This window comes from Streptomyces sp. NBC_01003 (assembly GCF_045162695.1).
Classification (GTDB): domain Bacteria; phylum Actinomycetota; class Actinomycetes; order Streptomycetales; family Streptomycetaceae; genus Streptomyces.
Map to the genome: position 1 here is coordinate 1,823,211 of NZ_CP108707.1, position 113,705 is coordinate 1,936,915.

Below are 113,705 nucleotides of genomic sequence, written 5' to 3' on the forward strand. Positions count from 1 at the left end.
CGGGGCGCGCTCAACTGATGCGACTGACAGGCCTGTTGAGCCGGGCCCCACCTGAAGAACACAGAACAACACAACCGACACAATGACGCGGCCGGTGTTGTGGCTGCGTGATTTGCCGCCGGGCCGCAGCAGTTGTCCGCGAACCTTCCCGGACTTGTCCGTGATCGGTAACGGATGCATCCATGAGCCCGTGCGCCTCGTCCTGCCCAGTGATCGCAAGGTGATCGGGACCGGTGAGGCACTGCGTGAAGGGGACGGACATGGCGCGGCGGAGCAACGGGCGGGGCTGGAACAGCAAGGTGGTGGGGGCCGCGCTCGGGGTGACGTTGCTCGCCACCAGTGCCTCGGTGTGGACCGCGCAGGCCGGTGCCGCGGACGGCTCGTCACCGGAGGCGACCGCCCCGGCCGCACCGGGCAGTGACGTGAGACCGACCGCGGTGACCATCGCACACGCCTCGGACGCGGGGACCCGCGGCATCAACATCACCATCGACGACGGCCCCGACCCCGAGTGGACCCCTCAAGTGCTCGACGTGCTGCGGGAGTACGAGGTGAAGGCCACGTTCTGCATGGTGGGCCCGCAGGCCCAGGCGCACCCGGACCTCGTGAAGAAGGTCGTCGCGGCCGGGCACCGGTTGTGCGACCACTCGGTCTCACACGACACCGCCATGGACAAGAAGTCCGACGCCTACCAGTCGCAGCAGATCCTCGACGCCGAACGCATGATCACCAAGGCCTCCGGGGGCGTACGGCCGATGTACTACCGGGCACCCGGTGGAGCCTTCACCCCCTACAGCCGCAAGCTCGCCGCCTCCCGGGGCATGCGCCCGCTGGGCTGGAACGTGGACAGCAAGGACTTCGAGCGTCCAGGTACGGACACCATCGTCGCCACCGTCGAACGGGAACTGCCCAACGGACCGACGCTCCTCTTCCACGACGCGGGCGGCGACCGCGCCCAGACCGTCGAAGCCCTGCGCCGCGCTCTCCCCCAACTCAAGGAACAGGGCTACTCCTTCGGCTTCCCGGTGCGCTGAGCCTCGACCCTGGCTCGATGCTTCGGAGCCGATGCCCGCACGCAGCCGGCAGTGGCATCGCCGCCGACGCCATCCAACGGAGAAGCCCATGGCTGCCCGAAGCGTCACCCGGCACACCGCCAAGACGCACCTCTACCGCGTCATGTCCGAACTGGCCGCCCGCGACCGCGCCCAGGCCGTGATCTTTGCCTGCGAGGCCGGGCTGGTGCGGCCTGCCGACAGCGGATGAAGCGGCGTTCCCCATGTACCGGTCGGTCCATGGGTGTTGCGTGCGACGCCGAGGTTTTGCTGGGGCCGCCGACCCCTGGCCGACATCCGCTGCGCGAGCGATTTCCCGGCTGCTGACGCCGACCCTGCACCGCGCGGGCGCTGCGTGGACGCCTTGCTCGGGTACGAGGACGCGCGGCCGCGCATCGCTGCTGTGATGGGTGCCGGTCCGGGGCCTGCGCTGTGCACCGTGCATCAGCAGGTGCTGCGTCAGAGCCCGGTGCGGCTCCCTGAGGTGGCTCCGGCAGCAGGAGCTGTGCTCGTGGGAGGCCGGGTCGCCGGCCTCCCACGGCGGCAGCGCGTCAGTCGTGGTCGACCTCCTCGCGGGTGATGGTGCCCTTCACCGCGTCGATCTCGAAGTCGGTCTTGTTCCAGTCCTCGGTGACGACGTCGACGGACCAGATGAGGGCTTTGTTGTCGTTGTCATCCAGGTTGATGGAGGTGACCGTGCCCTGCTTCTTGTCCGTGGCGACCTTGGCCGCCTGCTGCGGCGTCTGCGTGGCACCGGCGATCCGGTCGGCCATCTCACGCTTGTCGCCGGAGTCCTGGCCGGTCTCGGCGACGGACTGGATCACCTTGCCCGAGATGGCGTCGATGCGGACGGTGTGCGTGGTCCCGTCCTTCTCGACGACCTCAGCGACCCATTCCGGGACGGCGGAGCTGCCGCTCGGGCTGGGGCTGGGGGTCCCGCTGGGACTGGGGCTTTCGCTCTCGTCGTTGTCGTTGTCGTTGTCGTCCAGGCCCTTCAGGTCGAGTTCGGCCAGCTTGCTGCCCGAGACCGCGCCCACTGCCGTGGCGGCGGCCTTGTCGAAGGTGACCTTGGAGACACCGAGCAGCTTCTTGCGCGCTGACTGGTCCTGAGTGAGCTGCGCGCTGCCGGAGGGGCTGTCCGACGGGGTGGCCGCCTCGTTCGGAATGACCTTCGCCGCTTCCGCGGTCGCTGCGGCTGTCGTCTTGCCACTGTCCCCGCCGCAGCCTGTCATCAGAGCTGCTGAGGCTACGACGGCGCACACGGCGCCGACGACATGGAGGTGGCGGGCGCGCGGGATGCCGGTCTTCTTGCGTCGGAACTCATATCTCATAACCCCATGCCTAGCCCTCACACCGATCGGCCATGTTGCCCGACGGCCGGAGTCACCCGATCGACCATGCGGCGCCGCCTCTTGGCCGTTGTCGGAGTCAGCTCCGCCAGGCTGAGCATCCGGGGCTCGCGATCCGCTCGTGTTTTCGCGGGCGAAGGGACGATGCGGGTAACAGACTTGGGCCGATTCGTGCCGAGCCCCGGACGGCTCACCTGCCCCGCGGCACCGCGCCTTCGAGAAGGGCGAGTTGCGCGGTGACCTGGTCCGTCGCAACCGCACCGCCGATGAACTCGCCTATGACCGCTGCCACTCCACCACGTCGGCATCCCTGGCCACGCTGATCAGGGTCGCAGGTTCCAGATGGCGGGTGGCCACCCTGAGCACCGAAGTTGGTCGCCCCGAGCCAATGGCTGAGGGGTTCATCGGTCGCTGGGAGTAGGTCCTACGCCTCAGGCGCGCTTCGCGCCTGCTTGGCTAGGGTCGGTCCTCATGGAGACCACAGGAATCGTTCGCCGCCAGACGGCGGAGCGTATGCGCGACTCTCTGGAGCGGCTCGTTGCCGAGCGGGATGTATGGGTGTCGACGGCTCACCCTGATCACGGGCCGCACCAGGTGCCGCTGTGGTTCTTGTGGGATGGGCGAGCAGTGTGGATGTGCACCAGCGCCACTTCCGTGACTGCGCGAAACGTCCGCGAAGAACCGCGCGTGCGCCTGTCGCTACCGGACACCTTCGACGTGGTGATCCTCCAAGGCGAGGCGGAGTACTTCCCTGACCACGAGGTGCCCGGCGGCGCAGCGGAGGCGTTCGCCGACAAGTTCGGGTGGGATCCACGCGCGGAAGAGGGTCCCTTTCTGTATATACGTGTGGTCCCGAGAACTGTGCGCGCTTGGCGCGGCGAGCCAGAACTACGCGGGAGAGTCATCATGCGCGACGGGATGTGGCTGGAATAACGGCCGTCCCTCGCCGACGAGCCTCTCTCGAATCACGATCTACAGCTGGAGTACGGGCCGATCTCACGCGAAGCCCCACCGGAGCTCACGCTCTCCGGTGGGGCTTCGTCGTCTCACGCGCGCTCTCAGCTCTCATGAACCAATAGCCCCCGCACAGCGGCCGCACCGCGGGGGCGCACGAAAGCGAATGGTCACCCGCACCGCGCCACCGACATCGTTGTCGAAGCGCGGCCTGCACGGACCGCGGCCCTACGGGGTGCGGCAAGCTCCGAGGAAGCACCGCGCGCCCGGGCGTGCGGCCGTCTTACGGCGTGTAGACGGCGTCACTGCCGTACAGCTCCCTGGTGAACGCGGAGACGTCGGCGCTGCGATCGGCGCCGTCGAGGTTGTACGTCAGATAGACGCCGTACCCCTCGCTGACGGTGCGGCGGGCGAGGTCGGCGACCGTGCTCTGCGAGGTCCGGCCGATCTCGACGGCCGCCGGCGACAGCTTCGACTTGGGCAGTGCGATGCCGGGGACCTGCCATGTGCCGTAGTACGGGTTCCAGGCGTAGTCGAACTTGGACGAGATGTCGACGCCGCCGTAGGAGAGACGCGACGCGGCCGGGCCGATGTTGTAGAGACTGATGATCTTGTCGGGCATGTTCGCGCGCAGCGCCGTCACCAGGTGCACGAACGAGCTGGCGTTGGGCTGACCGGTGCCGTTGTTTCCGTACTCGGCGTACTCGTCGTCGAAGTCGATCCCGTCGAGGCCGTACTTGGTCACGGTGTCCGACATTTGTTTCGCGAACGCCGAAGCCGCTTGCTGGGACGGGAAGTTCGCGAAGCCCGCGCCCTGGTGGTTGCCGAGCACCGAGAGGACGACCTTGATGCCCTTCTGCTGCAACGGCCCTATCTCCGTCGCGGCGTTGTCGAGGACGCGCTGCACGTTCTCGTTGAAGTGCAGATACACCGACTTCGTACCCGTGTCGTAGTTGATGTTCGCCGCGAAGATCACGGCGACGTCGAAGACGTTGCCGCCGCCGTTGGCGAGGGTGTACTTGCCGACGTTCAGCATGCTGTTGTTGTTCACCTCGACGTACGCCACCGAGGTCGGTCCCTGTTTCGCGGGAGCCGGAGCGGGTGCCGCTGCCGCGCCGGTCGCAGCGGTCGTGCCGAAAGCGAGGGCCGCGACGGCCGACAGCGCGAGCGCGGCCGTCCGCACTCTGCTCCGTACCAGAGTGAACATCGTTGATCGGTCTCCCATCACATGGTCGGCGCCCGACCTGTTCGAAAGCGCCGAGTGAGCCCTCCGAGTTTTCCTCTCCTGTGACCGAATCCCGAGAATCGCGCGCGGACTCTTCACAACTCCCACACGCACCTCGCGCCACAACCCGGCACCTGGGCAAGGGAGTTGGCGCCCCGGATCACGATCGGCATGTTCCTCCGCCCTGACCGACCGCCGACGATGGCGACGCGAGGAACGCACGCGCCAGAGAACAACGCGCCACCATGTACGCCGAGTACCTCACCGCGATGGAGGGCACCGACCAAGCCTTCCTCCACGCCTTGCGCCTATAGGGCTCGGTTATTCATCTCTGCTCGTCAAAAGGGCCATGCCTCTGCACGTAGGTCTGCGACCGTCTCCCCCGACACGCTGCTGCGTTGACACCGCGGCCTGCTGCGCCATCGCCACGCCAAGGCCTCACGTCCCAAGCGTCCCGGTCGGCCGCGCACCGTACGTTCCGTCCGCGTTCTGGTACTCCGGCTCGCACGGGGGAATTCGATTTGGGGATACCGGCGCATCCACGCCGCACCGGACCGGGGTCTGGGTCACCCAACTCGCCCGCAACGCGGTCAGGGACCTTCAGGACACGGGTGCCGAGGCGAAGTTCTTGATCCGGGACCGGGACGTTCGCCACCCGGCCGCCTTCGACGCCGTCCTGCATGTGGAAGGTATCGAGGCCGTACAGACCGGCGTCCGGATACCGCGCATGAACGCGATCACGGAGCGATGGGTGCGAACCTGCCGGACCGAGCTCCTCGACCGCACCCTGATTTGGAACAAGGCCCGTCTACTCCACGCCCTGCGCGAGTATGAGCAGCCCTACAACCAGCATCGCCCCCACCGCACTCTCGCAAGCGCCGCGCCGCGCCACTCCGTCCTCTACCCGAACCGATCAGCGAACCCGACCGGCTCACCTCGAGGTCCATCGACGCGGCCGCCTCGGCGGCACCCTGCACGAGTACCAACATGCGGCGCGCCCGGCCCGGACGTGGTTCTTGGCACCTACAAGGTCGACTTTGAGAATGCGAACGCCGTGAGTAGCCCCGCGGGCGGCTTCGACGTCGTGACGATGCGGCTGGTGTACACGTTCATGAGCGACAAGAGGCTGTGGCCGGGCGGGTGCCCGGCTTGCTGCGGCCCGGCGGCGCGTGGGCACGTGGGCACGTGGGCGCGAGCGACTGAGCGGAGACAACAGTGACCGGCCGGCGGCCTCTCGCGTGGCAGAAAGCCACGGAGGCCGGCCACCGGCCGGCGTCTGTGCTCGGAACTGCCGGGACTACACCATCGGGTCGATGTCCGGCTTGCCCGTACCGCCTGCGTGCTCGCTCTGCTCCTTGAGCTGGCGTGCCTTGTCCTTCAGGCGCTGACGCTCCTGCGGGTCAGTGGCGCGTTCCGCGGCCTGTTCCAGGTCCTGAGCCTTAGCACGCATCTGCTGGGCACGACCGGACTCGCCTGCAGCGCTCATGATCACTCCTTAGGTGATGAGGAAGAGCGGGCCACACCAGCGAAACAGGCCTCGTCACCCCTTGCATCTCGAGCGGTCACCCACTGCTATCTACGCAGTTGGGGAAGCCCACGCGGTGTCGGCAGGCAACAGCGTGGGGCGAGGCGGTGGCCTCCCTCTGTGCGCTGTGCATCCGTCAGATCGCCACGAGACATCCGAAGATCGTTCACGGGCTTGATCGATGTCCGTGTCCGGATGACGGCCTTGCGTCGCAGCAGTCAGCAGATCTTGCCCGTCCTAGCCGCCGTGGCCCGCTGCAGATCCCGAAGGAGCCCGACGGTGGGTCCTGGGAATCTCTGAGCGTGGTCAGCTGCAGAGATGTCGGCGAATTTCAGTACCACCGGGGATCGGCTGGGCTGTGCATCCGGCAGCTTCATCGGCTTGGGACGCGAGAGGCGGTGCTGGCAGGTCTCGCCCTGCTGGGGCCGACGGAGGAGCATGGGAGATGAGCGACCAAGGGAGGCCTGCCATGAAGTCCGAAGCCTCGGATTACGACACCTGGTTGTACTCTCACACACCCTCCCAAGCTGAGGGCGAGCGCGACGAGCCGGCTGAGCGTTCGGCCCAGCACCCGGACGTCCCCAGGACCGAGCCGTCCCAGGCGGAGGGCGAGCGCGTGGACGACATCAAAACCACATGACCACAGCGAGCCGGCCGGGCGTTGCCGGGCCCGGCTCACTGCTCCTCGGCCCGGACGGCCGTCCCGAAGGCGTCGCCTGTCGCGGCGACTTCGGCTGCGGCGCTCGCTCTGTCGCTGTTCGCCGGACTCCCAGGCGCGTGGTCCCGCAGGGTGGTTCACACGGCTGATGGGGGGCTTGCCGCCGAGTGCGGTGTGGAGCGATGGCAGTTTGCGGCCAGGCAGGGTGGCGTTCCGCCCGCCACCGGCGCACCCGCGTGTGCGCGGCGCCCCGCGAGATGTCCGTCTCGGCGGCCACATGACCGACTGGCGCGCGCCGAGCACACGTGCAACGAGCAGCCATCTGCCGTGATCGGTGGGACACGAAGACCGCTGTGTGGTGCAGTCAGCAGGAGGCGTCGGAGGTGAACGTGACGGGCAGCTGTTCGGGGCCGCGCAGACCGCCCGAGCGCCATCGCAGTTCGCTGGGCGGCACGGCCAGGCTGAGGTGAGGCAGGCGGCGCAGGGCGGTTCCCATGGCGATCTGGCCCTCGAGCCGGGCCAGTGGCGCCCCCAGGCAGTAGTGGATGCCGTGCCCGAAGGCGAGATGCGCGTTGTCCTGCCGGGTGATGTCCAGGCGGTCGGGGGCCGGGAACTGCGCCGGGTCGCGGTCGGCGATGGCGGAGGCGACCAGCACGGTCGCGCCGCGCGGGATCGCCACTCCCGCGATGGCGACGTCCTCGCGCGCGAACCGGGCGATGCCGGGGTTGACCGGTCCGTCGTAGCGCAGGAACTCCTCGATCGCACCGGGCAGCAGTTCCGAATCGTCCCGCAGCATCTGCAGCTGGTCGGGGTGGGCGAGCAGTGCGGCGATACCGCTGCCGATCAGGTTGACCGTGGTGATGTATCCGGCCACCAGCAGCAGGAAAGCCATGGCGATCAGCTCGTCCTCGTCCAGCTGGTGTCCCTCGTCCCGCGTGGCGATCAGCGCGCTGAGCAGGTCGTCACCGGGCCGGGCTCGCTTGTCCTGGAAGAGTCCGGTCAGGTACGAGCGCATCTGCCGCCACGCTCGGTCCACCCGGGCCGGGTCCGGCGGCTCGGCTCCTTGAAGGATCATGTCGTCGGTCCACCGCTGGAAGTCGTCCCGGTCGGCGACGGGCACGCCGAGCAGTTCACTGATCACAGTGACAGGAAGCGGCAGCGCGAAGTCCTCGACGAGTTCGGCCTTGCCTGCGGGCACGATCGCGTCGAGCAACCCGTCGGTGATCTCCTGGACGCGTGGCCGCAGCTCGGCCACCCTGCGGGCGGTGAACGCCTTGGAGACCAGGCGGCGCAGTCGGGTGTGGTCGGGCGGGTCGGAGCGGAGCATGGTGCGCAGCATTGACTCGCGCTCCGTGGCGGGCAGCCGCTCGAGGAGCCGGGGGTCCGAGGCATCGCGGACGTCGCTGCTCAGCCGTGAGTCGGAGAGGGCTGCGAGGCCGTCTTCATAGCGTGTGACCAGCCATGCATCGAGGCCGCCGGCGAGGACGGCGCGCCGTACCGGGCCGTCCTCGCGCAGCTGCCGGTAGAACGGGAAGGGATCCGCCATGAAGGCCGGATCGGCATAAGGCACAAGGACCGGCTGCTGGCTCATCAGGCCTCCAGGGGTTGCCACGAACCCACGCGGCAAAGTTGTCATTTTTGAGGGTATATGCCCCATTGACTCGGGTCGTGGATGTCACCGAATGGAAGGGCTGCGATGGAGCGGACAACGTGCTGCGTGGTGGGCGGCGGCCCCGCGGGAATGGTCCTCGGCCTGCTGCTGGCCCGCGCCGGTGTGGACGTCACGGTCCTGGAGAAACACGGGGACTTTCTGCGCGACTTCCGCGGCGACACGGTGCATCCCTCGACCCTGGCGCTGCTGGACGATCTCGGTCTGGCCGAGCGCTTCGCCCGTCTGCAGCAACGTCGGGTGACCACGGTCCAACTGCCTCTCGGCACGGACCATTCGCTGATCACCGTCTCGGACCTCAGCGCGCTGCCGGGCCCGTACAACTACGTGGCGATGGTGCCGCAATGGGACCTGCTGAACCTCCTCGCCGACGAGGCCCGAAAAGAGCCGTCCTTCTCCGTGCGGATGAGCACCGAGGCGACGTCATTCGTGCTGGAGCACGGACGGATCACCGGGGTGCGGTACCGCACGTCCGACGGCCGTACCGGCGAACTGCGGGCCACCCTCACGGTGGCCTGCGACGGTCGCGGCTCGCTGGCCCGCTCCCGGCCCGAACTTCGGCTGCGGCAGTTCACCTGCCCCATGGACGCCTGGTGGTTCCGGTTGCCACGGCGGGAAGGCGACCCGCACGGGCTCGTGGGAGGCGCCGGCGACCGGCTCCTCACCGCGATGATCGACCGTGGGGAGTACTGGCAGTGCGCCGCGCTGATCCCCAAGGGGACCGACGCCGAGCGCCGCGCCGCCGGTCTCGAGCGGTTCATGGCCGACTTCTCGGCCGCCGTGCCGTGGATCGCGAACCGGGCGCATGCGCTGCGGTCATGGGACGAGGTGAAGCTGCTCGACGTGCGGCTCGACCGTCTCCGGCGCTGGCACCGCCCGGGACTGCTGTGCATCGGCGACGCGGCGCACGCGATGTCACCTGTCTTCGGCATCGGCATCAACCTCGCCGTCGAAGACGCCGTGGCCGCCGCCCGGCATCTCGTCGAACCGCTGAGCAGGGGTGTGGTCGGCCTGCGGGACGTACGCGGCGTCCAGCGGCGCCGGTGGCCGACCACGGCGGCGACGCAGGCACTGCAGCGGTTCGCTCACGCGAGGGTCATCGCGCCCGTACTCGCGGGACGCCCGCCTTTCGGCAATGCCGGGCGGGCGGAGCGGATCAGCGACCTACTCACCACCTCACCGTGGTTCAAGCGCGTGCCGGCGTACTTCATCGGCTACGGCGCCGTGCGCGAGCGTCCGCCCGCCGAGTCGGTGCGGTGAGCTGCGGCGCACGGCTGGGCATTGAAGAGCGCTCTGGCCCGGCAAGGTTGTTTGGTTCGAGGTTCAGGTGTCGCGCCAGTTCGGGGTGGACTCGCCGGTGAGCCCCGTCGGCTCGTGAGGTCGATCATTGCGACGTGGATCATGGCTTCGGAGCGGTGGGTGTGGGTTTCGTGGTCGCGGGCCAGTCGGCGGTGGTGCATCAGCCGGCCGAGGGTCCGCTCGACAACCCAGCGCCGTGGGACGACTCTGAGTCTCTTGACGCCGGCGTTGCGTTGGACGACCTCGACGTCGATGCCGAGAGTGGCGCCGTGGTCGATGGCTTTGGCGCGGTAGCCGGAGTCCGCCCATGCCTTGGTCACTCGGGGGTTGGTGGTGGCGTGTGAGACATCAGGCGTATGCCGCCGACGTTGTCGGAGACGCTCGCCGCGGTGACGCAGACGGCCAGAAGCAGGCCGAGAGTGTCCACCGATATGGCGCTTGCGGCCTGCAATTTCTTGCCGACGTCAATGCCCTGGCCGGCCGCGGGCAAGACCATCGCAGGTCGCAAGCCACCAATCAGCCCCTCGCCCAACTCGCCGAGAACTGGACCACCGAAAGGGGCGGCAAGGTGATCGCCATCATCATGGAACTCCTCCCCCAGAGCTGAACCAGCCACTGCCACCGCCCGAAAAGGCGGCCGGGCGGGCAGTGGAACTGAAGGCGAGCCTGCCCCCCCGCCTCGCCCCCTCGCCTGCTCGTGAACCGTTCGACTCCGTAAGCGGCCTGAGGACATCAGACGGATACGGGCTGCCGCTGCTCACTCGGTTCCCGCAGGGCAGTCTGAACCTCACGCCGGAACACGTCCTTCAGGTAGAGCACCAGGGCCGCGCCGAGCACCCACGCCGGGAGGATCACCAGGGCGCGCGCAAGGCCGTCGTCCTGGAACCGGGACAGCCCCTGCATCGCGCGCACACCCACACCGACGGGCAGTATGTCGGACAGCGGGCGCAGCCAGGCCGGAAGGTAGGACGCCGGCATGATTCCGCCGCTGCTGCTGTTGCCGAGAATCAGCATGAGTATCGACGCCATGCTCACGCCCGCGGAGCCGAACAACCGCAGCAGCACCATGGTGGTGGCGGCGACCGCGGCCCCCATCAGCGCAATGACGAGAGCGAGGGGCAGGAAGGGCCCGGGCAGTGCACCGAAGCCCGCACTGCCGGCGATGGCCGCGATCAGGACACCGCCGACGACTCCGAACAGGGCCAGGCTGGCCATGCGCCAGCGGTACTGGAGCCGGGGTGCGACCTGGTAGGTCGTCATGCCGAAGAGGTATCCGGCCAGGACCAGGCCGAACGCCGCGTAGAAGACGGAAAGACCCCGGGTGTCCCCCGCTGCCGCCGGGGCCACGTCCTTCACGGAGAGGTCATGGTGCTCCGCCTGGGCCACGGAGCCGAAAGCGGTGGTCAGGGTGGCGGTGACGGAGGATCCGTTGGCGCTGCCGTAGAGCAGCTGCCCCTCGCCGACGTAGGCCGCGTACACGGACCTGTCCTGGACAGCCTGCCGCGCGGCGGATTCGTCGGCGTAGGTCTCCAAGGAGAAACCGCCGGGGATGGCGCGCTCGAGGTCCTGGCGCAGGTGCTCCTGCTGCGTGCCGATCTCTGTCGTACCCACGTGAAGCTCATGAGGGCGCGGGGCGTGGAAGGCGGCGAGGTAGACGCTGACGAACACGGTGCCGACCAGGAGGACGATCGCTACGGGAAGCATTACGGCACGTGGGCTTCCCTGACGGGGAGGCGGATGGGCCACATCCAGCGCGTGCCTGTGGGCCTTGTGGGTGGCGACTTGCTGAGACATCGAAAGCTTTCCTATATTAGAAGTCAACTGATAATCTTTGTACATCATAATCAGCCGCCTTACAAAAAGAGGTCCGCTACGTGAACCGAACCGACCGGCGTACGGGCTATGTGGCCTGGCAGATCGGCCAGATCATGGCGTCCCGGATCGAGCGCACACTGCGCCCGTTCCAGCTGACCCTTGCCCAGAACAGCGCCCTGGCGCAGGCCATCCTCGATCCGGGTGTCTCCAGTGCGGCCGCGGCGCGCAGGTCGGCGATCACCCCGCAGTCCATGGGAACCGCGGTCACCGGGCTGGTCGAGCGAGGGCTGCTGGAGCGGCGGACCGCTCCGGGCGACCGGCGCACGCATCGGCTGTACGCCACGGAGGCTGGTCTGCAGCTCGCCACTGAGGCCAGAAGGGCGGTGGACGCCACCCACGCCGAAGCACTGCAGGCGCTGACCCCGACGGAGCAGGAACAGGCGCACTCGATCCTGCTGAAACTGCTGGCGTCGCTGAATCCCTCGGCCGTGGACAACGGCACGACATGAGGAGCCTGCGCCGCGGGTGTCGGCCCCGGGGCGCAGGCTCCCGTCTCGCCCGGGTTCAGGCGCTGCCGTCGCGGCGGGCCGTCACAGCCGCCATGCCGAGAATGCCCAGGCCGATCATGGACAGGGCCGCTCCGGCCGGGGCCGGCGCCGGGTAGCCGTAACCTGCCGTGATCACCGGGTCGCCGAGCAACGCGCCGAGGGCGTTGGCAGTGTTCAGGACCGACTGGTTCATCGCGGCGCCCAAGGTGACGGCGTCGCCCGCGACGTCCACGAGCCGCATGTGGATGTTGATCACCATGACCGCGGCGGCGGCGCGACCAGGAGGACGACGGGCAGCAGCCACCAGCCGTGCGGCGCGGCCGGGCAGAGCATGATCACCGTGGAAACGGCGCTCGACCGGACCAGGGACCGCCGCACCGACGGGCGCGGATCGAGCGGACGGTGCGCGGGCGCCCCCGCCGCCAGGGCGTGCAGGTCACGGCGTGACGTCGTTTCAGCGGGTTCTTGCGAGGAACCCCGGGCGTTCACGCCCGGGAGGAATCGCATCCACGGGGTGCGACGCGGAGCGTCGCCGTGATGTGCCGCAGGCCATCACGGCTGTGGAGCGGCCGGGAGGCGTTCCGGCGGAGCCGGGCCACGGCGGTGTGCGCGGGGAGGGTCGGGGCGGCTTTCGCTCGTTGGGGTGAGGTGGGGCGAACGTGTGGTGGGTCTTCGTCCAGGTGTATAGGTTCGCTGCTCGTGAAGCTGGTGGTGAGGGTGAAGCTGCTGCCGACGCCCGTACAGGCGGCGGCACTTGAGGCGACCCTGCACGCCTGCAACGAGGCCGCCACGTGGGCCGCGTCCGTCGCCTTCGAGAAGGAGGCGCGACGTCCGCTGGAGCTCCGCAAGCACACCTATGCCGAGATCCGCTTCCGGTGGGGACTGGGCGCGCAGGCCGCCCAGCACGCCATCAAGAAGACGTGTGACGCCTACACCACCCTGAAGGCGAACCTTCGCAACGGCCGGTACGGGCGGCCCGGCACGAAGCGGCACACTCGCGCCTCGGGCAAACCGGTCGTCTTCCGGTCCGAGGCGGCGCAGCCCTACGACGACCGGATGCTGTCCTGGCAGCACGAGCAGCAAACGGTGTCGATCTGGAGCACGGCCGGCCGGCTGAAGAACGTGGCGTTCACCGGGCAGGCCGAGCAGCTGGAAGTCCTGGCCGCGCACCGGCGGGGTGAGTCCGACCTGGTGTTCCAGGGCGGGAAATGGCTCCTGATCGCGACCTGCGAGATCCCCGAAGCCGCCCCGAACACCTACCCGGCCGGATTCCTCGGCGTCGACCTGGGCGTCGTGAACATCGCGGTCACCTCCGACGGGGCACGACACTGCGGTCGCCGCGTCCACCGCAAGCGGGAACAGGACCGCAAGCTGCGGCGCAGCCTGCAGAAGAAGAACACCAAGTCCGCCAAGCGGCGAGCGAAGAAGCATGCGGGCAAGGAAGCCCGGCGGAACAAGGACATCAACCATAAGATTTCGAAGCGGATCGTGGCGGAGGCTGAACGCACCGGTCGCGGGATCGCCCTGGAGACACTCACGGGCATTCGCGAGCGGGCACGGCTGAGAAAGCCCCAACGCGTCAAGATCCACTCCTGGCCCTTCGCCCAGCTCGGCTCGTTCATCGCCTATAAGGCGAAGCGGGCCGGGGTGCCGGTGGTCTACGTCGATCCGGCGTACACCAGCCAGGAATGCTCCCAGTGTCATCACACCGCACGCGGCAACCGGCCCTCCCAGGCCGTCTTCTCGTGCCGGGTCTGCGGCTTCGTTGAGCACGCAGACCACAACGCGTCCCACAACATCCGCCAACGCGGCTGGATGGCGTGGGTCTGCGGGGCCCGGTCAACGGCCCCTGAACTCACCCTCATCGCGTGAGAACTGGACGCAGCCGAACCCATCACAGCCAGTGATGACTCGAGCAGCAAACCCGGTCGTTCACGACCGGGTAGTTGACTAGCCCGATCGACGCGCAGGCGCCACTACTGCATCAGACCACCACTCACCCCGACTCCCATCCCGTCTGCCGTCGCCCCCACACTCCGTGGGGCGGGCGTGGTTCATGGCGGATCGTTCGACGTGCGCCTGCGGGACGACGGCGCGGAGAATGGAGCAAGGATCCGGTGCCGGGAGGACCGCCATGCCCCGGGGCAGCGGCGGTGACCTCCTCACGAAGGTGGTAACCATGCCGACGTGGCGATTGCGGGATTTCCACGACGCCGATCTGGACCATGCGATCCAGATCTGGGACCAGAATCAGCAGGCGGACAGGGCACCTGCCGTTTTCCCCGTATCGGAGGTCGTGACCGCGGCCAGGGCCGACGGGCCGACCGTCGTGGCGGTGGTGGGTGACGAGCTGGTGGGCATCGCCGTGGCACAGACTCACGGCGAACGGGGCTGGATCACCCTGGTGGCCCTGGGCATGGGGTGGCGTAACCGCGGGATCGGAAGCGCCTTGATCGCCGAGATCGAGCGGCGCCTGCGGTCACAGGGGGTCCGCCGGATCAGTGCGCTCCTCGCACCGGGGGCGACCGGATCCGCTGCTTTGGAGCACTCCGGTTACCGGTCCCGCGGTGGGCTCGTCTTCTACGAGAAGGTCGAGCACCTCGGCGCGAGCGACGCCGGACTTCTCGCGGAACTCGGGGGGAGGATGGTGCCTGCGGGGCTGTGGGACAGCCTCGCGGGAATGGAACGGGTGAAGGAGACCATCGAGCGGCGGATCGTGCTGCCGCTGGCCCAGCCCGCGCTCGCCGAGCAGTACGGAGTGGTGCCGCCGAAAGCGGTCATCCTCTTCGGGCCGCCTGGCACGGGCAAGACCAGTTTCGCCAAGGGGGTCGCCGCCCGGCTGGAGTGGCCCTTCGTGGAGCTCTTCCCCTCCCGGCTCGCTTCATCGGGGGAGGGAGGACTTGCGACCTCTCTTCGCGAGGCGTTCACCGATTTGGCCGAGCTGGAGGCGGTGATCCTCTTCATCGACGAGGTCGAGGAGATCGCCTCCGTCCGGTCCGGCACGGCCGTCGACCCCGGTCACGGAGTCACCAACGAACTCCTCAAGCTGATACCCGGCTTCCGCGACCACGATGACCGGCTCCTGATCTGCGCCACGAACTCCGTCCGCTCCCTCGACCCAGCGTTCCTACGGCCGGGCCGCTTCGACTACGTCATCCCCGTCGGCCCTCCGGATCCGGCGGCCCGGACGGCGATCTGGCAGCGCTATCTCCGCCCTGCCGCGGCCGGTGTCGACCTGCAGCGCCTGGTGGAAGCCAGCGAGATGTTCACACCGGCGGACATCGAGTTCGCGGCACGCAAGGGCGCGCAGACCGCCTTCGAACGCGAAGTCGCCCACGGGAAAGGCGCACCGCCCAGCACGGAGGACTACCTCCAGGCTATTGCGCAGACCCGCCCCACACTGACCGACCAAGCGCTCAAAGACTTCGCCGAGGACACCGAGCAGTACGTGCGCATGTGACCGGCCTCTCCTGACACGACGGTCCCGTCCGATGATCCTTATGGACCATCGGAGGGACCTCTGCTGTTCCGCTCCGGGAGATCGTCACAGGCATCCCGTCGTCATCGAGGAGCGGCACGAGGTCGGCATCGTCATGGCTCACACAGCCGTACGGCGAGGGCGGCGACGTCGTCGTCAAGGCTTGCACTGCTGTAGCGCAGGAGATCGCGGTGAAGAGCCGTGAGCAGTTCGCGGGGCGGTGTCGGGGGCTGTCGACGCATCCAGGCTGCCAGTGGGAAGAACTCGCCGTCGCGGGCGCGGGCCTCGGCGATCCCGTCGGTGTAGAGAAGCAGCAGGTCGCCGGGGGCGAAGTCGAAGGTGTCTACGTTGTACTGATCGCCGATCAGCTCCGCGAGGCTGAGCAGTGGCGAGGGGGTGGCCGACTCGAGGACACGGAGTTTCCCACGGTTCAGGACCAGTGGCGGGGGGTGTCCGCAGTTGAGGATGCCGATATGTCTGCCATCGTGCGGGATCTCGACGAGAAGGGCGGTGGCGAAGCGCTCCATCGGCCCCTCGGGCGGAAAGGCGGCGTTGTAACGGGTGCTGCTGGCGTCCAGCCTGCGTGCGACGTCGACCATGTCGGTCTCGCCGTAGGCCGCCTCCCGGAAGGCGTTGACGATCGCCGCGGCTGCCCCCACTGCCGGCAGGCCCTTGCCCCGCACGTCACCGATGAGCAGCCTGACCCCGTAGGGCGTGTCGACCACCTCGTAGAAGTCCCCGCCGATGCGGGCCTCCGCCGCGGCCGCGAGGTACAGCGACTCGATCTCGATGCTGCCGAAGCGGCGTGGCATAGGGCTCAGCACCACCTGCTGCGCCGCGTCGGCGACGAGCCGTACCTGGAAGAGGGTGCGCTCCCGCTGGAGCCGGACATGGCTTCCGTACGCGGCGGCCACGGTGACCGCGATGATCCCCGCGGCCGTCCACCACGTTCCCAGACCGGGGAAGACGAGGCTGAGGCCGATCATCAGAAAGAGGCAGACCGTCCCTAGCAGGACGGTGGGGAGGACCGGCCACATGGCGGCGGCCAGGGCCGGCGCCGCAGGCAGGAGGCGACTGAAGGCCATTTCCGGCGGAGTGGCGTATGCCAGGCTGGCGATGACGACGGTCAGGATGACCGGCGACAGCCGTACAAGTCTTCCTGAGCCGGGGCGCCTACGGAGCCGCGGCCGTCCAGACTCGATCACACTTCCCAGACTATCTACGTAATGAAGGCATGGCGCTCTGACGAACCGAGGCGGCTGCCCGCCCCTCCCGCTCCACAGGCGATGAGTGCCCTCTGGCCCGCGCCACGAAAATTTTGCTGTCACTGATCAACCTTTGCCGGCGCAGGACAGCGTTCCCGAGGGGCCCGGTGCTTCGCGAGGAGGCCGGGCCCTTCGCCGTACGTCCTCGCGGAGAACCGCCTGTCGGGCCGCGGAGAACCACCTGTCGCGCTCGTGATCAAAGTCCGATTGTGTCTGCGGCATGCCCGAATCTATTTACTTTCTGGAAATCCAGCCGTAGCCTCAGATCGAAACCACAGACTCGGGCACAGCCGGGCGAGACGTCGGAGGCAGACGGACATGTACGCACCGGAGCGGCAGCAGGAGATCCTCCGTCTAGCGCGCGACGGCGGACGCGTGGACGTGCTGTCACTCGCCGAGGAGTTCCAGGTCACCGCGGAGACCATCCGCCGTGACCTGAAGACCCTGGACAGGGCCGGTCTCGTACGGCGTGTGCACGGCGGTGCCATACCGGCCGGGCGGCTCGACTTCGAGCCCGACGTCGCCGAGCGCGAGGGCACCGCGGCCGACGAGAAGGACCGCATCGCCCGGCTCGCGCTCGCCGAACTCCCCGAGGACGGCACGGTGATCCTCGACGCGGGCACCACCGTCGCCCGCCTCGCCGCGGCCCTGCCCCTGGAGTCGACGCTCACCGTCGTCACCCACGGCCTGCCCGTCGCGGCCCGCCTCGCCGACCACCCCGGCATCCAGCTGCACCTCGTCGGAGGCCGGGTCCGCCACCGCACCCGCGCCGCCGTCGACGCCTGGGCCCTGCGGGCGTACGGGGAGATCCGCGCCGACGTCCTCTTCCTCGCGGCCAACGGGTTCTCCGCCGAGCACGGCCTGACGACCCCCGACCTCGCCGAGGCCGCCGTGAAGCGCGCGGCCGTCTCCGCCGCCCGCAGGGTCGTGCTGCTCGCCGACTCCGCCAAGTACGGGGAGGAGCACTTCGCCCGCTTCGGCGACCTGGGCGACGTGGACGTGCTGATCACCGACAGCGGCCTCAGTGACGCGGACGCCGCCGCCATCGAGAAGGGCGGCACGGAGGTGGTCCGCGCATGAGCCCCCCCGACTCCGGAACCGGCTCCGGACACCAGGGCATCGGCCCCGACACCGGCATCCGCTCCGGCACCCCCACGCAGGCCACCACGGAAGACACACGCGGCATGATCCTCACCGTCACCCCCAACCCGTCCCTGGACCGCACCTACGAGGTCCCCGCACTCGACCGGGGCGAGGTCCTGCGCGCCACCGGGGAGCGCATGGACCCGGGCGGCAAGGGCGTCAATGTCTCGCGGGCCGTCGCCGCCGCCGGAGCCCCCACACTCGCCGTGCTCCCGCTGGGCGGCGCGCCCGGCGCCCTGGTCGCCGAACTCCTCGACGCCCAGGGGATCAGCGTCGACCCCGTACCCGTAGCCGGACAGACCCGGTCCAACATCGCGCTCGCCGAGCCGGACGGAACCCTGACGAAGATCAACGCGCCGGGGCCCGAACTCACTGCGGAAGAAGCCGAGTCGCTGCTCACCGTCGTCGGCGAGCGCTCCGCGGGCGCCGACTGGATCGCCTGCTGCGGCAGCCTCCCGCGCGGCCTCACCCCGCCCTGGTACGCCGAGCTGGTCGCCCGCGCCCACGCGGCCGGCGCCCGTATCGCCCTCGACACCTCGGGCCCGGCCCTCCTCGCGGCGCTGCGCGAACGGCCCGACGTCGTCAAGCCGAACGCGGAGGAGCTCGCCGAGGCGGTCGGCCGTCCGCTCGCCACCGTCGGCGACGCCCTCAAGGCGGCCGAGGAGCTGCGGGACCTCGGCGCGCGCGCCGTACTCGCCTCCCTCGGCTCGGACGGGCAGCTGCTCGTGGACGGCGCGGGCGCCTGGTTCGCCACCGCCCCGGTCGACACCGTCCGCAGCAACGTCGGCGCGGGCGACTCCTCCCTCGCCGGCTTCCTCATCGCGGGCGGCACCGGTCCGCGGGCGCTGGCCTCGGCCGTCGCCCACGGCGCCGCGGCGGTCCAGCTCCCGGGCAGCGCGATGCCGACCCCGGCCGACCTGGACCCGGACGCGGTGAACCTCACGTCGGACGTCCCGCTCGACCGCGCACTGAAGGAGCCCGCGCCATGACGGCCTGCGCCCCGCCCCTGAATACGCCCCGTCCGGTCGCCTCCGGCCTGATCACTCTCCGCCCGGTCGCTTCCGGCCTGATCACTCCCCACGCTCCCTTCCGGAGCCGCCGTCCCCGCGGCGAAACCCCCGTCCCCACCCCCGCCGCCAAGGCGATACGCGTGCGAAGGAGCCCGCGATGAGCGAGCTGATCACCGCGGACCTGGTCGATCTCGACCTGTCCGCCGACACCAAAGAGGCGGCGGCCCGCGCCCTCGCCGAACGGATGACCGCCCGAGGCCGGGTGACCGACCTGGACGGCTTCCTGGCCGACGTCGCGGCCCGCGAGGCGCAGATGCCGACCGGCCTCGACGGCGGCATCGGCATCCCGCACTGCCGCAGCGAGCACGTCACCGAGCCGACTCTCGCCTTCGGCCGCAGCGCCGACGGGATCGACTTCGGGGCGCCGGACGGCCCGGCCGACCTGATCTTCCTCATCGCCGCGCCCGCCGGAGCGGACGACGCCCACCTCACCATCCTGTCGTCGCTGGCACGGCAGTTGATGGACGAGGACTTCAAGGCGGCGCTGCGCACGGCGACCGACGCGGGGGCCACGGCGGCGCTGATCCGCGGGGACGAACCCGAGCCCACTGCCGCGTCGGCGCCCACGCCCAAGCCCACTACCGAGCCCACGCCCGAGCCCGAGCCCGAGCCCGAGCCCGAGCCCACGCCCGCGGCCCCCGCCGCGAAGTTCAAGATCGTGGCAGTCACCTCCTGCCCCACCGGCATCGCCCACACCTACATGGCGGCCGAGTCCCTGGAGAAGGCGGGCCGGGAAGCCGGGGACGTGGAAGTGGTGGTCGAGACGCAGGGCTCGGCCGGGTTCACCCGTCTCGCACCCGAGGTGATCGCCGCCGCGGATGGCGTGATCTTCGCGCACGACGTGCCCGTACGGGAGAAGGACCGCTTCGCCGGGAAGCCCACCGTCGACGTCGGCGTGAAGGCCGGCATCAACCGGCCCGCCGCCCTCATCGGCGAGGTACGCGAGAAGGCCGCGCGCGGCGAGACGACCTCGGGCGCCGCGTCCGCGACCCCCGTGGACCGGGCCGGTGCCGCCGGCGACGGCTACGGCACCAAGCTGCGCAAGTGGCTGATGAGCGGCGTCAGTTACATGGTCCCCTTCGTCGCGGCCGGCGGTCTCCTCATCGCCCTCGGCTTCGCGATCGGCGGCTACACCATCAACAAGGCGCCGTCCGTCGCCGAGCACTTCGTGTGGACCCAGACCGACAGCTGGGCCGCGCTGCTCTTCCAGGTCGGCTCCGTCGCCTTCGCGTTCCTCGTCCCGGTCCTCGCGGGCTTCATCGCGTACGGGATGGCCGACCGGCCGGGGCTCGTGCCCGGGTTCGTCGGCGGTTCGATCGCGCTCACCATCAACGCCGGCTTCCTCGGCGGCCTCGCCGCCGGTCTCATCGCGGGCGGCGTCGTGATGGCGATCCAGAAGGTGAACGTGCCCCCCGTGCTGCGCGGGATCATGCCGGTGGTCGTCATCCCGCTGATCTCCTCCGCGGTGGTCGGCTTCCTGATGTTCCTCGTCATCGGCAAGCCCATCGCCTCCCTCCAGCGCGCCCTGACGGACTGGCTGAACTCCCTGTCCGGCGCCAACGCGATCATCCTCGGCGTCGTCCTCGGCCTGATGATGTGCTTCGACCTGGGCGGCCCGCTGAACAAGGTCGCGTACGCCTTCGCGGTCGGCGGCCTCGCCAACCCCACCGAGGGCTCGCTCAAGGTCATGGCCGCGGTGATGGCCGCCGGCATGGTCCCGCCGCTGGCCATGGCCCTCGCGACAACCGTGCGCGGCCGGCTCTTCACCAGGACCGAGCGCGAGAACGGCAAGGCGGCCTGGGTGCTCGGCGCCTCGTTCATCACAGAGGGCGCGATCCCGTTCGCCGCGGCGGACCCGCTGCGCGTCATCCCCGCCTCGATGGCGGGTGGCGCGGTCACCGGCGCCTTGTCGATGGCCTTCGGCTGCACCCTGCGCGCCCCGCACGGCGGCATCTTCGTGGTCCCGCTGATCGGCAACCCGTTCCTCTACCTCATCGCGATCGCCGCCGGTGTCTGCGTGTCGACGGCCTTGGTAGTGATCCTCAAGGGGATGCGGAAGTCCGCGCCCGAGGGCGGGGCGGGCGACGCGACGGCGCAGAAGGGGGAGGAGCCGAAGATACCCGTGGCCGCCTGACAGGAGATTCCGGTGGCCACCTGACAGCAGGTACCGGTAGCCACCTGACAGTTAGGAACTGTCCGCTCATGCGGCACAGACGCCCGTCCGGGACCAAAGTCCCGGGGCGTCTGTGCCGCATGCTGCCTCGCCGATGTGCGGCGCCCCACGCCGCGAGGCACCCTTGAAAGTGAGCTGCCCGGACGCAGACTCCCGGCCTGCCGGGCTGATACCCGTCGTCGGGAAGCGACGCATGGAGGCGATCAGCCCATGGCACCGGACGACGAGCTGCTCAAGATCGACGCAGCGGGTGTCGTGGTGGCGTGGAGCCAGGAGGCAAAGTCCCTTTTCGGCCACGGAGCATCCGAGGCGCTCGGCCGTCCCGTCCTGGAGCTCCTGCCCGGACCGTGGGCTCCGGCCGGCGCCGACCCCGACAGTCGTTCCGGCACTCCAGGGGCGGTCCCAGGCCTCGTGATGCGGCCCGTGACGCTGAGCGACGGCGACTTGGGCTGGGCATTCAACCTGCTCCGGTCGGAGGAGAGCGGGGATGCGCGCGAGCAGGCTCTCCTGAAGGCGCTGTTCACCCAATCGCCTATCGGCATGCAGGTGCTGGATCCCGAGCTGCGAGTCCTGCGAGCGAACACGGCAGCGTCAGGGATGGCCGGTTTCGACCCCACGTACACGCTCGGTCGCCGACTCAGTGACGTGTTCCGGCTGTCCGACCCCGAAGAAACCGTGGCAATGGTGCGCCACGTGCTTGCCACCGGCGAACCTGCACTGGACAGGCTCGTGCACATCCGCCCGCCCAACGACCCGGACCACGAGCATGTGTACTCCGTCTCCGTGTTCCGGCTCCAGGATGCCGACGGCCACGTCCTGGGCGTCTCCGCGGCAGAGGTGGACGTCACCGTGCGCGAGCGTGCCGTCGCGCGCGCACGGGTCCTCAACGATGTACGGCAGCACGTGGGAACCTCGCTGGCGCTGGACGGCACCTGCACCGAACTCGTCGACGCGCTCGTACCTGCCTTCGCCGACGTCGCGATGGTGGACCTGCTGGACCCGGTCGTCCGGGGCGACGACCCCCCGTCGGCACCGGTGGAACCCGACGTGCCTCTACGACGAATGTCCCTCGCGTCGGCGGACCGTCAACGGAACCCGGCGGGGGCGGGCGCCGGTACGGCCCCATTCCGCTTTCCGGCAGCATGGCTCCAGTCCCTGACCGACCTGCGGCCCCACCTGATCACGTACCACCCGGACGACGGCCCCGCCACCGATCCGCGGAGCTCGAGGTCCACGCGCCCACCGACCTCGCATTCCGCCATCGTCGCCCCGCTCACCCTCCGGGGCGGCGTCTACGGAACGCTGAGCCTCTACCGTGCCCCTGACCGCGACGAGTTCGTGGACGAGGACCTCGACCTCGCACTGGAGGTCGCCTCCCGCACCGCACTGCATATCGACAATGCACGCCGCTACACCCGAGAACACACCGTCGCCCTGACCCTGCAGCGCCGTCTCCTTCCCCAGCACCCAGAGCCGCTGGCAGCCGTGGAGAGCGCCCATTTCCACCAGTCGGCCGATGCCGGCGGCAGCTGGTTCGACCTCTTCCCGCTCTCCGGCGCACGCATCGCCCTCACCGTCGGCCGCGTCTCCGGTACCGGCATCCAAGCTGCCATAGCGATGGGCCAGTTGCGCACCGCCATCCACACACTGGCCGCGCTCGACCTGGAACCCGACGAACTCCTCGCCCGACTCGACGACACGGTGATCCGACTCGCCGACGAACGCACCGACCTGCCGCCCGGCGACCCCCTGCGGAGCCAAGAACTGACCGCCGACTGCCTCTACGCGGCCTACGACCCGCTGAGCAAGAGCTGCGTCATCGCCCTCGCCGGTGGCCCACGACCCGTCATCGCACACCCCGACGGAACAACCGAGACAGCCGACATTCCCGTCGCTCCCCCACTGGGTGCCGGCGAGAAGGCACCGTTTGTCATTACCCGTCTCGACCTCCCTGAGGGGAGCATCATCGCGCTGTGCACCGACGCGTTTCTGTCCATGGGCGAGGCCGGGAGGAAGGCCGGCCAGGACCGTCTGCGGCAGGTCCTCGCCGACAGCGGACGGCCGCTGGGCAACCTGCTCGACGAAGCGGTACGCACCGTCCCGGCTTCCTCTCCCGGCACCGACGCCGTATTGCTCCTCGTGCGGACGCACACACTCGATCCCGGCCACGTCGCCACCTGGGACCTGCCGGTCGACCCTGCGGCCGTCGCCACCGTCCGAGCTCGCACACGGCGTCAGCTGGCCGAATGGAACCTCGACGAGCTCTCACTCACGACGGAACTGATCGTCAGTGAACTGGCCACCAACGCCGTCCGTTACGGCACCCCGCCCATCACGCTCCGCCTGATCAAGGGCCGTACGCTCACCGTCGAGGTCAGCGACTCCAGCCCCGTCTCACCGCATCTGCGCCATGCCCAGGCCAGTGACGAAGGCGGCCGCGGCCTGTTCATCTGTGCAGAACTCGCGCGGAGCTGGGGCGTCCGCTTCAGTGACGGCAGCAAGACCATCTGGACCGAACAAGAACTCCCCCAGCCGGCATAGAAGTTGGCGTCGGTGGCCAAGTCTGCACCCAGGCTTCCATGATCGAGTTCATGCGGGGCATCCGGACGCCGGTCAGCACGGTCTCGATCCCAGCGTCGCCGAGGAGCGCGTCGAAGAGCGCGGGGTTCTTCGCGTCCCGGTCCCGGATCAGGAACCCCGCCTTCACGGGGTGCGGCGCAGCAGGCCTGGGTGCCCCCACCGGCCACACTCGGTGACGCCATGAGGTCTTCATGCTCTCGCAATGGCCTTGCCCTCCACACTTCCCCCAGGATCTTCGACATAGCCGTCCGAAGGAGTCCCTGGTGTCGAGTCGCCGTCAGTTTCTTGCCGGATCAGCCGCCGCACTCGGTCTGAGTGCACTGCCGTCCGTCCCCGCGTCGGCAGACGGTCGCGCGCGCCCGCGGCGGCCGAACATCGTGGTGGTCCTGGCCGACGATCTCGGCTACGGCGACCTCGGCGCGTACGGACAGCAGCTCATCCACACGCCCCGGCTCGACGCACTCGCCGCCGAGGGCCTGCGCTTCACCCAGGCCTACTCGGCGGCCGCCGTGTGCGCACCGTCCCGTGCCTCGTTGCTGACCGGCCTGCACGGCGGGCATGCGCCCGTGCGCGAGAACCCCTTCGACGGCCCGCAGGACCCGATCGGTGACGGCGACACGACCTTCGCCGAGGTACTGCGGGCGCGCGGCTACCGCACCGCGTGCATCGGCAAGTGGGGTTACGGTCCTGAGGAGGCCGACCAGCCGAGTCATCCCAACTCCCGTGGTTTCGAGGAGTTCTACGGGTACATCACGCACGGTCACGCCCATGAGTACTTCCCGACGTACCTCTGGCACAACGGTGAGCAGGTCCGGTTCCCCGAGAACGCCGACGGCAAGAAGGGCACGTACGCGATCGATGTGATCCAGGAACGCGCCAACGCGTTCATCACCGAGCACGCACACGAGCCGTTCCTCCTGTACCTCACGCCGAACGTGCCGCACGGGCCCAGCGACATCCCGGACGTGAGCGAGTACGACGACCAGCCGTGGAATGCCGCGAACAAGGGCCACGCCGCCCAGGTCACCCGGCTCGACACCCTCGTCGGCTCGGTCGTGGACACCCTGCGCGCGCTCGGCATCGACAAGGACACGCTGGTCCTGGCCGCGAGCGACAACGGCCCGCACGAGGAGGGCGGCGTCAATCCCGACCTCTTCGACGCCAACGGCCCTCTCACGGGCTACAAGCGCAACCTCTTCGAGGGCGGAGTGCGGGTCCCGCTGATCGCCTGGCAGCCCGGCACCATCAGCCCGGACACCACCGACCGGCCGACCCCGCTGATCGACCTGCTTCCCACCTTCGCCGACCTCGGCGGCGCCCCCGCACCACGCGACATCGACGGCCTGTCCGCCGCCTCGCTGCTCACCGCCCGCCCGCGCAGCGCCCCGCTGCACGGACACCTCTACTGGTACCGCAACGACCCCGGCTCGACCTCCCGGGCCAACGCAGTCGACAAGGGCCGAATCCTCAAACTGGCCGAGGCGGTCCGCCGCGACGACTGGAAGGGCATCCGCTTCGCCCCGGGCCGCGACCGTGAAGCCCCCGACGATCAGTGGCAGTTCGAGCTGTACAACCTGGCCGCCGACCCGGGCGAGACCACCGACTTGGCCGCCGCTCACCCGAAGGTGGTGACGGAACTGACCACACTGCTGAGGGCGTCGTGGGCGGACACGTACGAGCGCGAGCGCTTCGGCGTACGCGTCGAGGCGCCGGAACTCGTCTTCCCCGGACAGAAGTTCACGGTCACAGCAACCCTGGGCAACGCCTCCGACCGGGCATGGACCAACGCCGCAGTGCGACTCGGCGCACCGGAGGGCTGGAGGCTGCGCCCCCTGACGGCGCGCGACGCCCACCGCCTCACGCCCGGTTCGGCGCTGGAAACCCGTTGGGAAGTGACCGCGCCCGCCGGCCTCACCTCCGCCGGCACCTGGGCGCTGCGCGCCGAAGGTACGGCCCGGTACGGCCGCGACACGGTCCGCTACGCGTCCGCCCGTACGGTCGCCACTCCTCCGCCCGCACCGGCCCAGGACGCCTACCTCAGCGATCTGACCTGGCTCTCGGCCACCAACGGCTGGGGCCCGGTCGAGCTCGACACCAGCAACGGCAAGAAGCCGGCCGGCGACGGGACTCCGATCGCCTTCGGCGGCACGACGTACGCCAAGGGCCTGGGGGTCCATGCCCCCTCGGAGATCGTCTACTTCCTCGGCTCCAACGCCGCCCGCTTCACCTCGGTCGTTGGCATCGACGACTTCTCGGCGCTGCAGAACGCCCGGGGAGGGGTCGTCGCCGAAGTGTGGGGCGACGGCACCAGGCTGTTCGACAGCGGCCCGCTCACGGCGGCGGGTGGCCCGCGCCCGGTCGATGTGGACGTAACGGGCGTACAGCTGTTGCGTCTTGTGGTGCGGGATGCCAACAGCGACGGCTCGTACGACCACACCTCCTGGGCCGCCGCCCATGTGCAAGTCCACGACTGAGCGAGCTCCGGGCCTCGCCCGAACGCCGATGGGTGCAGCTCGTTCCGAGGGAGGTGCCTGATCATTCCGGCCACTCCAGGTTGACCGCAACGGATCGACGATACGAACTGTCCATTCACCCGTCGAGATCGAGGCTGCGCAGACCGACGATGCCGAGCATGGCGTGGGAAGCCGTTGCCCCTCGCCGGCGGGAAATTCCACCCCGATGCGAAGTCGCAGGCGCTGGCCCTGGTAGCGGCTCGGCGCGCGCGCCGTGTCGGTGATCCGGGGCGTCATCCAGGTCGCCGGCGCCGAAAACCTGCCGCCACATGCTTCCGTGATCGCTCCGCTCCCGGGTCTCTGGTTGCGTGCCAGGACGCCCGACGGGGCGGACTTCCGGCGTGCCGTCACGTTCCTCCGGCTCGGCGGCCGGACTGCGCCAAGGCACGGCGCAAGACGCCACGGCAAGAGAGCCCAGGAGGGTGCGGTCTGTCCCCGCGGCCGCAGGGACAGACACTGCCGGCGCGGCCGCCGGCGAACAGCGAAGACCAGCAAGGCCGGGACGACTGCGCAACGCGCGGCCCGAACGGGGCGACAGGACGGTCGAGGCGGTGATGCACGGCAGGCGTTACCCCGGCACAGGAAGTGTCACCAACCTGTCCAGCAACAACACCACACATTGCCACCGACCAACGTCACCAACCCCGCCACCCGAGGAAGTCCCTATCCACAGGCCACAGCCCCACCATCAAGAACCGACACTGCCCCAGTGACGACATTCCCCTGCCGGCATCACAACGGCACTCCACACAGGGGACACATAGAACAGCTGGAAGACGGGACCGAGGTCAGGCGCGGAGTGTGGATGGCCAACGCCAAGAGCCGGCGGGACGAACTCACCGACGACAAACTCCAGCGGCTCGCGGACCTCGGGCTGACCTGGGCGGCTGGTGAAAGGGACGCTTGATGAGCGGTGACAGCTCTGAAGAGCAGCGGGTACAGGCGGCCGAATGGCGGCACGACCTGAGGTAGATGACCACCCCGTTCCTGCCATGCCTCCCTCTCCTTCCGTCGCGCCCCGGTGGGCCGTGATGACCGTCTCGCCCATGCCACCCCGGCACGCCTGTCGGGCCCGTAGGGCCAGCCGGGCCGGAGGGGCCGGAGGGGCCGGGCGGGCCGGGCAGACCCTGCTGAATGCTGCTCCCCTGGAGGGCGATGCGCCGTGCTTGGAGTTCGTCGATCTGCTGCTGGTGGGCGACGATCACAACTGCCTGCGCGACGAGCATGACGGTCAGCGCTGCGCCGATTGCAAGGCGGCGTTGCGGGCTACGCCACGCCTCTTTCATACTTCCCATATCATTCCTCACGCTATGTGATGACAAGGAGCAAAGGGCAAGGGCGCGGCAAAGGCGGACCTCTACGTCGAGCGTCCTTCCCGGGGCGACCGGGCACGCCACTTCTGCCGATCATTGCGGGGAGGGGCTGAAGCACGTCACGGGCGCGGCGCAGGCGGGCGTGCGGAACCATGTTCACCTACTTCGGGCGCCCCTTCGGCGCGCGGAGAAGCCCAAGAGGTGTCACGGGCTTCGACGTCTGCTTTCAAGTCACAACCGCTATGAATGCGACGGAACGGGAACGGCCCCCGGCGGCCGGTTGACGATCCCGCGCCGTGCCACCGGTGCGTCCGGCACTCTCGGCGGCGCTGCACCCCGTCCGGGCGCTGTCCACAACTCCGACTGCACTGTCCGGCCCCACGCAAGGGCGGAATACCCTCCAGTGCGCGCCGGAGGAGTCGGCCAGTGCGGCCGAGTGTCTAACTTGGAGCCGGCGCCGGCGGAACGACAGCATCCTTCCCGTCCTTCCCGCTCGCGCCGTCCGTCCCGTTCGTGCCCTCCTTTCCGTCCTTCCCGTCCGTGCCGTCCTTGCCTGCCGGGCCGATAGGGCCAACGGGACCAGTGGGACCGGGGGGACCGGACGGCCCTGAAGGGCCAGGCTTGACGCTCGCCTGGAGGTCGACGGGCTGCATCCGCAGGTCGTCGATCTGCATTTGCTGGGCGACGAGCAGAGCTGACTGTGCGGCGAGCGCGACGGTCAGCACCGCGCCGAGCACGAGGGGGCGCCGCGGGCTACGCAGCGCTTCGATCACGCTTCTCACATCACTCCTCACGCTATGTGACGGCGAAAGTGTAAAGGACGAGGCCGTGGCGGGGGTGGACCTGCGCGTCGAGTGTTTTCCGAGGTCCGCGGCGAGCGCCATGCTTCTGCCGTTCGCGACACGAAGGCGCTGAAGCACAACACCGGCGAAGCACGTGGGAGAACCTGGCGCCGTTCAAGGCCAGGAGCGCGAAGCGGTGCCGGATCGGCCTTCGACCGCACTGCGAAGGGTGGCAGCGGAGGCCCGCGTACCTTCGGCCACAGACCACCGCCGAAACCCGCACCCTCAACGCCGTCCCCACTCCCGAACCGCAAACGGGCCTGACGGGCACCCGCCTCGATCTACACCGAACTCATCAGCTCCCCCGGCGCAACGGTCGCCGAACTCGCCCTGGCCGCAGGCATCGGACGCTCCACCGCCGGCAAGGCCCTCACCACCCTCGGAGATCGCGGTCCGGCCATCCGCGAGAAAGGCGTGCGACATGGACCCTGGCCGCGCCCCCGACCGCTGGCGGTGCTTCCAGGACGAGGCCGCCGACAGCAGCGAAGTTGAGGTGCCCGACGACACTGTCAGCGCCAAATAGGACGAGTCCTCGGCCACGGGCTCCGTAGGTACCGAAGACGTCGCGGAAACAGATGCCTCCCCAACCCTGGCCGATGAGCCCAACGCGGGGGCGACCGCGCAAACACCCGCGCAGGTCGAAGCACTCCGTGTTCCCAAGACGAACAAGGAGGCGGCCGCTGCGGACGAGGCGTGTACGGACCCGGCGGCCATGAAGCCCCGGGCCGAGTCCCCTCCTTGCACCGCAGCCACTGAGCCGGTGGCAGTGCTTGCTCCGAAGGCTCGCATGGCCCCAGGTGCGCTGCGGCAGAAGGTCCTCGACCACCTCCAGACCAACCCGGATGACGCGTTCACCGCGACCCGGATCAGCCGAGTGATCGAAGGAACTCGGGCGCGATCGCAAATGCGCTGACTCCTCGCCCGGCAGGGCATCGCCGAGCAGGTGAGCGACATCCCGCGCACCTACCGACTGGCAACACCACAGCCCCTACCGAGTAGATGCCACCAGCACGGCGGCGGGCGCCCCATCAGGGCTGCCCGCCACAAGACCTCATTCCTGTGAACTGGCCGTACTGTCAAGGCCGGTGGGGTCAGTGGACAAAGCCGTGATGCGATCGCCCCCTACGGCCGGCGCCCGTTGGGGGACCTGACGCGGGCACCGGAGAGTGCACGGCGGCGGCCCGGATCAGCAGATCGGCTCCCTGGTCGGTCATCGTCTTCTCCCGCAGCCTTGACGTGAATGCAGCCCCGGCCCGCGCGTGCGGGCCGGGACGGTACCGGTCACCTGGTGGCTCTGGCGGCCTCCTCGATCAGCTTTGCGGTGGCCTCCGGGTGACTGATCATCGCGACGTGGGACGAGGTCGGCACTTCGACGACCTTGCGGAGGTTCGCACGGCTGTACATCCAGCGTTCGGCCGCGGGCGGGATCGCCTTGTCCCGGCCGGCAACCAGCCCCCACGACGGGATCGTCCGCCACGCGGCGGCCTGAGTCGGGTAGGTGAAGGAGTCGGCATCGAAGGGCCGTTGGATGGCCTGCAGGAGTCGGAACGTGGCTGTGGACACGTCGGCGGCGAAGGCTGCCTGGCCGTCCTTGCTCAGATACAGGTCGGTTCCGGTGGTGCCGTCGGGCTTCGTGTAGGGGACCGGCACGCTCACGGGCAGGACCTCGCTGCCTGGGAACTTGTCGATGAGCTCGCCCTGGGTCTCGCCCACATCGGGCACGAACGCCGCGATGTAGACCAACGCCTTGACGTTGTCCTTTCCGGCGGCGGCATTCGTGATGACGGTTCCACCCATGGAATGTGCGACCAGCACGACCGGCCCGCTGATGGAGTCCACCAGACTCCCGATGTACGGGGCGTCGGTGGGGATACCTCTCAGCGGGTTCGCCCCTGCGATCGTGCTGTACCCCTTGCTCTGCAGCTCCCGGATGACTCCGTTCCAGCAAGACGAATCGGCGTAGCCGCCGTGGACCAGCACGATGGTCGGCTTGGCGCCCGGCGCGGGGCGGCTGCCGGTCGCGGCCGTGGCGCTGCTCGGGGTGAGGATCGCGGCCGATGCCGCGGCGGCCGCGCCGGTGGCAATGACTCTGCGGCGGGTGAACGTGGGGCGGACGGACATGCGGATGCTCCCGAGGTGGTGGGCGGAGCGGGGCGGGTACGGGGCGTCTCGTCCGGGCGGAGGCGCCGCCCGGACGAGACGCGGGCGGGCGGCTGCTAGGAGCGGCCGCCCAGGCTCTCGGCGGCTTGCGCGATGACGGCGGCGACGACGGCCGGGCGGGAGACGTAGACGGCGTGGCTGCCCGGGGTTTCGGATGCGGTCGCGCCGGCCCGCTCGGACATGGCCCGCTGCGCCGCCGGAGGGATCATGCGGTCGTCGGTGGCGACCAGGTACCAGGACGGCTTGGTCTGCCAAGCCGGTTCGGAAACGGCTCCTTCGAGGGCGTCGACGCCCCAGGGGACCTGGGAGTCGGCCATGAACGCGGCCTGCGCCTCGGGTACGTCGGCGGCGAACGATGCCGCGAACTTGTCCCGGTCCAGGAACAGGAACCCGTCCCTCGGCGGCAGGATCGGCGGGACCGGCGCGCCGGGCGGCGGGTCGGCGATCAGGGAGCTGACCGACTCGCCCTTGTCCGGCGCGAACGCGGCGATGTAGGTGAGCGCGGCGACGCCCGGGTGGGTTCCGGCTTCGGTGATGACGGCACCGCCGTAGGAGTGGCCGACGAGTACGGCCGGGCCGTCGAGGCCGTCGAGAACCTGGCGGGTGGCGGCGACGTCACCGGCCAGTGACACGGTCGGGTTCTGTACGACAGCTACCCGGTACCCGTCGGCGGTGAGGTGGTCGTAGACGCCCTGCCAGCCTGATCCGTCCACGAAGCCACCGTGTACGAGCACGATGTTCCTGATGGTCGTCATGATCATGTCCCATCGGGCGAGACAGGCTCGATGCCTGTCCGACGTGTTCCATCCAAGCCGCGGGAGAGCGGGCGGAACACGCAGAGCAGCATGCAGAGTTGTGGGAGGACGGAATTCCGCGATCAGGACCTGGCGGTGGCCAGGACGTGGCAGCGACGGTGGGCTTCGGTATCACCGATCGACTCGAAGACCTGTGCCGCTCGCACGTAGGTGAGGCGGCTCTCCTCGGGGCGTCCCTCTTCGGCCAGCAGCGTGGCCAGTTCCTCCAGGGCACCGGCATGCCGGAAGTCGGAGACCTGGAGCGCGTCCAGGAGGCTGATCGCCTCGCCGAGCGTGGTGATTGCCTCGGCACGGCGGCCGAGGTGGCCCAGGCACTGGCCGATGCGGATCAGCGCAAAGGGCCGGCTGTGGTTCGCGACACTGGGAGTCATCCCCGACCTCTCGTCGTCCATCAGAGCAAGCCCGGTGCGGTACTGCTCGAGCGCCTCTGCGTAGCGTCCTTGGCTGCGCAGGCAGTGGGCGACGTTGGCGAGGCACTGGACGTAGCAGTCGGTGTCGCCGATGCTCTTGAACGTCTCCGCTGCCCGGGAGGAGAACACGAGGGCCTTCTCCGGGCGTTCGAGCAGGAGCAGTGCTCCCGCGGTGTACTCGAGCGCCCAGGCGACCTGCGCCGTGGCGTCGCTGCGGGTGGCCAGCTCCAGGGCCTCGTCCGCATACCGCAGTGCGGACCGAGGATCTGCCGGCGGCACCGAGTGGACCCAGGCCAGATAGTTCAGCTGAGTCGCCTGCTGCGCCAGGTCGCCCAGAGCGGCGGCGGCCTGCGCGCCGAGCGCGAAAACCTCATGCCAATGCGGACTGTGCACCCACCGCTCTGAGAACCAGTGCATCGACTCCGCGCAGTCCAGGACGAGGGAGTGCTCTTGGCTGCTGCTCGTCGCAGTGCGCATCGCCCCCACCCAGGTGTCCAGATTCACCCGTAGCCACCAGTCGGCCTCTTCCGCTGAGGCCAGGGCGGCGAGATCGGGGTCGGGCCGGTTCGGCCGTCCGTAGCCGGGTTCGAACCAGCGGCCGGCCATGGTGGCCATGCGCAGCAGCCACGATGTCACCGTGCCCGTCACTGCCTGAGCTCCGGCCGGGGACTCCTCCTCCTTGAACCGGTCGCGTGCGAACAGGCGAACCAGGTCGTGGAAGCGATAACGGCCCGCCGTGCTGTCCTGCAGCAGGCCCAGGTCGACCAGGTCATCGAGTGCGGTCCAGGCGTCCTCGATCGGCATCGACCCGGCCACGGCCGCCAGAGCGGCGTCAAAGTCCCGGCCCGGTATCACGGCCAGGCGGCGGAAGACCCGTCGCGCACTCTCGGAGAGCTGCTCGTAGGACATGCCGAACGCGTTGGCGATCCTGAGGTCTCCGGCCTTGAACTGATCGAGCCGGCTCTCCTCGTCTGCCAGTCGTCCGGCGAGTTCGGCCGCGTCCCATGCGGGCCGGCTCGCCAGCCGGTTGCCGATGATCTGCAGGGCCAGGGGCAGCCCTCCGCACAGTTCGGCGAGCCGGGTGAGTGCCGACTCCTCGTCAGAAACCGCGCGTTCGCCCAGAATCCCGGTCAGCAGTCGCATGGAGTCGGCCAACGACAGTGGTCCGAGGCCGAGTCGGCGCACGCCCTCCAGACCCGCCAGCAACCGCCGGGAGGTGACCAGCGCCCTGCTCATGCCTGCCGCCGGCAGCAGGGGCCGTACCTGCTCTTCGGAAGCGGCGTTGTCCAGGACCACCAGGGCCCGCTTGTCGTGCAGCAGCGAGCGGTACAAAGACGCCCGCTCGTGGAGATCGCCCGGGACCTGCGGGGCCGGGACACCAAGTGCGCGCAGCAGTACCAACAACGCGTCCTCAGAAGCCAACGGGCGCTGGGACATCCCGAACAGATCGATGAAGTACACCCCGCCCGGAAAACTCGGACGTACCGAATGAGCGCCACGGACAGCAAATGACGTCTTACCCAGGCCCGCCGAGCCGGTGATGAGCCCTACCACCCCGACGCCGGGCGCACTCTCGGCATACACCAGCTCGCTCATCCAGATCAGTTCCGCGCCGCGACCAGTGAAGTCCTCCACGATCCGGGGCAGTTCACACGGCCCACCAGGACGCGTCCAGTGCCTCTGCAGCCTGCCTTCGCGAGCTATATCGATCAATTGCCGGCGGGTCCCCTCTTCCAGCGCAAGCGCGTCCGCCAACGCGGTGACGGTGCGATGCTGTGGTCCCGTGCTGCGTCCCCGCTCCATGTCCGACAGCGTGCGGGCGCTGACCCCCGACACCTCCGCCAGCTGCTCCAACGTCAAACGCGCCGAGCGCCGGTGAGCGCGCAGCACTTCCCCGAAACCCAGTTGTGCGGTCATGCCCCCACGCCTCCAAGCAGCGAACACACTCACGGCCTGCCAAGCACCCCACAGCTGATCCGGCCGACCTCATCGCTGACGCTCTACATCACTGTGCCGTACGAGACCTGGCCCCGCAGCAGTTGAAGGGCCTGTACCTGCAGGATTTCGCCGCCCACGCCCACCGTGCCGTCGGACATGCGTCACCACGGGCGCATCCGCCGCGATCCGTAGGGGCGGACGCCCATCACGCCCGCGGCCTGGCCGAAACGCTTCGGGCGGTCACACCACCAGCGCCGCGTGCAGCGCATTGAATGCCTCACGAAGTTCTGACCTGGCGATCGGATCGATCTCCATCTGCAAGTGACAAACGGTGTCGTCGCCGTTGGGGGTCAGGCGCACGAAGAAGGCGAAACCGTCCCCGACTGGCTCCGCGTTCAACGTCAGCGGATTGTTGCGGCCCGTGGTCACCGCCGCCGAAAAACGGACACCCGGCGAAATGCGCAGGTGAGAGAGCATCTGCGCTGCGAAGTCCATAGCCTCTGCAGCGCTGAGATCCACGGTGAAGTCAGCCGTCAGGCAGAAGCTCCAGTCCGCGGCGATCTGCCAACTGTCCCCACCAGTCCGAGCCAGTTCCCTCATGTGGAACACCATCGGCGACTGGTTCGAGAACGCCGACCGACTCTGGCACCTGGATGAGGGTCTGGATGCTCTGTCTGGCTCGGCGCACGCACTCGGCGGGGTGGACTCCGGGGGCCATCGAGAACGAGAGACCAACGTGGCGTAGGTCGTAGCTGTGGAGACGCCTCGCCAGCTCCAGGGCGTGCTCGTCGTCGATGGCTCGCGTAGGTGGGCGCCCGTGCCGGGGCGGGCTGTCGCCCCGGCACCGCCGCGTCACTCCTCGTCGCGCAGCCGGGCCGCCAAGGAGATCAGCGGCTCGGTCTCCTCGGTGTGGCCCAGGGCGGTCAGGCGGGCGACCGCCGCGTCGAGGCGGGTGAGAGCGGGGGCGGGGCGTTCCAGGTAGAGGCCCTCCACGGCACCCGCGAGCCGGACACACTCGACCCACTCGCCGGCGCGGTCGTCATCCCTTGCCGGCTCGCCGAGCAGAGCGAGGGACTTGTCCAGGGCGACCAGGGCGTCCTCGTACTCTCCGGCGTAGGCGTTGACCCGCCCGTATTCGTAGGCCAGGGCCGTGTCCAGCGAACGGCCGTTGGCGTCATGTTCCGCGGTTCGCGCCTCGTCGGCGACCCGGCCCGCGTCGGCGAGGAAGGCGAGCGCGTCGGCCAGGCCGTCGGGACCCTGCTGCTGGGCCTGGAGGCGGGCAAGTTCGCGCAGACAGTTGCTGAGCTGGTCGTAGCGCGGGGCTCGGGCGTGGGCGGCGAGTGCCTGGTCCGCCACTGCTCGGGCGCGACCGAACTCGCCGGACTCGCCGAGGAGTACGGCGCTCTCCGCAGCGATCATGGCGTGGCTCCCCGGGTCGTCGTCCCAGCGGGCCGACTCGGCCGCGAGGGTGACGAACTCGGCCGTGGCGGCCTTGAGGTCCTCCCCCGTGTGCAGTGCCCGCGCCCGGGTCAGGCGAAGTTGTGCGATGAGCCGGTCGTCCAACTCTCCGGCGGCGACGTCCGGTTCGGCCAGCAGGGAGTCGAGCAGAGCGATGCAGTCCTCGACGCGGCCCAGGTCGAGGCTGAGCTGGGCCGCGTTGCTGTAGGTGCAGAACGCGTCCGTCCGGCTGCCGCGGCGAAGCTCCAGCTCCGCCGAGCGCGTCAGATGCCGCAAGGCCTCGTCCGGGCGGCCCAGGTGCATGCAGGCTTCGGCCAGATCACCGTGGAGGCGGGCGGTGTCGATGGCATCGGCCGGCCAGTCGGCGGCCAGTCGCAAGGCCTCGGTCAGGTCCGCGTGCGCGGCCTGCGCGTCCCGGAGGCCGAGCTGGAGCCGGCCGCGCAGTCCTAGCGTGCGGGGCAGGTGCCATGCGGGACCGTGCGCCTTCAGCCGGTCGAGGAGGGCGTCGATCTCGGTGACCGCGGCGGGCAGGTCGCCGGAGATGGCGTGCGTGCTGGCCCGCAGCAGTAGGGCGCCGGAGAGCTGCCCGACGAGGTCGTGCCGGGTGGCGAACGCGTGCAGCACGTCCGTCTCGGCGAGGACCGGCCCGACGTGCTCGTCGCTCCTTGAGGTCTGCAGGCGCAGGCCGAGCGCGGTCGCCTTCAGCCGCATCAGGCGAGCCTCCTGGAACGGGGCGAGGCCGGGCGTCTCCTCGTGCAGGCGGACCATGGACGCATGGGCGCTGGTCAGCGCGGCGGTCTTCGCCTCGGCTCCGTCGGCGCCCTGCACAGGAATCTCGGCGGTAGCGAGCAGAGCGCAGGCTCGGGAGAACGCCGCGTGACCCGGTTCTCCGGCGTCGTCGTACAGGGCCGCGGCCTCCTCGTGGAGGGCGGCGGCGTCGGCGAACTCGTCCCTCTCGCCCGCCCGGCCCGCTTCCTCGGCCAGCAGGTCCGCGCGCAGCTGTACGAGCGGGCCCACGGCCGGATCGTCGGGGTGGGCGTAGTCCCGGGCGGCCACGAGCGTGCGCAGCCGGGCCCAGCAGGCATGTGCGTCCGGGTGCCCCTGCTGGTCCAAAGTCCTTGCTTGAAGGACGAGTTCGGGCAAGAAGTCGGGGAGGGCAGCGGTCGTACGGGCGGTGGGCTCGGCAACCGGGGCAGCCGGGCCCGCATCGTCGAGGCCGCGGGTACGCAGGGTCAGTTCCAGTGTCTCCAGGAGCGGGGCACGGTCGAGACGAGCACTGCGGCGGTCGGTGTGGGCCGTGGTTCCGTTGCGGGCGTCGAAGCGGGCGGCCAGGTCGTCTGCGCGGCCGCGCACCTCGGCACGCAGGCCGGCCACGGTCCAGGTGCGGCCGGCGTACCCGGCGGCGGGCAGTTCGCCGTGGCCGAGGAGTTCGACGCGCTGGAGGAGGGCCTCCACGCCGGTGAGGAAGTCGAGCAGGTCCAGCGGTGACTCCACCTCCGCGAACAGGTTCCGGTTCTCTGCGAGCAGTTCCAGACCGCGCGCCTCGTTGCCGGTCAGCGCGCAGAACTCCAGGTGCCGGCCGACCTCCCCGGCCATCGAGGGGTTGCGGCGGCAGGCGCGGTAGCCGGCAAGGTGCAGCGCGCGGGCCCGGTCGGTGCGGCCCGTGCGCAGCAGGGGAAGCAACGCGTACGAGACGGAACGCGCCGGCTCCTCCTGGCAGGAGTCCTTCCCGGCCAGGACCGGTTCCCACGTGCGCAGCGCCCGCTCGTCGTCGCCCGTCCCCAGGTGGTAGAGGGCGCGCTCGCAGATCTCGCAGGCCTCGCAGTCGCTGAGCCGGGTGCGGGTGCGGCCCGCCCACAACTCGTAGGCGAGCGAGGTGTCCTCGCCCAGGTGTGCGGCGAGCTGGTACGCCTGCCCGTAGTACGGCTGAAGGTCGAGGTCGGCCTTGACGTACCGGTCGCGCATCTCGGTCAGCCACTGGCGCAGGCCGGTCAGCGGCACCTCCGGCAGTGCGCGCAGGGCATTGGCAACCCACTTGAACCGCCAGAACAGCATGTGGCGCATGCGCTCGTCGAAGACGTCGGGCTGCTCATCGAAGAGGTTCAGCAGGCGGGCGAAGACGACGGGCGACTTACGGGGCTCGGAGCCGTAGGTGTAGGCCTCCTGGAGTTCGAGGAGGGCGTACGCGAGCGGGCCCGGCTCCGCGAACTGCTCGGCGGCGTCGACGAGTTCCTCGGCGGTGACGGTGCGGGTGCGGCCGTAGGGCAGCTGGTCGTTCTCCTGGAGCGCCTGGAAGAGCTCGTCGGTGTTCTGGGGATGGGGTGCGGTCGGCATCGTCAGCTGTCCTTGCGGAGGGCGTGGGCGAGGAGGTCGAGGAAGGAGCGGTTGATGAGGCTCGATTCGGCGGGCCTGAGAGGGCGGCGGGACAGCAGCGCGGCCTGTCCGTAGAGCGCCTCGGCGCTGGTGCGGGCCAGCTCGGGCTCGTCGATGGCCACGGCGGTGCGCACCAGCGGGTTGCGCTGGTTCAGGATGAGCTGGGCGCGCGGTGCCTCCTGGCGCAGGGAGCCGAGAATGTCGCCCCACAGACCGCCCTCCTGCTCACGGGCGAGCTGGGAGCGGGTGCGCTCGTGCCGGGCCTCGCGGCTGTCCACCAGGAGGGCGGGTGCGGAGGCGGGCTGGAAGGTGCGCAGCGCGACGTCGCAGTCGAAGACGGCGAGGGCGTCGCGGGCCAGGGCGAGGTAGGCCGCGGCGGCGAGTTCCGTCTCCCGGTCGACGGGGTCGAGGTGGGCCGTGAGGGTCGCCGGGTCGAGGTCGGCGACGCTGACTTCGGGCCTGATCTCGGGCAGCCGGTGGACCAGCTGGCGGTCGTAGGTGTAGCCGCCGTTGACGACGCCGAGCCCGGCGGCCGAGGCGATCGCCGCGACCTGCCGGAACTCCTCCACGCTGGACGTCACGAGCACGGTGCGGTGGGTGCGGGCGAACTCGTCGAGAGTGGAGTGCCCGTCCGTGGTCTCGAACGGCAGCCAAGGCAACAGCATCCGCAGGATCTCGTCGTCGTGCACCGCGAGCGACTTCACGGCCAGGTGGTGGGCCTGGAGGAAGCGGGCGAGCAGGTCCGGGTCGCTGGCGGCGGCCCGGGCGATCCACGCACGCAGCCGCTCGGCGAGGGCGTCACGGACGGCGGCAAGCGTGTCGTCCTCGTAGAGGGACTCGCGGGACGCCGTCGGGCGCAGGCTCTCGGCGTCGACGACGCAGCGGACGAAGAAGGCCCACTCGGGCAGGATCTCCTCGGCCTGCTCGGACAGCAGCATGCCCTTGACGTGCACACGGTGGCCGTGACGGCGCCCGGCCGGCACCGCCTCGGGCAGCACACAGGCGATGCCCTTCAGGCCGACGGCCGGCAGGTCCAGCTCGATGGTGTCCAGCGGCGTGAACCCGAAGACCTCCTCGCCGTACGCGGCCAGCGCACGGGAGCGGGCTCCCGGCGTGGGATACGTACGCGCCCAAGGCGCGGGCTCGGGGTTGACGGGCACACCCGGGCCGCCCGTGCCGTCGTCGAAGGTGACCGGGTGGCGCAGCAGAGAGCCGAAGTGGCGGGCCAGCGCGTGCACCTGTGCCGGGCGGGTCCACTCGCCCGCGTCGGCGCGCGGCGTGAGTGTGACGGTGGTGCCGGGCCGGGAGCGGGCGGAAGCAGGCAGGGTACGGACGGTGTAGCTGCCGTCGCCGCGTCCCCGCCACTCCACGGCGGGGGCGTCGGGGGTACGGGCGGAGCGGCTCAGGACGTGGATCTCGTCCGCGACCAGGAAGCAGGAGAGCAGGCCGATGCCGAACTGGCCTATGAAGTCTCCGCGTTGTTCGGCGATCTTCTCGGCGCGCTTGCTGCTGCGGCCGATCGTGGCGAGGAAGGTGTGCACGTCGGCCTCGGTGAGACCGACGCCGTCGTCCTCGACGCGTACTGCCGAGCCGTTGGCGTACAGGCGGATACCGAAGGCGTCGGCGGGGGCAGCCGGTTCGAGGCCGTGCCGCGCGGTCAGCGCGTCCACCGCGTTCTGGAGGAGTTCACGCAGGTAGACGCGAGGGCTTGAGTAGAGGTGGTGGGAGAGGAGATCGACGAGGCCGCGCAGATCCACCTGGAAGGTGCGATCGGTGCCGGCCGGGCTCAAAGGGGTGTCGGGCAGAGTCATCGGGCAGTCCGGGGTGAGGTGATCGAGGAGTGGCGGGCGGGGCGGCAGGTTCAGGCGTTGCGCCGGGCGCGGGCGTACATCTTTTCCGGCTGCGCCATGTACTTCCACGGCCATGCGGTATAGGCGCCTTGGAGCTCCCGGAAGACCCGTGGCAACGCGATGCTCTCGGAGGCAAGCGACAACGCCATGGCAAAGATGTTGAAGTCCTCCTGCCAGCCCGGGCGACGCACGTAGGCGGGGTGGAGGATGCTGCGCTCGGCCGCGTCCAGCAACTCATCCTGGATCTCGGGCGTCACGAGGCAGTCCTCACTGTCCGACTCCACCCAGTCCTCGATGTGAGCCATGGTGATCACACAGCCGAGGCGGTCACCCTCGGGCGCGCCGGCAAACGCCTTGCGGGCGAACGCGAGGGACTGGCCGGGCTCGCCGCCCCACCGGGGCTGCAACTGCGACACCCACTCGATGTGGGTCTCCAGATCCAGCGGCTCGCGGCGCAGAGCGGCGTCCAGCCGGGTCTCGTTGACGGCAGACCCCAGTGACATGCCTCGACCGGAGGTGAGGAGGCGGCGCCAGGGCGTGACCCATTCCGGCCTCAACTCGGCGGCCTCCAGCAGCTGTTCCTCGGCGATGCGGAGCCGCTCGTGGAAGACGCGCCACTGCTCCTGCGTGACGTTCACCGCGCGGTCGGAGGTACGCGCCTCCCAGCCCCAGCTGATGTGGCGCGCACCGGATATCAGCAGAGCCGTCGCCCGGTGCTCCTTGTCGTCCTCGACGGCCCGGCCGATCCAGTCCTGCACACCGTCCAGGTCGGCCAGTTCGGCCAGGACCTGGTGGTCGCGGCCGAGATCGAAGGGGGCCAGCGCAGCCTTGACCGCCTCCCAGTCACCCGAGCCGGCCGCCTCCACCAGCGCGAGCACCCGCGTGTCCCCGAGCGCGCGCAGCGTGTACATCCCGTTCTTCTGCCTGCGTGAGACGGGAAGCGCGTACGGATCCGCCGACGGTCTCTCCGCACCCCTGCCGAACAGCTTGTCGAACATGCCGCGCCCTCCCCAGGTCCCGCGTGATCATCCGGTGCAGCATAAACGGCACCACTGACACCACTTCCACAGGGTTTTCACCAGCGCTTCACCGGCGCCGTGCGGGTCGTCCCGCCCTCACCCCTCCCGGTCCCCCGCCGACACCCCTGCGACGGCTCCGGCTCATGACCGAGCCGGGACGCAGTCGTTCAGGGCCTGACCACCCCCTGGAACTCCGGTCCGGTGGAAGGCCGGGTCAATCACATCAAGATGATCAAGCGCCAGATGTTCGGCCGCGTGAAATTCCCGCTCCTCCGCAAAGGCGTCCTCCTTACCACCGCCAGCCCGTCGGCACAGCCGGTGACTGCTGAACAGGCCCGGTGATTCCTGAGCACGGACAAGGAGTGAGTCCTCGAACGGCTCTCGCTCTAACTGGCGTCGAGCGCGGCCGCGATGCCTTCAAGGATCCCGACGAACTCTTTGGCCGGGATCTCGACCATGAAGACCGCACCGGCGTCGTCGGGGTGGTTGATCAGGTGTTCCTCACGCCAGAACTCCAGCGTGATCACTAGTCGGTCCTGTTCGCGGAACAGGTAGGCCATCACATTGTCGGTAGTGGGCCCCCAGAGAAAAGCCCGGAACCGGCTGCGCAGTCGGTAGTCCGCCTCGGGCTCGTCGTCATCCCCTGCGCGGTGCATGAGCCGCCGGTGTGTGGCTTCAGCAGAGATGCCGGCGAACGGCAGGGGAGAACTCTTGCCCGACCGCAGCCAGGCGGCGGTGTCCAGCGCGTCGCGGCGGAACTGTGGGACGTATGCCACGTTGTCGTCGCAGGTCAGCCGCCTTCCAGCTGCCCAGAGGTCGACCTGGCGCAGTGGGCCTGCCTCGCCGACCTCTGCGGCGAACCTGAGCGTGTCTCCCAGAACCACATTCATGCCGGTGACCGTCGCAGGTTCAGCCCTTCATGAACAAGCCAATACTCCACTGGGCCAGCAGCCCGCATGCCTCGCCAGAAATCGAACGACCGCTGACCCTGGCGCCTCCCGAGGTGGTGAAAATCCACTGTCGGTTCTCGGGTTCTGGCCCACGTTTTGTGGTGGCGCGTCACCGCTCGACGGATTCAAGTGTCTGAGCTGCAACAGCTAGCCGCCAGGCTCGGGCGTTCAAGCCGCCGGGGTGAGGAAGTGGCGGCCGCCGCGCAGCGTGGTGCACAGTTTGCGCTGGGTCGCGCGGCTGTCGAGACGTACGTCGAGGGCCCCGGGAAGCCCACTGTCCGCCCGCAGACCCGTGGGCAGTCGTGAGTCGTCGAGTCCGTCGCGCCTGGCGATGAGAACGCCTAGTTCGTGACGGCTCAGGGCCTCGCTTCCACCGAGATGGTGAATGCCTCTCGCATCTCCCGACGCGAGTTCCATGAGAGCTGCGGCCAGGTCGGCCACATGTACCGGGCAACGGATGTCGTCCGTGAACAGGACGCCGGTGCGGACCCCGGCGGCAAGTTCGTGCACAGCACGCTCATGCACGGACTGCCCGTCGCCGATGATCAGTGAGGTGCGGGCGACCACAGCGTCCGGATGCACGAGAAGAACCCCTGTCTCTGCCGCGGCCTTCGCCGCCCCGTACGGGGTGACGGGATCAGGCAGGCAGGACTCGTCGTAGTGGACACGGGCGCCGGAGAACACGGCGTCACTTGAGACATGGACCAGACGGCTGCCGGACTCCACCGCTGCCATCGCCAGACGGACAGCCCCCTCGGCGGTGACCGCCCAGTCCGCCCCGCCGCTCGATGCGTTGATGACGACACGAGGGCTGACCTCGGCCACGACCGTTTCTGCACTTCCGGGATCCCGCAGATCGAGGGCGTGCCACGCGACCTCTCGACCGCTCCCGGGCCTGGTCGCGTAGGTCGCGGCCGTCCTTGGCCCAGCCGCTGCCGCTTGCCTGACGAGCTCGGCACCCAAGAAACCGGAACCACCAACGATCAAGACTGTCACGACGCCACACCTTAGACCGACCGGCCAATGTCCACTCCGGCTATCTGGGGCACGGCCGCCTCCGCCGGCTCGTCGTCGCACATCGGTACCAGCAGACGACCTCGCCGGCGTTGTCCTACGAAGCGATCAAGTCGCGAATCCCAATGAGCGGTCGAGTCGTCGCTGGGCTTCGGGCGGCCAGGTTCTTTGAGCCATCAAGAGGCGACAAACCGACAGCCATACCCAAGACCCCGGGGCTTTCCTGATCCTACGAATGATCAGATCCGACCCGCTGGAAAGGTAGGGCACGCTGAGAGGCCCACATGGATCAGATGAGGCTCGCGAACGGGTGTGGTTTTCGGCGCCGTCAGCCTTCGCGCGAAAATGCAACAGCGCCTGGTCTATCTCTGAAGGCCCATGGGCCGACGGTTGGCACGGAGTTCCGCCCTCCCGATCAGGGTAGCCGTACGGGCAGCCGCCGACCGCCGATGCCCTATCGGAAAAGGAGCACGCCCATGCGCCTCTACGCCCAGACCCCGGCACGTCGAAGCCGCCAGGTCCTCGCAGACCTGATCGCGGCGGCCCTGATCTACGCCGCGGTGAAGCTGGCCTTGGTCGTGCACGACGCGATCGGGCGACTGGCCGATCCGGGCCGCAAGGCGGAAAGCGCCGGCAACAGCCTCTCCGACGGACTCGTCGACGCCGGCGAGGCTGCCTCGAAGGTGCCGTTCGTCGGAGGCCAGTTGAAGAAGCAGCTCGGGTCCGCCGCCGAGGCCGGCACGGGGCTGGCCGACGCAGGCCGTTCGCTCCAGGACACGGTAGGGCACGTGGCCACGCTGACCACGGTCGTCCTGATCGTCATCCCGGTGGTGTTCGTGCTGCTGCTGTGGCTGCCCCCGCGCCTGCGTTGGATCCGCCGCAGCGCCGTCACCCGACGCCTCGCCGCCGATCCGGGTGGCGCCGACATCCTCGCGCTGCGCGTCCTCACCGGTTCGCAGCGCGAACTCGCGGCGGTGCCCACACCGCCCGGCGGCCTCGCGGAGGCTTGGCGGCGCGGCGACAAACAGGTCATCGCCGACCTGGCGGCGATCGGCCTGCGGCAAGCGGGTCTACGCGCCTGACGGCGGAGCAGTGGGCGGGACCCGGGCCAAGCCGAAAACGGCGCCGGCAACAGCAGCAGCGCAAACCGGGCATTTCTCGAAAGGGAACAAAAGCACCAACTCAGCGGTCCCGGTCCCGGTCCCGGTCCCGGTCCCGGTCCCGGTCCCGGTCCCGCCGCAGCATCATGTTCGCCGGCTGCCCTTATGGCAACGAGAAGCTGCGCACCGACCTCAGCCGGCCCTACGGGCGAGTGGCCGTGGTCTACCGGGAGTCGATGGCGAAGCCCGTGATCGCCGACTACCGCGAAGTCACCAATGGCATGCGGTGCCGCGTCTGAACTGGCGGCGTGTGATGCCCGGCTGCCCCCGCCCGCTGCACGTCGCTGGCGTCACCGCCCACCCAACACCCTGCCTGGGCCACGCAGCGACCCCGCAACCTTGCTCGGCAGCCGATGTCCCCGAGCAGCGCACCGGGCAGGGTAATGGGCCGACGTCCGGTGGCGGGCATGCCCGGTCGTGGTCTTCGGGGTTCGGAATCCCTCATGTCCCGGAGACCGCGGAGTTGAGCAGATCACCCGGCAACAGGGCTGGAGATCAAGCTGAGTCAGCGAGTCAGGCCTGCGGCCTGCGGTCGTCCCACTCGGTGAGGACCATGTCGTGCTTGCCCTTGTCCAACCCGACGGGAACCTTCCCCTGTAGGTACTTGGGTCGCGGACAGCCGCCTTCGTTGAGCGACGGTGTCGCGGATCTCGTCGATGTCGGAGAGGTCGAGCTGTGGGTCTATGCCCCGGCTGAAGAGGTTCAGGGCCAGGGTGAACAGGCAGACGTTGCCGGTACGCTCGCCGTTGCCGAACAGAGTGCCTTCGATGCGGTCCGCGCCTGCCAGGAGGGCGAGTTCGGCAGTGGCCACACCGGTTCCCCGGTCGTTGTGCGGGTGGACGGAGAGGATCAGGGAGTCGCGTCGGTCCAGGCGCCGGTGCATCCGTTCGACCTGATCGGCGAAGACGTTGGGCGAGTCGGCCTCGACCGTCGTCGGGAGGTTGAGCGTGACCGGGCGGGCGGGGCTCGCGTCCCAGAGCGCCGCTACCTCGTCGCAGAGGTCGAGTACGAGGTCGGGTTCGGTGAGGTTGAAGGCCTCCGGCGAGTACTCGAAGCGGAGCCTTTCGCCAGGGCCCTCGTCCGCGCGGCGCAGGCTCCTGGCTCCTCCCCACCGCGGAAGTCGTGCCGATTGCCCGGCAGGGGCCGACGGACCACCACGATCAGGCGGCCATCGGCGTCGATGACCACCTGATGGGCCGTGGAATAGCGGTGGTTCTTGGACTGCTCGGCCCCTGCGTGGTCGCGGGTGGGCACCAGGGTTCTGTCCACGATCAGTACGGTGCTCCCGCGGAACCGCTTGCGAGGCTGCGGCCCGAGTAGCGGCCCGATGTGATCGATGATCCGGTCCGCGGCCGACTTCGAGATCCCGAACAGCGAAGCCGGCTGACGCATCGTCAAGTTCGTTCCCCAGTACGCCACAACCAGCGGAATTCGGTCCCCCACCGGGAGGCCCCAAGGGCGCCTCGCTGCGGAACGGCGGCGTCCTGACGATGCACCACGTTCACCAACTTGCCGAAGAGCTGCGGGCTCAATCCAGCGAACGGGGCTACCCAGACACCTCAGGGCCCTAATTCGTCAAGTCAAGCTATTGAGGCGCTGGGTCAGGCGCTGTCGTCATCGAACGGTGTTTGCGCTGGTTGCGAGCGCATCTGGTCCACGCATCGCGCCAGCGGCGGAAGAAGGCGTAGACCCGGACCCAGGCCGGGATGGCTCCGGCTGCGTCCAGCATCTGGCGGTGGCAGTACCCTTCGGGCTGCCCGCCCCGCCCCTGGAGCCAGGCCGGCACCGGCCGCAGCGACGGGACGGCCGCCCACTCGGCGTCCGCCATATCCGAGGGATACCGGCGCACCCGGTCCGGATGGTCGGACGCGTTGCCATACACGTGCGCGAGGCAATCACGCGACCGGGCAAGCGAGTTGAGGTCAACGGGCACCGGCGCGTGCAACAACGACAACAGGGCCTCCGGGAACCGCTGGGAATGAGGTCGCACCCCCGAGCTACCGGGATGCCCTGCCCTCATGCGCGAACGGCCGGAAGATCACCCGACCAGGAACTCTGTTCGACTTGCACCTTCCGAGATCGGTTGAGAGACGGCTTCTCATCCCAGCGACTGACCCTGCCAACAACGCAAATGAAGATCACGGCTTACGGCTGTCATGTAGGACGCACACCACCACATACACGCAGACGTTGACAACCGCGCAGCCGTTGTCCGGCTGATCGCTCAGCCGGTGTTCACACAGGGTTGGTGTCCACTCGCTTCGATGAGCGGGCTGCGGCACCCACCCTCGACTGTCCATGCCCCTGTGAGGAGCTTCCATGGCCCCCGATCCGATCATCCCGACATCCGAGTCCGAGCTCGGCGACAGACCCGGGACGACGACCGGCACCACTCGCCGTAAGTTCCTTCAGAGCACGGGGGTCACCGCCGGGGCGCTGGCGCTCGGCGCGACCGCCGGGGCGGGCGGCGCGTACGCCGCTCCGAATCCCAGGTACGTCTTGCCAAAGGGCTTCGAGGGCAACATGTCCGACCTGAAGCATGTCGTGATCCTGATGCAGGAGAACAGGTCCCTCGACCACTACTTCGGCACCTTCCCGGGCATACGCGGCTTCAGCGACAAGCAGGCGCTGCGGTTCCAGGACGGCACTACCGTCTTCCAGCAGAAGGACGACAGCGGCAACATCGTCACCCCACAGGTCGACGACGGAGCCTGGGGCAACGACCACGGAGCCTGGGGCGATGTCGACCATCGCAAGTGGGACCTGTGGGTGCAGCACAACGGCGCCAGCTGCATGAACTACCACAGCGACACCTACATGGGCTTCTACCACTCGGTCGCCGCGCAGTACACCATCGCCGACCAGAACTTCTGTTCCGAGTTCGGGCCGACCGACCCCAACCGCAAGTACCTGTGGAGCGGTACCGCCAACAGCGAGACGGGCAACACCGACGAGTCCAACTACTCCCGTTCCTGGACCACGGTGGCCGAGCAGCTCCAGCAGGTCGGCATCGACTGGCGGCTCTACTCCGACAACAGCGGCAACGGGCGACAGGGTTACATCAGTACCTGGGTCGGCGACTACGGCGACAACGAGCTGAAGTACTTCAAGGGATTCGACCCGGAAGGGCTGAGCGCGGACGACCCCAAGCTGCGGCCCGGCACCGGGCTGATCTGGCGCGGCAACGCCACGTACTACTCCGGCATGACCGCGCCCAACGACGACTCCGACGCAAACCTCGACTCGGTCCTCAAAGACCTCCATGACGCCTGCCGGCCGGGCGCGGAGCACCCGCTGCCGGCAGTCTCCTGGATCGTGGCGCCCTACGGCTGGTCCGAGCACCCGGGCGCGGACACCCTGCACGGCGAGCGCTACGTCAAGAAGACGCTCGCCATCCTGCAGAGCAACCCCGACATCTGGAACCACACCCTCTTCATCCTCAACTACGACGAGAACGACGGGAAGTTCGACCACGTGCTGCCGCCGTGGCCCGAGCCGGGCACGTCGCGCGAGTACGTCGGCGACTACCCGCTCGGCTTCGGTCCGCGAGTGCCGATGCTGCTGGTCTCGCCGTGGACCCGCGGCGGCTACGTCGCCTCGGAAGTCTTCGACCACACCTCGACGATCAAGTTCCTCGAGACCTGGGCGACCCACCTCGGCAAGCCGTTCCGTTGCCCCAACATCAGCGACTGGCGGCGCTCGATCGCGGGCGACCTGACCAGCGCGCTCGACTTCGCCCACCCGCAACCGGGGCCGGCCACCTTCGTGGACCCGCTGGCCGAGCAGTCGGTGTCCATCGCCGCCGACCACATGAAGCCGCGCCCGCTGAGCTTCCATCCGCACGCGACGATCTCGGAGGACCGCGCGACGGGGACGGTCACCGCCAGGATGACCCTGACCGGCGGCCCGAAGGACAAGGCCTTGAGCTTCCAGGTCTTCCCCGACAAGTACCAGCCGTTCTCCAGCACGCCCTTCACCGTCACCGCGCGCAAGACGCGCGAGTACACCTGGGACGCCAAGGCCACCGACGGCAAGTACGCGTTCTCGATCTACTCCAACGACGGGTTTGTACGCTCCTTCGCCGGCCAGGTAGCGCACGCCGGAACGAGGGACGGTGGCCTCCCGCGCGTGGAAGTCGACCTGCTGCAGGCCGAGGGCACCAAGCACGAGGCTCGGGCGAAGCTCACGTTGCACAACGACGGCACCAAGCCGGTGGACTACACGCTCACCGCCAACGACTACCTCGGCCGTACCCAGAAGGTCACGGTGGCCCACGGCGCGAAGAAGGTCGTCATGTGGCCGACCCAGGAGGGCTACTACGACGTGGTCGTCACCGTCGACAGCGACACGGCCTGGACGCAGCGCTACGCCGGCCGGATCGCCACCACCGCAAAGGACTGACCGGCAAGGACATCCGCGGCGACGGCGCACAACTGCGACCGGCAGGGCCTCCTGGTGCTCGGTGTGGCTTCAACACCATCCGAATCTCCAAGGGCCCTGCTTTCGTGCACCGGCCGCGCCGGGGCCCCGAACGAGACTCAAGTTCGACCCGCAAATCCCAAGATCGGTATGAGGACAGCTTCCGATGTCAGGTGACGGATAAGAGATGGAGATCAGGGAGTTGTCGCCGGCGGAGCGCATCTCGGCGGGGCCTCGCACCTCCACTACAGGCCGGCCTCGTCGGTGAGCTGCGTCATGTCGAGCGTCGACGCGCCTATCGTCACACCGTCCAAGATTCCGGTCAGTGCTGAGCTCGCGGCCGCATCGGATCGGACTCGGTGCCCTCGGCATCAGCACGGCGATCACGTTCGCCCTTGATCTGCGCGGATATCGACGCCGATTCGCGGCGGCGCGAACGACCGGCCACGCTGCCGGGGGGGGTGGCTTCCTGGCCAAGGGCACTGCTTGCGACCGGTTGTTCAGACGAGCACAGGGGTGGGAGCGGGCAGGTAGGGCGTGATGTTGCGCCAGGCGCGCTCGATGTATTCCTCCTTCTCGCCGACCGGGGCGACATAGTGCAGCGCGCCTTCGGCGGCGTCGTTGCCCTTGAGTCGGGCGATGATCCAGGCGGCGAGGTAGTGCGAGGCCAGGCAGCCGCCGGCCGTGGCGATGTCGTCCTTGGCGTAGAAGGGCTGGTTGAGTACCTCGACGCCGGCGGCGACGACCCAGGGCTTGGTGGTCAGGTCGGTGCAGGCGGGGATGTCGTTGAGCAGGCCGAGCTTGGCGAGCACGAGCGCGCCGGAGCACTGTGCCGCGATGAGTTGGCGCGAGGGGTCCAGGCGACGCAGGATGTTCATGATCGCTGGGTCTTCGACTACCTCACGGGTGGCGATGCCACTGCCGACGATGACGGCGTCCGCGGCGCATGCCTCCTCGAGAGTGGACATCTGCTCGATGACCACCCCGTTCATCGACGTCACCTTGGGGCTGGGGGTGGCGATGGTGACGCGCCAGTCGTCGGACTTGATCCGGTTGAGTACACCGAGTGCGATCAGGGAGTCGAGTTCGTTGTAGCCCTCGAAAGTGAGGATGGCGATATGCACAGCGGCTGCCCTTCCGGGTGGGTCGGCGGGTGGGTCTTGACGGTAGGGACCCACGAACAGGACAGTCAAAGAATTGTCATGCATACAATCCGCTCCATGGCAGCCCCGCGGTACAAAATGCTGGTCGACGCGCTCGCATCCGACATCAGGAAGGGCCGGCTCGCCCCAGGCGTACGCCTGCCGACACACCGCGGGCTCGCCGCCCGTGAGGGCATCGCCGTGGTGACCGCGACCCGGGTGTACGCCGAGCTGGAAACGATGGGACTGGTGAGCCGGGAACAGGGCCGCGGCACGTTCGTGCGTGACATCGCTGTTCCCGCCGGTCACGGCATCGATCAGCAGGTCGTCGCCACGGATGCGGTCGACCTCAACTTCAACTACCCGTCTCTGCCTGGGCAAGCCGATCTCCTTCGGCAGGCCCTGCGAGAGGTGGCCACCTCTGGTGACATCGACTCGCTGCTGCGCTACCAACCGCATCAAGGGCGTCCCCAGGACAGAGCCTCGATCGCACAGCACCTGAGGCGTCGAGGAATCACCACGGACGCGGATCAGGTCCTCATCGTCAACGGTGCGCAGCACGGCCTGGCCATCACCGTCATGGCCGCGCTCAGCGCCGGCGACGTCGTCGCGGTCGACGCACTCACCTACCCGGGTTTCAAGGTGCTCGCGCATGCCTTTCATCTCGACCTGGAGCCCATACCCGCAACGGCCGACGGGCCGGATCTCGAGGTCCTCGAGAAGCTGTGCGCGACCCGCCCTGTGCGCGCGATCTACACCATGCCCAGCTTGCACAACCCTCTGGGCTGGGTCATGCCGGCAACTGACCGAACCCGCCTCATCAAGATCGCCCGACAGCACGGTTCGCTCATCATCGAAGACGCCTCCTACGCCTACCTGGTGGAGGACCCTCCACCGCCTCTGGCTGCAACCGCGCCGGACATCACCGTCTACGTCTCGGGACTGTCCAAGAGCGTCGCCACCGGCCTCCGGGTCGGCTTCGTCGTCGCGCCGCCATCGGCGGTGCCGTCGCTCGAACGCGCGATCCGGGCGACCACCTGGAACACCCCGGCCCTCACCACCGCGATCGCCTGCCGCTGGCTCGACGACGGCACGGTGGACCACTTGGAAGCGCAGAAACGAGACGACGCCAAGGCCCGCCAAGCACTCGCGAGACAAGAGCTGGCAGGCCTACCACTCATCAGCCACCCCTCGTCCTACTTCACATGGCTGCCGCTGCCCGACGACGCACGCGCCGATCGCCTGACCGCCACCCTCGCGCGTCAGCACATCTCGGTATCCACGGCCGAGCCGTTCACCACCACGATCCACACACCGCAGGCGATCCGCCTCGCGCTGGGCTCGACCGATCTGGACAGTCTCCAGTCGACGCTGCGTACAGTGCGACGAGTCGCGGTCGAGGATGCCTACGCCTGAAGAGATAGCGCCGAGGCAAGCCCCGAAGCCCGCCAGTAGCTGATCTAGGCGGACAGGTCCACTCACTGCAGGCTGTCAGCCATGACGGCGTTGACGCGGTTCTCGTACTCTCGGGCCTTGCGCTGTGCTGGGATCGCTGGGGCGTCCGGGGTGCCGTCGAGCGGCTCCCGCGGCGTCGTCAGGCTTGCACCGTGGGCCGAACGACGATCTCGCTGACGTCGACGCCGTCGGGCTGCTCGATCGCGTAGCCGATGGCGGAGGCGATGGCAGAGGGCGGCATGGCGATCTCGTCGCGCTGCCGGGTCATTGCGGCCGCGACCTCAGGGCTGGCTCCCTTGCCGATGCCCTCGGTGTCGGTGAAGCCGGGCGAGACGAGGGTCACGCGCAGGTCGGGTCCCGATTCCTGGCGCAGACCCTCGGTGAGCACCTTCACTGCCGTCTTGGTGGCCGCGTAGACGGCCTGGGGGGTTTTGACGACGTAGGCCGCAGTGGAGCCGACGTTGACGAACTGGCCGGAGCGCTGTCGGCGGAAGACGGGAAGGGCCGCCCCGATGCCGTTGAGCAGGCCGGTGATGTGGGTGGAGACCATGGCGTCCCAGTCGTCCTGGCGCAGGTCGTCGAACGGGGAGACGGCCATCGTGCCCGCGTTGGAGATGAGGACATCGAGCCGGCCGAACTGGTCGATGGCCGTGTCTGTCAGGCGCTGGAGGTCCTCGCGGCGCGTGACATCGACGATGACGCCGGTGGCGGTGCCGCCCGTGGCCGTGATGCTCTCCACGACAGTGTTCAGCCGGTCCTCGCGCCGGGCTCCGAGCACGAGCCGGGCACCCTTTTCGGCGAGGTAGGTCGCGGTCGCTTCGCCGATGCCGCTGCTGGCACCCGTGATCGCAATGACCTTGCCCTGGATTCTCGACATGATCAGCTTCCTTTCGAGGGGTGTGCGCCGGTCAGCGCGTTGGCCTACAGTCGAAACGGGGGCGCCCCCACTTATTCAAGGTTAAGTGGGGACTCCCCCGTTTAGCAATTCGAGATGCCTCTGAGAGGGGATGACGAGCACTGATGGCCCACGAAGCGCACCGTCCGTTGCGAGCTGACGCACGGCGCAACAGGGAGAAGATCCTCACGGCTGCTGCGCGCGTGTTCACGACGGAGGGGCTGGACGCACAGATGGAGCGCATCGCCAAGGAAGCAGGCGTGGGCAGTGCGACCCTGTACCGCAACTTCCCCACCCGGGAAACCCTGGTCGAGGCGGTCTACCGCAATGAGGTGGCCCACCTGTGCGACGCCGTCCCCGCTCTGCTCGCGCAGAAGTCGCCTGCCGAGGCCCTGCGCGCGTGGACACGCCTCTTCCTGGACTACGTCACCGCCAAATACGGCATGATCGACGCCCTGCGCGCCATCGCCGCGACGGGAAGCAACCCCTACGGTCACAGCCGGCAAATGATCCAGGCCGCCATCACCTCACTCATGGACGCGTGCGCGGCATCCGGGATGATCCGTACCGACATCCACCCCGCTGACATCGCCGCCGCCCTCGAAGGCATCGCCCTGACCTCGGCGGGCGCTGAACACCGACAGCGAGCAGAGCGCCTGCTCGACCTCACCCTGGACGGGCTCACGGTCCGCCCGTGAGGACACGCGCGTGGGCCTGCCCCGCCCGCAGGGCCTCGCACGGTCAGTGCTCGCCGGCCTCGCTCTCGTCCGGCTCAAGCGTGTCCGGGTCACGCAACTCCCCGAGGGCCGAGCAGGTCACCGTGCACATCGACCAAGCCCCCTGGCGCCGCAGCGAGAGCCCGCTGCTCCGCCCGGACCTGACCGGCGCGGAACGCCTCGCGGTCCAGGACACCCCAGAAGCCCTCGCCGAGATCCTCGGCGAGCACCTGTACGCCGAGGACAGTCCGGTGAGGTCCCGCCGATCAGCATCTACGGCGCCCCGCCCGGGCGCCTGGGACGTCAGGACCTCGGCCTGGTCGCTCATCCCGGCAGGGCTATCGACGCCACGAACCCCGCCTTCGAGGAAGCCGAAACCGAGGCCCTCACGACTTCAAGATCATCCTGTGGCGGCTTCCGGGCTCACCTTGCCTGGACCCCCAGGTGCGTGACAGCAGGCCGGGCGCGGCTACGTCGTCTTGGAGTCTCCGCCGGTGGGAGGCTCGCGGCCCAGCACCTCAAGGGCGCCTACGACAAGCCGGGAACGACCAAGCCGGACAACACCAGCAAGGACATCCCCGGCCGGACCGCCGACAGGCCGCTCGCTCGCCTCTACGCCGACACGTCACGACGCAACGCCAACCGCCGGGCCGCGGTGGCCACATGCAAGAAGTACTGGGGCGACAACTACGCCGACGGCGGCAACGAATACGGCGAGTTCCCCTGCTCCACCACCTATGAAGGCGCGGCGCAAGCCTCAGCCAAGTACGACCCGCAGGGCAAAGCCCCCAAGAACAACTACTCGGTCCGCCCGATTCCCAAGGCCGACAACGGTGCAGGCGGCACCCTGATGTCCTCTTCTACAAGTGCAACCGGATCATCAACGGCCCCAACGATGGATTCCTCGTCGAAGGCAACTGACTCGCCTCCGCGTGACGGTGCGCCACATTGTGGCGCACCGTCACGCGGGCCAGAACTGCACCAGGTAGTGCTCGATCCCCTCCGGGACATCGAGCTGCGCGAGTTTGTACACCTCTTCCCTACCGCGCACATGCACCCGCACCCTCCATGTTCGACCGGGCTGCCCGAGGACAATGTCTCCCTTGGCCATCGCCGCATAGGTCCACAGGCACACCTGCCCAGCGGGGGCGTCGATCTGCGTCTGCGCCAACTTCTCCCATGACCCGGGAGCCGCAGGGGGCTCCTCATCCCAGATTTCCGCGCAGAAGTCGGCCGTGTGCGTGTGGCCCCCACTGTGGATCACCACTCGGCCACCGGTCGAAGAGCCGAAGGGCGCATCAGGTTCCGGCTCGTCGTCGAATGATGCCCCGACGTCCTCCATCCACAGGCCGTAGTACATGACCTCGGCGTCGAGATGCTGCGTAGCCAACAGGCCCATCTTCTCGCTCCTTCGCCAGCCGCCCTCGATCGGCGGAGCGCCTTCGGGGGACCTGGCGATCAGCGTGACCTCGTTGTCCAGCCGAGGCAACTTGCCCAGTCAAGCAGGATCAAGCATCGTGCCTGCACGGCATGTAGAGGCTTCTCTCAACGCCCCATGCGCAGCGCCCCGAACGGATCGGTGAGGACCTGCACGTTCATGCCGCGACGCTTGTGCTTCCCGGAGTAGCACGGGGTGTCGGCGGTGATCCGGTCGATCGGCAGCGGGGTGCCGTCGAGGATGACGAACGTTTCCTCCCGAATCGCCCTCATCGCCTCGGTCAGGGTCGGCGCGAGGGCAGCGAGCACGCGGACGGCCTCGCGTATGTAGCGGAACACGGTCGCGATCCCGATGCCGAACCCGGCGGCGAGCTGGGCGTAGGTGTCGCCACAGCGCAAGTGGGCCAGGGCCGGTAAAGCTTGCCGTCGCGGCGGCAGGCGCCGCCATCGCGTCCCGATCTCGCGCTGCCGGGCGACGAGTTGCCTGCTCAAGTACCGCAAGGTGCGGCTGGACAGATCGATCGCTGAGGGGTCGACAAGCACGCGAAGCTCCTTGCAGACGCGGGTGATCTTGATCGAGAACCCGTCTACCAGGAGCTTCGTCGTTGCGCAGGAGTGCCCAACTTACGGCCACTGTCACAAAGTTGACGACATTCGATTCGGGGCTCAGAGGCGCAATCCACGAGTACCGGCACGCCTGCTGAAGTGCACGGATGCATTTTCGGCACGCACAGGGTGGATCCAGCCGCTGGGCGCCAGGTGGCGGACCAGAGCCGGCCAGGTCAGGTTGTCGTCACCGTTGAGTCGGACCACCAACCATTCCCGGAAGCCGGTATGCATGCACCCGGAGGTGCCGGCGTCCAGACCGAGGATGAAGGCGGCAGCCGTGGCGAAAGTGCATCGAGGCCATGCCTGACCGGTTCCCGGCGAACGGCGGTCGCGAGACCCTGGTCGTGCTTGAACACGCCGACATGGAGGGTCTGTTGGGATTCGGTCAGGGGGTCATCGGACGCGCTTCGGGGATGGCTGGTCATGCTGCCCTTGCCTTCCCAGCCTTGGGTGAAGGAGTTCGCCGCAGTCGTGGCAGCGGACGCGTCAGACGCAGTTGGCGGCATGGGCGCGAGCGCCGGCCCGACTGCATGGAGGGGTCGCTACGCCAAGCGCCTGTCGCTCCCCACGGTGACCACTCATTGGTCGACTGGCAGAGCAACACCCCGCGGTTGCTCCCCTGCTCAAGGAATCTTGCGATGCGCAGCGCGTGGACTTCCAGTGAATTATCGGAACAATCGGTGGAACAATAGTAGATTCCGCTGACGGCGGCATCGCTCCTGCGGGCCTCTTGCGGCAACCCGACTCTTCATCATCAACAGCCCAGCGAAAGGGCCGCCCATGAAGCGAACGTTCACGTCAATCACCGCGCTGGTCGTCACCGCGCTGTCACTGACAACGGCGCACGCCGCGGTCAAGAAGGCCAAGCCCCCGCTCAGTTGTGAGTCTCGGACGTTCACCTCCAGCCCGGGCCCGCGCTTCAACGACCCGGAGGACCCCGCCGCCCAGATGAAGATCATGGGCCCGATCATCGAATCGATCAACAGCGCCAGCTGCGGGCAGACCATACGCGTCGCCATGTACTCGATCAGCAACGCACAGCCAGGCCCGGACTTCGCCAACGCCCTGATAGCTGCTCACCAGCGCGGCGTCATCGTCAAGGCGCTGATGGACGCCCACAGCGACAATGCGATCTGGCAGTCGATGGTCACCGAGTTGGGCAACGACCCGCGAGCCTCCAGCTTCGCCGCGCTGTGCCCGGGCGGCTGCCTGACCCACTACGCCGGCTCCGCCCTGCACGCGAAGTACTACATGCTCAGCGGCGGGAGCGATGCGAACAGAACAGTGACCGTCAGCAGCGCCAACCCCACCTCCGCCCAGGCCAGCACGGCGTGGAACAGCAGCGCCACCGTCAAGGGCAACGTCGACCTGTACAACTCCTACGTCAGCTACTTCACCGCCATGGCCAAGGGGGCGCTCAATGGCCCGGGCCCCCTGGCACCCGACTACTACAACTCCACCAGCGCCACGGCCGCCAGGCAACTGTCCCCGCCCTCCTACCAGTGGCCCAAGGCGCGCACCAGAAGCGACACCTGGGTCGACTTCCTGAACAACATCAAGGCGCCGGCCACGATCAACATCGCCATGTTCCAGTGGACCTCTCACGGGCAGCCGGGCGACCGGAACTACCTGGAGCTGCCGAAGAAGCTGGTGAGCCTGGCACAAACCGGCGTCAAGATCCACATTCTCATCACCGCCGGCCAGGTCGATGACAGCGTGCAGAGCTACCTGAAGAACCGGCCGAATATCGACGTGCACGACACCAGCCACGGCACCGACGCGAACGGCAACGCTCTGCACTACACGCACGACAAGTACATGATGGTCAGCGGCGGTTACGCGGGTGCGGCCGACTCCAGGCTCGTGTTCGTCGGTTCCTCGAACTGGACGAGCAACGGCGTCTGGCACAACGACGAGTCGGACCTGAAGCTGGTCGGCCAGTCCAGCTACGACACGTTCATGGCGGACTGGCAGAACCAGTACGACCGCTGCTGCGGGACCGCGGCACGGCAGTTGAGCGCCGAGGAGCGCGCCGAGAATACGGCACGAGAGATTCCGATCGATCCGAGGCAGGTCCGGGAATAGGCATTCTCGGTACGAACAGTCCCAGTGAGCTCCAGCCTGGGTGATCTGGCGCGTAGTTGGGGTGAGTGACGTCCGGACGTGAAGATGCTCCTGGTAGACGAGGTCACGACCAAGATCGCCTGTCCTCCAGGAGCTTCCGCGTGCCTGCCTCCCCAGCCGGCCCCGATCGCGAGGGGCTCAAGAAGTCATCGCTGCAGCTGGGAGGTAAGTGCGGATCAATAGTCTGCGACGCTGAGGCCGTGATCGTTTCGCTCGTGTACCGCGCCGTTCGGGGACTCCTGTCACCGGCGGAGCTGCTACTCCGGCGGGAGGCGTCGGTGGAGGCCGAGGTGCTGGTCCTGCGGCACGAGAACGCGGCCTGCGAAGGCAGTTGACCTTGCCCGTGCGCTACGAGCCGGCGGACCGGTTCTGGTTCTCCGCTCTGTCCTCGTTGATACCCCGACAGCACTGGGCCCGCGTCTTTCCCGTCGCCCCGGGAACCGTGCCGGCCTGACATCGCCGACTGATCGCCCTGAAGTGGGACTACAGCGCGCGCCGTACGCGCGCCGGTCGGCCGCTCTCGTCGGTGGCGTTGAAGAAGCTGGTCCTGCGCCTGGCCGACGAGAACCCTCGGTAGGGGCACCGGCGCATCCAGGGCGAGATGACACGGCTGGGGCATTCGGTGGCATCCGGCGCGGTGTGGAACATTCTGCACGCGGCCGGGATCGACCCGGCACCAGGCGGCAGGGGCCGGGCTGGAGGGAACCTCTCACCGCTCAGGCCGACGGTATCGTCGCGGCAGACGTCTTCCACCTCGGCACCGCGCTCGGCCAACGTCTGTACGCCATGGCCTTCCTGGAACGCGGAACCCGCCGATTGCGCATCACGCCCACAACCGCGCATCCCACCGGACAGTGGGCAGTCCAGCAGGTCCGCGAGGCCACCAGGGCACTGGCCGAACACGGCGGACAGGTCCGGTTCCTGCTTCGCGACCGGGACGCGAAGTACACCGCCTCCTTCGATGCCGTCTTCACCGCCGAGGACGTCGACATCCTCCTCAGCGCCCCACGCACACCCAAGATGAACGCCCACTGCGAACGCGTGATCGGCGCCATCCCCCGCGAAGCCCTCGACCACATCCTCATCATGAACACATCCCACGCCACCAAGGTCCTGACCGAATTCGCCGACCACTACAACCAGCACAGGCCCCACCGATCCCGAGGACAACTGCCGCCCAACGCAACGCAGCAGGCGTGACCCGCCATCGGCATCCAGAACCGCCGACTGCTGCGCGCCCGCGTATTGGGAGGCCCAATCAACGAGTACCGATATACCGCTTGACCTGCAGCGACGAATAGGCGAGCCCTACAGGAACCAGGCGGACCGCTGGGCGGAGGGCGACATGATCTCCACGTCGGCGGACCTGGAGCGGCTGATCACCCACCTCTTCCGGGGCGAGATCGCCCCGAAGCCGCAGCTGGAGGAGACGTTCACCGTCCCCTCGAACATCGAGGTTGCCGACATGAGCGCCGGGCTTCAGCGCTTCGAGTACGCCGGCAAGGTGTACTGACTCAAGTCGGGCGCCCGCTACGGCTACAGCGCGGTCGTCGTGGCCACCCGCGACCTCTCCCGCACCCGCGTCCACTCGGTCAACTCCACGGACACGAAGGGCGAGTCGATGAACCCGGTGGCCCAGCGGATCGCGCCGACGACGCTCAAGTAGCCATGGCAAGCGGCACGGGCGAGGTGAGCGCCTCCAGCCGCTTGATCTTCCTGCGGACGACGTACAGCGGGATCACCCCGAAGACCCCGAAGGACATATCGATGACCGACCACCAGAAGGGGATGCCGCGGAGCGGTCCGCAGATCAGGGCGAGCGGGACGATGCCGGCGCAGGCGATCATCGCGAACTCGACGACCCAGATGTTGCGGACCGGGTCGCGGTAGGGCCCGTAGAAGGCGACGGCGATCACGAGGTGCGCGAACGCCAGCCAGTCCGTGCCGTACAGCAGGAAGGGGTACTCCTCGTCGGCGACGTCGATCCCCTGCCGTACGTGCTCGATCCAGTCCATGAGCGCGGGCAGGTGCTCCGGCACGGACAAGGACCTCAACAGATCCTCGGTCCAGTGCAGTTCGTGCACCAGAGGGAAGGCCGTCGCCCCGCTCAGCACGAGGCAGACGACGAACAGGACCAGCCACGCACGGATGCCCTTGAGAAGGGCGACTCTGTCACCACTGTCGCTCATGGCAGGAGCGTACGCCCTACTTGAACGTGTTCAAAACTCGCCCTTGTGAGACCATGATCGACAGTTGGCATCAGGCAACGTTTGCCCTGTTGTGATGTGACGCGCCGCTCGGGTGCTGGCGCAGCAGTGCGTCACCATGAGTCGGTCCGGATGGCAGAACGTGTGCGGGTGCGTGAGATCGATGACGATGAAGGCCGGAGGCTGCTGCAAAGCCCGGCACCTGGATCGGTGTTCCGGACTCCGCACTCTTGTCGATCTCGGGGGTCAGCCTTCGGAGGGACGCGGGTCGCGCAGGTGCGCCCGTTCCTTCAGCTCCTCCTCGTCGACCGGCGTGAGCATCGGCTGACCCGGCGAGCACACCATGGTCACTGGTGAGCGCCGGACTGTTCGACCCAGTTCTGGCCCTGGCGAGAGGTGTGGGCCGGCTCGCCGCCGAGCTTGCTGCGGACCGTACCGCGAGGGCGCATACGTACACGAACGCCTTGCCGTGCCGATGCGGTACCGCGCGGGCGTTGGGCGGGAAGTCGACTACAGAGGAGGTAAGGGTAGGTCGCGTCGGTGGCCGTGACCGTGTGCGGAGCGGGCTTGTCATCGGCAGGCGCGGAGCAGGCGGTGACCGTCAGGGTCAGATGGTGAGCAGGACGGGAACAGCGTGTGTGGGCGGCAAAGGAGGCTCTCCGTCTCGTGGTTGGGCGTTTCTCGTGTTCCCAGTGTTCTCAGCCTTCAGCGACACGGATGATCGTCTTGCCGGAGGTGCGCCTCTCCGGGGCAAAGGCGGCCGGGGCCTCGGCGAGCGGCCGAACCGCTCCGACGATGGGCTTCAGCCGACCATCGCGCAGCCGGGTAGCGAGGTCGGCGAGGCGGGCGCGGTCGGGTTCGACGACGAAAAACACGGCGCGCCCGTCCTCGGGGTGGACGGCGACCGGGTGGGCGATGGTGACCACGGTGCCGCCGGGGCGGATCAGCGCGGTGGAGCGGTCGAGGATCTCGCCACCGATGACGTCGAACACCACGTCCACCTGGCCGATGTCCTCCAGCCGCTCGGCCTGGAGATCCAGGAAGGCGCTCACGCCCAGGGTCCGTGCGGTGTCGCGGTCGGCAGCGCGGCCGGTGCCGATCACACGGGCCCCAGCCTCACGGGCGAGCTGGACGGCGAGGGAGCCGACGCCGCCCGCGGCACCGTGGATGACCACCGTCTGACCGGTCGCGAGACGGGCGTGGTCGAACAGAGCCTGCCAGGCGGTGAGGCCGGAGATGGGCAGGGCCGCAGCCGTGACATGGTCGACGTCGGCGGGGAGCGGGGCGAGATTGCGGGCCTCGACGGCGGTGTACTCGGCGAGGGAGCCGTCGCGCGTCCAATCGGTCAGTCCGAAGACCCGCTGCCCGACGGTCAGGCCGGTGGTGCCGTAGCCCAGCTCCGTGACCACGCCAGACAGCTCATGACCAGGCACGCTCGGGGTACGGTCACGGCCCGCCCGGTCGGTCCAGGTGCCGGGCCAGGCCAGCTCGCCCGGAGTGAATCCGGCGGCGTGGACGCGCACGATCACGTCGTTCTCCGCCGCGTGCGGACGAGGCAGCTCAGTAAGAGCGAGGCCACTGACGGCGGCTTCGCGGTCCCTCACGGTGATGGCTTGCATGGGAATTTCCTCAGGGTCTCTGCCATGGGCTGGCCACGGTTCTATCCACGGTCCGGCCATGGTGCTCGTGCGTGGTGCCAGGTTCACCGTAGACATGAAGCGGACCAGTAAACTGGGCCACTTGGCGGCTAGCTGACTGGGCCATTCGTGGAGGGTCAGCCTTCGCGATCTGGGCCGGCGGTCACAGGCAGGGTCCGCGGGGCAAGCCGGATTTCAGGATGAAGTGGTTCGGCATCGGCCGGGCTTACGAGCCCCGGCCGATGGTCACCAACTCGGTGCGACTGCGCCGCTTTGTGTTCCTCGCCTTTTGCGCATGGCTGTCGGCGCCCTTCCCGGCTGGCGGCGCGTTCTGATTCCGGGCTTCGTTGCTGTCGTCACTGTCATCGTCCCGCTCACCCGTCAGCGACCGTCCAGCAGCGCGAATGACGTCGGCGAGGTCAGGGACTTGCTTGATGAGAGACGTGAGCAGCGTTACGACGAGGCTGAGCAGGCCGAAGAAGCCGAGCACGTAGAGGGTGATGGAGTTCCAGTCCACCGTTCGACGCCTTTCAGATTTGGGCGATCGAACGGGAAGACGGCAGCCCCAGTTCGACCACCGGCAGTGTGTCGTGACTGAGGGATTGCCTGACCATGTCCTCATCACGAACGAGGCCCACGTCCGCCAGGTCCTGGCCGCCTACGAACGGCACTACAACAAGCACCGCCCCCGCCAGGCGCCGACCAACAGCCCATCGCCGTGCACGGCTCAATGCTAACGAGCTCGTGCAGCTTCTCCTCATGAGTGCATCGAAATGAGTGCATCGAAAGACGAGAAGTTCGGCTTCTAGATCCCGGCCGGGATCAGCTCGTAGCGGGTGAATCCCGGTGTTTGCCATGTCTGGCCGTCGGGCCGGACCGCGAGTGCCTCGTACCCGTCGAGGGAGGTGAGCCAGCCCCGTGCGTCCTCGCCTCGGGCGAAAGCGGCGGTGGCATAGGCGTCGGTCATGGTCAGGCGAGGGCCTACGACGGTGAGGGAGGCGAACGTGGTGGCCGGAGCGCCGTGGTGCGGGTCGTAGATGTGGGCGCCGCGTTCGGCGACGCCCGACGTGGCGATCGCGAGGTCGGTGTCGGCGGTGATGACAGTGAGCAGTTCCTTCGGGCGGAGGGGATGGGCGATGCCGATCCGCCAGGGGCTGTCCAGGGTGGCCCGGCCGCGGAGTTGGAGGTCACCGCCACCGTTGACACACGTCTGGTGCGCACCCGCGTCGTAGAGGAGTTGGGATGCTGTTTCGGTGGCCCAGCCCTTGACGAGCCCCGAGGGGTCGAGGGTTCCGGCGGGCGTGATGCTGAACCATCCGTCGCTGTGGTGGGCGGCCCGCGCGCACAGGGACAGGGCCTCGTGCACCTCGGGCGGGCAGTCGGCGAGGTGGATCTCACCGCGGTCGAGGCGGCTGATGTAGCTGTCGGGCCGGTAGGTGGAGAAGACGGCGTCGATCCGGTGGAGGTGGCGTACGGCCTCGGCGAGGGCGCGGTGGATGGCGGGGGTGGGTGTGTCCCGGATGTCGAACGAGAAGACGGTGCCCATGACGTGCTCGACGTGGTGCAGCCTGGTGACGGTCTCAGGCATGGGCTTGGTCCAGGGCGCTCTGCAGGGACTGGATGTAGCCCTGACTGGTGTAACTGGCGCCGGAGACGGCGTCGATGTGCGCGCTCTGCGCGCCGAGCGCTTCCTGAGTGAGCCGGGGAAGTGCGTAGGAGGCGATCTGCTGGTCCCGGCCGTTCTGGTCCGGGGCCCGCAGCACCTTGATCGCGGTGATCTTTCCCTTGGCGAGGGTGGCTGCCACCTGCACGGTTCCGTACTGGGTGTCGATGGGGTCCCCGGTGAAGGTGCCCGTTCGGGTGGCGCTGCCTGCCGAGGTGGACGGGGATGCAGCGTCCGAGGGTGTGTGCGCTGCGCCGCCGGCGACGGTGGGGAGCTGGTGGGGTTTGAGGGCGAGCAGCGTGACGATCAGGGCGCTGATCCCTGTGGTGGCGAGGACGGCACGGCGCATGTCTTCTCCTCAGAACTCGAACGACTCGTGGTGGATTCGGCGTGCCGGGACTCCGGCCTGGCGCAGGGCCGGGATAGCGGCGCGGGTCATGCCGGGCGGTCCGCACAGGTAGACGTCGTGCGCCGCCAGATCGGGCACCAGCGCGACCAGGCCGCGGGCCGTGAGGGGGGAGGAGAATCCAGCGGGTTCGTCTACGACGTAGCGCACGGTGGCCCGGCGGTGGGCGGCTATCGCGTCGAGTTCCGCGCGCAGGGCGAGGTCGTCGGAGCGGCGGGCCCGGTAGACGAGGGTCACCTCGCCCGGGAGCGTCTCGAAGAGCGCGCGCAGGGGCGTGATGCCGACGCCGCCCGCCAGGAGCAGGACCTTCGGAGCGGTGCGGCGCCTCGCCGTGAATCCGCCGTACGGACCCTCGGCCCAGACCCGGGTGCCGGGTGCCAGGCGGGCCAGTGCGGCGCTGTGGCCGCCGGCGTTCTTCACCGTGATGCGCAGATGTCGCGGGTGCGGCGGGGCGGAGAGGGAGTAGGGGTTGGCGGTCCACCACAGGCCGCGGGCCAGGAAACGCCAGCGCAGGAACTGTCCCGACTCGGCTCCCATCTCGTCGAGGTGTTCTCCGGTGAGGTGGACGGAGACCACGCCCGGCGCCTCCGGTTGGACGACGGCGACCCGCAGGCGGTGGCGCAGCGCGCGCCGGACGGGGACGGCGAACCGGTACCAGGCGACGAGCGCGGCCACGCTGAGGAAGAGCGTGTACCAGGCGGCCTGGGCGGTGCGGTTCCCGACGAAGTCCGCGCCGTTGGAGAGCTGGTGGCCGAACGTGAGGAAGACCGCCAGGTACGTGGCGAAGTGCAGGTAGTGCCAGGTCTCGTAGCTCAGCCTGCGGCGGGCCACGCGGGCCGAGAGGATCCCGGTGGCCATGAACAGCAGAAAGCCGACTGTGCCGTTGAGGAGGTCGGGGTAGTTCAGGACGAGCGTGGAGGTCTGGCTGACCACGTTCGTGTGGGAGGTCAGGGAGTAGCCCCAGATGATCAGCAGGGCGTGGGCGAGCGCCAGGGAGATCGTGCAGCGGCCGCCCAGTGCGTGCCAGCGCGCGAGGCGGTCCGTGCCGATCGTGTGGTCCAGGAGCGGGACGCGGGCCATCAGCGCGAGCAGCACCGCACAGGCGTATCCGGCCAGTAGTCCGGTGATGCGTCCCGCGCCCGTCAGCCAGCCGGCCGGGCCCACCACCGAGTTCGTGTCGCTCCACCACAGGGCGAGCACCCCGGCGGCCCCGGCCCAGATCACCAGCGGCGCCAGGGTGGGCACGACACTGCGACGCGGGCGCCGGTGGCGCATCCCGCCGCTCGTATGCGTCGTCGTGGCGAATGTGGTGGTCATGGCGCTCCTCCGGATGGGTCCCGTTCCGGCGATGGGCGGCCCAGCCTCACAGCCCAAGTTCTGTGAACCCTCTGAAACGGCGCGGGCAGCCGACCTCGGAGCCGATTCAGAGGAAACTCACAGACCCCGGTCGCCCGACCGGGGTATTCGTCGGGGGATGCTGAAGGGACCATGAACGAGCTGCCCACGACATCCCTGCACCGCGCCGACGGAGGACCCGTGCGGGTCCTGGTCGTCGACGACGAACCCGACGTCACCGATGTGCTGTCCGGGGTCATGACCGCGGAGGGCTGGCAGGTGCGCACCGCGGCCGACGGGGCGAGTGCGCTCGAGGCCGCCCGCGACTTCAGGCCCGATGCGGTGGTCCTGGACTGGATGCTGCCCGACCTCGACGGTCTGCAGGTGCTGCGGGGGCTCAGACGCGACGAGCCCAGGGTGTGTGTGCTCTTCCTGACGGCCCGGGACGCGGTCGAGGACCGTATCGCGGGCATCACCGCGGGCGGCGACGACTACGTCACCAAGCCCTACAGCCTGGAGGAGGTCCTGGCCCGGCTGCGGGGGCTCCTGCGGCGGGCCGGGTTGACCGCTGAGCCGGGCGCGGACCGGCTGACCGTGGGGGACCTGACCATGGACGAGGACGCCAGGGAGGTCCTGCGCGGCGGGGCCACGATCGAGCTGTCCCGCACCGAGTTCGAGCTCCTGCGCTTCCTCATGCGCAACCCGCGCCGGGTGCTGTCCAAGGACCAGATCCTCGACCGGGTCTGGGCTTACGACTTCGGCGGGCGCGCCCACATCGTCGAGCTGTACATCAGCTACCTGCGGAAGAAGATCGACGCCGGGCGCGCCCCGATGATCCACACGGTGCGCGGCGTCGGCTACGTGCTCAAGCCGGACTCCGCATGAGGCGCCTGCCGCCGCGTACGCTGCGCGGCCAGCTCACGGTCGGCCTCGTCGCCCTGCTCGCCCTCGCCTGCCTCGCCGTCGGGATCACCACCGCCCTGGCCCTGCGGGGGTTCCTGATGGGGCGCCTGGACGAGCAGCTCGTCACGTCAGGCGGCCGGTTCCCCGCGAGCCTGGAACACGAGGCCGAGCCTGACTCCGACAACCGCCCCGACACCCGGGGCCAGGCCGACGACACCTTCGGTGCCCGCCTCCTGGCCGGCACCGTCACCCAGGCCGCCGTCGTCGACGACACCACCGATCGCCCCGTCAATCTCACCTCCGAGGACCGTCGCACCCTGGCCGCGGTCCCCACCGACGGGCGGGGGCACAGCATCCGTCTCTCCACCCTGCGCAGCTACCGCGTCATGGCGTTCCAGGGCGACGACCAGGACACGCTGATCACCGGCCTGTCCCTGCACCCCGTGGAGGAGACCGTTCACCGCCTCGAAGCGGTCGAGACGGTGCTGTTCGGCGCCGCCCTCGTGATCACCGGCATCGCCGGTGCGGTATGGGTACGGACCTCCCTGCGGCCCCTGCAACGGGTCACAGCCCGGTCGGCGGAGGTGGCCGGACTGCCGCTCGCCAGTGGCGAGATCGCCATGCCGGGGCCGCTGCCCGACACCGATCCCCGTACCGAGGTCGGTCAGGTCGGCAGCGCCCTCAACCACATGCTCGGTCACATCGAGAACGCCCTCACCAGCCGACAGGCCAGCGAGGAACGCCTCAGGCACTTCGCCGCCGACGCCAGCCACGAACTCCGCACTCCCGTCGCCAACATCCGCGGCCACGCCGAACTCGCCCTGCGCCACTCCGGCCCCGTCCCCCAAGAGGTCCGGCACTCCCTGGAGCGCATCGGCAGCGAATCGCAGCGCATGACACGTCTCGTCGACGACCTGCTCCTGCTCGCGCGCCTGGACGCCGGACGTCCCCTCGAACACGAGCCGGTCGATCTGACCCTGCTGATCCTCAACGCGACCGACGACGCGCGCGCCGCGGGCCCCGACCACCGCTGGCTGCTCGATCTGCCCGAGGAACCGGTCACCGTCACCGGCGACGCCCACCGCCTTCAGCAGGCCATCGGCAACGTCCTCGCCAACGCCCGCACCCATACCCCGCCCGGCACCGAAGTGGCCATCACCCTCACCAAGGGGCCGGCTGATGTCTGCCTGAGCGTGAGCGACAACGGGCCGGGCATCCCCGAAGAGCTCCAGCCCGAAGTCTTCGGTCGCTTTGTCCGCGCCGATCACGCCCGCTCCCGCAGCACGGGGAGCACCGGTCTCGGCCTCGCCATCGTCCAGGCCGTCATCACCGCCCACGGCGGGACCACCGTCCTCAGGAGCCGTCCTGGACGCACCACCATCCGACTCACGCTCCCCATCTGACACCGTCCGGCCTGCCGGCGCACCGATGGATCAGGCCCGCGAGCGGCCCCGCATCATGGAGCGACGGGTGTCCGTGTCGGCCCCATACACGATGTGCAGCGGGCGCTCACGGCGCGCGGCCTCGGCCGCTGCCCACAGCCCTGCATGGCGGGCCGGCTTGGAGCCGTCGACTCCGACGATGACGGAGCCGAGTTCCGGGCTACTTCTGCTGCCTTCCATGGTTCCTCCTCAGAGAACCGGCAACCAGACCCCGACTCCCAGGCTGGCACTGCTCGCCAACGCAGCAAGAGTGCCGCTCAGGGGCCTGCCGGGGGCCAAAGGTCCTGGTTCTTGCCAGACGTCGGCCTCCAAGCCCGCGGCAGGTCCGACTGATCGTGGCTCCGGACCATCCAGCCCTCCTCCCCTCGTAGGGGTCGACCGATCGTCGAACCCAAGTGGACCGGTGTTAACGACAAGAGGTGCCTTGACGAAGCACAACGAAGTGGGATGCCCGATGGCTGGCGAGACGTCCCAGTCGCCACCTCGACCTATTTCAAGGATGTCGCGAAGCCACTCGCACGGCATGTGACATGGGGTTCCCCCGTAGTACGTCACGGCTGCCGGCGAACGACGTAGACCGCCTTGTCGAAATCGTCACCCACTGTGACAGTTGAGGCTCTTTCTGCTCAGGACCGATCAGCCCCAGGCCGACCCCGGACGGCCCTACCTCGTGAGGGCAGCGATGCCCAGGCTCGACCATGAGGGCCGATAATTCAGGAGGAGGCATGGAGCCGGTACACATCCACGTCGCGGATGGGATCGTCCATCTGAAGCGGCCCATCCTCTACGCGTCCCTGAGGGACGTGCTGACGCATGTCGCACGCACGGCGCCGGGAGTCGTGGGCGTCACCGCGCAGTTCAACATCGAAGTCCCCTAGGGAGGGCGACGATGAGGCACCGCACCGTCGCCGATCTGATGGCCCCAACAGCCATCAGCGTCCAGCGCGGCACCCCGTTCAAGGAGATCGCCCGGCTCCTCGACGAGTTCGACATCACCGCCGTGCCCGTCGTGGACGAGGCCGAACATCCCGTGGGTGTCGTCTCCGAAGCCGACCTGCTCCACAAACGTGTTGCCGGGAGGGGCTCCCCCACCGCGGCCGAGATCATGACCAGTCCGGCCATCACCGCCGCACCCGAGTGGAGCGTCGTCCGTGCGGCACGTGTCATGGGCAGACACTCGGTCAAGCGTCTGCCCGTGGTGGACGCCGCCGGCCGGCTCATCGGAGTCTTGAGCCGCCGCGACCTTGTACAGCTCTTCCTGCGCCGTGACCAGTCGATCCGGGAAGAGATAGTCGAAGACGTGCTGGTCCGCACGCTCCAGCTCAGCCCTTCGGCTCTGTCCGTCGAGGTCACCGACGGCGTGGTGACCCTCAGCGGCACGGTGGGACGGCGCATGGTCATCCCCGTCGTCGTCCGGTTGTGCCACAGCGTCGACGGAGTGGTGGACGTGATCAATCGGCTCGGTTACGAGCGTGACGACATGCCTGTCGGCTCGCCGACGGCCACTGAGCGGTAGGTCTCACGCGGTCCTTCACCACACCCGGGCACCTGTCGCCGTCGTCGCACACCAATAGCCGCGCCTCGGGCGCACGTCACCAGCGCAGGCACCGTGGTCTTGTCGGGTCTGTTGTCTGCCGGGGCTGTTGAGGGATCAGGACGCCCGGAATCCGGCACGGCCTCAGCCCGGCCGGCTACGAGGCCTCCATGTCCAGCCAGCCCGTGTACGGCTTGAGGGATTCCTGATCCGACGGTGCCCCGACGGCTTTCATGTCTCCGTAGGCTGTTCTCTTCAGCTGCTCTCCCAGGTTCTCCATGGCCCGCGCAGCGGCAAGTTCGTCCCCGATCTCCGGTACGTCGTCGTCCTGAGGCGCGCAGCGTGCGGTGCCGTGACCGGTGAGCTTGTTCGTGCCGGTGTCCACTTCCAGACGGGCCTTCGTCGTCCGGTCCTCCTCGAAGAGGTAGAGCCGGACCTTCCACTCGGCAGCGTGTGACATGACGTGCCTCCGGTAGGTGTGTCAGGGCTTCGTGCGGTTGGTCGGCGCGCCTGAGCCATCGCCGCAGTTCGTCGGCTCCCCAGACGAGGACGGGGAAGGTGGCGATGAGGGCGACGACATCGAGCGGCAGGGCGGCGGTGCCGAACAGGCCTTGCAGCGGCGGCGCGTACACGAGGGCTGCGGTGAAGGCGGGTTCGAAGGCGATGCCGGCCAGGAGCAGGGTTGGTGAACAGGCCGATGTCGCACAGGGCCGCGTGGTCGGTGCGGGCGGCCACCGCTGTGCCGACCTGGCAGGTGACGATTCCGGCGAACGTGGCTGTGGTGGCGGTGATGTAGGCGTGATGCAGCGGGTCTCCCACACCGGTGGGGTCGCCCGGGTGCCACCCGGCTCGCCGGCCGCGACCGCTCGAACCCGGGGGAACACGCACACCGGCGGAGGCCAGGTGGGCGGTCATCTCTCCCAGGGAGGCGTGCTTCCCGCCCACACGGCCGACGTCCTGACGGCCGAGTTCCGCGAACGGGACGACTCGTCGAGTCGTGGCCATGACGTCCTCCGTCGTACGTGAGGTGATGGCGTGCTCAGTAAGGCAGCAGGCGGCCGGACGGGGTGCACAGGTCCGGCGGCGCGGGCTTGTGCGGCTGCTTCGGCCGGGCCTGGATCCGAAGGCGCTGCATCGTCCTCACCTCTTCACGGGCGGAATCCCGAGCAGTGTCCGGATTCCACGATCGCGCCGTGCGGTGCCCGGGTCGCAGTGCCAAGGGGGCAGGAGGAAGGGGCCGAGTGGGCCGTACCAGGGAGGGACCGATCGGCCCATACCCCCGGAGCGTGGCGGCCGCGCTTCCTGTGCTGCGGAGCTGATGACACCCCTTGCGGTCCTCCTCCAGCCGCCGATCCACGCCTCCGGCCGCCCGCCTCACGGCCGAGTCAAGGAGCCAGATTCCGCCTCATCAGCAAGATGTACGCCGCAAGGATTCCGAGCACGCCGACGCCGACGAGGACCCCCAACTGCGGCCACAGCACATAACTCTGCGCCAGCGCGTCACCTGACGTGTAGTAGTGGAACGGGTTCCCGGAGAACAGCTGGCCCGGCGGAACGGTGTTCGCGACCACGACGATCAGCGCTTCGAAGACCACCATGCCGATCACCAGGGCGACCAGCATCCGCCGGCGTCGGTGCACCGCAAGCCACAGCTGCGGCCAGCAGGACTTCACAGCCCCTGCCCCGCGCTACCGTCCCGGCACCGATCCGGAAATGCCTTGTCCATCCCGGCCTCGTCCACGGCGGCGTCGGCCGCCGCCGGCTCCAACAGCCCTCTCAGCCCGCGGGCCACCTTGCTCGGCGGGACGAGAAAGCTCCACTCGGTCACCTGCCCGCTGCGGCCACCCCACGCCGACCACAGCTCCGCACCACTCGGCCGGCCTGCTCGGCTCGACGCCATACGCGGCACTCATACGACCAGCCTGTCCCCCACCCTCCTGTGTGCGCTCACCGACCCGACGACTCCAACGCCCCCTCATTGGGCCGTGGATGTGCACCCGGGCCGAAAGGACCCCGGTCGGGCCCGTGCGGCCCGTGGTGGTGGGGGCTCGGCGCGCCCACCCTGGGAGCAGGAGCAATGAAGGGAGCCGGCGTGATGACAACCGCCACCACCATGAACGCGGCCCTCCCCGCCGGACACCGCGAACGGCTGATGCAATTCGCCCGTGAGGTCTCCTTCGAGGCCGGGGCCCGCTTGTTCGAGGAGGGCAGGCGAGCCGACCACTTCTGGATCGTGCGAACCGGCACCGTAGCTCTGGACGTGCGCGTGCCAGGCCCGCGGCCCGCCGTCATCGAAACGCTCGGGCACGGCGAACTGGTCGGCTGGTCCTGGCACTTCCCGCCGTACATCTGGCACCTGGGCGCCGAGGCGATGAGCCCGGTGCGGGCCTGGGAGTTCGATGCGGAGGCCGTGCGGGCGGCGTGCGCCGAGGACCCCGAGTTCGGCCGGGTGATCGCGGTCTGGGTCGGGCTCGTGGTCGCCGACCGGCTGCACGCCTCCCGAATCCGGCTGCTCGACCTCTACGCCCCTCACGGCAGCGGTGGTCTGGCACGACCGCAGTGACCCGTCGTCGCCGGCGTTCCGAGGAGGAGAACATGGACACCAGCCCTCACCGTGTGAGTGACGTGATGACGCGCGCCGTCGTCGCCGTGGGCCGCAAGACCCGGTTCAAGGACCTCGTCGAACGCATGGAGCAGTGGAAGGTCAGCGCCGTACCCGTGCTGGAGGGCGATGGCCGGGTGATCGGGGTGGTGTCCGAGGCCGATCTGCTGCCCAAGGAGGAGTTCCGGGACAGCGATCCGGACCGGTACACCCAGTTGCATCGCCTGGCCGACATGGCCAAGGCCGGGGCGGTGTACGCCGAGGAGCTGATGAGTACGCCGGCCGTCACCGTCCACGAGGGCGCCACACTCGCCGAGGCGGCCCGCATCATGGCGCTCCGGCACGTCAAGCGACTGCCCGTGGTGAATGCCGAGGGGGTACTCGAAGGCGTTGTCAGCCGTGGCGATCTACTGAAGGTGTTCCTGCGCCCGGACAACGACCTCGCCGACGAGATACGGCGGGACGTTCTCGACGTCCTGTTCCCGGCCCCGGTCGAGCCCGTGCACATCACAGTGGTCGACGGCGTCGGGACCCTGACCGGACGGGTCCAGGACGCCACCCGCATTCCGCTTGCCGCGCGCCTGGTGCGAGGCGTCGAGGGCATCGTGGGCGTGGACTGCCGACTCACCGCAGCCGACCGGGCATGAACCGGCGCGGCGAACGTCTGCCGCCCGCCCGAAATGCGCGACAGCCGTGGCATCTTTGCCGCTTCCGTATGGGGGCCGAAGAGCCGAACGACGACATCGCGCCGCACCACCTCGACGATGGCCTCGTCGTCCCGCAGGAAGTTCCTCCCACTGACACCGCCCACGTCAGCCGCCTGAAACCGTACGGCCCGACCGAGGGGCCAGGTGGCCCCTGGTCAGCCCTCCCTCACCGGCACAGGCTGGAATCGGCAGGACCGACGCAGACCTTACGGAGTCATCATGTACGGCACCCCGCACATCGTCAGCGATGTCATGACCCACACGGTTGCCGCCGTCGGCCGACGGGCCGCCTTCAAGGAGATCGTGCAGCTGATGCAGGACTGGCAGATCAGCGCCCTCCCTGTGATCGAGGGCGAGGGACGAGTGGTCGGCGTGGTCTCCGAAGCCGACCTGCTGCCCAAGGAGGAACTCAGGGACAACCCCGACGAGGCCTACCTCCAGCTGCGCCAGCCGGTCGACGTGGCTAAGGCCGACGCTCTCAGCGCAGGGGACCTCATGTCCTCCCCCGCCGTCACGATCCGTGCCGACGCCACGCTCGCCGAGGCCGCGCGCACCATGGCACGAGAAGGGGTCAAGCGGATGCCCGTGGTGGACGACGTAGGCCTGCTGGAGGGCGTCGTCAGCCGTGCTGACCTGCTCAAGGTCTTCCTGCGCGGGGACGACAAGATCGCCGAGGAGGTCCGGCGCGAGATCGTGTCCTCCCTCTTCCCGCCGCCCTCGGTCATTCAAGTAGAGGTGCATGACGGAGTGGCCACCCTGACGGGCCGCATCCACGACACCGCCATGGTCCCCATCGCAGCGCGCCTGGTGCGGTCCGTCGAAGGAGTCGTCGACGTGCAGTTCGACCTCGCGCGCGAGACCGCTCAGTAGCCGGCGGCGTTAACCATGTCCGACGTCACCACCACCGATCTCTACGAAGTGACCATGGCCCTGTCCTACCTTCGCGAGGACATGCGGGCCCCGGCCACCTTCAGCCTCTTCGTCCGTGACCTCCCACCAGGCCGGGGCTTCCTCGTCGCGGCGGGCCTGGAGCCCGCACTGGACTTCCTCTCCGAATACCGCGTCGAACGCGAAGACGTCGAAGAGTTCGCCGCCGCGATGCACCGTCCGGTGCGGGACCTGGAACCTCTCCTCGGCCTCGCCTTCGACGGTGAGGTACGAGCCGTACCTGAGGGGCACGCGATGTTCGCCGGCGAGCCGCTGCTCGAGGTGACCGCGTCACTCCCGCAGGCGCAGCTCGTCGAGACCTACCTGCTCAACCAGCTCTGCCACCAGACGGTGGTGGCCTCCAAAGCGGCGCGCTGCGTCCTGGCGGCCGCCGGACGGCCGGTGGTGGACTTCGCTCTGCGCCGCACGCACGGCCCGTGGGCGGGCAGGCAAGCGGCCCGTCTTGGAGCCATGGTCGGCTTTGCGGGAACCAGCAACGTGGCCGCGGCCACATCCCTCGGCATCCCGGCTTCAGGGACCATGGCGCACTCCTACATCGAGACTTTCGAAAGTGAAGACGAGGCGTTCCGAGCCTTCGCGCGCTGCCACCCCGGCCCACTCACCTTCCTCGTGGACACCTACGACACCGAGGCGGGCGTAGGGGTCGCCGCTCGTGTTCTGAACGACCTTCGGCGCGGCCCCGGCTGCGCGATCCGCCTGGACAGCGGCGACCTCGACGCCCTCTCGCGCCGGTCACGAGCCATCCTGGACGATGCCGGACTACCCGATGTGCGCATCGTGGCCAGCGGCGGGCTCGACGAGTACGGCGTGGCCCGCCTGGTGGACGCCGGTGCCCCGATCGACGTGTTCGCAGTGGGCACCCGCGTCGGTGTCGCCGCGGACGCCCCGTACCTGGACTCCGCGTACAAGCTCGTCGAGTACGACGGCCACCCCGTGATGAAGCTGTCCTCGGCGAAGGCCACGGCCCCGGGCCGCAAACAGGTGTACCGGCGCGCCGGGCAACCCGACGTCATCGCTCTGTCGTGGGAGGAACCGCCGGACTCGGCACGGCCACTGCTGCGCACGGTGATGCGTGGCGGTCGGCGAACAGGACCGCCGGACCGCTGGCAGGACGCGCGTGAACGGTTCCGCGAGGACATCGACGCGCTGCCGGCATCGGCCCGGCGGATCCACGACCCCGAACCGGTGACCGCACACCGGTCCAGGGCACTGCAGGAACTCACCTTGAGGGTCCGCTCGGACATCGAGGCCAGGATTCCCTCGAGAAGCGGCGCCGCACCGCCGCAGCAAGGGGGTGGGGCAGCAGTGACCACGCCCGCATCCTCGCGGGAAAGCGACCTTGCGGCGCCGAGGACCGATCCGACGCCGAGCGGCACCGCCGTGTACGCCCGTACCGGCGACGAGATCGTCGTACGCGGTACCACGGCCGGGGTTGTCACGCGGGACGGCGAAGTCGTCGGCGTTCACCACCGCGACGGCAGCCCGCCCTACGACGTGCGCTGGGCAGAGGACGGGCGAGTGACCCTGTACTTTCCCGGGCCGGATGCCTATGTCCGCCACCTGACGCATGAGCCGGCCTCCATGGAGACGATCACCGACGTGCCGTCGGCGCCCGTCACACCTCAGGCGGGGGACGGCCATGTCCGGTCCGAGTGAACACCGGCCGTTCCTCGTCGTATTGCCCTGCACGAGCGTCGCCGGACCGTCAGCAAAGCCGCTCACGCAAGTGAGTGGGAAGGCCACTCGGGCCCGAGTGCGGCCCATACGGCCCTGCCACGCTGCGGCACGCGGGGCACAAGCTGGAAGCGGAATGCGGACCGAGGTGCTCGGCCGGTGATCAACTGCTGGGCGGCAGTCTCCCGGGCGCGTCGGCACACCCGGCATTGAAGGGAAGCCACCGTGACTGCGCAAACCATTGATACGAACACTGTCACGACGCTCGTAGCAGACGCCGGTGCGGCGCCCTCGCAGCACAACGCACAGCCCTGGGTGTTCCGTTACGTTCGCAGCACCGGCGTCCTGCGCCTGTACGCCGACCTGGCGCGTGCCCTGCCACGGACCGACCCGGAGAAGCGCGGCCTTCATCTCGGGTGCGGCGCAGCGCTGCTCAATCTGCGCGTGGCCGCCGCTTCGGCGGGGCTGGAGCCAGTCGTCCGGCTGCTCCCAGAGCCGGGCGACATGGACCTTCTCGCCGAGGTGCGGCTGAGCGGCACCGCGTACCCTGACACGGCACTCGCCCGCCTGCGCCCGGCGATCCACCGCCGGCACTCCAGCCGCTTTCCCTACCGTGACGTCGAAATCCCTGCCGCCGTGAGGGAACGGATATTCGGCGCGGCCCGCGCTGAGGGCGCGCAGTTGCTGTTCCCAAGTGCCTGGCACGTGCAGGAAATCGTGGAGTTGGTGGGTGACGCCGAGGGGCGGGAAGCAGACGACCCAGAAGTGCGCGGTGAAACGGTGCGGTGGACTCGCACAGAACCGGTCGATTCCGCCGAGGCGGCCGACGGCGTCCCCGCCGAGGCGTTCGGTCCCGGCCAACGCGGGACCACAGCGCCGGTGCGTGACTTCACCGCCGGCCGTCCGATGCCACAACGTGGCTGGGCGTCTTTCGAGAAGAACCCGCACGTCGCGCTGCTGGGTACAGATCACGACGGACCTGCCGACTGGCTGCGCGCGGGACAGGCACTGCAGCGCGTCCTGCTGCAGGCGACCATGGACGGCCTCGTCGCCTCGATGACCTCCCAGCCCCTGGAGTGGCCGGAAACCCGATGGGCGGCCCGCGACCCCCTCTCCGCCATGGCTCACGTACAGATGGTGCTCCGGCTCGGCTACGGCCCCGACGGCCCCGCGAGCCCTCGGCGACCGGTGGCCGAACTGCTCGACATCATCTGAGAAGGGCGTGCCGGCACACCTGCGCCACGGTGCGAAGAGAGCGGTCGGAACTCGATGGCAAGGAGTAGGCGCATGAAGGTCTCGCAGGTGATGGCCTCTCCGCCGGTGTGCATCGCGCCCAACGGCTCCCTGGCCGAAGCGACCCGGCTGATGGCACAGTCAGCCGTCGGCTCCCTCCTCGTCATCGAGGACGGAGCGCTGCGCGGCCTCGTCACCGACCGCGACATCGCTCTGCGTGGCATGGGTGGTGGCCTGGCCCCGGAGACCCGGGTGGACGCGGTGATGTCGGCACGGGCGGTCGTCGTCGACGTCGACGACGACATTCAAGTGGCCTACCGGACGTTCCGCCGCACCGGGGTACGCCGCCTGCCTGTGCTGCGCGAAGGCGAAGCGGTGGGTGTGCTCACGATCGATGATCTCTTCCTCGACGTCTTCCGGCGACTGGCCGACCTGTTGGGGCCGGTCGCCTGGAGCGTCCTGCGTGAGCCGCCGGGGCCTGTTTCGGAAGGCGGGGCTTCGTACGAACTGTGAATCGGCACCTCGGGGACAGCAGCACAGCATGCAGTACGAATGGGCCGGTCGGTCCCCCTATGGGCCCCTGCGGTCGCACCCGGTGACTGCCCTTTCCGGCGGGATCCCGAAGACGGGGTTCGTTCCCGAAGGAGGACCGCCCACGTCCGACGCCTCGCCCAGACCCGCGCTCCTCACATTTCTGGGCGGCGTGGGGACCGTGACCGGCAGCAAGTCCCTGGTCGAGAGCGATCATGCCCGGATCCTCGTCGGCTGCGGGCTCTTTCAAGGGTTCGCAAAGCTGCGACAGTGCAACTGGGCACGATTCGCCCGCGACGCGACCGACATCCACGCCGTCGTCGTCACCCACGCACATCTGGACCACTGCGGCTACCTGCCCCGGCTAGTCCGCCACGGCTTTCGGAGACCGATCATCACCAGTGCCAACACCGCGCTCCTCGCGGGGATCGCGCTGCGTGACAGCGCACGCCTGCAGATGGAGTCAGCCCTTCACTCCAACGAACACGGCTGGTCGAAGCACCGTCCGGCAAAGCCGCCGTACGACGACAGGGATGTGGACGAGACGAGCGCGTTCTTCGCGACCCGGTACCCGTCGGCACCGACGTGGACATCTTGGCCGGTACCACACTGACGCTTCACCACGGCGGGCACATCCTGGGCCCCGCACGGGCGCACCTCACCCTCGAGGGCGGCCACAGCCTGGCCGTCTCCGGGATCTCGGCCGCCCCAGACATCCCCTCCTGCTTCCCCCGGAGCCATTCTCGGGCGCCGACGTGCTGCTTCTCTGCCCATGCCGACGCCAGCCAGATCGTCGCCTGGCTGCGCGGCGCGCGCCTCCACCCGACACGACGTATCTGGTGCACGGCGAGGAAAGCACGTCCTTGGCGGGAAGCCGTCCTGGTCCGGTGAACAGAGCGGACCGCCCGCGAAGCGGCCCGCCGACCGCGATGCTGCCGACGAAGGGCTCACGTCATCGGGGATGGGCCCTTCGGGCCCGATCGAGTCCTCTCGGCCCTCCCTCATCGGAGGCAGGGCGAGGAGGCTGGCTGCGTGGGCTCCGGGTCCCGGGGCCCGATGCATCACCCGATGGACCACAAGGAGGCCCCTCATGACTCCCCACGTCACTGCCGGCGTGGACGGCTCCCCCGAAAGCCTCGCAGCCGCATGCTGGGCCGCAAGGGAAGCTGTTCTGCGTGACGTACCGCTGCACCTTGTCCACGTGGAGGCGTGGCCGGTCGCCCCGGTTCCACTGGCATTCACCCCGTCGACGGACGTCTGGTCAGAGAACCTGCTGCGTGACTCGGCGGACCGGGCACGCAAAGACCACCCCGGCCTGGAGGTCGTCACCGAACATGCGCGCGGCCGTGCGGGGGACAAACTCACCGTCGCCGCGGACGAGGCCGATCTGACCGTGCTCGGTTCGCGCGGGGTCGGCAGCGTTGTCGGCTTCGTCATCGGTTCGGTGTCCCTTGCCGTGGTCGCAGCGGCAATACAGCCTGTGGTCCTGGTTCGACGTGCGAATGGCACGCAGGCACCATCGGAACCAGCCACCACCGAGCAAGGCTCGGGAGGCATCGTCCTGGGTCTCGACATCTACCATCCGTGCGACCCGCTCATCGCCTTCGCCTTCGGTGAGGCCGCCCGCAGGGGTCGGACCCTGCACGTCCTGCACAGCTGGGCCCTTCCCGCCTCGTACGGGTACGCGGCCATCACCGACCCTGGCATCGGCGTCGAGCTCGGCCGACACGCCTCCGAGGGTCTGGCGGAGTTGCTGCGACCCTGGCGGCCCAGGTTCCCGGGGGTGCAGGTCATGGAAAAGGCCGTGGTCGGCGTGGCAGCCGGCGAACTTCTCCATGCTGCGCAGGGGGCGGACCTGGTCATCGTGGGGCGTCAGAGGCGCCGCCCTCCGCTGGGACCTCATCTCGGCCATGTCGCACACGCGGTGATCCACCACAGCGCAGCGCCGGTGGCCGTCGTCCCCTACGAGTAACCGCGCAACAGCGGGATCCTGCTCACCCTCGCTCCCGGCCGACCATGGGCACGCGCCGTGCGGCCGGGGCCGCCGCCGTCCTGCGTCCGGTTGCCGGACTCCTGGGGCTGGCGCCGCTGCTCGGCCTGGTGGTCTTCAGCCTGTCCCGTTTCGTGGGCTCCCGCGCAGGGTTGCGGCGGTCCTGGGCCGGCGTGGGGCAGCGGTCCGCTCGTGTGCGCTGGGTCAAGCAGGCCCTGGTGCAGGTGGTGGAGCAGACCCGGAGCCTACAACCCGGCCTCCGGACGTGGCTGCGGCCGCCCGTGCTCGCGCTGATGAACTGGATCTTCGATGCGGCGTGCCTGGCCGCCTGCCTGTGGGCACTGGGCGTCGGCATGCCCTGGCACGGAACGCTGCTCGCGTACGGGCTCACGCAGATCCCCGGCAGCCTGGGGTGATCGAGGCGAGCCTGTCCGCGCTGCTCGTGCTGTTCGGCCTTCCGTCAGGGCCCGCGATCGGTGCGACTCTGCTGTACCGGGCCATCAGCTACTGGGCGCTGCAGCCGATCGGCTGGGCCTGCTGGATCGGCGTGGCGTTCCACACCGATCAGTCCGACGCGTCCGATCACCCTCCACCGCCGTACGCGTAGGACCTGTCGGCCGCGTCCGGCCGGGCCGCCGCTTCGGCGGAACATCACGATCCCCAGAAATTCCCGATTGCCACAAATGCAAATTTACCGCCCGGACGGGAATGTTCTGCAAAAATCGAATCAACACTTATAGCCGATCACCCCAGCGTCGAACGTAAACCGAATATGTCGCATTGGGTTGCGTGTGAGCAGAACGTCGGCCATGCACAGAGAGGGAAACGACATGCTGGAGAGAGCCAAGGACGCACCCGCAGGCATCGACGCGGTGAAGGCGATCGGGCGTGTTTCGAAGAGCGACTATCAGACGGTGGTCGAGCCACTCATCGAGGACGCTCGCAGGGAAGGCCGCCGCATTCGGACACTGTGCGAGATCGGCCCCGAGTTCACGTCCTTCACCCCCGGAGCTGCCTGGGAGGACCTCAAGGTCGGCATGGGTGCCATGAGACTGTTCGAGGGGTGTGCGGTCGTCAGTGACGTGGGCTGGATCCGTGAGTCGACGCGGTTGACGAGCTTTCTGATGGCCTGTCCGGTGCGCGTCTTCGGAAGCCAGGAGCGTGACGAGGCCCTGCGCTGGCTGACGTCGCTGCCCGAGGGCCCCGGCATTTCCCACCGCCTGACCGAGGCCGAAGTGCTCGTCGTCGAAGTCGAACACCCCCTGCGTGCACCGGACTTCGACGCCCTGGCATTGACCGTGGACAGCTGGCTCAGGACACACGCCGAATTGGCCGGCGTCGTGATCCATGCGCGTGAGTTCCCCGGCTGGGAGAACATCGGCGGCTTGATCCGTCATGTGCGGTTCATCCGCGACCATCACCGGAAGGTCAGGAAGATCGCGCTGGCAGCCGACAGTAAGATCGCCACTCTGGCGCCCCAGCTTGCGAATCACTTCGTCCAGGCTGAAGTGCGGCGATTCGAATACGATGAACTCAACGACGCCCTCGCGTGGGCAGCCAGCCCCCCGGTGCGTGAGTCGAGTGATGCAGACTGAGCGTCTGCACGGCACTGACGTCCCTCAAAATGACCGACAGGGTCCGTGCCGACGGACCACGGTTGAAGAGCACCACTCAGCGTCTTCCAGATCCGATGGATCAGTTCCTGGGCAGCAGGGCTGGTCCGCAGCACCGTCACCCGGATCATGCAGCAGTTGCAGGCCGTCCAGCAAGCGTTCGGCGAGCAGCGACCTGTCCGGCCACGACTACGTGGACGCATGAGCCGACGGCATCCACATGCGCGTCCCTGTCAGGCGTGGCTTGGTGGACCAGGTGCGGGGTGTGGCTGCCCGGTGCTGTGTCAGGTGCTTGGGGTGCGGAGGGCAAGGATGGCCATGTCGTCGTGGCCGTCGCTGGGGTGGTGGTCGGCCAGCGCTTGAACGAGGTCCTGCAGGGGCAGAGCGGCGTATTCGGTGACAAGGACGGCAAGGCTCTCCAGCCCTGTCTCGATCGGACGTGCGGGGTGTTCGAAGAGCCCGTCGGTGAAGAAGATCACCGTGGAGCTGTCCGGCATGGGGTGGGTGTGGTCGTTGCGCGGTTGGGCGACATCGACGCCGAGGGGAAGATCGGGGTCGGCGTGCAGGTAGCGTGCTTGGTTGTCGGGGGTGAGCAGCAGAGGCGGTGGGTGGCCCGCAGTGCTCCAGCGCAGTGTCCAGGTGCCCGGCAGGGCGGGTTCGATGCGGGCGAGGCACGCGGTGGTGACGGGCTGGTCGGTAATCGCCTGGAGGGCCCGGTCAAGGTGGGCGAGGACGGCGCTGGGTGGGGTGCGCTGGTCGTAGAGCAGGGCGCGCAGCATGTTGCGGATCTGGGCCATGGCGGCCGCTGCCTGCAGATCGTGGCCGACGACGTCACCGATGACGGCTGCGCAGGCATGGTCGGGGACCAAGAGGGCGTCGTACCAGTCTCCGCCAATGTTGCCGGGGGTACTGGCGGGGCGGTAGCAGGCGGCGGCGTCGAAGGGCTGCAGGTCGGGCAGGCACGGCAGCAGGAGTCGTTGGAAGTGTTCGGCTTCGAGGCGGGTTTGCTCGTAGAGGCGGGCATCGTCGATGGCCAGGCCCGCGGCGCCGGCGAGCGCGACGATGAGTGCTTCGTCGTGGGCATCGAAGGGTTGGCCGTCGCGCCGCTCGGCGACGTAGAGGTCTCCGTAGATTTTGCCGCGGGTGCTGATCGCGGCCCCGAGCAGGGTGCGCATCGCCGGGTGGCCGGGCGGGAAGCCGGCCGAGTCCGAGTGGGCGGCGATGTCATCGACGCGCAGCGATTCGGGGACGGCGATCAGGTGTCCCAGCAGGCCACGGCCGCGCGGGAGCTCCACCTCGGCCAGATCGTCCCGCTCCTGCTCCGAGAGACCGACCGGGATGAACTGTGCGAGATGTTCGCCGCTCTCATCGAGCACACCGAGCGCGCCGTAGCGGGCGCTGACCAGTTCCATCGCGGTATCGACGATCAGTTGCAGCACCACGGACAGGTCCACGTCCCGGCCGAGGACGGCCTCGTACAGGTCATGCAACCGGTCCTGGGCCCGCGCCAGCGATCTGAGCTGCTCGGCGATCAGCTCAAGTTCGACGCCCAGACGCAGACGCCGGGACTCATCCGACGGCTCAAGGCTGTCCTGCATCTCTGGCATCACCGGCGCCCGTTCGTCTGGCGTTCGTTCTCGGTCGCCGTGAGCCGGGAGGAGCCGGTGCCGGTCATGAACTTCCTCTCGGAGGCGGTGATCGCATCCGTGACCGCGTCCGCGGCGCGGATGCGGGTCACCGCTGTGGTGTACCGGCTGTGGCGTCGGTCTCGGCGCGGAGATGTTTCGTGACGTCGACGACACCGTCGACGCTCTCGGACAGCCGTACCGCGATGGGGATGAGGCTTTCCTGCGGCACGGTGCCGCTGAGCGTCACCCCTCCGTCGGTGACTTGGACGGTGACCGTGCCGGGGTTTAGCGGCCGAGGGGCCGGGCCAGGACATCCGTCATGACCTCCTGCCGGATCGTGAGGTCTCGCGGCAGGAAGACGTGCAGCAGGTCGGCACGGCCGACGATGCCCACCAGCCGGCCGGCGTCGTCCGCGACGGGCAGCCGTTCGACGTGGCGGTGGGCCATGGTGCGAGCCGCCTCGACGACCGACCACCGCGGTGTCGCGCCGTGACGGCCGGGCTGGTCATCAATTTCTCAGCGGTCAGCGCCTGGGCCTTGGCGCGTTCCGCGGGGCGCAGGTGCGCGGCGGTCAGATGCCCGCCGGGAACCGTCTGGCTCTCCTGTTTGCGCAGCAGGTCCGCCTCCGACACCACGCCGATCGGGCGGTCCTGGTCGACGACGGCCGGGCCCGCCGTGATGTCGTGCTCCGCGAGGCGCTCGGCGACGTCCATGAAGCCCGTCTCCCGCCGCACGCTCACCACAGCCGTGCTCATGAGGTCTCCGACCCTTCGATGCAGCATGTCACCGCTCCCTCCTCAGGCGCTCGCGACGCGGGTCCTCTCTCCACTGTCCGCCTCTTGGAGAGCGCCTGCACTGTTCACACGCTCTGGGCGCACCAGGCCGGGTCAACGAGGAGCGCGCCCCCTTCCGTCGAGTGGCACCGGCCCGCGCTTGTGGCCCGGCGCCCCGTAGTGGGCCGAGCCCCGTGCTGGGTGCAGTGTTGGCTGACCGATCCGAGAAGTGCCCCGGTGAACCAACCGCACCCGCGGCTGCCCACGACGAGCAGCAAAGCGGTCCGGGCGGCGTCCAGCAGTACCGCGGCGGCAGTTCCGTATGCGACGGTCTTCTTGATCCTCGAGGCAATCTCGTGCACCGCCTCTTCGACGGCGTCGTCGAGGGCTTGGCTCATCCGCTCCCTGATGGCGCCCGAGATCTCCTGTGGTGCATCGAGCCAGCCGATCGAACCGTAGAGCGGCGGGTAACCCCAGGCGGTGACCGCGTTGACCGTGCTGCCGGTCGGCTCCCCCTGAAGCGCACGCTGCACCTCCGGCAGGATGCGGTGGACAGCAAAACGATCTCCCCGCTCGCGGACGCCTCTTCCATGAGTTCGAAGAACGTCTCCTGCACGAGCGGATCGAGACCCGCGGTGGGCTCGTCGAGCACCACGAGCCGGGGATCGTAACGCACGAAGTCGTTCGCCGACTCCAGCCACGCCTGTCCGTGGATCACGCTGCCGAGGAGGAACACCTCGCACGTGTCGGCGTCCCCCACCCCATCCACCGGACGCGCACGGGCATCCATCCCGCATGCGGTCAGCCGCGCTGCCAGGTGCTGTGCGATCTCGCGGGTCGAACCGTGTGCGGTGGCGTATCCGACCAGGGGGTTCATGTCACATCTCGCGGTGTGAGTCCGGTCGCTGAGCTCGAAGACCGGGACGGTGCTCCGTCACACGCTCTGCGGCACGACCGCCACGGGGCAGTCCGCGTGATGCAGCAGGGTGTGACTCACGCGGCCGAGTTGGAGGCCGAAGTGGCCGTGCCGGCGCTGGGCTCCGATGATCACAAGGTCCGCAGCGGCAGATCGGTGCAGGAGCACCTTCCGTGCAGGCCCCTCGGCGGTCGCCCGATGCACCTTGACGTCAGGGTGGTCCGCCATCGCCTCGTGGAGCACGGCGTCGAGCCGCGCCGACGCCTGCTCCTCGTGGTAACGCTCCGGTGCGTCGGCAAGCAGGGGGTGGTCCGTGGTCTCGTGCGCAGGGCAGCGCCAGGCGCGTACGGCATCGAGCGCGCACCCGCGCGACTCGGCCTCACGGAAGGCGAAGCGCACCGCCTCCGCACCTGTGGCGGGGTCGCCCACGCCGAGTAGGATCCGCTCGTGCTGACCATGGAGTCCGGCCTTGTCACCGCGGACCACGATCGCCGGGCATTCGGCGCGAGCCGCCACCCCCAGGCCGACCGAGCCGAGGAGCAGGCCCACCAGTTCACCCCGGCCGCGTGACCCCGTCACCACCGCCGTCGCGTTTCGGCCTTCGCGCAACAGCGCGTAGACCGGGTCTTCCGGCAGCGACTCGGCCGAGACCTCCACACCTGGGTTGCGCCGCCTGGCCCGCTCCGCGGCGGATCCGACGATGTTCTGCGCCATCACTTGTTCGGAGGGCCGATCCAGGGTGCCCGGCAGAGCGGCGCCTTCGTAGCGCTCCCATCTGGAAGCGTAGACGAGCCGCAGAGGCACCCTGAGCCGGGCCGCTTCGTCGACCGCCCAGTCGATGGCCACAAGGCTCGAATCCGATCCGTCGACACCCACGATCAGGGGCAGTTCCATGCTCCCCACCGCCTTTCACTTCACGTTGTCACGACGTGCGACGCGCCTCGTGGAGCAAGCGCCGTGCGCCGAGTTCGCTGCCGGTAACCAGCTCTGGCTCGATACGGAAGAAGATGTCGTGGCGAGAGGCTCTCCAGGAGGGTGGGCCGGTCCGACGCAGCCTCCCGTACTCGGCGGGGTCGGTCACCACTGTGGCGCGTCCGGTGACCACCACACTCCATCCGGAATGCGCGGCCGGATCGACTTCGTCCGCCTGGAAGGCGACCACCACACGGTCGATCGCGACCGCAAGCTGTGACTCTGCCGAAGTCCGCACCACCACGGCGAAATCGGCATCAAGGCAGAAGGGGACGGGCAGCACCGCGGGAAGGGCGTGGCGTGTGTGGACGATTCGGCCGACGTGTACCGTGGCCAGGAGCCGCAGGCACTCCTGCCGGTCGAGTTCTCGCACGCCGTCCTTTTGATACATCACCGGGTTCAACTCTCCCGCGGTACAGAAGCCGCGCTTCGTTCCGTCGGAGCGAGAGCGACGGGTTCGCGGTCATCGGTCCAGGTCCACAGGCGAGTGGACCCTGTCGACACGGACGGCTTCATCCCTCTCGGCGCACCACGATTCGGCGCCCGCTGATGCTGTCCGGATCGATGCGAATCCACATGTCGCGCTCGCCACCGGCCCAAGGATCGCTGTAGGCGAGGGCGTTCAACCGTCGCACGGTGTCCGCATCCGACACAGCCCTGGCCTGCCCCTGTAGCAGCACGCTCCAACCCTGGCTCAGAGCCTCGTCGATGTGGTCGACCTCGAAGGCCACATGGGTGCCGACGGCGGTCGCGGGCATCGCGTCAGGTGCCGTCCTGTAAGCGATCGTGCCATCGACGACGCTGTAGTTCAGGGGCACTACGAACGGCCCGGCCGGGCCATTGACGGCGACCCTGCCCACACCGTGCGTCGACAGTCGCGTCCAGCACTCCTCCACACTCAGTTCGGTCAACTCGGGGTGGCGGGCTGCCCTGCCGATGCCGGGTGGCAGGTCCACGTCGCCGCCGCGCAGCGCCGACAGGCGGACGTCCAGGGCATCGGCCAGCCGGATCAGGACGCTCACGCTTGGCATGGCGGTGGACTTCTCCTCCAGGTACTGGATGTACGCCGTTGCGGTGCCCGCCCGGGCAGCCGTCTCCTCACGGGTCAGACCGAGTTCCTGACGTCGTTGAGCGATGCGACGCCCGATGTCGCCCTGTGCGCCGCTCGCCGGTACGGCCGCCGCGTTCGGCGGTGCCTTTTCGGACATGGCTCTTCACTTCTTCCTGTCAGGAGGACCTGGTTGTCAGTGCATCGTGCCGCGGCTCACCGAGGACAACCTTGAGCGCGCCGGTGTCGGCAGCGCGCGAGAAGACGTCGTACGCCTCCTCCATGTCGTCGAGCGAGAAGGTGTGGGTGACCATGGACGACGCCGGCAGGCGACCGGCGGCCATCATGCGCAGCAGAGTGGGCGTGGAGTGCGTGTCGACCAGGCCGGTCGTGATCGTCACGTCCTTGATCCACAGGTCTTCGAGGTGGAGAGTCGCCGGCTTCCCGTGGACGCCGACGTTGGCGACATGCCCGCCGGGTCGCACCATGCGCGTGCACAGTTCAAAACTCTCCGGCACCCCGACCGCCTCGATCACCACATCGGCGCCCAGGGCCTGCGTGAGGTCCGCGACCAACTGCTCGGCCTCGTCGCCCGCGAGGGCCACGGCGTCGGCACCCAGGTTCTTCGCGGCGTCGAGCCGGAAGGGGTCGAGGTCCGCGGCAATGATCTTCTCGGGGGTGAAGAACCCTGCCGTGGCTATCGCCGCCAGCCCGATGGGACCGGTCCCGACCACGACGACGGTGTCTCCGGGCGCCACACATCCGTTGAGGACACCCACCTCGTAAGCGGTGGGGAAGATGTCGGCGAGCAGAACGGCGTCCTTGCTGTCCACCGCGCCCGGCAGAAGGTGGGTGGACAGGTCGGCATGGGGGACGCGGACGTATTCGGCCTGGGTGCCGTTGATCAGGTGGCCGAGGATCCAGCCGCCGCCGCCCCGGCACTGTCCGTACGCCCCCTCCCGACAGAAGCGGCATCGGCCGCATGCCGTGATGCAGGAGACCAGGACCCGGTCGCCTGGGCGGACGCTGCGTACGTCGCTGCCCACCTCGACGATCTCACCGACGGCTTCGTGCCCGAGCACCGTGCCGGGGCTCACCTCTGGCACGTCGCCCTTGAGGATGTGCAGATCCGTTCCGCAGATGGTCACGGCGTCGACGCGGACGACGGCATCAGTGGCGTCCTGGATGCCTGGGTCCGGTACGTCCTCCCACGCGGACGTACCGGAGCCGTGGAATACGAGTGCCTTCATGGCGCTTCCTCCCGGTGCCTTCCGACTGTCAGTCATGCCAATGACAGCGAGGGGCGGCTCGCTCGCGCTCCCCTGCGACGTGGCGCCTGTTGCGACGATGGCGGCAGTCGCTGCGCGGTTGTCCTTCTCGCGGAGCAGCCTCGTGTTTCCAGCCTGCCTTTGAGCGACGCTCCCCACATGGGCCGGGCGGTCCCCATCGGCAGGCGATGCGGGGCCGTTCGGGCCAACCGCGAAGTCAGAGCAGGCAGAACCAGGTTCGCCCCGGCGCAGAAGCTGCGACCGTCGTGCGGGGCGCGGCATTGCGGACGGGTTCCCGACGCGATTGTGCCCACATGGCCCGGAAGCCGGTCTGGTCGGCCTCTGCCACCCCCGCCCTGGCGGGTGTCCCCTTCTCGTACCGGGGGAGGTGACGAGGAGGTGCAGCGCCATGCGCAGGCCCAAGCCACTGAGGCGGAGGTGCTGGCTGTGGCGGTGGCGGAGCAATCCGTTACGCCGCCGCGACGACATCGTCGAGACCTGGATCGTCCTGGCCATGTGGGTGGTCATCAGCCTGGGCGGAGCTCTCGTCGGCGTGGTCACCGCCCAGGCCGCCGAAGCGTCGTTCGCACAACTGCGGCACGATCGGCACTCGGTCCGGGTCGTCCTCGTCGAGAGCACCACGCGTGCGATGCAGTCGGTGGAAGGCGAAACCAACCGACAGGTTTGGGTGAGGATTCGGTGGACGGCGCCGGACGGATCCGTCCGGACCGGCCGCGCCCCGGTGGACTCCGGCCGCAAGGCCGGTTCACGCGTCACGGTCTGGCTGGACAGCAACGGGCAGTTCACCGAGAAGCCGCCGGCCGCGAAGGCGGCTGCCGTCGAGGCGGGCACGCTCGGCACGGGTGCCGCACTCGCCTTCGGCGGTCTGGTCTTCGCCGCGGGGCGCCTCGCGCAGTGGCGACTCGACCAGCGGCGCTACGACCGGTGGGGTCGCGAGTGGGACCAGGTCGGGCCTCGTTGGGGGCGCAGGACGACATGACGCAGGCCTCGTCGACCCATGTGTGTGGCCGGCGTCCGGACCTGAGGCCGGGGATGCCGGAGGAACATGCGGCCAGCCACACATCCGACCGGGGCGAGCCCCTGGCGGAGGCCGTGGGCGGTGCCATGCGGACCGCCCGCGGGGCCGGGTGGCCCATGGCGAGAAAATCCTGCTCAGAGAGACCTTGGAGGTGGGAAGACCACCGCTCGAGGAAGAGGCAGGAGCATGAACGCTTCCCCCACCATCACGATGGTGCGGGCATTGCCCGCCGAATACAGGGAACAGCCGATGAGCGTCGCCCGCGAGGTGTCGTTCCCGCAGGGCACCCGTCCGTTCAAGGAGGGCGGTCACGCCGACCGGTTCTGGATCATCCGCACCGGCATCGTCTCTCTCGACCTCCACGTACCGGGCCGCCGCGAAGCCGTTGTGGAGACTCTCACCCACAGTCAACTCGTCGGCTGGTCCTGGCTGTTCCCACCGCACACCTGGCATCTGGGCGCCGAGGCGACGAGACCGGTTCGTCCCTACGAGTTCGACGCTGCCGCGGTGCGTGAGATGTGCCGGGAGGATCCCGCGCTCGCCGCTTCGGTGACCCAGTGGGTGGGCAGCGTCGTCGCCCACCGGCTGCAGGCCACGCGGACCCGGCTGCTGGACCTGTATGCCCCTTACGGCAGCGGCAGTGCCTTTTGACCACCGAGTACCCACCGCGCGCATCGCCATGCAAGATCGCGTATACATGCCCGCCCTCACTCGCAGGGCGGGGCCCGGCAACGCGGACCGGTCATCCTGCTGCCCATCCGAGCTGGGCCGGTCGGCCCTAGTGCATCCGGCCGCTGAGGGATAATGATCGTCGTCAGAGACAACCTGTGGTCCGCCCGGGGAACGAGGGGTCGTCATGGCCGAGGCACGTACCTTCACGGAGCAGAACCCGATCCGTGTCTTCCTGCTGGACGACCATGAGGTCGTCCGGCGCGGCCTGACCGACCTCCTGAACGCGGAGCCGGACATCTCGGTGGTCGGGGACGCGGAGAACGTGGAGCACGCGCTGGCCCGCGGACCGGCCCTCCGGCCGGACGTAGCCGTCCTCGACGTCCGGCTCCCCGATGGAGACGGAATCAGCGTCTGCCGGGAACTGCGGAGCCAGATGCCGGAGTTGGCCTGTCTGATGCTGACGTCGTTCGACGACGAGGAGGCCCTGCTCGACGCGATCATGGCCGGGGCGTCGGGCTACGTGCTCAAGCAGATCAAGGGTTCCGACCTGGTCTCGGCGGTACGTACGGTCGCCTCGGGACAGTCGATGCTCGATCCGGCGACCACCGCACGCTTGATGCGGTCCCTGCGCACCGACCCTGACGCCGTGCCGGAACTCGCCCCGGAGCTGGCAGGTCTGTCACCGCGCGAGCGGGACATCCTGGCGCTCATCGGGGACGGTCTGACCAACCGCGAGATCGGCAAGCGGCTCTACCTGTCGGAGAAGACCGTCAAGAACCACATCTCACGGCTGCTGGCCAAGCTGGGCGTTCACCGCCGCGTCCAGGCCGCGGTACTCGCCACCCAGCTGGAACAGCACGACACCGGCGATCACCCACTGCAGTGAGCCCTACGCAGGCGAGTCCCGCCAGGGCGTACCCGCTGGGGCGGGGCCGACTGCGTAAGGGCTCCCCGCGCCGTCCGGATCCGGCGCCGCGTCAGGCCATGGGTTTGACGGGGACCCGCCACACCAGTCGCGTCCCCCGTCCCTCTTCACGCTCGTCGAGCGTGAAACTGCCGTCGAGGGCGATCGCGCGCTCTTCCATGTTCCTCAGGCCGCTGCGTGCGACGCCGCTCGGCACCCCGCAGCCGTCGTCCGTCACCACGAGCGTCAGCTCGCCCCCGGCGCAGCGCAGCCGTACGTCCACGGCGTGCGCTCCGGCGTGCCGTGCCGCGTTGCTGAGCGCTTCCCCCAGTACCGCGACCACCTGATCCGCGACGGCACCCGGTACGTCCGTCTCGACGAGCCCCTCGATCCGCAGCGCCGGAAGGAATCCGAGGGTAGTGGCCGATGCCTTCACCAGCTCCGAGACCCTGCCACGCAGACCGGGGGTTGCCGAGGTGGCCCCGCCGTGCGTACGCAGGCCGAAGATCGTGGAGCGAATGATCTTGATGGTGTCGTCGAGGTCGTCGACGGTCCGCGTCAGCCGCTCGCGGCCCTCGGGGTGGTCCATGAAGCGCTGGGCGCTCTGCAGCGTCATCCCTGCTGCGAAAAGGCGCTGAATGGCCAGGTCGTGCAGATCACGCGCGATGCGGTCACGGTCTTGGAGCAGCACGATCTGTTCCGCGTCCCGCCGCCGTTCGGCCAGCTCGAGTGCCAGCGCCGCCTGATCGGCGAAACCGAGCAGCGGTCCGGTGTCCTCATCGCCGAACGGCGGCCCGCCCGGTACACGCCCCAGGATCAGCACACCGCGCGCCTTCCCGCTGGCACCGAGCGGTACAGCCGCCACCGGGCCGAGGCCCGCCCACTGCGCCTCCGCGCCGGCGCGGGGATCGTGCACGATGTCGGCCGTGACCACGGGTTCCGCCGAATTCAGGGCGGCGCCGACGAATCCGTCGACGGAGGACAGCACCAGACCGCTGCGCCTCTCCGCGTCCAGACCGACCGCGAGCACCGGCCGCAGCTCTTCGTCGCCCTGCACCCCCTGCGCGATCATCCCGACGTCGGCGGAGACGATCTTCCGGGCCTGCTCGGCGATCAGTTCCAGTACGTCGGCGCTCGGGGCCCCGGTCAGGAGCATGCTCGTGACCCTGCCGCTGGCCCGCTGCCAGCGCTCGCGGAGTCTGGTCTCCTCGTACAGTCGTGCGTTCTCGATCGCGACGCCTGCCGCCACGGCGAGGGTGGAGAGCACGGCCTCGTCCTCCGCGTCGAACTCCTTGCCGCTGCGCTTCTCGGTGAGGTAGAGGTTCCCGAACACCTCGTCACGCACCCGGATCGGTACACCGAGGAAGGAGTGCATCGGCGGGTGGTTGGCCGGAAAGCCGTACGAGTTCGGATGCTCCGAGAGTTCCGGCAGCCTGAGCGGTTCCGGGTGCCGGATCAGCTCTCCGAGGATCCCGTGTCCGCTGGGCAGCGCCCCGATGGCCGCGCGGTGCTCATCGTCGATGCCGACCGTGAGGAACTCGGACAGCTTGCGGTCGTCGCCGATCACGCCCAGCGCCCCGTACTCGGCGTCCACCAGCACCACGGCGGCCTCGGCGATGCTCCTCAGCACGTGGGGCAGGTCAAGCTCCCGGCCCACCGAAAGAACCGCCTCCAGCAGACCGTGCAACCGGTTCTGGATGCCACGCGCCGCGTCGATGCGCACCTGCAGCTCGCCCAGCAGGTCATCGAGGCGCAGCTTCGGCAGATACTGCTCGGCGCCCCCCGCCCCTTCCCCGCTCATCGCTTCCTCCAACCGACTCACGCAGACAGGCAGAAGGGACGAAATTCCCTGTCTTCACCGTACTGTCCGGGACGGCTCGGCATCACACTCAACGCATCGAAGAGGAACGATTCCAACGAAAGGGGCGGTCGGTGAGGAACAGCGGACCGCCCGTGCCCGGGCGACCAGCCGGGGCAGCAGATGGGCGGGTGCCGGACTGCCGGCGAGTCCTCCCGGTTGCCCGCCCGTGGCGGTGATCCTGCCGCGCTCATCCGCCCTCCCGGAGCTGCGGCAATCAATGCGTACACCTCGCCCCGGCGGCCGGAGTACTGCCGCCACAGGCCGTGACGATCACGGTGCCTCCGCCGCAGTAGATCCAGCATGCCCCACGACCGAGTCCGGTGTGGGTCACCTGCACGACACTCTGTTCCCATATCGTCGTGCGTCGGTATCGGAATCCGTAGTGGCTTTCGGGACGTGGCAGAGGAGCGAGCGATGGGTACGACGGCGTCCGCCGAAGCGGGGGAGCTGAAGCGGCACCTGGGCGTGTTCGACGCAGTGATGATCGGGCTCGGGTCGATGATCGGCGCGGGGATCTTCGCCGCGCTCGCCCCGGCCGCCGGCGCGGCCGGTTCCGGTCTACTGCTGAGCCTGGCGCTGGCCGCAGTGGTGGCGTACTGCAACGCCACCTCCTCGGCTCGCCTGGCCGCCCGGTACCCGCGGTCGGGGGGCGCCTATGTCTACGGACGCGAGCGGCTCGGGGACTTCTGGGGGTACCTCGCCGGCTGGGGCTTCATCGTCGGCAAAACCGCCTCCTGTGCTGCGATGGCGCTGACGGTGGGCTCCTACGCATGGCCCGGTCAGGCGCACGCGGTCGCGGTCGCCGCAGTGGTGGCGCTCACCGCGGTGAACTACGTCGGCGTGCAGAAGTCCGCGTGGCTGACGCGCGGGATCGTCGCGGTCGTCCTGGCAGTGCTTGCCGGCGTGGTCACAGCCTGCGCGCTCGGCGGCACGGCGCGGGCAGCGCGTCTGGACGTCGGGACGGACGCCACCTTCGGCGGCGTGCTCCAGGCGGCCGGGCTGCTGTTCTTCGCCTTCGCCGGCTACGCGCGCATCGCCACCCTCGGCGAGGAAGTCCGCGACCCCAAGAGGACCATTCCCCGCGCGATCCCGACCGCCCTCGGCATCACCTTGGTCGTGTACGCGGCCGTCGCCGTCGCTGTGCTCGCAGTGCTCGGGCCGGAGCGGCTCGCCGACAGCACGGCCCCGCTCGCTGAGGCCGTCCGCGTCGCCGGTGTCCCGGGCCTGGCGCCGGTGGTGCGCGTCGGGGCGGCCGTCGCGGCGCTCGGTTCGCTGCTGGCGCTGATCCTGGGGGTCTCGCGCACCACGCTGGCGATGGCACGCGACCGGCACCTGCCGCATGTGCTGGCCGCAGTCCACTCGCGGTTCAAAGTGCCGCACCACGCCGAACTCGCAGTCGGCGCGATGGTCGCCGTCCTGGCCGCGACCACGGATGTGCGCGGCGCGATCGGCTTCTCCTCCTTCGGCGTGCTGGCCTACTACACCGTCGCCAACGCCTCGGCCTGGACGCTCACCCGGGCCGAGGGCCGCCCCGCGCGGATCGTGCCTGTCGTCGGTACAGCGGGCTGCCTGGTCCTGGCCTTTGCTCTTCCGCTGGCCTCTGCGCTGTGGGGAGCGACAGTGATCGGGGCCGGCGCTGCCGCCTACGGCCTGCGCAAGGCCCTGGACCGACGCGACGACTGACCGCCCTCGGGCGACCAGCGGGGCCGGTCCCCGGCGGGCAAAACCTCGCGGCCCGGCGTTCGCCGAGGCCCTCCGTCCTCGGCGAACGCCGCCTGGTGGGCGCCTTGTGCCAGCGCCCGCGCACAGCTCACCTCCGACCGCGCGGACACCGCGTCGGCCCTCATGGACGCAAGGCCCACACGATGTCTGTCGCGTCACGGATCCGACTGTTTCGTGCTTCACGCCTGTTCCTCCTCAGCGCAGCCGGCGCAGATATGGGTCCACAGCCCGGCGTGGCAGCAGCCGTACGCGGGCGTCGAGCACGGTGACGGCACCCGCTGTGGCCAGGACCGGGTTGAAGTCGGCTTCGGCGAGCTGCGGCAGATCGTCGCCGAATGACCGGTCGGTTGCCCTCGACGTCCGTCACGCCGGCCTCCTCGAAACCTCACGACACTCCGAGCATCCAGCGGTACGCAGGCCCGTCCCCTGGGCTGACCGGGTGCGTCGCACGGGCCGGCCCCTGCTGCGGTGGCGCGGCGTCACGCACTCGGCCGGCACTCCCGCGGGCGTCGTCCCCTCAACGCCTCGGCAGGGTGAGGGTGCAGGACTCTCCAGGCGCCACCGAGACGGTACGGTCCGCGAGGGCGATGCCGATCGGATCCCGGTCGGACGCCGGCACGCAAACCCGCAGCCGGCCCGCGCTCAGCCTCAGTCGCACACCGCGGTGTCCCCGGTAGCGGAGCGCGAACCCGTACTCGGACAGCTCGGGCAAGGGCACCGGGTCGAACCACAACACGCCACCGCGGGTCTCGAGGCCGGTCAGTCCACGCTGAACGAGGTCGAGAGTGCCGGCCATGGCACCGAGGTGAATGCCCTCACCCGTGGTGCCGCCCTGCAGATCCGCGATGTCACCCGCCAGGGCCTCGTGGACGTAGGTCCATGCCTCGGCCCGTCGCGCCCTGGCCAGCACCCATCCATGGACAAGACTGCTCAGGGTCGAACCGTGGCTCGTCCGGCGGAGATAGTGATCGACGGTGCGACGCCACACGGTGTCGTCCAGCTCATGGCCCAATCGGCGGAACAGGCCCGCGAGTTCGGCGGGCGAGAAGAGATAGCCCAGCATCAGGACGTCGGCCTGCTTCGACGCCTGGTAGCGGTTGACGGTGTCGCCTTCGGCCTCGAGGATCCGGTCGAGACGCCGGATGTCACCGTAGCGGTCCCGGTAGGCAGGCCAGTCGAGCTCGGCCAGATCGCCGTATCCCTCGAACTGGCTGATGACGCCTGCGTGGTACGGCACGTGCAGCCTGCGGGAGATGTCCTCCCACAGGTCGAGCTCGGCCGGCTCGAGCCCGGTGGTCTCGCACAGGTCCCGGCGCACCGGTTCGGGCAGGACGCGCAGGACGTCGAGGGTGCGGGCCAGCACCCACGCGGCGGTCACATTGGTGTACGCGTTGTCGTCCAGCCCCGGATCACGGGCGCCGGGATACGCGTCGTGATACTCGTCGGGGCCGACGACGCCGCGGATCCGGTAGCGGCCGAGCGTCGGGTCGAGCTCTGCGACGCCGGCCCAGAACCTGGCGATCTGAACGAGCATCTCGATGCCCTTGGTATGCAGAAACTCCGTGTCGCCGCTCGCCTCGCAGTACTGCCACACGTTGTAGGCGATCGCCGATCCGACGTGGTGCTGGAGCCGTGAGTGATCGGGCAGCCAGCGTCCGGAGCGCGGATTGAGGTGGAGCCGCTGGGTCTCCTCGCGTCCGTCGCTGCCGCTCTGCCAGGGATACATGGCGCCGGCGTGCCCGGCATCGTGCGCAGCCGAGCACGCCTGTTCCAAACGGCGGTGGCGGTACGTGAGCAGAGCCCGCGAGACCTCGGGGAAATGCAGGTTCAGATACGGCAGGACGAACAGCTCGTCCCAGAAGACGTGCCCGCGATAGGCCTCGCCGTGCAGCCCTCGGGCCGGGACGCCGACGTCGAGGTCGGCGGTGTGCGGGGACAGGGTCTGCAGCACGTGGAAGAGATGCAGTCGCAACACCGGTCCCGCGCTGGTCGGCACATCCAACTCCGCGTTACGCCACAGCCTTTGCCACGCCGAGCAGTGTGACTCCAGCAGCGTCTCGAAGTCCGCGGCACGGCGGACCCGGGCGACCGCCGCGTGCAGCGGGTCGCTGATGGCCGGGTCACGCGAGGTGTGCAGGGCAACGGTCTTGTCGAGCGTCACCGTGCACCCGTCGGCCAGGGAAAACCTGAGCATCTGGACGGCGCGGGCGTGCTCGTGCGCCACCGCCGTCTCCGCGCGCGCGTCCGAAACCGTGCGGGCCGCGAGGCCGATCCTGATGTCCGAGGTGCTGGTGCGGCAGCGCATCCACACGGTGTCGGGCGCCGGCGATCCGGTCCGGACGTGCGTCAGATGGCTGCTGGCAAGCGCGTCATAGCGCTCGACTCCCGTGTTGGTGACGGTCCCGTCCAGAGCCGACTCGACCTCCAGCAGCCCCGACCAGCCCTCGGCAGTCACCTGCGTCCGGAGCAGGGCCAGATGCGGATCGGCCATGTGGACCACGCGCAACTGCCGCACGGCGAGACGCCGACCGTCGTCGTCCTCGTATCGCACGACGCGTTCCAGTGTGCCGGTACGGAGATCAAGACTCTGGCGGTGGTCGAGGAGTTTGTGGGTGTCCGGGGAGAGCCAGGCCCCGGTGTCCGTACGGAAGCGGAGTCGTAGCCAGTTGGGGAGGTTGACCATGTCTTCGTTCTCGACCCTGCGGCCGGCCACGTCCGAGGTGAGCCGGTTGTAGCAGCCGGCTGCGTACGTGCCCGGGTAGTGGACGGCGTCGGCGGCGCACTCGGGTGCTGCTCCGCGGGTCGCGAAATAGCCGTTGCCGAGGGTGCACAGCGACTCTCGCAGCCTTTCCTGGGCGGGATCGTAGCCCTCGTACTCCAGTGTCCAGTCCCGCATCGTCAGCCCTCCCCCATCAGTTCTGCGAGGTCGTCGACCACCAGATCCGCGCCGTGCTTCAGCAGCGCGCCCCGGGTGTCGGGCGTGTGAGCCCGGTCCACCCCCACGACGAGGCCGAAGCCGCCGCGCCGTCCGGCCTCGACTCCGGCCAGTGCGTCTTCGACGACGGCGGTCAGTCGGGCGGGGACGCCCAGGCGGCGCGCCGCCTCAAGGAAGAGCGCGGGATCGGGTTTCCCCGGGAGAGCAAGGCGTCCTGCCTCCGCTCCGTCCACCAGGACGTCGAAGAGGTCACGCACGCCCGCGCGCTCGAGGAGTTCCCCGGCGTGCCGGGAGGCCGACGCGGCGGCCAGCGGCACCCCGGCGGACCGCAGGGTGCGCACCAGCCGGACCGTGCCCGGATAGGCGTCGACCCCCTCGGCGCGCAGCCGCTCGGTGAAGAGCACTTCCTTATGGGCGGCGACGGCCTGGATCTCCGTACCGGACGGGTGGAGCCCCCGGGAACGGAGGAACGCGGCGGCTCCGTCGAGGCGTGATGTGCCGTCGACGTACCGCAGATAGTCGTCGCGCATGTCGAAGGGCGGTTGTCCCTGCGGGTCCCGGGCGTGCAGGAAGCTGTCGAAGGCCGTCTTCCACGCGGCGGCGTGCACCCGGGCCGAGTCCGTGACGACACCGTCGGTGTCGAAGACCACGGCTGCCGTACCTCGCAACGCGCGGGGCACGGCAGCCGTTCCGCTCCGTTCAACACTCATCGTTCGCCGGCCGTCGAGTTGGCGTCGTGCCGGGCGTCGCGTCCGTCATGGCGGTGAACTCCTTTGCAGGAAAAGGGCCTTACGCGCTCCAGGCCCAGTCGGCGACCTCCGGCAGGTCGGTTCCGTGCTCGCGGATCCACGCGTGGTGCCGGGTGCGGGCGTCGGCCATGCACTGGCGTACCGCGGCGGCCCGAACACCGAGGCCGGGAACGCGGTCGATGACGTCCATCACCAGGCGGTAGCGGTCCATGTCGTTGCGGACCACCATGTCGAACGGGGTCGTGGTCGTGCCCATTTCCCTGTAGCCGCGGACATGGATGTTGCCGTGTCCGGTGCGGCGGTAGGCGAGACGGTGGATCAGCCAGGGGTAGCCGTGGTAGGCGAAGATCACGGGCTTGTCCGTCGTGAACAGCCCGTCGTACTCGAAGTCGCTCATCCCGTGGGGATGTTCATCGCGGGGCAGCAGGCGGGTCATGTCGACCACGTTGACGACCCGGACGGCCAGTTCGGGCAGGTGGCGCCGCAGCAGGTCGGACGCCGCCAGGATCTCCTGGGTGGGGACGTCGCCCGCGCAGGCGAGGACGACATCGGGTTCGCGTTCCCCGTCGGCGGACCCCGCCCAGTCCCAGATTCCGGCTCCGCGGGCGCAGTGGGCGCGGGCCTGGTCCATGGAGAGCCAGTCGAAGCAGGGCTGTTTGCCCGCGACGACGACGTTGACGTAGTCCCGGCTGCGCAGGACATGGTCCGCGACGGACAGCAGCGTGTTGGCGTCGGGCGGCAGGTACACCCGTACGACCTCGGGGCTCTTGTTGAGGACGTGGTCCACGAAGCCGGGGTCCTGGTGCGAGAACCCGTTGTGGTCCTGCCGCCAGACGTGCGACGTCAGCAGGTAGTTGAGGGAGGCGATCGGAGCGCGCCACTTCAGTGCCCGAGAGGTCCTGAGCCACTTGATGTGCTGGTTCACCATCGAGTCGACGATGTGGACGAACGCCTCGTAGCACGAGAACAGTCCGTGCCGGCCGGTGAGGAGGTAGCCCTCCAGCCAGCCCTGACAGAGGTGTTCGGAGAGGATCTCCAAGACGCGGCCGTGTCGGTCCAGGTGCTCGTCCACCGGGAGGGTCTGTGCCTGCCAGGCTTTGCCACTGGCCTGGTAGACGGCGTCCAGTCGGTTGGAGGCGGTCTCGTCGGGCCCGACCAGGCGGAAGTCACGGCGGCCGGAGGTGTCTTCCATGATCCGTTCGAGGAGGCTGCCCAGGACGCGGGTGGGCTCGTGCTGGGTGGCGCCCGGCTTGTCCACGGGGACGGCGAAGCCGTCGAGGGGCGGGATCGGCAGATCGCGCACGAGACGGCCGCCGTTGGCGTGCAACGTTGCGCCGAGGCGGCGGTTGCCCTCGGGGACGCACGCAAGGACGTCCGCGCTGGGCCGCCCCTCTGAGTCGAAGAGTTCCTCGGGGCGGTACGAGCGCAGCCAGGTCTCCAACTGCCGCAGGTGATCCGGGTTTTCGCGTACGCCGGCCAGAGGGACCTGGTGGGCCCGCCAAGTCCCCTCGACGGGCACGCCGTCGACCTCAGCGGGTCCCGTCCATCCCTTCGGCGTACGCAGCACGATCACGGGCCAGCGCACCCGCTCGGCCACGCCGCCCTCGCGGGCCGTGCGCTGCATCAGCTCGATGCGGTCCAGCGCCCGGTCGAGGGCGTCGGCCATGGCGCGGTGGACCTGGATCGGGTCGTCGCCGGTCACATGGATCGGCTCGTGCCCGTATCCCCGTAGCAGCTCGTCGAGTTCGGGCTCGGGGATGCGGGACAGTACGGTCGGGTTGGCGATCTTGTAGCCGTTGAGATGGAGGATCGGCAGGACGGCGCCGTCGTGGACCGGGTCGAGGAACTTGTTCGAGTGCCAGGACGCAGCGAGCGGACCGGTCTCCGCCTCCCCGTCGCCGATCACGCAGGCGACCAGCAGGTTCGGATTGTCGAAGGCGGCGCCATAGGCGTGAGCGAGCGAGTAGCCGAGTTCACCGCCCTCGTGGATCGACCCCGGCGTCTCGGGCGCCACATGGCTTGGCACTCCGCCCGGGAACGAGAACTGCCTGAAGAGGCGTTCCATGCCCGTCGCGTCACGCGTGACGTCCGCGTAGGTCTCGCTGTAGCTGCCCTCCAGCCAGGAGTTCGCGAGGACCGCGGGCCCGCCGTGGCCCGGTCCCCACACGCACAGCGCTTCGAGGTCACGGGCTTTGATGGCGCGGTTGAGGTGGGTGTGGACGAGGTTGAGGCCGGGTGACGTTCCCCAGTGGCCGAGCAGGCGCGGCTTGATGTGGGCGGGTGTCAGGGGCTCGGCGAGCAGCGGATTGGCCATGAGGTAGATCTGGCCGACGGCAAGGTAGTTCGCGGCCCGCCAGTGGGCGTCCAGGGTGCGCAGTTCGTCGTCGGTCAGTACCGTGCTGTCCTGGTGTTCGACCTTGGGCATGGTGGCTCCGTAAGTCATCGGGGCAAGTCATCGGGCGTAGGAGGCGGCATGGCCGGCGAGAAGGCCGCGAAGGTGCCGCGTGCGGCGTACGAGCGGGAGCTGCTGCGTCTTCAGACGGAGCTGGTGAAGCTTCAGGAGTGGGTGCGCACCGAGGGCGCCCGGCTGGTGGTTGTCTTCGAAGGGCGGGACGCGGCGGGCAAGGGCGGCACCATCAAGCGGGTCTCCGAACACCTCAACCCCCGCGTCGCCCGGACCGTGGCCCTGCCCAAGCCGACCGAGCGCGAACGCGGCCAGTGGTATTTCCAGCGTTACGTCGAGCAGCTGCCGGCTGCCGGGGAGATCGCGTTGTTCGACCGGAGCTGGTACAACCGCGCCGGTATCGAGCATGTGATGGGCTTCTGCACCCAGGAGGAGTACCAACTCTTCCTCCGCCAATGCCCCGTATTCGAGCGCATGCTCATCGAGGACGGCATCCTGCTGCGCAAGTACTGGTTCTCGGTGAGCGACGCCGTGCAGCAGGAGCGGTTCAGCCGCCGGCTGGAGGATCCGACGCGGCGATGGAAGCTTTCCCCGATGGATCTCGAGTCGATCAGTCGGTGGGAGGCCTACTCCCGGGCCAAGGACCAGATGCTGGTGCACACCGACACCTCGGACGCGCCGTGGTACGTGGTGGAGAGCGATGACAAGCGCAGGGCGCGACTGAACATGATCGCCCACCTGCTGGACTCCGTGCCCTACCACGAGGTGCCCCCTCCGGTGCTCGAGCTGCCGCCCCGGCCCCCGTCGACCGGCTACGAACGCCCGCCGCGTGACCTGCAGACATACGTCCCCGACCACGCGGCGGGTCTCTGAGCCGGCCACGTGCTCAGCCCCGCTGCGGAACGACGGCGACGGGACATCGCGAATGGTGCAGGGCCGTATGCGCGACCTGGCCGAGTTGAAGACCGAGGTGGCCCCGGCGCCGCAGGGCACCGACAACCAGCAGGTCGGCCCGTGTCGAGGCGTCCAGCAGCACCCTGCGGGCGGGCCCCTCGGCGGTCCGTCGACGCAGTTCCACCGACGGGTACTCCGCCGCGAACTGACTCAGTGCCGACTCCAGGATCTCCACCGCCCGCTCCTCGTGCAAACGGGCGGGTTCGCCCGCAAGCAGCGGGTGGTCGACCGACTCGTGCGCCGGGCAGCGCCAGGCCCGCACCGCGTCGAGAGCGGCTCCACGGCGTTGTGCCTCCTGGAAGGCGAAGCGCACGGCCTCCGAGTTCTGCTGCTCCTCACCGACTCCGAGAGCGATCCTCTGCAGCATCCCGGTCCTGGCCTGGTTGTCGTGACTGCCGCGCAGCACGAACACGGGGCAGTCGGCACGGGCGGCCACCGCGAGGCAGACCGAGCCGAGCAGCAGCTCGGCGACACCACTGCGGCCACGCGATCCAAGGACCAGGGCACAGGCGTTCCGCCCTTCGTTCAGGAGAGCGCTGACCGCATCTTCGGGCAGCACCTCGGTGGTGACCTTCAGACCGCTGTCACGGTGGTGGGCGCGCCGCGCCGCAGTATCAAGAATGTCGTCGGCCAGCACCTGTTCCGAAGACCTGCCGAGGGTCTCGTCGAGCGCCGCTCCCTCATAGCGCTCCCACAACGACGCGTACACCAGCCGCAGCGGCACCCCGCGCAGGACGGCCTCGTCCGCCGCCCAGTCCACCGCGCGCATGCTCGACTCGGAGCCGTCGACACCCACGACCAGGGGGAGCTCCACGGCCTTCACCTACCTTCACCGTCGTTTTCGGAGTCGGTCAGCGCCACAACGCAAGCCCACACCGGCGCTGTTTTCACGAGAATCACTTCTCCCAGGTGATCACTCATGAGGAACCACCGCGACAGGGGCGGTGGCATGGTGCAGTACGGCGTGGGTGACCGGCCCGATGTGGGTGCCGAGCACAGAGCGGCGCCCACGACGGCCCACGACCACCAAGGAGGCGTGGCGGGAGGCCTCGACCAGGTAGTCGGGCGCCTTTCCGGACCGGGAGTCCTCGGTGACCCTCACTGTCGCGAAATTCTGCCGCCAAGGGCGCAGCACCTCGGTCACCGCGGCAGCCTCCTCGTCCAGGAGCCGTGCGCTCGCAGCGAGGTCGGCGGCCAGACCGTAGGCGATGTAGGGCGGCACATCCCAGCTGTGGACGACGTGCAGGGGCGTGTCACGCAGACGTGCCTCCTCGAAGGCGAAGGCGATCAATGTCTCGTCGGGGCTCGCGGTGTCGAGCCCGAGCACCACCGGCAGGAACGGCGCCGACGCGGACGGGATCCCGGACGGATCCATCATGTGCTCGTCGGCAGCCTGCTCCTCGGCCCGTACGAGCACGACAGGCCGCTCCGTACGCGCCACGACGGCCAAGCCGACGGAGCCGACGATGAAGCCGCCCATCCCGCTGAGACCACGGGACCCGAGTGCCAGCAGTACGGCGTCCGGCGCCGCGTCGGAAAGCACTTCGGCAGGTTGACCACTTCGCTGCTCCACGATGACTTCAATACCTGGGTGGCGCGCACGGATCCCTTCGGCCGCCTCGCGTGGAACGCGTTCACTCCAGTCCTGGCGCGTCTCGACGCCGAGAAGCGGGGCCCGGGCCATGGGAACGGGATCCGGCTCCCAGACGTGGATCACCTTCAGCGGCAGCCCACGCAGGTTCGCCTCGTGTGCGGCCCATTCAGCCGCGGCCCGGCTCTCCGGCGAGCCGTCGAGACCTACCGTGACTGTGGGGGACATGATTCCTACCTCCCAGAGGGACGGAGCAGGTGCGACCGGATCTGCTACCAGCCTCGTGCCATGAGCGGCCATCCTGCAGGGGCCGCAGGGCCCCGTCGTGGACCGAACGGCCCCCTCCGCGCCCGGGCCGACCCGTAGCGCCTCCTGGCGCGGGCACCCACGCTCGAGAGACTGACGGTCTGGAAGGTCTGGAAGGTCTGGAAGGTCTGGAAGGTCTGGCCGACCAGGGTTCGACCGGCCCACTTCCGTACGACGTGGCCCCCACACCGAGGCCTGCCGGTGTCGACTGCGACAGGACACGAGGGGAGATGGAGCAAAGACCTCTGCCACGACCACGGCCGCGGCCCTCCCGGCGGAGCACCGTGAACGGCTGATGCGCATCGCCCGCGAGGTCTCCTACGCCGTGGGGACCCGCCTGTTCGAGGAGGGGCACCACGCCGACCGGTTCCGATCAGCCATAAACGGGCCTCGACAAGCTGGCGCATGGTGCGGCTGACGTGCGTGTTCAAGTTGTCCCAGACCAGGAAATCCTCGTCAGTACCGAAGAGGAGCCTTGGTCATGAGCGGGACCTGTCTGGGGATGCCGTCCTTGCCGAAGGCCGCCCATGAGGCCGTCGGCAACACCACCCTGCGCGCGAACCTCCGGCACGCCACGCACACCATCCGCGACAAGCGGGCCAAGGCCGTCGCGGAACTCGACGACTGGGCGCACCTGCGCGAGGCCGGCAAGCAGATCAAGGACCACACCCTGCGCCATCTCGACACCTACCTCGTGCAGTTGGAGGAGACCGTCACCGCGGCGGGCGGCATCGTCCACTGGGCAGCCGACGCCGACGAGGCCAACCGGATCGTGACCCGCCTGGTCAAAGAGACCGGCGAGACCGAAGTGGTCAAGGTCAAATCGATGGCCACCCAGGAGATCGGGCTCAACGAGGCGCTGGAGGCCGAGGGCATCCACGCCTACGAGACCGACCTCGCCGAACTGATCGTGCAGCTCGGCCACGACCGCCCCTCCCACATCCTCGTCCCGGCCATCCACCGCAACCGCGGCGAGATCCGCGACATCTTCGCCAAGGAAATGGGCGCGTGGGGCCGCCCGGCCCCCGAGGGCCTGCTCAGCCCACCCCGGGCACCCAAGGCGAACGCGATCTGCGAGAGAGCCGTGGGCACCCTGCGCCGCGCGCTCTCGATCGGACCCTGATCTACAACGAGACCCGTGCGGGTGAAGGTGCTGACCGAGTACATCCAGCACTACAACAAGCACCGACCCCATCAGTCCCGGCAGCACCTGCCCCCGGACAGCAGCAAATCGCCCGCCCCGGCCACCGTCGCCGACCTCCAGGCCCACAAGATCCGACGAAGATCCACCCTCGGAGGGTTGATCAAGGAGTTCCAGCGGGCCGCCTGACCAAACGTCATCACCACAGCTCACGGCATCGACTCGTATTTCCGAGCCGGACACGCCCGCGGTCCGGGCGCATGCGCCGAGGACATACCGAACACGATGAGCCGTACGAGCCAAAAGCGCGTCCGGTCGGCGCGGCGTGCGCCGCCCTCGCCGTCGTGACCGCTGCACTCACCGGGGCAGCAGTCACAACGAGACGCGGCCGGCCGGATCGGTCGAGGCACGCGGTCACCTTCGGAGGCGAAATTGTCGGTGCGCCGAGTCGGCCTGGTCGTTCACGGTGGGCGCGCGGAGGCCGTAGAAGCAGGTCGGGTCGTCCGTGCATGGTGCGATGAGAACGCCGTGCGGTCCACGGACATCGATGTCTGGCGCAACGGTGGGCCTCGTGACGACCGTACGGAGCTCGATGCCGCCGACCATCCCGATCTCATCGTCACGCTGGGCGGGGACGGCACCTTCCTACGCGGTGCACGGCTCGCCGTGGAGGACGATGCGCTGGTTCTGGGAGTCGACCTGGGGCGCGTGGGATTTTTGACGGATGTGTCGGCCGAGGACGTGCGTTCGGCGCTGGACGCGGTACACGAGGGACGGTTCAAGGTCGACAGTCGCATGCTGCTCGCGCTGCGGGCCTCCCGCCGCCTGGAGGTTCCCAAGGACGTGGAGGACTGGGTGCAGTACGGCCACGGGCGACTGATGCGGCCGCCCCCGGTACACCCGGACCTCAAGGGCGACGACGAGTGGGGTACCCCCCTGAACGTCACCGCGCTCAACGACATCGTCGTGGAAAAGCTCACCAGAGACCGCCAAGTGTCGGTCGGCGTCTACATCTGCGGCCGACTGCTGGCGTCCTACTCCGCCGACGCGCTACTGGTGGCCACCCCGACAGGCTCGACCGCCTACAGCTTCGCCGCCGGCGGGCCCGTCGTCTCACCCCGCGCCGACGCCCTTGTCTTCACGCCGGTGGCCCCGCACATGGCGTTCAACCGGTCCATCGTCGCCGCCCTCGACGAACCCGTCGCCCTGCGCATCCTCGAGCGGTCCGGGCAGGCGGCCGTCAGCATCGACGGCCAGCTCCGGGGTGTGCTGGATCCAGGCGACTGGATCGCGGTGTATGCCGCCCCACGCCGCCTGCGGGCCGTACGCCTCGCATCGATGGACTTCTACGGCCGCTTGCGCGAGAGGATGAACCTCACCGACGCCCCGGCCGCCGTCGCCGACGGATGCCCGCCCCGGCTGTGGTCCATCTCCACGCCTCCGCCCGCGGACATCGCGCATCTCGAGATGCTGCCGGTTCCGGATCCGTCCCTCGGTCAGTGACGGCCTCGGGCGCCTCGCCGAGGCCGTCTGACGCCCCCTCACAGAACTGCTCGTGCTGCGGCACGAGAATGCAGTGCTGCGACACCAACTCCACGCACCCCTACGACACGAACCCGCCGACCGGCTGTAGCCGGCGGCCCTGCTCTCGCTGATCCCCCGCCGCCGGACGCACGTCCTCCCGATCACGCCAAGCACACTGCCGGCACGGCACCGCAAGTTGGTCGCCCGTCGCTGGGACTGCCCTCAGCAGCGCCACGGACCAGGACAGCCGCCCACGAACACCGCCCATCAAAAAGCTCGTGCTGCACCTAGCTCCGGAGAACAGCAGATGGGGCCATCGCCGGATCCAGGGTGAACTGGCCCGGCCCGGACACCCGATCGCCGCATCGGACGGTCTGGGAAATCCTGCACTCGGCCGGCATCGAACCGGCCCCGCGCCGGGCCGGCCCACCCTGGCGCGAGTTCCTGTCCACGCAGGCCGATGGCATCACCGCCTGCGACTTGTTGAGCATCGACCTGCAACGCCTGTACGCCCTGGACATCATCCTCGAACACGACACCCGCACGCTGCACGTCGCTGGCGTCACCGCACACCCAACAGCCCCCTGAGCCGCCCAGCAAGCTCGCCACCGACCTCGACGCGCGTATGGATTCACTACGCGCTTCCTCATACGAGACCGCGACAGCAAGTACACCGACACCTTCAACGCGGTGTCCAAGGCCGACAACGTAGAGATCACCAAGACGCCGGTCCGCGCACCGAGGGCGATCACCCACTGCGAAAGAGTCATCGGCACCCGTCGAGAGGTCCTCGACCACCACCTCGTCCTCGGCCAGGCCCACACGCGCCAGGTCCCCGCCGAATACCAGAAGCACTACAACACGCACCGACCCCACCGCAGCCGAAACCAACTGCCACCCCGAGCTCAGGAACAGCCGCCTCCGGTCCAAGCGTGTGCCGCCCACAGACCTCTCCGCACCGGCGTCCTCGGCGGTGTGATCAACGACTACCGGTACGCCTCTTGACCAGCGGCGATGATTATTCGAGCCCTACATCGTCGGCACAGGACGGTGAGGGCCGCTTGCACATCTTCCGTGACTGTCTCGTCAGGGTCGCCGTAGGGCAGGACAGGACTCCTCCTTACGAAGGCTGTCGGCACCTCGACCACTGTCCGGTGGTCACGCTCGCTGTTGCTCCTTATTCTTTCGAGACTGTAGATGCCGCCGAGTCGCTCGTGGAGTTGCTGAGGCGAGCAGTTTGATCGCGTCGACGTATCGGCCAGTGACCTGACCTTCGCGGGTCAGTTCGGCTCGCTCACGGTCCCTGTCCTGCTTACGCCGGAACACCCTCTCGGTCTGCTGGTGGCTTTTATGGGTGTACCAGCGGCCTGCCACGGCGACGGCGCCAGCGACGATGGCGATGGCGATGGCGATGGCGATGAGCATGGTGCGGAAGCCGGTGACGATGATCCCGGCGGATGAAACCAACTCGCCTTTACTGCCCTTGAGATGGTGGCCTTCCATCCACCAGGGGCCCCCAGATGAGAAGCACGATGAAGGCCGCAGTCCCGACGATGCCTGGCGCCCAAGCCCAGCGGGGGTGGCGCTTGTACCACCGGTCGCGCCGCTGGTCAGACTGCCCTGGCGTCTCCGTCGTCATGGCGACATGACCCCCTACGGGCGAGGGCGAATGCAGTGAACGTCCTTCTTCAGAGGGAGAGTTGAGGTTGGCATGGAGCCGATGATCGCGGGTGCAGTGGTCCAGCACGATGGTCGGGTGCTCTTGGTCCGTCGCGCCGCTCCAGAGGGTGCGCTGCTGTGGCAGTTCCCGGCGGGGAAGCTCGATGAGGGCGAGTCTCCGAAGGAGGCAGCTGCCCGTGAGGCGTTGGAGGAGGCGGGTGTCGTGGTGGAGCCGCTGACCATCATCGGTGAGCGGGTACATCCGGCGACGGGACGGCGGGTCGTGTACGTCGCCTGCCGGTGGATGTCAGGCGAAGCACGGCCGGCGTCGCGGCGGGAGGTAACGGAGGCTGCGTGGGTGCCGATCGGCGAGCTGGCGGAGCGGATCCCGGGCGGGGTCTACGGGCCGGCCTGGGGCTACTTGACGGGGCCGGCGCTGCCATCCTGACTGGCGCCGCGGCGAGCTCGGCGTGTGGCAAGGAAGACGATGGCGGGCGGCACCAGGTCCTGTCCGACGGGTCGTTGCCGGTGTCACTGAGTAAAGATGGCGCCCATGGCCGGCGAACCCGTGCAGATCCCGATCGATCAGCTTCGTCGCGCTTTGGACGTGGCGCTTCGGCACATTGAAGCGTCAGCAGGGCCCGCCGTGACGCTCAAGGAAAACCTCTTCTGGTCTGTCTCAGCCGACGAGCTCTACGACGTCGGCACCGAGCCCCAGGCCCTCACGATCGGACAGCTTTCGGAGTCATGGCAGCACCTTGAGGATCTGCTTGCTCACCAGGACCGGGCCGTGGGTTACCACTTGGTGTGGCTTGCCGACGTGATCCGGGCGATCGGCCAGGACGTCCCCTGACAGGGCTTGCTGCCGGGTCACGCGCGGAGCCACAGCCGGAGCGAGGCAACGGTCACCGTTCCGTGGAAGACGTAGGCGCGCTTGTCGAAACGGGTGGCTGCGGCCCGGAAGCACTCGAGTGCATTGAACGTCCGCTCTACTTCGTTGCGGCGTTTGTAGATCGACTTGTCAAAGCCCGTAGGCCGACCGCCGGCGCTGCCACGATCCGCGATTGACTCGCTGGTCCATGCGCTCGGGAATGGAGTGCTTGATCTGCCGCCACCGCAGATAACGGCGGTTCTGGCGAGACGAGTACGCCTTGTCGCCGCCCACGTGTTCAGGGCGCGTGCGCGGACGGCCACCGCTGGCGCGCGGGACACGGATGCGTTCGAGGGTCGGGATCGTCTGCGGAGCATCATCCCACTGGCCTGGTGTTATCAGGAATGCGAGAGGCCTGCGGCCGCCCTCGCCAACCAGGCACGTTCCCGCGGGTGAGCGTGACGCGCTCCTGGAGGTCGCCGTGCTTGGACCCATGGCGGATCGCCCAGCATGGCGGGCAGTAGTCGACGACGTAGATGACGCTCGCAACGCCTATGTCCGAGCAGTGAAAAGCGTTGTCGCACACCGCTAAGCGTGCCCGACGGGTCGGCACAGTCCCTGCGACTCTCCCGGCTACGCTCGCGCGGGACCGCCCCGCGGCGCGTGGCTGCGGGGCGCCTTGTGGGGTTTAGTCGACCATCTCCCCGTCGTGCATACCGCCCTTGCAGAGGTTGTCCGTCAGGTCGGGCGTTCCGCCGCCCTGCTTGCACTGAGAAGGGGTGACGTCGGTTGGGGCACCCTGTGCGGCGGCGCTGGCGGCGCCTGTGAGGCCGAGTCCGGCGAGGGCTGCCGTGGCGATGACGGCGGGGAGGATTCGTCGAATGCGCATTTGGTTCCCCTTTCACGGATTGTCTCGGTTGGGGCACTAATCAACTTAATCGCCATGTGTGTGGCACGTCATGTTGCGCCATTCGGGTGACAGTGCTGTCGGGTGCCGGGTCGGTGACGCGACCCGTCGGACAGGCCCTAAGGCGATCACGTCTCTGGCGGCGTCGATGGGCCAAGGAGCGTGGAGCGCGTCGGGGAGTTTGCCCCAAGGGAAGACCCAGGCCAGGACGAGTGGCAGTCACACACGGTACGCGCGATGGGTTCGGACGGCGTCTTGTGGCGTGTGGGGGCCTGTTCATGCCTGCCCCCCGTTGCAACAGCGGGAGCTTAGGCGACAGTGACGATGGTGCGGCACCGCCGGGCCACGTGCTCTTCGCGATGCTCCGCGACGGCCCTTGTGCTTGCGTAGGGCCAGCGGGCGACGCGCATTCTCCTCGAACGCAACCCCGGACGCCCAGGTCGCCGCTTGATTGCAGGCGTGCAGGGTCGCCTCAAGTGCCGCCGCCCGTACGGGCGTCGGCAGCAGCTTCACCCGCACCACCAGCTACACGATCAGCGAACCTATACACCTGGACGAAGACCCACCACACGTTCGCCCCACCTCACCCCAACGAGCGAAACCCGCCCCGACCCTCCCCCGCGCACACCGCCGTAACCCGGCTCCACCGGAACGCCTCCCGGCCGCTCCGCGGCCCGTGATGGCCTGCGGCACATCACGGCGACGCCCCGCGTCACACCCCGTGGATGCGATTCCTCCCGGGCGTGAACGCCCAGGGTTCCTCGCATGAATCCGCTGAAGAGCGCGCTGGCCGCGCTGGACGCCCATGAGCCGGTCTCGCTGCTCGGGCTGTGCGAGACGCAGTGACTCGATGCGAAGGTGGTCCCCTACCAGTTGGCGCTGGCGGACCCTAAGGCGGTCGAGGAGTTCACAAAGGATGTCTCTGCGTTCGCCGACGGGGGCGGCGGGGTCATCGTCATCGGCGTCGCCGCCCGTCCGGAACACGGCGAGGGGGTCTTGGACCACCTCGCCGGGGTCGGCCCAGCCGCAGTGAACTTGGACCAGGTCCGCAAGCTGATACGTCAACCCATCACGCCGGCTCCTCGCGGAGTGCGAGTCGGATGGTCCGGTTCGGGAGACGAGCGGGTGGTGTTCATCGATGTCCCCGCGCAGGCTGTCGACACGCCTTTCGTCGTGTCGGCACCGGTGGGCAAGTCCGGTTCGCCACGCACGGACACGGTCGCCGTGCCGATGAGGGACGGTGACAGCACGCACTGGCGGCCGCGGGCCGAGATTCAGCAAATGCTTTCCGACGGAGTCCGAGCCTCGGGCATGCCCACCGCCCGGGCTCTCGCCGAGCTCGTACGGGAGGCCGTGTCCGAAACCGGCCGGCCAGCGGTCCGCGAGTCGGGCAGGGCCTCCTCAACCGGGAGCGGGAGATACGTGCGGCCCACGACCAGCCGGCCGAGGCTGGGCTGGGCTGGGCTGGGGCAGCCTGATGGGGAGGCCTGGGCGCAGGGCCCAGCCGCTCTGCAGGATCTGCACCACGAGCGCGACGGTGAGCCGGGTGGGGTGCTGTGTCTGGTGGCTGGGCGCCCTCCGGCCGCCGTCGCTGCGGCGCCCGCTTGGCAGGGGATCGTCGAAGCCGGCCGGCGTGCCCCGGGCCAGGACCCGCTCGCGGCCATCGGCTTTCCCTGCCCGCCCGAGGGCACGGCCCTTCACCGAAGGTCCGCGCTTCACCCGGGAGCGGGGCCCGCCGAAGCCGGATCAGGCGCGCAGGGTGACGCCGAAACGGGTCCTCATCCGCCGCAGTTCCCACAGCGAGACGGCGGTCACAGACAGTGGCCCGCCCAGCGTGGAGCAGAACTGGACGATGGGCGGGCCCCCCGGCATGCCGTCGCCGATCAGGTTGAGGGCCGCGAACACCCACACCAGCGCCATGGTGAGGACGGGCGGCAGCATCGGGTGGACCTGGGCGCTGTTGAAGGCACTGCGGGCCGAGTACAGCGACGCCATGAAGAAGAAGGGAAAACCCCACGCGACCACGACGAGCGCGACGACGGCCAGTACGTATTCCCACCAGCTCTTCCCGTCACGGTCGTCGACGGTCAGGGCCGTAAGGACGAGGACTCCGCCGATGACGGCCAACGTCAGCACGTACCAGCCGACCGCCTTGAGCGGAGCGCGCAGCCGGGAGCGCAGATGCGGCCGCAGGTGCGGGGGCGCGTAGTAGATGAATCCGATGATGACCAGGGGCGCGGCGACGATCAGCACGAACGGGGCGATCATGAGTTGGGCGGCACCGCCGTACGCCGCGTCCTCCCAGCGGTTCGGGTCCACGTTGTAGGCGAGGATCAGGGCGATGGTGGCGGCGGCACCGAGCACCGTGCGGGCCAGCTGGACGCGGTCCACGGTGCGGTCCACGATCCGGCCTTCACCGTCCTGCGCGAAGAGCCTGGTGGCGACGCGGTGCGCGGAGCGCAGGATCGCGGAGACGAGCCCGACGGGTGAGACGTACGACAGGCAGCCGCGGGAACGCCGGACCGCGGGCCTCGCGGGCTGGGGGCCGTAGGGGTACGGGTTCGGGTACGGAGGCTGGTTCGGGTTCGGGTACGGGCCCGGATTCGGTGGTGGCGGACCGTACGGACCGCCCTGCGGTGGTCCGTAGGGAGCGCCCCAGCCGCCCTGGCCTCCCGGTCCGTTGCCGCCAGGCTGACCCGGGCCGTTTCCCGGCCCCCATCCCCCCGTAGCCATGCCGCTCCCCGTTCGCTTTCGGCCAGTTGCTGTGTGTGTCCTGTGGTGCAACGGCGCAGTGTAGTGGCGCATCGGGTGACAGAGGCCGAGCTCGTTGCCGGTCGCGCCGCCTTGCCCGTCGCGCCACATACGTGCATACCCGTCAGCGCTCCGGCGAAGCGCCGAGGCCGGTCAGGGCGCCGGCCGGATCGAGGTCGGGGGTGCCGCGGGGCCACCATTCGTCGAGGCCCGGTTCCGACTCGTACGCCTACCGCAACCCCGCCCGGCTCAGGTGGAGTTGGACGTGGCAGCCGGGGGTGGGTGGGTGCGCCACGGGCGGAAGGTCGGCAGGTCGGCGGCGAGGAGGAGCGGGCGGGCGCGGTCGAAGCGTCCGGCCGGCGGGTCGCAGGATCCTCGAGAACGACGAGCCCTTCGATGCCACCCTGCCGCCAGGCCGCGAGCGCGGGCCAGTTCGGCGGTCGGCGGCGGAGGCGAGCTACACGCAGAGCGAGCGGGAGCCGGCGGTGAGGCCGGAACCCCGGGCGGGCAGCGGCGAGCCGGACCCCGCGTCCTGACACAGCGTCAGCTCCGCCACCGGATCGCGGCCGTTGCTGAGCAGGGCCTGGGCGCGGGCGGCTGCATCGGACGCCAGCTGGTCCGGCGCGAAGGGGTCGGGGCCTCCGGGCGCCGCCGGGTAGACAGGGGTCTGTTCGGGGTGCGGATGCACGGGCAACGGCGCGGGGGGATGCGGGAGTTGGTGTCGAGCGTGGACGTCCGTGGCGCGTACGCCCGGGAACGCCGCCGGTGAATCGTCGTGACGGACACTCAAATACCCCAAGGTCGTCAAGCGTCTGGTCGACGACGAGGACGAGCTGCCGGCGTTCTTCGACTTCCCCGCCGAGCACTGGATCCACCTACGGACCACCAACCCGATCGAATCGACCTCCGCCACCGTGCACCTCCGCACCAAGGTCACCAAGGGCACCAAGGGCGCTGGCTCCCAAGCGGCAGCCCTCGCTGTGGTCTTCAAGCTGATCGAGTCCGTCCAGGCCCGCCGGCGTGCCGTGAACACACCCCACCCGGTCGTCCTGGTGCGGGCTGGCGCCCGCTTCGAGCGCGGTCGGCTCGTCGAACGCTCCGAGGCTCACGCAGCCTCAACCACCTCAACCGATCTTGACTTACGCCTCGTCAGGTCGATGAGTTCGCATGCTGTCTGAAGTCTTCCACTGTGACCTTCCCGCCCCTACGGAGCGGGACGCGAAGCATCCCCACGTCATGGAGGAGAGATGGAGGCCAGAATGAGCAATCCGATTCGGCTGTACATGTCGATGTCGCTCGACGGCTACATTGCCGGTCCGGACGATCGACCGGGCCAGGAGCTCGGACGCGCTGGTGGACGTCTTTTCAACTGGCTCGACGACCGGGAATCCGACGGTCCCAGCGGACAGGTCTATCGCGAGGCGTTGGCGACCGGCGCGGTGATCTCCGGCCGTCGGACCTTCGAACTCGCCGGGCGTTGGCAGGGCGACCATCACGACGGTGTGCCGATCTTCGTCCTCACCCACCATGTGGATGACGGGGACGTGCCACCCGGCCACGCGCGATTCGTCACCGACGTCGAGGACTGCGCCCGTCAGGCTCGCGCGGCCGCCGAGGACCGGCCGGTCATGGTCCATGGGGCGGGCGCGGCCCAAGCGCTCCTCCGAGCCGGACACATCGACGAGATGGAGATCCACCTGGTTCAGGTCCTCCTTGGGGAAGGCCGACGGCTGTTCGACCACCTCGGTGGTGATCACATCGAACTCGACCTCGTGCGACGGCTCGAGGACCGCGACGTCACGCACCTCCGCTACCGGGTCCGTCGACCCGAGGAGACCACATGAAGACGCTCTTCGTCGCCTACCGCGTCACCGACCTGGACCGCTCGCTCGATTTCTACACCGCCTTGGGCTACGTCGAGCTGGGCAGGGTCGACGGCGGCGACGGGAGTCGCCTCGCGATCCTCAAATTCTCCGGCGAAACGGCGGCCTCGCTCGAACTGGTCCACCGTCCCGTCGGCGGACGCGTCGACGTGGGCAGCGGTTTCGACCACCTCGCGATCCAGGTGGACGCACTGGCCGCCACCCTGGGGCAGCTGACCGCCGCCGGCCTGGATCCGGGACCTGTCCAGTACCCGGGCGGTCCTCGCGGCCCGAAGACGTCGTGGCTCACCGACCCGGATGGCTACCGGATCGAGTTGGTGGAGTGGCCGCCCGGACACTCCGACGGCATCACCGCCGCGGACTTCTCCGCATGACCTGCGTGGACCTACTTTCCGGCACCCACAACGGCCGCAGACGGATTGATCATGGACGGCCGATGGGCCAGCCACGACACCGCCGAGCGGAAGTTCCGGTCATGGACAGGCAGCTGTGGCTGCATGCCGGGCGCCCGCGTCGCACTGGCCGAACAGGCCACGGACGGGTCGTGGGGGCGAACTGAAGGCGTGGCCCGACGGCGCGGCGTAGCGATTCTCCTGTCAGGCCGCTGCGGCCTCGGGCTCGGGGTGGCGGACGAGGCGCTTGAGCCGCTCCTCGATGGCGAGCCGCGTGGCCTCCACGTCCTCGCGAGCCGCGAAGGCCGGCGTCGCCTCGTGCACGGCGAGCGCTGCCGCGACAGTGAGGCGCCCCTCCTGGATCTCAGTCCACGCGGTGCGCTCACGCGCAATCAGATCGTCAGGGAGTTCGATAGCCACCCCGAGATCTTGAGGTCCCCGCCGGCACCTACGTTCCGATGCGGCGGACCAGGCAGGTGAACAATTCCTCGCCGCCGCCCCGCTCCGTCTCGGGGGTGAACGTGACCTCTGCGGGGCGGGCGGATCCCTCGCATGTGATCGGATTCGGTGCCCACACGTTGGTCACCTGGGCCCTGGAGTCGACGAGGATGTCCATGCACTGCGAGGGAAGCACGTTCGAGAGGAGCCTCGCCTCTCGCCGCTCCCCGCCGGCCGCGTCCGGATAGGTGAGGCAGTACGTCGTTGACGGGTCGCCACCCGTGGGCGGTGCGGCAGTGACGAGGATTCGCTCCAGCCCCGTCGCGTTCATCGGCGCGGATGGAGCGGACGGTTCGACCCACGGAGTGGCGGACGCGCTTTGCGTCGATGCCGTCGCCGTCGGAGCGGTCACCGCGGCCGTGGTCCGGTGCGGCGCCCCGGCCGCTGCGGCCGGTGGTTCTGTCGGGCCGTCCATGAGGGCGGCGACGCCGATGCCGGCCAACGTGCCGACGATGGCCATGACCGGCACAAGAGCCACGGGCGCATGGAGCAAGTGCCGCCGGCGCTTGCTTGAGGTCGCCTGAGCGGGGAGCCGGACGACGGGGATGTTGTCGAGGGTGTCGCCGTTGTGGAACCGGGCGAGGTCGTCCTCGTCAGGGTGTGGCGGTTGACTGGCCATCATGTCCCCCTGGTGCAGCAGCGCGAGGAGGAGATTTTCCCGCGTTGGCGCGGCCCTTGCGGGGCGTACGGGGCAACTGGTGCGTAACGGCTGAGTGGGCAGCAATGAGCCCCCGCCTCGAGGCACGAGGAGGGGGCTCGGATCCTCGTGACCTACGGCCGACACTGCTCAGTCCACGCAGTGCCTTCCAGTGCGATCAGATCGTCAAGGAGTTCGATGGCCACGTCTCAGGATCTTGAGCGAGGGGCGCCGCCTGCCGCGATGGACGCGACGCACCCCATGAGTCACTTCTTGACGCGGTGCAACTGGATCTCACGGTTGACGAAGAGGTGCACGTAACCGCAGCGCCAGCAGATCAGCCCCGTGGCGGTCTCATCAGCCCAGGCCAGATTGAACAGCTCCCCACCAGTGCTGTTCAACTTCACGCCTCGCTCACGGAATTGGTCGCTCTTGCAGACCTGACACGTGATCCACATTTCCCCCAGCGAGGCCCGTACCGCTTTCGCCATTGCCGCTCCCCCATGCTTGCTCTTCGTGGACCGCACGACGACGGCCACACCACGCGATCGCCCGTGGTGAGGTGATCTTCACCGTGATCCGGCCAGAGGTGAAGAGAGTTGAGCAAGACCTGAGCAACAGAAGTCCCCGCCCCAGGCGGGTCGGGGGCTCGTTCGCGTGCGGCTACGGCCGCCACCCTCGCGGCAGCCGGACCGAAGCGCGCGCCGAGACCGCCGACCGGCCACCAAACTCGGGAGACTTGACCAGGCCCTCGTGTTCCCAGCATCACCGTTCGGGCCGTTGGCGGTATCCACTGCTGGAGGGGTGGTCCCGGCGATCATGGCCTTCGCGAGTTCCGTCACGACCTCGGCGCGCTGCTC

At 69.1% G+C, this 113,705-nt stretch carries 102 protein-coding genes and 14 pseudogenes; 57 read left to right on the forward strand and 59 right to left on the reverse strand.

The window, feature by feature from the left end:
- Positions 1-260: 260 nt before the first annotated feature.
- Positions 261-1,034, forward strand: coding sequence for a polysaccharide deacetylase family protein (locus tag OG698_RS08485; RefSeq protein ID WP_406102395.1), 774 nt, complete (start codon positions 261-263; stop codon positions 1,032-1,034).
- A gap of 88 nt (positions 1,035-1,122) precedes the next feature.
- Positions 1,123-1,263 carry a hypothetical protein gene (locus tag OG698_RS08490; RefSeq protein ID WP_406102396.1) on the forward strand — a complete coding sequence of 47 codons (141 nt, stop codon included), beginning with the start codon at positions 1,123-1,125 and terminating at the stop codon, positions 1,261-1,263.
- A 340-nt stretch (positions 1,264-1,603) separates the two neighbouring features.
- On the opposite strand, the gene OG698_RS08495 is transcribed toward OG698_RS08490, so the two are convergent.
- Complete coding sequence (locus OG698_RS08495) at positions 1,604-2,383, reverse strand: PepSY domain-containing protein (RefSeq protein WP_406102397.1); 780 nt, start codon at positions 2,381-2,383, stop codon at positions 1,604-1,606.
- 489 nt (positions 2,384-2,872) lie between these two features.
- Between OG698_RS08495 and OG698_RS08500 the strand changes: the two genes are divergently transcribed.
- A complete protein-coding gene (locus tag OG698_RS08500) occupies positions 2,873-3,334 on the forward strand; it encodes a pyridoxamine 5'-phosphate oxidase family protein (RefSeq protein ID WP_406102398.1) in 462 nt (153 codons plus the stop codon).
- A 304-nt stretch (positions 3,335-3,638) separates the two neighbouring features.
- Here OG698_RS08500 and OG698_RS08505 read toward each other — a convergent pair whose 3' ends face one another.
- A complete protein-coding gene (locus tag OG698_RS08505) occupies positions 3,639-4,562 on the reverse strand; it encodes an endo-beta-N-acetylglucosaminidase H (RefSeq protein ID WP_406102400.1) in 924 nt (307 codons plus the stop codon).
- Between the two features lie 745 nt (positions 4,563-5,307).
- Between OG698_RS08505 and OG698_RS08510 the strand changes: the two genes are divergently transcribed.
- On the forward strand, positions 5,308-5,799 hold the full coding sequence (locus OG698_RS08510) for an integrase core domain-containing protein (RefSeq protein ID WP_406110914.1): 492 nt from the start codon (positions 5,308-5,310) through the stop codon (positions 5,797-5,799).
- Positions 5,800-5,877: 78 nt separating this feature from the next.
- Here the strand turns inward: OG698_RS08510 and OG698_RS08515 are convergent, their stop codons facing one another.
- A complete protein-coding gene (locus OG698_RS08515) occupies positions 5,878-6,066 on the reverse strand; it encodes a DUF6381 family protein (protein ID WP_406102402.1) in 189 nt (62 codons plus the stop codon).
- A gap of 508 nt (positions 6,067-6,574) precedes the next feature.
- Here OG698_RS08515 and OG698_RS08520 point away from each other — a divergent pair.
- On the forward strand, positions 6,575-6,745 hold the full coding sequence (locus tag OG698_RS08520; RefSeq protein ID WP_399974102.1) for a hypothetical protein: 171 nt from the start codon (positions 6,575-6,577) through the stop codon (positions 6,743-6,745).
- A gap of 382 nt (positions 6,746-7,127) precedes the next feature.
- On the opposite strand, the gene OG698_RS08525 is transcribed toward OG698_RS08520, so the two are convergent.
- Complete coding sequence (locus OG698_RS08525) at positions 7,128-8,354, reverse strand: cytochrome P450 (RefSeq protein WP_406102404.1); 1,227 nt, start codon at positions 8,352-8,354, stop codon at positions 7,128-7,130.
- A gap of 105 nt (positions 8,355-8,459) precedes the next feature.
- Here OG698_RS08525 and OG698_RS08530 point away from each other — a divergent pair, with 105 nt between their 5' ends.
- Positions 8,460-9,692, forward strand: coding sequence for an FAD-dependent oxidoreductase (locus tag OG698_RS08530; RefSeq protein WP_406102406.1), 1,233 nt, complete (start codon positions 8,460-8,462; stop codon positions 9,690-9,692).
- Positions 9,693-9,755: 63 nt separating this feature from the next.
- Here the strand turns inward: OG698_RS08530 and OG698_RS08535 are convergent.
- Together OG698_RS08535 and OG698_RS08540 are read right to left on the reverse strand one after the other, a co-directional pair.
- A pseudogene (locus OG698_RS08535) lies at positions 9,756-10,221 on the reverse strand (transposase); the annotation flags it as partial.
- A 242-nt stretch (positions 10,222-10,463) separates the two neighbouring features.
- Positions 10,464-11,435 (reverse strand): ABC transporter permease, encoded by a 972-nt coding sequence (locus tag OG698_RS08540; RefSeq protein WP_406102407.1) that lies wholly within the window; start codon positions 11,433-11,435, stop codon positions 10,464-10,466.
- 170 nt (positions 11,436-11,605) lie between these two features.
- Between OG698_RS08540 and OG698_RS08545 the strand changes: the two genes are divergently transcribed.
- Positions 11,606-12,055 carry a MarR family winged helix-turn-helix transcriptional regulator gene (locus OG698_RS08545; RefSeq protein WP_406102409.1) on the forward strand — a complete coding sequence of 150 codons (450 nt, stop codon included), beginning with the start codon at positions 11,606-11,608 and terminating at the stop codon, positions 12,053-12,055.
- A gap of 55 nt (positions 12,056-12,110) precedes the next feature.
- On the opposite strand, the gene OG698_RS08550 is transcribed toward OG698_RS08545, so the two are convergent.
- Positions 12,111-12,353: a hypothetical protein gene (locus OG698_RS08550; RefSeq protein WP_406102411.1), complete on the reverse strand. Its 243-nt coding sequence runs from the start codon at positions 12,351-12,353 to the stop codon at positions 12,111-12,113.
- On the reverse strand, positions 12,347-12,601 hold the full coding sequence (locus tag OG698_RS08555; RefSeq protein WP_406102413.1) for a hypothetical protein: 255 nt from the start codon (positions 12,599-12,601) through the stop codon (positions 12,347-12,349). Before OG698_RS08555 ends, OG698_RS08550 begins: the two co-directional genes overlap by 7 nt.
- Positions 12,602-12,793: 192 nt before the next feature.
- On the opposite strand from OG698_RS08555, the gene OG698_RS08560 reads away from it, so the two are divergent.
- Together OG698_RS08560 and OG698_RS08565 are read left to right on the forward strand one after the other, a co-directional pair.
- Positions 12,794-13,966, forward strand: coding sequence for an RNA-guided endonuclease InsQ/TnpB family protein (locus tag OG698_RS08560; RefSeq protein ID WP_406102414.1), 1,173 nt, complete (start codon positions 12,794-12,796; stop codon positions 13,964-13,966).
- Between the two features lie 307 nt (positions 13,967-14,273).
- A complete protein-coding gene (locus OG698_RS08565; RefSeq protein WP_406102415.1) occupies positions 14,274-15,554 on the forward strand; it encodes an ATP-binding protein in 1,281 nt (426 codons plus the stop codon).
- A 131-nt stretch (positions 15,555-15,685) separates the two neighbouring features.
- Here the strand turns inward: OG698_RS08565 and OG698_RS08570 are convergent, their stop codons facing one another.
- A complete protein-coding gene (locus tag OG698_RS08570; protein ID WP_406102416.1) occupies positions 15,686-16,657 on the reverse strand; it encodes a PP2C family protein-serine/threonine phosphatase in 972 nt (323 codons plus the stop codon).
- A gap of 498 nt (positions 16,658-17,155) precedes the next feature.
- Between OG698_RS08570 and OG698_RS08575 the strand changes: the two genes are divergently transcribed.
- The 6 genes from OG698_RS08575 (at position 17,156) to OG698_RS08600 (ending at position 27,632) form a co-directional block, all read left to right on the forward strand.
- The gene (locus OG698_RS08575) at positions 17,156-17,917 is read left to right on the forward strand and encodes a DeoR/GlpR family DNA-binding transcription regulator (RefSeq protein WP_406102417.1); all 762 of its coding nucleotides are present in this window, start codon (positions 17,156-17,158) and stop codon (positions 17,915-17,917) included.
- Positions 17,918-18,021: 104 nt separating this feature from the next.
- Positions 18,022-18,969, forward strand: a complete 948-nt coding sequence (pfkB, locus tag OG698_RS08580) for a 1-phosphofructokinase (RefSeq protein WP_406110916.1) — start codon at positions 18,022-18,024, stop codon at positions 18,967-18,969.
- Between the two features lie 178 nt (positions 18,970-19,147).
- Positions 19,148-21,184, forward strand: coding sequence for a fructose-specific PTS transporter subunit EIIC (locus tag OG698_RS08585; protein WP_406102419.1), 2,037 nt, complete (start codon positions 19,148-19,150; stop codon positions 21,182-21,184).
- Positions 21,185-21,433: 249 nt separating this feature from the next.
- Complete coding sequence (locus OG698_RS08590) at positions 21,434-23,764, forward strand: SpoIIE family protein phosphatase (protein WP_406102420.1); 2,331 nt, start codon at positions 21,434-21,436, stop codon at positions 23,762-23,764.
- A 302-nt stretch (positions 23,765-24,066) separates the two neighbouring features.
- A complete protein-coding gene (locus tag OG698_RS08595; protein ID WP_406102422.1) occupies positions 24,067-26,277 on the forward strand; it encodes a sulfatase-like hydrolase/transferase in 2,211 nt (736 codons plus the stop codon).
- A 1,205-nt stretch (positions 26,278-27,482) separates the two neighbouring features.
- Positions 27,483-27,632, forward strand: coding sequence for a hypothetical protein (locus OG698_RS08600; protein WP_406102423.1), 150 nt, complete (start codon positions 27,483-27,485; stop codon positions 27,630-27,632).
- A gap of 437 nt (positions 27,633-28,069) precedes the next feature.
- Here the strand turns inward: OG698_RS08600 and OG698_RS08605 are convergent, their stop codons facing one another.
- Complete coding sequence (locus OG698_RS08605) at positions 28,070-28,402, reverse strand: hypothetical protein (RefSeq protein ID WP_406102424.1); 333 nt, start codon at positions 28,400-28,402, stop codon at positions 28,070-28,072.
- A 348-nt stretch (positions 28,403-28,750) separates the two neighbouring features.
- Here OG698_RS08605 and OG698_RS08610 point away from each other — a divergent pair.
- Positions 28,751-28,873: pseudogene (locus OG698_RS08610) on the forward strand (hypothetical protein); the annotation flags it as partial.
- Positions 28,874-29,752: 879 nt separating this feature from the next.
- On the opposite strand, the gene OG698_RS08615 reads toward OG698_RS08610, so the two are convergent.
- The 10 genes and pseudogenes from OG698_RS08615 to OG698_RS08660 all read right to left on the reverse strand — a co-directional run bounded on the left by OG698_RS08615 (position 29,753) and on the right by OG698_RS08660 (position 42,440).
- Positions 29,753-30,592: an alpha/beta fold hydrolase gene (locus tag OG698_RS08615; protein WP_406102426.1), complete on the reverse strand. Its 840-nt coding sequence runs from the start codon at positions 30,590-30,592 to the stop codon at positions 29,753-29,755.
- A 95-nt stretch (positions 30,593-30,687) separates the two neighbouring features.
- Positions 30,688-31,386 (reverse strand): alpha/beta fold hydrolase, encoded by a 699-nt coding sequence (locus OG698_RS08620; RefSeq protein WP_406102427.1) that lies wholly within the window; start codon positions 31,384-31,386, stop codon positions 30,688-30,690.
- A gap of 122 nt (positions 31,387-31,508) precedes the next feature.
- A complete protein-coding gene (locus OG698_RS08625; protein ID WP_406110918.1) occupies positions 31,509-33,452 on the reverse strand; it encodes a tetratricopeptide repeat protein in 1,944 nt (647 codons plus the stop codon).
- 126 nt (positions 33,453-33,578) lie between these two features.
- Positions 33,579-33,773 (reverse strand): annotated as a pseudogene (locus tag OG698_RS08630) (helix-turn-helix domain-containing protein); the annotation flags it as partial.
- 261 nt (positions 33,774-34,034) lie between these two features.
- Entirely contained in the window at positions 34,035-34,394 is a 360-nt protein-coding gene (locus OG698_RS08635) for a hypothetical protein (protein ID WP_406102429.1), read from the reverse strand.
- Between the two features lie 252 nt (positions 34,395-34,646).
- Positions 34,647-37,586, reverse strand: a complete 2,940-nt coding sequence (locus OG698_RS08640) for a hypothetical protein (RefSeq protein WP_406102431.1) — start codon at positions 37,584-37,586, stop codon at positions 34,647-34,649.
- A 2-nt stretch (positions 37,587-37,588) separates the two neighbouring features.
- A complete protein-coding gene (locus OG698_RS08645) occupies positions 37,589-39,436 on the reverse strand; it encodes an HSP90 family protein (RefSeq protein WP_406102432.1) in 1,848 nt (615 codons plus the stop codon).
- Positions 39,437-39,486: 50 nt separating this feature from the next.
- On the reverse strand, positions 39,487-40,473 hold the full coding sequence (locus OG698_RS08650) for a hypothetical protein (RefSeq protein ID WP_406102433.1): 987 nt from the start codon (positions 40,471-40,473) through the stop codon (positions 39,487-39,489).
- 407 nt (positions 40,474-40,880) lie between these two features.
- Positions 40,881-41,384 (reverse strand): hypothetical protein, encoded by a 504-nt coding sequence (locus tag OG698_RS08655; protein ID WP_406102434.1) that lies wholly within the window; start codon positions 41,382-41,384, stop codon positions 40,881-40,883.
- A gap of 228 nt (positions 41,385-41,612) precedes the next feature.
- On the reverse strand, positions 41,613-42,440 hold the full coding sequence (locus OG698_RS08660) for an SDR family oxidoreductase (protein WP_406102436.1): 828 nt from the start codon (positions 42,438-42,440) through the stop codon (positions 41,613-41,615).
- 494 nt (positions 42,441-42,934) lie between these two features.
- On the opposite strand from OG698_RS08660, the gene OG698_RS08665 reads away from it, so the two are divergent.
- Positions 42,935-43,540 (forward strand): hypothetical protein, encoded by a 606-nt coding sequence (locus tag OG698_RS08665; RefSeq protein ID WP_406102437.1) that lies wholly within the window; start codon positions 42,935-42,937, stop codon positions 43,538-43,540.
- Between the two features lie 164 nt (positions 43,541-43,704).
- On the forward strand, positions 43,705-43,857 hold the full coding sequence (locus tag OG698_RS08670) for a hypothetical protein (protein WP_406102438.1): 153 nt from the start codon (positions 43,705-43,707) through the stop codon (positions 43,855-43,857).
- A gap of 377 nt (positions 43,858-44,234) precedes the next feature.
- Here OG698_RS08670 and OG698_RS08675 read toward each other — a convergent pair.
- Positions 44,235-44,711: pseudogene (locus OG698_RS08675) on the reverse strand (2-isopropylmalate synthase); the annotation flags it as partial.
- Positions 44,663-45,150, reverse strand: a pseudogene (locus OG698_RS08680) (transposase family protein); the annotation flags it as partial. The pseudogenes OG698_RS08680 and OG698_RS08675, both read right to left, overlap by 49 nt.
- A 787-nt stretch (positions 45,151-45,937) precedes the next feature.
- Here OG698_RS08680 and OG698_RS08685 point away from each other — a divergent pair.
- Complete coding sequence (locus OG698_RS08685) at positions 45,938-48,019, forward strand: alkaline phosphatase family protein (protein WP_406102439.1); 2,082 nt, start codon at positions 45,938-45,940, stop codon at positions 48,017-48,019.
- 518 nt (positions 48,020-48,537) lie between these two features.
- On the opposite strand, the gene OG698_RS08690 is transcribed toward OG698_RS08685, so the two are convergent.
- Positions 48,538-49,161, reverse strand: a complete 624-nt coding sequence (locus OG698_RS08690) for a DJ-1/PfpI family protein (protein WP_406102440.1) — start codon at positions 49,159-49,161, stop codon at positions 48,538-48,540.
- A gap of 96 nt (positions 49,162-49,257) precedes the next feature.
- Here OG698_RS08690 and OG698_RS08695 point away from each other — a divergent pair, with 96 nt between their 5' ends.
- On the forward strand, positions 49,258-50,595 hold the full coding sequence (locus OG698_RS08695) for a PLP-dependent aminotransferase family protein (RefSeq protein WP_406102441.1): 1,338 nt from the start codon (positions 49,258-49,260) through the stop codon (positions 50,593-50,595).
- 178 nt (positions 50,596-50,773) lie between these two features.
- Here OG698_RS08695 and OG698_RS08700 read toward each other — a convergent pair whose 3' ends face one another.
- Positions 50,774-51,511, reverse strand: coding sequence for an SDR family oxidoreductase (locus OG698_RS08700; RefSeq protein ID WP_406102442.1), 738 nt, complete (start codon positions 51,509-51,511; stop codon positions 50,774-50,776).
- 143 nt (positions 51,512-51,654) lie between these two features.
- On the opposite strand from OG698_RS08700, the gene OG698_RS08705 reads away from it, so the two are divergent.
- Positions 51,655-52,227, forward strand: a complete 573-nt coding sequence (locus OG698_RS08705) for a TetR/AcrR family transcriptional regulator (protein ID WP_406102443.1) — start codon at positions 51,655-51,657, stop codon at positions 52,225-52,227.
- A 979-nt stretch (positions 52,228-53,206) separates the two neighbouring features.
- On the opposite strand, the gene OG698_RS08710 is transcribed toward OG698_RS08705, so the two are convergent.
- Together OG698_RS08710 and OG698_RS08715 are read right to left on the reverse strand one after the other, a co-directional pair.
- A complete protein-coding gene (locus OG698_RS08710) occupies positions 53,207-53,734 on the reverse strand; it encodes a hypothetical protein (RefSeq protein ID WP_406102444.1) in 528 nt (175 codons plus the stop codon).
- A 71-nt stretch (positions 53,735-53,805) separates the two neighbouring features.
- A pseudogene (locus OG698_RS08715) lies at positions 53,806-54,225 on the reverse strand (transposase family protein); the annotation flags it as partial.
- An 846-nt stretch (positions 54,226-55,071) separates the two neighbouring features.
- On the opposite strand from OG698_RS08715, the gene OG698_RS08720 reads away from it, so the two are divergent.
- The 4 genes and pseudogenes from OG698_RS08720 to OG698_RS08735 form a co-directional block, all read left to right on the forward strand.
- Positions 55,072-56,376, forward strand: a complete 1,305-nt coding sequence (locus OG698_RS08720; protein WP_406102445.1) for a phospholipase D-like domain-containing protein — start codon at positions 55,072-55,074, stop codon at positions 56,374-56,376.
- Positions 56,377-56,615: 239 nt separating this feature from the next.
- Positions 56,616-56,750: a hypothetical protein gene (locus tag OG698_RS08725; RefSeq protein WP_406102446.1), complete on the forward strand. Its 135-nt coding sequence runs from the start codon at positions 56,616-56,618 to the stop codon at positions 56,748-56,750.
- Between the two features lie 304 nt (positions 56,751-57,054).
- Complete coding sequence (locus OG698_RS08730; RefSeq protein ID WP_406102447.1) at positions 57,055-57,615, forward strand: integrase core domain-containing protein; 561 nt, start codon at positions 57,055-57,057, stop codon at positions 57,613-57,615.
- 115 nt (positions 57,616-57,730) lie between these two features.
- Positions 57,731-58,081 (forward strand): annotated as a pseudogene (locus OG698_RS08735) (peptidase); the annotation flags it as partial.
- Here the strand turns inward: OG698_RS08735 and OG698_RS08740 are convergent.
- From OG698_RS08740 to OG698_RS08765, 6 genes are all read right to left on the reverse strand, one after another.
- Complete coding sequence (locus tag OG698_RS08740) at positions 58,074-58,604, reverse strand: hypothetical protein (RefSeq protein WP_375986076.1); 531 nt, start codon at positions 58,602-58,604, stop codon at positions 58,074-58,076. The pseudogene OG698_RS08735 and the gene OG698_RS08740 sit on opposite strands and share 8 nt — an antisense overlap.
- 716 nt (positions 58,605-59,320) lie before the next feature.
- The gene (locus OG698_RS08745) at positions 59,321-60,241 is read right to left on the reverse strand and encodes an NADP-dependent oxidoreductase (RefSeq protein ID WP_406102449.1); all 921 of its coding nucleotides are present in this window, start codon (positions 60,239-60,241) and stop codon (positions 59,321-59,323) included.
- 244 nt (positions 60,242-60,485) lie between these two features.
- Positions 60,486-60,776 (reverse strand): hypothetical protein, encoded by a 291-nt coding sequence (locus tag OG698_RS08750; protein WP_406102451.1) that lies wholly within the window; start codon positions 60,774-60,776, stop codon positions 60,486-60,488.
- A gap of 288 nt (positions 60,777-61,064) precedes the next feature.
- Positions 61,065-61,847 carry an FAD:protein FMN transferase gene (locus OG698_RS08755; RefSeq protein WP_406102452.1) on the reverse strand — a complete coding sequence of 261 codons (783 nt, stop codon included), beginning with the start codon at positions 61,845-61,847 and terminating at the stop codon, positions 61,065-61,067.
- Entirely contained in the window at positions 61,840-62,271 is a 432-nt protein-coding gene (locus OG698_RS08760) for an FMN-binding protein (protein ID WP_406102454.1), read from the reverse strand. The genes OG698_RS08755 and OG698_RS08760 overlap by 8 nt, the downstream gene beginning before the upstream one ends.
- Positions 62,272-62,280: 9 nt before the next feature.
- Entirely contained in the window at positions 62,281-63,645 is a 1,365-nt protein-coding gene (locus tag OG698_RS08765; protein WP_406102455.1) for a ferric reductase-like transmembrane domain-containing protein, read from the reverse strand.
- Between the two features lie 171 nt (positions 63,646-63,816).
- Between OG698_RS08765 and OG698_RS08770 the strand changes: the two genes are divergently transcribed.
- Complete coding sequence (locus OG698_RS08770) at positions 63,817-64,548, forward strand: response regulator transcription factor (RefSeq protein ID WP_406102456.1); 732 nt, start codon at positions 63,817-63,819, stop codon at positions 64,546-64,548.
- On the forward strand, positions 64,545-65,969 hold the full coding sequence (locus tag OG698_RS08775) for a sensor histidine kinase (protein WP_406102457.1): 1,425 nt from the start codon (positions 64,545-64,547) through the stop codon (positions 65,967-65,969). The genes OG698_RS08770 and OG698_RS08775 overlap by 4 nt, the downstream gene beginning before the upstream one ends.
- A gap of 30 nt (positions 65,970-65,999) precedes the next feature.
- Here the strand turns inward: OG698_RS08775 and OG698_RS08780 are convergent, their stop codons facing one another.
- Complete coding sequence (locus OG698_RS08780) at positions 66,000-66,188, reverse strand: universal stress protein (protein WP_406102458.1); 189 nt, start codon at positions 66,186-66,188, stop codon at positions 66,000-66,002.
- A 545-nt stretch (positions 66,189-66,733) separates the two neighbouring features.
- On the opposite strand from OG698_RS08780, the gene OG698_RS08785 reads away from it, so the two are divergent.
- Positions 66,734-66,886 carry a hypothetical protein gene (locus tag OG698_RS08785; RefSeq protein ID WP_406102459.1) on the forward strand — a complete coding sequence of 51 codons (153 nt, stop codon included), beginning with the start codon at positions 66,734-66,736 and terminating at the stop codon, positions 66,884-66,886.
- A gap of 11 nt (positions 66,887-66,897) precedes the next feature.
- Positions 66,898-67,524, forward strand: a complete 627-nt coding sequence (locus OG698_RS08790; RefSeq protein ID WP_406102460.1) for a CBS domain-containing protein — start codon at positions 66,898-66,900, stop codon at positions 67,522-67,524.
- Between the two features lie 175 nt (positions 67,525-67,699).
- Here OG698_RS08790 and OG698_RS08795 read toward each other — a convergent pair whose 3' ends face one another.
- The 3 genes and pseudogenes from OG698_RS08795 to OG698_RS08805 all read right to left on the reverse strand — a co-directional run bounded on the left by OG698_RS08795 (position 67,700) and on the right by OG698_RS08805 (position 69,215).
- Positions 67,700-68,002, reverse strand: coding sequence for a DUF1876 domain-containing protein (locus tag OG698_RS08795; RefSeq protein ID WP_406102462.1), 303 nt, complete (start codon positions 68,000-68,002; stop codon positions 67,700-67,702).
- A 112-nt stretch (positions 68,003-68,114) separates the two neighbouring features.
- Positions 68,115-68,432, reverse strand: a pseudogene (locus tag OG698_RS08800) (hypothetical protein); the annotation flags it as partial.
- Positions 68,433-68,927: 495 nt separating this feature from the next.
- Complete coding sequence (locus OG698_RS08805) at positions 68,928-69,215, reverse strand: hypothetical protein (protein ID WP_406102464.1); 288 nt, start codon at positions 69,213-69,215, stop codon at positions 68,928-68,930.
- Positions 69,216-69,637: 422 nt separating this feature from the next.
- On the opposite strand from OG698_RS08805, the gene OG698_RS08810 reads away from it, so the two are divergent.
- The 12 genes and pseudogenes from OG698_RS08810 to OG698_RS08865 all read left to right on the forward strand — a co-directional run bounded on the left by OG698_RS08810 (position 69,638) and on the right by OG698_RS08865 (position 78,822).
- Positions 69,638-70,105, forward strand: coding sequence for a cyclic nucleotide-binding domain-containing protein (locus OG698_RS08810; RefSeq protein ID WP_406102466.1), 468 nt, complete (start codon positions 69,638-69,640; stop codon positions 70,103-70,105).
- 32 nt (positions 70,106-70,137) lie between these two features.
- Positions 70,138-70,791, forward strand: a complete 654-nt coding sequence (locus OG698_RS08815) for a CBS domain-containing protein (protein ID WP_406100822.1) — start codon at positions 70,138-70,140, stop codon at positions 70,789-70,791.
- 279 nt (positions 70,792-71,070) lie between these two features.
- Entirely contained in the window at positions 71,071-71,721 is a 651-nt protein-coding gene (locus OG698_RS08820) for a CBS domain-containing protein (RefSeq protein WP_406102468.1), read from the forward strand.
- Between the two features lie 15 nt (positions 71,722-71,736).
- A pseudogene (locus OG698_RS08825) lies at positions 71,737-73,057 on the forward strand (nicotinate phosphoribosyltransferase); the annotation flags it as partial.
- A gap of 122 nt (positions 73,058-73,179) precedes the next feature.
- Entirely contained in the window at positions 73,180-73,455 is a 276-nt protein-coding gene (locus tag OG698_RS08830; protein WP_240654439.1) for a DUF1918 domain-containing protein, read from the forward strand.
- 243 nt (positions 73,456-73,698) lie between these two features.
- On the forward strand, positions 73,699-74,688 hold the full coding sequence (locus OG698_RS08835) for an Acg family FMN-binding oxidoreductase (protein WP_406102470.1): 990 nt from the start codon (positions 73,699-73,701) through the stop codon (positions 74,686-74,688).
- A 72-nt stretch (positions 74,689-74,760) separates the two neighbouring features.
- Positions 74,761-75,219 carry a CBS domain-containing protein gene (locus OG698_RS08840; RefSeq protein ID WP_406102472.1) on the forward strand — a complete coding sequence of 153 codons (459 nt, stop codon included), beginning with the start codon at positions 74,761-74,763 and terminating at the stop codon, positions 75,217-75,219.
- A gap of 190 nt (positions 75,220-75,409) precedes the next feature.
- The gene (locus OG698_RS08845) at positions 75,410-75,850 is read left to right on the forward strand and encodes an MBL fold metallo-hydrolase (RefSeq protein WP_406102474.1); all 441 of its coding nucleotides are present in this window, start codon (positions 75,410-75,412) and stop codon (positions 75,848-75,850) included.
- 477 nt (positions 75,851-76,327) lie between these two features.
- Positions 76,328-77,209: a universal stress protein gene (locus tag OG698_RS08850; protein WP_406102475.1), complete on the forward strand. Its 882-nt coding sequence runs from the start codon at positions 76,328-76,330 to the stop codon at positions 77,207-77,209.
- 44 nt (positions 77,210-77,253) lie between these two features.
- Positions 77,254-77,643, forward strand: a complete 390-nt coding sequence (locus OG698_RS08855; protein ID WP_406102476.1) for a hypothetical protein — start codon at positions 77,254-77,256, stop codon at positions 77,641-77,643.
- Positions 77,640-77,834, forward strand: coding sequence for a hypothetical protein (locus OG698_RS08860; protein WP_406102477.1), 195 nt, complete (start codon positions 77,640-77,642; stop codon positions 77,832-77,834). Before OG698_RS08855 ends, OG698_RS08860 begins: the two co-directional genes overlap by 4 nt.
- Before the next feature lie 223 nt (positions 77,835-78,057).
- Positions 78,058-78,822: an STAS/SEC14 domain-containing protein gene (locus OG698_RS08865; protein ID WP_406102478.1), complete on the forward strand. Its 765-nt coding sequence runs from the start codon at positions 78,058-78,060 to the stop codon at positions 78,820-78,822.
- 302 nt (positions 78,823-79,124) lie between these two features.
- On the opposite strand, the gene OG698_RS08870 is transcribed toward OG698_RS08865, so the two are convergent.
- The 9 genes and pseudogenes from OG698_RS08870 to OG698_RS08910 all read right to left on the reverse strand — a co-directional run bounded on the left by OG698_RS08870 (position 79,125) and on the right by OG698_RS08910 (position 85,427).
- A complete protein-coding gene (locus OG698_RS08870; RefSeq protein WP_406110921.1) occupies positions 79,125-80,438 on the reverse strand; it encodes a PP2C family protein-serine/threonine phosphatase in 1,314 nt (437 codons plus the stop codon).
- A gap of 8 nt (positions 80,439-80,446) precedes the next feature.
- Positions 80,447-80,578 (reverse strand): hypothetical protein, encoded by a 132-nt coding sequence (locus tag OG698_RS08875; protein WP_406102480.1) that lies wholly within the window; start codon positions 80,576-80,578, stop codon positions 80,447-80,449.
- Positions 80,575-81,250: pseudogene (locus OG698_RS08880) on the reverse strand (CBS domain-containing protein). Before OG698_RS08880 ends, OG698_RS08875 begins: the two are co-directional and overlap by 4 nt.
- A gap of 77 nt (positions 81,251-81,327) precedes the next feature.
- A complete protein-coding gene (locus OG698_RS08885) occupies positions 81,328-81,774 on the reverse strand; it encodes a universal stress protein (RefSeq protein ID WP_406102481.1) in 447 nt (148 codons plus the stop codon).
- A 149-nt stretch (positions 81,775-81,923) separates the two neighbouring features.
- Positions 81,924-82,118: pseudogene (locus OG698_RS08890) on the reverse strand (flavodoxin); the annotation flags it as partial.
- A 57-nt stretch (positions 82,119-82,175) separates the two neighbouring features.
- Positions 82,176-83,051: a universal stress protein gene (locus OG698_RS08895; protein WP_406102482.1), complete on the reverse strand. Its 876-nt coding sequence runs from the start codon at positions 83,049-83,051 to the stop codon at positions 82,176-82,178.
- A 28-nt stretch (positions 83,052-83,079) separates the two neighbouring features.
- Entirely contained in the window at positions 83,080-83,520 is a 441-nt protein-coding gene (locus OG698_RS08900; RefSeq protein WP_406110923.1) for a pyridoxamine 5'-phosphate oxidase family protein, read from the reverse strand.
- Positions 83,521-83,641: 121 nt separating this feature from the next.
- A complete protein-coding gene (locus tag OG698_RS08905; protein ID WP_406102484.1) occupies positions 83,642-84,337 on the reverse strand; it encodes a helix-turn-helix domain-containing protein in 696 nt (231 codons plus the stop codon).
- Between the two features lie 19 nt (positions 84,338-84,356).
- A complete protein-coding gene (locus OG698_RS08910; protein WP_406102485.1) occupies positions 84,357-85,427 on the reverse strand; it encodes a zinc-dependent alcohol dehydrogenase family protein in 1,071 nt (356 codons plus the stop codon).
- Between the two features lie 427 nt (positions 85,428-85,854).
- On the opposite strand from OG698_RS08910, the gene OG698_RS08915 reads away from it, so the two are divergent.
- The 3 genes from OG698_RS08915 to OG698_RS08925 all read left to right on the forward strand — a co-directional run bounded on the left by OG698_RS08915 (position 85,855) and on the right by OG698_RS08925 (position 88,042).
- Entirely contained in the window at positions 85,855-86,445 is a 591-nt protein-coding gene (locus OG698_RS08915) for a hypothetical protein (RefSeq protein ID WP_406102487.1), read from the forward strand.
- A 225-nt stretch (positions 86,446-86,670) separates the two neighbouring features.
- Positions 86,671-87,135: a Crp/Fnr family transcriptional regulator gene (locus tag OG698_RS08920; protein WP_406102488.1), complete on the forward strand. Its 465-nt coding sequence runs from the start codon at positions 86,671-86,673 to the stop codon at positions 87,133-87,135.
- Between the two features lie 205 nt (positions 87,136-87,340).
- Positions 87,341-88,042, forward strand: a complete 702-nt coding sequence (locus OG698_RS08925; RefSeq protein ID WP_406102489.1) for a response regulator — start codon at positions 87,341-87,343, stop codon at positions 88,040-88,042.
- Positions 88,043-88,133: 91 nt separating this feature from the next.
- Here the strand turns inward: OG698_RS08925 and OG698_RS08930 are convergent, their stop codons facing one another.
- Positions 88,134-89,861 carry a GAF domain-containing protein gene (locus OG698_RS08930; RefSeq protein WP_406102490.1) on the reverse strand — a complete coding sequence of 576 codons (1,728 nt, stop codon included), beginning with the start codon at positions 89,859-89,861 and terminating at the stop codon, positions 88,134-88,136.
- A 474-nt stretch (positions 89,862-90,335) separates the two neighbouring features.
- Between OG698_RS08930 and OG698_RS08935 the strand changes: the two genes are divergently transcribed.
- A complete protein-coding gene (locus OG698_RS08935; protein WP_406102492.1) occupies positions 90,336-91,604 on the forward strand; it encodes an APC family permease in 1,269 nt (422 codons plus the stop codon).
- Positions 91,605-91,817: 213 nt separating this feature from the next.
- The gene (locus OG698_RS08940) at positions 91,818-91,982 is read left to right on the forward strand and encodes a hypothetical protein (RefSeq protein WP_406102493.1); all 165 of its coding nucleotides are present in this window, start codon (positions 91,818-91,820) and stop codon (positions 91,980-91,982) included.
- 178 nt (positions 91,983-92,160) lie between these two features.
- Here OG698_RS08940 and OG698_RS08945 read toward each other — a convergent pair whose 3' ends face one another.
- From OG698_RS08945 to OG698_RS08955, 3 genes are all read right to left on the reverse strand, one after another.
- Positions 92,161-94,539 (reverse strand): glycoside hydrolase family 65 protein, encoded by a 2,379-nt coding sequence (locus OG698_RS08945; protein WP_406102494.1) that lies wholly within the window; start codon positions 94,537-94,539, stop codon positions 92,161-92,163.
- Positions 94,540-94,541: 2 nt separating this feature from the next.
- Positions 94,542-95,288, reverse strand: a complete 747-nt coding sequence (locus tag OG698_RS08950; protein WP_406102495.1) for an HAD family hydrolase — start codon at positions 95,286-95,288, stop codon at positions 94,542-94,544.
- Between the two features lie 79 nt (positions 95,289-95,367).
- Positions 95,368-97,752, reverse strand: a complete 2,385-nt coding sequence (locus OG698_RS08955; RefSeq protein ID WP_406102496.1) for a phosphoketolase — start codon at positions 97,750-97,752, stop codon at positions 95,368-95,370.
- 48 nt (positions 97,753-97,800) lie between these two features.
- Here OG698_RS08955 and ppk2 point away from each other — a divergent pair, with 48 nt between their 5' ends.
- On the forward strand, positions 97,801-98,604 hold the full coding sequence (ppk2, locus tag OG698_RS08960) for a polyphosphate kinase 2 (protein WP_406102497.1): 804 nt from the start codon (positions 97,801-97,803) through the stop codon (positions 98,602-98,604).
- 13 nt (positions 98,605-98,617) lie between these two features.
- On the opposite strand, the gene OG698_RS08965 is transcribed toward ppk2, so the two are convergent.
- Both OG698_RS08965 and OG698_RS08970 read right to left on the reverse strand, forming a co-directional pair.
- Entirely contained in the window at positions 98,618-99,499 is an 882-nt protein-coding gene (locus tag OG698_RS08965) for a universal stress protein (RefSeq protein WP_406102498.1), read from the reverse strand.
- A gap of 99 nt (positions 99,500-99,598) precedes the next feature.
- Positions 99,599-100,504 carry a universal stress protein gene (locus OG698_RS08970; RefSeq protein ID WP_406102499.1) on the reverse strand — a complete coding sequence of 302 codons (906 nt, stop codon included), beginning with the start codon at positions 100,502-100,504 and terminating at the stop codon, positions 99,599-99,601.
- A gap of 559 nt (positions 100,505-101,063) precedes the next feature.
- On the opposite strand from OG698_RS08970, the pseudogene OG698_RS08975 reads away from it, so the two are divergent.
- From OG698_RS08975 to OG698_RS08995, 5 genes and pseudogenes are all read left to right on the forward strand, one after another.
- Positions 101,064-101,630: pseudogene (locus OG698_RS08975) on the forward strand (LUD domain-containing protein); the annotation flags it as partial.
- A gap of 90 nt (positions 101,631-101,720) precedes the next feature.
- The gene (locus OG698_RS08980) at positions 101,721-101,912 is read left to right on the forward strand and encodes a hypothetical protein (protein WP_406102500.1); all 192 of its coding nucleotides are present in this window, start codon (positions 101,721-101,723) and stop codon (positions 101,910-101,912) included.
- 243 nt (positions 101,913-102,155) lie between these two features.
- Positions 102,156-103,226, forward strand: a complete 1,071-nt coding sequence (locus OG698_RS08985; RefSeq protein ID WP_406102501.1) for an NAD(+)/NADH kinase — start codon at positions 102,156-102,158, stop codon at positions 103,224-103,226.
- Positions 103,227-103,577: 351 nt separating this feature from the next.
- A complete protein-coding gene (locus OG698_RS08990; protein WP_406102502.1) occupies positions 103,578-103,835 on the forward strand; it encodes a hypothetical protein in 258 nt (85 codons plus the stop codon).
- A 102-nt stretch (positions 103,836-103,937) separates the two neighbouring features.
- Complete coding sequence (locus OG698_RS08995; protein WP_406102504.1) at positions 103,938-104,252, forward strand: integrase core domain-containing protein; 315 nt, start codon at positions 103,938-103,940, stop codon at positions 104,250-104,252.
- 153 nt (positions 104,253-104,405) lie between these two features.
- Here the strand turns inward: OG698_RS08995 and OG698_RS09000 are convergent, their stop codons facing one another.
- Entirely contained in the window at positions 104,406-104,750 is a 345-nt protein-coding gene (locus OG698_RS09000; protein WP_406102506.1) for a hypothetical protein, read from the reverse strand.
- A 208-nt stretch (positions 104,751-104,958) separates the two neighbouring features.
- On the opposite strand from OG698_RS09000, the gene OG698_RS09005 reads away from it, so the two are divergent.
- Positions 104,959-105,354, forward strand: a complete 396-nt coding sequence (locus OG698_RS09005; RefSeq protein ID WP_406102507.1) for an NUDIX hydrolase — start codon at positions 104,959-104,961, stop codon at positions 105,352-105,354.
- A gap of 105 nt (positions 105,355-105,459) precedes the next feature.
- Positions 105,460-105,759, forward strand: coding sequence for a hypothetical protein (locus tag OG698_RS09010; RefSeq protein ID WP_406102509.1), 300 nt, complete (start codon positions 105,460-105,462; stop codon positions 105,757-105,759).
- A 17-nt stretch (positions 105,760-105,776) separates the two neighbouring features.
- Here OG698_RS09010 and OG698_RS09015 read toward each other — a convergent pair.
- From OG698_RS09015 to OG698_RS09030, 4 genes and pseudogenes are all read right to left on the reverse strand, one after another.
- Positions 105,777-106,266 (reverse strand): annotated as a pseudogene (locus tag OG698_RS09015) (transposase); the annotation flags it as partial.
- A gap of 199 nt (positions 106,267-106,465) precedes the next feature.
- Positions 106,466-106,666 (reverse strand): hypothetical protein, encoded by a 201-nt coding sequence (locus tag OG698_RS09020; protein ID WP_406102510.1) that lies wholly within the window; start codon positions 106,664-106,666, stop codon positions 106,466-106,468.
- 1,764 nt (positions 106,667-108,430) lie between these two features.
- Positions 108,431-109,417 (reverse strand): hypothetical protein, encoded by a 987-nt coding sequence (locus tag OG698_RS09025; protein ID WP_406102512.1) that lies wholly within the window; start codon positions 109,415-109,417, stop codon positions 108,431-108,433.
- A gap of 475 nt (positions 109,418-109,892) precedes the next feature.
- Entirely contained in the window at positions 109,893-110,225 is a 333-nt protein-coding gene (locus OG698_RS09030; RefSeq protein ID WP_406102514.1) for a hypothetical protein, read from the reverse strand.
- On the opposite strand from OG698_RS09030, the pseudogene OG698_RS09035 reads away from it, so the two are divergent.
- The 3 genes and pseudogenes from OG698_RS09035 to OG698_RS09045 all read left to right on the forward strand — a co-directional run.
- Positions 110,224-110,613, forward strand: a pseudogene (locus OG698_RS09035) (transposase); the annotation flags it as partial. The gene OG698_RS09030 and the pseudogene OG698_RS09035 overlap by 2 nt on opposite strands.
- 81 nt (positions 110,614-110,694) lie before the next feature.
- Positions 110,695-111,279: a dihydrofolate reductase family protein gene (locus tag OG698_RS09040; protein WP_406102516.1), complete on the forward strand. Its 585-nt coding sequence runs from the start codon at positions 110,695-110,697 to the stop codon at positions 111,277-111,279.
- The gene (locus OG698_RS09045; RefSeq protein ID WP_406102517.1) at positions 111,276-111,692 is read left to right on the forward strand and encodes a VOC family protein; all 417 of its coding nucleotides are present in this window, start codon (positions 111,276-111,278) and stop codon (positions 111,690-111,692) included. The genes OG698_RS09040 and OG698_RS09045 overlap by 4 nt, the downstream gene beginning before the upstream one ends.
- A 222-nt stretch (positions 111,693-111,914) precedes the next feature.
- Here the strand turns inward: OG698_RS09045 and OG698_RS09050 are convergent, their stop codons facing one another.
- The 3 genes from OG698_RS09050 to OG698_RS09060 all read right to left on the reverse strand — a co-directional run bounded on the left by OG698_RS09050 (position 111,915) and on the right by OG698_RS09060 (position 113,336).
- On the reverse strand, positions 111,915-112,130 hold the full coding sequence (locus OG698_RS09050) for a hypothetical protein (protein ID WP_406102518.1): 216 nt from the start codon (positions 112,128-112,130) through the stop codon (positions 111,915-111,917).
- Between the two features lie 28 nt (positions 112,131-112,158).
- Entirely contained in the window at positions 112,159-112,830 is a 672-nt protein-coding gene (locus tag OG698_RS09055) for a hypothetical protein (protein WP_406102519.1), read from the reverse strand.
- Positions 112,831-113,111: 281 nt separating this feature from the next.
- Positions 113,112-113,336: a hypothetical protein gene (locus tag OG698_RS09060; RefSeq protein WP_326773096.1), complete on the reverse strand. Its 225-nt coding sequence runs from the start codon at positions 113,334-113,336 to the stop codon at positions 113,112-113,114.
- Positions 113,337-113,705: the final 369 nt, after the last annotated feature.

Bases quoted from the DNA above. Each gene is read 5' to 3' on its own strand.
- OG698_RS08765 (WP_406102455.1), bottom strand. From the start codon at position 63,645: ATGACCACCACATTCGCCACGACGACGCATACGAGCGGCGGGATGCGC.
- OG698_RS08590 (WP_406102420.1), top strand. From the start codon at position 21,434: ATGGCACCGGACGACGAGCTGCTCAAGATCGACGCAGCGGGTGTCGTG.
- OG698_RS08785 (WP_406102459.1), top strand. From the start codon at position 66,734: ATGGAGCCGGTACACATCCACGTCGCGGATGGGATCGTCCATCTGAAG.
- OG698_RS09000 (WP_406102506.1), bottom strand. From the start codon at position 104,750: ATGGAAGGCCACCATCTCAAGGGCAGTAAAGGCGAGTTGGTTTCATCC.
- OG698_RS08575 (WP_406102417.1), top strand. From the start codon at position 17,156: ATGTACGCACCGGAGCGGCAGCAGGAGATCCTCCGTCTAGCGCGCGAC.
- OG698_RS08620 (WP_406102427.1), bottom strand. From the start codon at position 31,386: ATGACGACCATCAGGAACATCGTGCTCGTACACGGTGGCTTCGTGGAC.
- pfkB (WP_406110916.1), top strand. From the start codon at position 18,022: ATGATCCTCACCGTCACCCCCAACCCGTCCCTGGACCGCACCTACGAG.
- OG698_RS08670 (WP_406102438.1), top strand. From the start codon at position 43,705: ATGTTCGCCGGCTGCCCTTATGGCAACGAGAAGCTGCGCACCGACCTC.
- OG698_RS08810 (WP_406102466.1), top strand. From the start codon at position 69,638: ATGACAACCGCCACCACCATGAACGCGGCCCTCCCCGCCGGACACCGC.
- OG698_RS08625 (WP_406110918.1), bottom strand. From the start codon at position 33,452: ATGAGCGAGCTGGTGTATGCCGAGAGTGCGCCCGGCGTCGGGGTGGTA.
- OG698_RS08540 (WP_406102407.1), bottom strand. From the start codon at position 11,435: ATGCTTCCCGTAGCGATCGTCCTCCTGGTCGGCACCGTGTTCGTCAGC.
- OG698_RS09020 (WP_406102510.1), bottom strand. From the start codon at position 106,666: ATGCGCATTCGACGAATCCTCCCCGCCGTCATCGCCACGGCAGCCCTC.
- OG698_RS08970 (WP_406102499.1), bottom strand. From the start codon at position 100,504: ATGTCCCCCACAGTCACGGTAGGTCTCGACGGCTCGCCGGAGAGCCGG.
- OG698_RS08650 (WP_406102433.1), bottom strand. From the start codon at position 40,473: ATGTTCGACAAGCTGTTCGGCAGGGGTGCGGAGAGACCGTCGGCGGAT.
- OG698_RS08770 (WP_406102456.1), top strand. From the start codon at position 63,817: ATGAACGAGCTGCCCACGACATCCCTGCACCGCGCCGACGGAGGACCC.
- OG698_RS08900 (WP_406110923.1), bottom strand. From the start codon at position 83,520: ATGTATCAAAAGGACGGCGTGCGAGAACTCGACCGGCAGGAGTGCCTG.
- OG698_RS08920 (WP_406102488.1), top strand. From the start codon at position 86,671: ATGAACGCTTCCCCCACCATCACGATGGTGCGGGCATTGCCCGCCGAA.
- OG698_RS08685 (WP_406102439.1), top strand. From the start codon at position 45,938: ATGGCCCCCGATCCGATCATCCCGACATCCGAGTCCGAGCTCGGCGAC.
- OG698_RS08745 (WP_406102449.1), bottom strand. From the start codon at position 60,241: ATGCAAGCCATCACCGTGAGGGACCGCGAAGCCGCCGTCAGTGGCCTC.
- OG698_RS09045 (WP_406102517.1), top strand. From the start codon at position 111,276: ATGAAGACGCTCTTCGTCGCCTACCGCGTCACCGACCTGGACCGCTCG.
- OG698_RS08720 (WP_406102445.1), top strand. From the start codon at position 55,072: ATGAAGCGAACGTTCACGTCAATCACCGCGCTGGTCGTCACCGCGCTG.
- OG698_RS08570 (WP_406102416.1), bottom strand. From the start codon at position 16,657: ATGGCCTTCAGTCGCCTCCTGCCTGCGGCGCCGGCCCTGGCCGCCGCC.
- OG698_RS09055 (WP_406102519.1), bottom strand. From the start codon at position 112,830: ATGATGGCCAGTCAACCGCCACACCCTGACGAGGACGACCTCGCCCGG.
- OG698_RS08945 (WP_406102494.1), bottom strand. From the start codon at position 94,539: ATGCGGGACTGGACACTGGAGTACGAGGGCTACGATCCCGCCCAGGAA.
- OG698_RS08790 (WP_406102460.1), top strand. From the start codon at position 66,898: ATGAGGCACCGCACCGTCGCCGATCTGATGGCCCCAACAGCCATCAGC.
- OG698_RS08855 (WP_406102476.1), top strand. From the start codon at position 77,254: ATGGGCACGCGCCGTGCGGCCGGGGCCGCCGCCGTCCTGCGTCCGGTT.
- OG698_RS08500 (WP_406102398.1), top strand. From the start codon at position 2,873: ATGGAGACCACAGGAATCGTTCGCCGCCAGACGGCGGAGCGTATGCGC.
- OG698_RS08895 (WP_406102482.1), bottom strand. From the start codon at position 83,051: ATGGAACTGCCCCTGATCGTGGGTGTCGACGGATCGGATTCGAGCCTT.
- OG698_RS08510 (WP_406110914.1), top strand. From the start codon at position 5,308: ATGAACGCGATCACGGAGCGATGGGTGCGAACCTGCCGGACCGAGCTC.
- OG698_RS08645 (WP_406102432.1), bottom strand. From the start codon at position 39,436: ATGACTCTGCCCGACACCCCTTTGAGCCCGGCCGGCACCGATCGCACC.
- OG698_RS08930 (WP_406102490.1), bottom strand. From the start codon at position 89,861: ATGAGCGGGGAAGGGGCGGGGGGCGCCGAGCAGTATCTGCCGAAGCTG.
- OG698_RS08775 (WP_406102457.1), top strand. From the start codon at position 64,545: ATGAGGCGCCTGCCGCCGCGTACGCTGCGCGGCCAGCTCACGGTCGGC.
- OG698_RS08525 (WP_406102404.1), bottom strand. From the start codon at position 8,354: ATGAGCCAGCAGCCGGTCCTTGTGCCTTATGCCGATCCGGCCTTCATG.
- OG698_RS08910 (WP_406102485.1), bottom strand. From the start codon at position 85,427: ATGAAGGCACTCGTATTCCACGGCTCCGGTACGTCCGCGTGGGAGGAC.
- ppk2 (WP_406102497.1), top strand. From the start codon at position 97,801: ATGGCCGGCGAGAAGGCCGCGAAGGTGCCGCGTGCGGCGTACGAGCGG.
- OG698_RS08485 (WP_406102395.1), top strand. From the start codon at position 261: ATGGCGCGGCGGAGCAACGGGCGGGGCTGGAACAGCAAGGTGGTGGGG.
- OG698_RS08640 (WP_406102431.1), bottom strand. From the start codon at position 37,586: ATGCCGACCGCACCCCATCCCCAGAACACCGACGAGCTCTTCCAGGCG.
- OG698_RS09010 (WP_406102509.1), top strand. From the start codon at position 105,460: ATGGCCGGCGAACCCGTGCAGATCCCGATCGATCAGCTTCGTCGCGCT.
- OG698_RS08840 (WP_406102472.1), top strand. From the start codon at position 74,761: ATGAAGGTCTCGCAGGTGATGGCCTCTCCGCCGGTGTGCATCGCGCCC.
- OG698_RS09040 (WP_406102516.1), top strand. From the start codon at position 110,695: ATGAGCAATCCGATTCGGCTGTACATGTCGATGTCGCTCGACGGCTAC.
- OG698_RS09060 (WP_326773096.1), bottom strand. From the start codon at position 113,336: ATGGCGAAAGCGGTACGGGCCTCGCTGGGGGAAATGTGGATCACGTGT.
- OG698_RS08955 (WP_406102496.1), bottom strand. From the start codon at position 97,752: ATGCCCAAGGTCGAACACCAGGACAGCACGGTACTGACCGACGACGAA.
- OG698_RS09005 (WP_406102507.1), top strand. From the start codon at position 104,959: ATGGAGCCGATGATCGCGGGTGCAGTGGTCCAGCACGATGGTCGGGTG.
- OG698_RS08555 (WP_406102413.1), bottom strand. From the start codon at position 12,601: ATGCGATTCCTCCCGGGCGTGAACGCCCGGGGTTCCTCGCAAGAACCC.
- OG698_RS08850 (WP_406102475.1), top strand. From the start codon at position 76,328: ATGACTCCCCACGTCACTGCCGGCGTGGACGGCTCCCCCGAAAGCCTC.
- OG698_RS08760 (WP_406102454.1), bottom strand. From the start codon at position 62,271: ATGCGCCGTGCCGTCCTCGCCACCACAGGGATCAGCGCCCTGATCGTC.
- OG698_RS08520 (WP_399974102.1), top strand. From the start codon at position 6,575: ATGAAGTCCGAAGCCTCGGATTACGACACCTGGTTGTACTCTCACACA.
- OG698_RS08490 (WP_406102396.1), top strand. From the start codon at position 1,123: ATGGCTGCCCGAAGCGTCACCCGGCACACCGCCAAGACGCACCTCTAC.
- OG698_RS08915 (WP_406102487.1), top strand. From the start codon at position 85,855: ATGCGCAGGCCCAAGCCACTGAGGCGGAGGTGCTGGCTGTGGCGGTGG.
- OG698_RS08655 (WP_406102434.1), bottom strand. From the start codon at position 41,384: ATGAATGTGGTTCTGGGAGACACGCTCAGGTTCGCCGCAGAGGTCGGC.
- OG698_RS08870 (WP_406110921.1), bottom strand. From the start codon at position 80,438: ATGCAGGACAGCCTTGAGCCGTCGGATGAGTCCCGGCGTCTGCGTCTG.
- OG698_RS08820 (WP_406102468.1), top strand. From the start codon at position 71,071: ATGTACGGCACCCCGCACATCGTCAGCGATGTCATGACCCACACGGTT.
- OG698_RS08515 (WP_406102402.1), bottom strand. From the start codon at position 6,066: ATGAGCGCTGCAGGCGAGTCCGGTCGTGCCCAGCAGATGCGTGCTAAG.
- OG698_RS08565 (WP_406102415.1), top strand. From the start codon at position 14,274: ATGCCGACGTGGCGATTGCGGGATTTCCACGACGCCGATCTGGACCAT.
- OG698_RS08865 (WP_406102478.1), top strand. From the start codon at position 78,058: ATGCTGGAGAGAGCCAAGGACGCACCCGCAGGCATCGACGCGGTGAAG.
- OG698_RS08935 (WP_406102492.1), top strand. From the start codon at position 90,336: ATGGGTACGACGGCGTCCGCCGAAGCGGGGGAGCTGAAGCGGCACCTG.
- OG698_RS08795 (WP_406102462.1), bottom strand. From the start codon at position 68,002: ATGTCACACGCTGCCGAGTGGAAGGTCCGGCTCTACCTCTTCGAGGAG.
- OG698_RS08780 (WP_406102458.1), bottom strand. From the start codon at position 66,188: ATGGAAGGCAGCAGAAGTAGCCCGGAACTCGGCTCCGTCATCGTCGGA.
- OG698_RS08550 (WP_406102411.1), bottom strand. From the start codon at position 12,353: ATGGTGATCAACATCCACATGCGGCTCGTGGACGTCGCGGGCGACGCC.
- OG698_RS08740 (WP_375986076.1), bottom strand. From the start codon at position 58,604: ATGAGCGACAGTGGTGACAGAGTCGCCCTTCTCAAGGGCATCCGTGCG.
- OG698_RS08495 (WP_406102397.1), bottom strand. From the start codon at position 2,383: ATGAGATATGAGTTCCGACGCAAGAAGACCGGCATCCCGCGCGCCCGC.
- OG698_RS08815 (WP_406100822.1), top strand. From the start codon at position 70,138: ATGGACACCAGCCCTCACCGTGTGAGTGACGTGATGACGCGCGCCGTC.
- OG698_RS08695 (WP_406102441.1), top strand. From the start codon at position 49,258: ATGGCAGCCCCGCGGTACAAAATGCTGGTCGACGCGCTCGCATCCGAC.
- OG698_RS08950 (WP_406102495.1), bottom strand. From the start codon at position 95,288: ATGAGTGTTGAACGGAGCGGAACGGCTGCCGTGCCCCGCGCGTTGCGA.
- OG698_RS08925 (WP_406102489.1), top strand. From the start codon at position 87,341: ATGGCCGAGGCACGTACCTTCACGGAGCAGAACCCGATCCGTGTCTTC.
- OG698_RS08665 (WP_406102437.1), top strand. From the start codon at position 42,935: ATGCGCCTCTACGCCCAGACCCCGGCACGTCGAAGCCGCCAGGTCCTC.
- OG698_RS08585 (WP_406102419.1), top strand. From the start codon at position 19,148: ATGAGCGAGCTGATCACCGCGGACCTGGTCGATCTCGACCTGTCCGCC.
- OG698_RS08530 (WP_406102406.1), top strand. From the start codon at position 8,460: ATGGAGCGGACAACGTGCTGCGTGGTGGGCGGCGGCCCCGCGGGAATG.
- OG698_RS08505 (WP_406102400.1), bottom strand. From the start codon at position 4,562: ATGTTCACTCTGGTACGGAGCAGAGTGCGGACGGCCGCGCTCGCGCTG.
- OG698_RS08705 (WP_406102443.1), top strand. From the start codon at position 51,655: ATGGCCCACGAAGCGCACCGTCCGTTGCGAGCTGACGCACGGCGCAAC.
- OG698_RS08905 (WP_406102484.1), bottom strand. From the start codon at position 84,337: ATGTCCGAAAAGGCACCGCCGAACGCGGCGGCCGTACCGGCGAGCGGC.
- OG698_RS08635 (WP_406102429.1), bottom strand. From the start codon at position 34,394: ATGAGGGAACTGGCTCGGACTGGTGGGGACAGTTGGCAGATCGCCGCG.
- OG698_RS08755 (WP_406102452.1), bottom strand. From the start codon at position 61,847: ATGCCTGAGACCGTCACCAGGCTGCACCACGTCGAGCACGTCATGGGC.
- OG698_RS08700 (WP_406102442.1), bottom strand. From the start codon at position 51,511: ATGTCGAGAATCCAGGGCAAGGTCATTGCGATCACGGGTGCCAGCAGC.
- OG698_RS08615 (WP_406102426.1), bottom strand. From the start codon at position 30,592: ATGTCCGTCCGCCCCACGTTCACCCGCCGCAGAGTCATTGCCACCGGC.
- OG698_RS09025 (WP_406102512.1), bottom strand. From the start codon at position 109,417: ATGGCTACGGGGGGATGGGGGCCGGGAAACGGCCCGGGTCAGCCTGGC.